This is a genomic window from Aureimonas pseudogalii (assembly GCF_014196835.1).
GTDB classification, from domain to species: domain Bacteria; phylum Pseudomonadota; class Alphaproteobacteria; order Rhizobiales; family Rhizobiaceae; genus Aureimonas; species Aureimonas pseudogalii.
The window spans coordinates 1-111,838 of the sequence record NZ_JACIEK010000012.1 but is presented as its reverse complement, the minus strand read 5'-3'; the positions used below and the strand labels follow the sequence as shown (position 1 = coordinate 111,838).

The following is a 111,838-nucleotide window of genomic DNA, read 5'->3' as shown; positions in this document are numbered from 1 at the left end:
CCGCAGAGCTACTTCCGCAAGGGCGATCCCTACCACTGCCATTGCCAGAAGACCTCGCGCCTCCTCGACGAGCGCCTCGGCTGGCCGAAGGGGCGGCTGATGACCACCTTCCAGTCGCGTTTCGGGCCGGAGGAATGGCTGCAACCCTACACCGACAAGACGGTGGAAGCCCTGGCCGCGAGAGGCGTGAAGCGCATCGCGGTGCTCAATCCCGGCTTCGTCTCCGACTGCCTGGAGACGCTGGAGGAGATCGCGGGCGAGGCCGGCGAGATCTTCCTGCACGGTGGCGGCGAGAAGTTTGCCCACATTCCCTGCCTCAACGATTCCGAGCCGGGCATGGACGTGATCGAGCACATGGTGCGGCGCGAGTTGCGCGGCTGGATCGACTGACGGCTGAAGATCCGGCGGGACGAGGCGATGGGCGTCAGGCGACGCCGATGCGCAGGAGGTCGTGCAGATGGATGATGCCGACGGGCATCCCGTCCTCCACCACCATCAGCGCTGTGATGTTGGCGGAGTTCAGCATGTCCAGCGCCGTTCCCGCCAGCGTGTCGGGACGGATGGTCTTGGGCGCGTGGGTCATCACCTCGTCCACGGTGCGCGCCAGGAGATCGCCCGAAAGGTGGCGGCGCAGGTCGCCGTCGGTGACGATGCCGAGCAGCCGGCCGGGCCCGTCCACCACCGCGACGCAGCCGAAGCCCTTGCGCGAGATCGCCAGGATCGCCTCCGACATCGGCGTGCCCGTGGCCACCAAGGGCATCGCCTCGCCGCGATGCATGAGATCGCCGACATGGCGAAGGCTCGCGCCGAGCTGGCCGCCGGGATGGAACACCCGGAAGTCGCCGGGCGTGAAGCCTTTGCGCTCGAGCAGCGCCACGGCGAGCGCGTCGCCGAGCGCCAGCTGCATCGTGGTGGAGGAGGTCGGGGCCAGCCCGTGCGGGCAGGCCTCCTCGACGCGCGGCAGGATCAGCCGCTCGTCGGCTTCGCGTGCCAGCGCCGAGGTCTCGCGCGAGGTGATCGCGATCAGCGGAATGCGGAAGCGCCGGGTGTAGGCGACGATGCCCTGCAGCTCCGCCGACTCGCCCGACCACGACATGGCGAGAACGGCGTCGCCTGCCCCGATCATGCCGAGATCGCCGTGGTTGGCCTCGACGGGATGCACGAAGAAGGCGGGCGTGCCGGTGGAGGCGAAGGTCGCCGCGATCTTCGAGCCGATATGGCCGCTCTTGCCGATGCCGGTGACCACGAGCCGGCCGGTCACCGCCGAGATGGAGGCCAGGGCCCGCTCGAAGGCCTCGCCCATCGGGCCGGCGAGAGCCTCGGCGAGAGCCTGCAGGGCCGCCGCCTCGGTGGTGACGGTACGGATCGCCGAGAGGCTGCCGGCGGTGGCGGCAGGTGCGAAGGGCGAGGCGGGGGAAACGGGTCGGGCGCTCATCGCTTCATGCTCTAGCGCCGGACGCCGCGGCTGACCAGCGTTGGCGGCGTGTCCTGCGTTGCGAACGGCACGTCATCCGACCCGCAATCCCAGCGGGGTCGCCGACCTCAAGCTTCCGTTAACCATGAAAGTTTAGGTTTCGGTAGGGAGCCGGCGTGCGAGACGTCGCGATTCGCATGGGGAACGGCGAGACCGATGGCGATGGTTCGAAACGCGTGGAAGAGATCGGCCGGGCTGGCCGGGGCCACCTGCGCGCTGGCGCTCGTCATTCCGGCCGCAGCCGCCCAGGAGCCGGCGTCTCGTGTCCCGCCGGCCGCATCGGCCGCCACGATCGCCGAGCCGCCGCGCTTCTCGGACGGCTTCGAGCTTCGAACCGACACCGACGCGCCGGCCGGCGACCGCGCGGCGCCGGCGGCGCGAAGCGACGGACGCTTCGGCGAGCCGCTCGGCCGTCTTCGCTCCACCACCAGCCGCACGCTCGGCGGCGACTTGCGCGAAGCCCCGCTGCGCTCGCCCGGCGAGGCCGCGGCCACGGCCACGGCCACCCCGACCGATCTCGTCGAGACCCCCGCGGTGGATCTCTTCGCCGGACCGGACCGTTCGCGCCGCGAGAACCTGCCGGACGAGCCCGTGGGCGTAGCAGCCGAGCGGCCCGCGCCGCGCGGCGGCCGGGCCCATGCCGTGGGCGACCGGATCGATCCCCTTGCCGATCCCCTTGCCGACCCCCTTGCCGACCCGACGGACCGCACCGAGCGAGCGCAGCTGTTTCGCGCGGTCGGACCGGTGCGCAGCCCCGCCCTCGACGATGTCGGCCTGCGCCGCCTGAACACCGGCTTCGAGACGCTCGGCCGCGTGCTGGCGGTCTCGCCGGACGATCCGTTCGGCCCGGTCGGCACGCGCGTCGGCTCGTTTCGCGTCTTCACCGCGCTGGAACAGAGCCTCGGCGTCTCCGACAATCTCACCAATTCGCTCGACGGGGTGCGGGGCGCCTTCTCGCAGACCACCCTCACCGGCCGCGCCGTCTCCGACTGGTCGCGCCACGCCGCCGAGATCAACGCCAGCGCCGTCTACCGACGCAACTTCTCCGGTCCGGTCGAGGAGGAGCCCCGGATCGACCTCGACGGGCGCCTGCGCCTCGACCTCGCCGACGAATGGACGGCGACGCTGCGCGGGGCGCTGGCCTTCAGCCGCGACGACGGATTCCTCACCGGCGACAGCCAGACCGCCGCCAACCAGCAGGACGTCCTCGCCTATTCGGCGGGCGCCGAGCTCTCGCGCAATGTCGGGTTGATCAACGCCGCGCTGACGCTGCAGGCGGTGCGCGAGGACCGCACCGACGGGGTCTTCTCGCCGGGCCTCGCCGCGGACGGCGGCTTCGCGCCCGGCCGCTTCACGCCGGGCGACAGCTTCACCACCTACACGGCCGGCCTTCGCGGCGGCTACGACCTGACGTCGACGCTCAGCCCCTTCGTCACCTTCAGCGTCGGGCGCCGCCTGTTCGACGAGGTGTCGGGGCTCGGCCTCAGCCGCGACAGCGTCATCCCCGCGCTGAAGGCCGGACTGGCGCTCGACTTCGGCGAGAAGCTGCGCGGCGAGGTGGCGGCGGGCTATGCCTGGAACCTGCCGGACGACGACGCCTTCGCGCAGGCGGGCAGCCCGACGCTCGACGCCGCGCTCACCTGGTCGCCGCGTCGGGGCACGGACGTGGTGCTCGGCGCCTCCACCTTCTTCGAGCCCGATTCCAGCGGCCTCGACACCGCGACGCTCTATCAGGGCACGGTGGGCGTGCGCCACCGCGCCACCGCGCGGCTCGACTGGGAAAGCCAGGTCGTGGCGGGCGTCCGGAGACGCGAGATCGGCGCCCGCGAGCGCCTCTATGCCGCCGAGACGGGTCTCACCTACCATCTCAACCGGCAGCTCGCGCTGCTCGCGCGCTACCGCTACGACCGGTTCGACGCCGCCGGCTCGGCGCGCGACTACGACGCCAACACGGTGCGGTTGGGCGTGCGCCTGCAGAACTGACGCCGGCGCGACGCCGAGACACGAAATAGGGCGCCGTCGCCGGCGCCCTTTCGTCGGTTTCGCCGGGTGGCGCGCGGGCTACTCGGCGGCGGTGCGGGCCGGACCGCGGCGATCCATCGGCTCGACGGTCTCCATCAGCTCGCGCAGATTGTCGAACACCTTGCCGCGAATGTCGTGGCGCCAGAGCGCGAAGGCGACGTTGGCCTGGATGAAGCCCTCCTTCGAGCCGCAGTCGAAGGTGCGGCCGGCGAAGGGATAGGCGAAGAAATCCTGGTTCTGCGCCAGTTTCAGCATGCCGTCGGTGAGCTGGATCTCGTTGCCGGCGCCCTTTTCCTGCGTCGACAGGATGTTGAAGATCTCCGGCTGCAGGATGTAGCGCCCGGAGATGAAGTAGTTCGAGGGCGCCTCCTCGGGCTTGGGCTTCTCCACCATGCCGTCGATCTTGAAGCCGTCGCCGACCGCCGCGCCCTTGCCGACGATGCCGTATTTGTTGGTCTCGGCGGGGTCGCACTGCTCCACCGAGATGACGTTGCCGCCGGTCTGCTCGTAGAGCTCGACCATCTTCTTCAGGCAGCCCTGCTCGGACTGCATGATCATGTCGGGCAGAAGCAGCGCGAAGGGCTCGGGGCCGACGAGTTCGCGCGCGCACCACACGGCATGGCCGAGCCCGAGCGGGGCCTGCTGGCGGGTGAAGCTGGCGGTGCCGGCCTTGGGCTGCATCTCGTCGAGAAGGTCGAGCTCGGCCTTCTTGCCGCGCTCCGAGAGCGTGCTCACCAGTTCGACCTGGATGTCGAAATAGTCCTCGATGACGCCCTTGTTGCGGCCGGTCACGAAGATCAGGTGCTCGATGCCCGCCTGCCGGGCCTCGTCCACCACGTACTGGATGACCGGACGGTCGACCACCGTCAGCATCTCCTTCGGAATCGCCTTCGTCGCGGGGAGGAACCGTGTTCCCAGACCTGCGACCGGAAATACGGCTTTCCTGACCTTGCGCATGCACTCATCCTTCCTGACGATCGATCGGCGCTAGCAATAGGTCAACAAGGCGTCATCTGTCGACCGCCCCGCACAACGCCGCGATTTCGCCTGAAAAAGTGGAAAAGAATAAGGAACTGTCGAGGGCGGCGCGCGTCGTTTCGACGTGGTAAAGGAAGCGTTCACATCCTGACGATAGACTCGAGGTTCGACGACGATCCGCGCTTCCGGAGGACACCCATGCCTGGACCGATCACCACCCCGCTCGCGCGCCTTGCCGGCGCCAGCTTCGCCCTCGGGCTGACGTTCGCCCTCGCCTCGCCCGCCGCCGCCGATGCCGGCTTCCAGCGCTGGATCGCCGGTTTCGAGAAGACCGCCGTCGCGGCCGGGGTCAGCCCGCGCGTCTACGAGCGGGTGTTCGCAGGCGTCAGCGAGCCCGATCCCGACGTCATCCGCAAGGCCCGCTTCCAGCCCGAGTTCCGCGACACGATCTGGGACTATCTCGACAACCGGGTGAACGAGGATTCGGTGCGCGACGGCCGGCAGGCCGAGGCGCAGCTGAAGCCCTGGCTCGACCGCATCGAGGCCCGCTTCGGCGTCGACCGCGACGTGCTGCTCGCGATCTGGTCGATGGAATCCAATTACGGGCGCATCCTCGAGCGCCAGGACGTGATGAAGAGCGTGCCGCAGGCCTTGGCGACGCTCGCCTACATGGATCCCAAGCGCGCCAAGTTCGCCCGCCAGCAGCTGATCGCCGCCTTGAAGATCGTGCAGGCGGGCCACGTCACGCCGGAGGGGCTCACGGGCTCCTGGGCCGGCGCCATGGGCCACACGCAGTTCATTCCGACGAGCTACCAGGCCTATGCCGTGGACATGGACGGCAACGGTCATCCCGACATCTGGCGCTCGGTGCCCGACGCGCTCGCCACCGCCGCCAACCTTCTGAAGAAGAACGGCTGGCAGTCTGGCAAGACCTGGGGCTACGAGGTGGTGGCGCCTGCCGGGGCCGCCAGCCTCAAGGGCGCCAAGAAGACCCTGGCGCAGTGGGAGACGCTCGGCTTCCGCCGCCCCAACGGCCGGGGCTTCGCCGGCGGCGGCGACAGCGCCAATCTCGTGATGCCGGCCGGCCCGAACGGTCCGGCCTTCCTGATGATGAAGAACTTCTACGTCATCAAGCGCTACAACAACGCCGACAAATACGCCCTCGCGGTGGGACACCTCGCCGACCGCATCGCCGGCGGCGGCGACTTTGCGCAGGGCTGGCCGCGCGGCTACACGCCGCTCTCGATGCCCGAGCGCTACGAGGTGCAGCAGCGCCTGACGCAGCACGGATTGTACGACGGCAAGATCGACGGCAAGATCGGCGAGAGCTCGAAGACGGCGATCACGGCCTATCAGCGCCGCTCCGGCGTCGAGGAAGACGGCAACGCCTCCAAGGCCTTGCTCGACCTGCTTCGCAGGCAATGAGCACATGAGGGGGGACGGCATGAGGGCACGGACCGACCGATCGCACCGGAGCACGCGCCTTCTGTCGCTCTCGCTGGCCCTTGCCCTGGCGTTGCCAGCCGCCCTGCCGGCGACGCCCGCGCAGGCGCAGCAGCGCCGCGGCATTCTCGACATGCTGTTCGGAAGTCCCCGCCAGGCCGCTCCGCCGCGCGGCTACGAGGCCGCCCCGGGCCCGGCGCCGAAGGTGCGCAAGGTCCGCCGCAAGGCGCCCGCGGCCGTCGCCAAGCGGCCGGCCCGCAACGCCGCCGCGCGCCGGGCCGTCGCGGGGTCGGCAGCCGCCGCGGCGGGCGTCGCTGCCGCGGGCATTGCAGAGCCGGTGGAGAAGACGCTCGACGCCCGCACCGTGCTGGTGATCGGCGACTTCATGGCGGGATCGCTCGGCAAGGGCCTGGAAGAGGCCGTCGCGGCGAGCCCCGACCTGCGGGTGGTGTCGCGCGCCAACGGCTCGTCCGGGCTCGTGCGCGACGATCACTACGATTGGCCGGCCGAGATTTCCGCCGTCATCGACGAGACCAAGCCCGCGCTCGTGGTGGTGATGCTCGGCGCCAACGACCGGCAGGGCCTGCGCGACGGCGGCGAGACGCTGGCGCTGCGCACCCCCGAATGGGCGACCCGCTACACGGCGCGGGTGGAGGCGCTGGCGACGGGGGTGAAGGACAAGGGCGTGCCGCTCGTCTGGGTCGGCATGCCCGCCTTCCAGTCCGACCGCGCCAGCGAGGACATGGTCTATCTCAACGACCTCTACCGCACGGCGGCGCTGCGCGTCGGCGGCGAGTTCGTCGACGTCTGGGGCGGCTTCACCGACGCCGACGGCGCCTTCACCTCGTCCGGCCCCGACACCGCCGGGCAGACCGTGCGCCTGCGCAATTCCGACGGCATCACGCTGACGCCCGCGGGGCAGGAGAAGCTCGCCTATTTCGTCGAGAAGCCGGTGACCAAGCTTCTCGGGCTCGGTGCCGACGATCTGGTGGCGACGCTCGGCCCGCAGCCTCTCTCGCCGGCCGATCTGCCATCGGTGGCGGCCAGCGCCGTCGCGACGCCCCCCATCTCCTTCGCCGACCCCCGCCTCGACGGCGGCGACCAGCTTCTCGGCGGCGTGTCGCCTGCGCTCGCAGCGGATGCCGCGCAGGCCGGGCGCCGGCTGCTGGTGGAGGGCGTGCCCGCAGCGCCGACCGAAGGGCGCGCCGACCATTTCAACTGGACGGGGCGCGGTGGGGCGGTTTCGGCAGCGCCCGCCGCTGCGCCGATCGTGCCGGAGGCCTTGCGCGGATCCGCAGGTCTCGATCCGACCGCCGCGGCGGCGCCGGAACCCGCTCCTTCGCCGGCTCCCCCTGCAAACTGAGGCGGCGGGATCGGCCGCCGTTTCCAGGCGGCGCGACGCAAGCGTCTTCCGTCGATCCCATCCCGACATGACGAAGGCGGCCACCGGCCGCCTTGCATCGCATTCCCCCAGGAATTGCCCGATCAGCGCGGCAGCGTGGTCGCGCCCATCAGGTCGAGATCGATCGAGCGCGCGGCCTGCCGGCCCTCGCGGATCGCCCAGACCACCAGAGACTGCCCGCGACGCACGTCGCCAGCCACGTACAGCTTCTCCATCGAGCTGCGATAGGACTGGTCGTCGGCGGCCACCGCGACGTTGCCGCGATTGTCGGCCTTCGTCGCCAACGCTGCGCCGGCATCGGCCATGAGGCCGTCGGTCATGGGGCCGGCGAAGCCGATGGCGGTGAAGGCGAGATCGGCCTTGATGACGAATTCCGTGCCGGGAATGGGCTTGCGACGCTCGTCGACCTCGGCGCATTTGACGCCGGTGAGCACGCCGTCCTCTCCGACGAACTCGAGCGTCGCCACCTGGAACTCGCGCACCGCGCCCTCGGCTTGGCTGGAGGACGTGCGCATCTTGGTGGCCCAGTAGGGCCAGACCTCGAGCTTGTTCTCGGTCTTGGGCGGCTGCGGGCGGATGTCGAGCTGCGTCACCTTCACGGCGCCCTGGCGGAACGCCGTGCCGACGCAGTCGGACGCCGTGTCGCCGCCGCCGACCACCACCACGTGCTTGCCGCCGGCCCAGATCTCGGGCCCCGCCCAGCCGCGGCTCTGCACGGCCTCGCCGCCGACGCGCCGGTTCTGCTGCACGAGATAGGGCATGGCCTCGTGGATGCCGGCGAGCCCGTTGTTGGGAATGCCGGCGTCGCGCGGGCGCTCGGCGCCGCCGCAATACAGCACCGCGTCGTATTCGGCCTGGAGATCGGCGATCTTGCGGTCGCGACCGATTTCGACGCCGCAATGGAAGGTAACGCCCTCGCCGCGCATCTGCTCGACGCGCTTGTCGATCCAGTGCTTCTCCATCTTGAAGTCGGGAATGCCGTAGCGCAGCAGGCCGCCGGGGCGCGACTCGCGCTCGAACACGTCCACCGCATGGCCGGCGCGGCCGAGCTGCTGGGCCGCAGCCATGCCGGCGGGGCCCGAGCCGATCACCGCCACGCGCTTGCCGGACTGGACGCTCGCGGGCTGCGGCTTCACGAGGCCGAGCTTGTAGGCCTTGTCGGCCAGCGCCTGCTCCACCGTCTTGATGGCGACCGGCGCGTCTTCGAGGTTCAGCGTGCAGGCCTCCTCGCAAGGCGCGGGGCATATGCGCCCGGTGAACTCGGGGAAGTTGTTGGTGGAATGCAGGTTGCGGACGGCGGTTTCCCAGTCGCCGGCATAGACGAGATCGTTCCAGTCGGGGATCTGGTTGTGGATCGGGCAGCCGGTCGGGCCGTGGCAGTAGGGAATGCCGCAATCCATGCAGCGCGCCGCCTGCTTGCCGACCTCCTCGTCGGACATCGGCAGGGTGAACTCGCGGAAATGGCGGATGCGGTCGGATGCCGGCTGATATTTCGCGGTCTGCCGATCGATCTCGAGAAAGCCCGTGACCTTGCCCATGTGCCCCTCCATCTTCCGAACTGTCGCTGCCCGTCCACCCAGCGTGGTCGCAGCGAAAAGGCCCGGCGGGATATCGACCCGCGCCGAGCCTTGCAAAACCTCCTACACGAAACCGCACGGGAATAGAACGCGTCCAAACTGCACGCCGCCTGCCGCAGGCTCGCGCTCCCGCCGGCGACCTCAATCGTCGGCAAGATGCGACAGCATTACTGCCCTATTTTGCGCGAGGCTGCAAGCGCCACCGTCGGGCGGGACGATCGGTCAGGCGGCGGTGGTCTTGAAGCTATCGAGCGCCGAGACGCGGCTCCACCAGTCGCTCATGCCCGGCAGTGCGAGGAACTCGTCCTTGTGCGGGGTCATCGCGACATAGGTGATCAGCGGCGCGAGGTAGAGATCGGCGATGGAAAGCTCGTCGCCGGCGAGGAAGGGCGAGTCGCCCTTGATCTTCATGATTTCGCCGAGAACCTGCTTGCCCTTGGCGATGCCCTCGTGATGGGCCGTCTCGTCCTTGCCGCCGACGAATTCGGGAAAGAGATGGTAGGCGACGACGCCGCCGAGGATCGGCCCGTAGCCGTAGCTGTCGATGATCGAGATCACCATGTCCATGCGCGCGACATCGCGCGGCTCGGCCGGCACGAGGTCGCGGCCCTGGAGGGCGGAGTTCAGGTAGCGCGTGATCGCCGCCGTCTCGATGACGCGAAAGCCCGCGTGCTCGATCACCGGCACCTTGCCGAAGGGATGGCGCGCGAGGTGCTCGGGGCTGTGCGGCTCGCCGGCCAGAACGTTCACGGGATCCTGCTCGTAGTCGGTGACGCCCTTCTCGGCGAGCAGCATGCGCACCGTGCGCACATAGGTGGAGCCGTTGAAGCCCCAGAGCTTGAGATCGGCCATGCGAACGTCTCCCGAATGATCAGACCGCGACACCGGTCGCGGCTTCTGTCGTGCGATATAGACGTGCGCGGCCGAAGAGGGAGGCCATTCGTCAATCGACCACCATGGAGCCCAGTGCAGGATCACGCGCCAGTTGTAGACGCAGAGCCCGAGCGCCAGACCCGCGACCGCGCTGGCCCCATGCCACTGCCCGCCGATCCACCAGGCGGCGACGGGCATGGCGACGGCGACGAGAACCGCGAGCGCCGCCGCCCGCGGCCGGAGCTTCGGCATCGCCGGCTACTCCGCGGCGATGCCCATACGCATGCGCTCCATCTCGAGCAGCGCGCGGCGGTACTCCACCGGCATGACCTTCACGAATTTCGGCCGGTAGGCCTCCCAGTTGTCCAGCATCTCCTTGGCCCGGGCCGAGCCGGTGTAGTGGAGATGGTTGGAGATCAGCTGGTAGAGCCGCTCGTCGTCGTGGCCGGTCATGTTGGAGGAGACGTCCACCCGCCCCTTGTGCTGGAGGTCACCGCCGTGATGGTGCAGCTTCTCGAGAAGGTCGTCCTCCTCCGGCACCGGCTCGAGCTCCACCATCGCCATGTTGCAGCGATCCGCGAAATTGCCTTCGGGATCGTAGACATAGGCGATGCCGCCGGACATGCCGGCCGCGAAGTTGCGCCCCGTATGCCCGAGGATGACGACGACGCCGCCGGTCATGTACTCGCAGCCGTGGTCGCCGACGCCCTCCACCACCGCGACGGCGCCGGAGTTGCGCACCGCGAAGCGCTCGCCCGCCACGCCCCGGAAGTAGCACTCGCCGGAGATCGCGCCGTAGAGCACGGTGTTGCCGATGATGATCGACTCCTCCGGCACGATGCGGGTGTTCTCGCGCGGCCGCACGATCAGCTTGCCGCCCGAGAGGCCCTTGCCGACATAGTCGTTGCCGTCGCCCACCAGCTCGAAGGTGATGCCGCGCGAGAGGAACGCGCCGAAGCTCTGCCCGGCCGTGCCGGTGAGGAGCACGCGGATCGTGTCGTCGGCGAGGCCCTTCATGCCGTAGCGCTTGGCCACCTCGCCCGAGAGCATGGCCCCCGCCGAACGGTCGACGTTGGAGATGGCGGTCTCGATCGTCACGCTCTGGCGCGTTTCCAGCGCCGGCATCGCCTCGGCGATGAGCTTGCGGTCGAGCACGTCGTCGATCGGATGCTTCTGGCGCTGCGTCCAGAGCGTCTCCTCGTGCGCCGCCTCGGGCTTGTAGAACATCCTCGTGAAGTCGAGCCCGCGCGCCTTCCAGTGCTCGATCATCTCGCGCTTGTCGAGACGCTCGGAGCGCCCGACGAGCTCGGCGAGCGTGCGCACGCCCATGGCCGCCATGATCTCGCGAACCTCTTCGGCGATGAAGAAGAAGAAGTTGATGACGTGCTCGGGCGTGCCCTTGAAGCGCTTGCGCAGCACCGGGTCCTGCGTGGCGACGCCGACGGGGCAGGTGTTGAGGTGGCACTTGCGCATCATGATGCAGCCGGCCGCGATGAGCGGGCCGGTGGAGAAGCCGAACTCGTCGGCGCCGAGCAGCGCGCCGATCACGACGTCGCGGCCCGTGCGCAGGCCCCCGTCGACCTGCAGCGCGATGCGCGAGCGAAGCCCGTTCAGCACCAGCGTCTGCTGCGTCTCGGCGAGACCCATCTCCCAGGGCGAGCCTGCGTGCTTGATCGAGGTCAGCGGCGAGGCGCCGGTGCCCCCGTCGTAGCCGGACACGATGATGTGGTCGGCGCGCGCCTTGGCGACGCCCGCCGCCACCGTTCCGACGCCGACCTCCGACACCAGCTTCACCGAGATCGCGGCTTCCGGGTTGACGTTCTTCAGGTCGAAGATCAGCTGCGCCAGATCCTCGATCGAATAGATGTCGTGGTGGGGCGGGGGTGAGATCAGGCCGACGCCCGGCGTCGAGTGCCGGGTCTTGGCGATGGTCGCGTCCACCTTGTGGCCGGGCAATTGCCCGCCCTCGCCGGGCTTGGCGCCCTGCGCGACCTTGATCTGCAGCATGTCGGCGTTGACGAGATACTCTGTCGTCACGCCGAAGCGGCCGGAGGCCACCTGCTTGATCGCCGAGCGCTCGGGGTTGGCCGTGCCGTCCACGAGCTTCAGGTAGCGGTCGGGCTCCTCGCCACCCTCGCCGGTGTTGGACTTGCCGCCGATCCGGTTCATCGCGACGGCGAGCGTCGCGTGCGCCTCGCGCGAGATCGAGCCGAAGCTCATGGCGCCGGTGGAGAAGCGGCGCACGATCGTGGCGGCCGACTCCACCTCGTCGAGCGGCACGGGCTGGAGACCCAGCTCGTCCGCCATCTTGATCTTGAACAGACCGCGGATCGAAGAGTTGGCGACGTCGGACTGGTTCACCAGCGCGGCGTATTCGCGGTACTTCTCGTAGGATTCCAGACGCACCGCGTGCTGCAGCGTCGCCACCGCGTCGGGCGACCAGATATGGGCCTCGCCGCGCATGCGATAGGCGTATTCGCCGCCGACCTCGAGCGAGCGGGCGAGCACAGGATCGTCGGAGAAGGCGAGCGTGTGGCGCTCCACCGTCTCGCGGGCGATCTCGTCCAGCCCGACGCCCTCGATCGTCGTCGAGGTGCCGAAGAAGTAGCGCTCGACGAAACCGGACTGCAGGCCGATCGCGTCGAAGATCTGCGCGCCGCAATAGGACTGGTAGGTCGAGATGCCCATCTTGGACATGACCTTGAGCAGCCCCTTGCCCACCGACTTGATGAAGCGCGAGACCAGCTCCTTGGCGTCCACCTCGGGCGGGAAGTCGCCGCGCGCGTGCATGCCGAGCAGCGTGTCGAAGGCCAGATACGGATTGATCGCCTCGGCGCCGTAGCCGGCGAGACAGGCGAAGTGATGCACCTCGCGCGGCTCGCCCGATTCCACCACGAGGCCCGCCGCGGTGCGAAGGCCCTTGCGGATGAGATGGTGGTGCACGGCCGCGCAGGCGAGCAGCGCCGGGATCGGGATGCGGTCCGGCCCGACCTGCCGGTCCGACAGGATGATGATGTTGTAGCCGCCAACCACCGCCGCCTCGGCGCGCTCGCACAGGCGCTCCAGCGCCCCGGCCATGCCCTCGGCGCCCTGCACCACGGGATAGGTCGTGTCGATCGTCTTGGTGTCGAACCGGTCCTCGGTGTGGCCGATGGTGCGGATCTTCTCGAGGTCGCCGTTCGTCAGGATGGGCTGGCGCACCTCCAGCCGCTTGCGGCGCGAGGTGCCTTCGAGGTCGAAGATGTTGGGGCGCGGCCCGATGAACGACACGAGGCTCATGACGAGTTCCTCGCGGATCGGGTCGATCGGCGGGTTGGTGACCTGCGCGAAGTTCTGCTTGAAATAGGTGTAGAGGAGCTTCGACTTCTCCGACATCGCCGAGATCGGCGTGTCCGTGCCCATCGAGCCGATGGCCTCCTGGCCGGTGGTGGCCATCGGCGCCATCAGGATGCGCGTGTCCTCCTGCGTGTAGCCGAAGACCTGCTGGCGATCGAGCAGCGACACGTCGGCGCGCGAGGCGCGCGGTGCCACGGGCTTCAGGTCCTCGAGGATGAGCTGCGTCGACTTCAGCCAGTCCTTGTAGGGATTGGCCGAGGCGATCTCGCCCTTGATCTCCTCGTCGGAGACGATGCGCCCCTTTTCCAGGTCGATGAGCAGCATCTTGCCCGGCTGCAGGCGCCACTTCTTGACGATGCGCTCCTCGGGCACCGGCAGCGTGCCGGCCTCGGAGGCGAGGATCACGAGGTCGTCGTCGGTCACGACGTAGCGCGCCGGCCGCAAGCCGTTGCGGTCGAGCGTCGCGCCGATCTGGCGCCCATCGGTGAAGCACACCGCGGCCGGCCCGTCCCAGGGCTCCATCAGCGCGGCGTGGTACTCATAGAAGGCGCGCCGCTCCGGGCTCATCTCCTTGTTGCCGGACCACGCCTCGGGGATCAGCATCATCATCGCGTGCGCCAGCGGGTAGCCGCCCTCGCACAGGAATTCGAGCGCGTTGTCGAAGCAGGCGGTGTCGGACTGGCCCTCGTAGGAGATCGGCCAGAGCTTCGAGATGTCGTTGCCGAAGAGCTCCGAATCCACCGAGGCCTGACGCGCCGCCATCCAGTTGACGTTGCCGCGCAGCGTGTTGATCTCGCCGTTATGGGCGACCATCCGGTAGGGATGGGCGAGCTTCCACGAGGGGAAGGTGTTGGTGGAGAAGCGCTGGTGCACGAGGGCAAGCGCCGTCTCGAAGCGCGGGTCCTTCAGGTCGCGGTAGTAGGCGCCCACCTGGTAGGCGAGGAACATGCCCTTGTAGACGAGGGTGCGCGAGGAGAGCGACACGACGTAGAAGTCGGATTCCTCACCCGCGGCCTCGGCGTAGACGCGGTTCGACACGACCTTGCGGATGATGAAGAGCTTGCGCTCGAAATCGTCGTCGCTCTCCACCGAAGGGGCGCGCGCGATGAAGACCTGCCGGTGCACCGGCTCGGTCGCCATGATCTCCGGGGCCTTCGAGAGGGAGGCGTTGTCGACGGGCACGTCGCGCCAGCCGAGCACGGTCTGACCCTCCTCGGCGGCGGCCTTCTCGAAGAGCTCCTTGAAGTGGAGGCGACGCGCCTCGTCCTGCGGCATGAAGACGAAGCCGACGCCGTACTGGCCGGCGGCCGGCAGGTCGACGCCCTGGGCCGCCATCTCGGCCTTAAGGAACTCGTGCGGGATCTGCACGAGCATGCCCGCGCCGTCGCCCATCAGCGGATCGGCGCCGACGGCGCCGCGATGCGTCAGGTTCTCCAGGATCTGAAGCCCCTTCTCGACGATCGAGTGCGACTTCTGGTTCTTCATATGCGCGATGAAGCCGACGCCGCAGGCATCGTGCTCGCGGCGCGGGTCGTAGAGGCCTTGCGCCTTCGGCAAGGTGCGGGGTTTGACCGCGGCGATCGGGGCGTTCGCGCGGGTCGCGGCGGCGTCCTCGATGATGGATGGCGTCTCGTTCGTCATCACGGCGGTCTCCCTCGTTTCGCGGGGGCGCCGTCCCACCATGGACCGACCCCCCTTCCTCGCAGCCCGAAGGGCACGGCCGGCCCGAAGGGACCTTCCGCGCCGCAAGGGCCGATCGTCACCGGTCCGGCATGACCCGTCGTTCACGCGAACGCGCGAGGGGCATTGCCCGTGCCACCCGTCGTCCACCGGCATCCGGCGGACAATTTAGGGCAGCACTACTGACCTATCATCGCACTTATCGCAGACTTGGGCACGCCCGGCAAGATCCGTTCTAACCTCTGGCGCCCGCGAGTTGAAGCCGCCGCGGGGCGACACGTCGCCCGGGTCTCTTGTTCGTGGCGCGGCGAGGCGATAGTCAGCGGCGATGATCTTTGCTTCCGACAACTGGTCCGGCGTCCACCCGGCGATTAACGACGCGCTCGCCGCCAATGCCTCGGGCATGGCGGCCGCCTATGGCGCCAGCGAACTCGACAAGGCGGTGGAGCGCCGCTTCGACGAGATCTTCGAGCGCGAGGTCGCCGTGTTCTTCGTGGGCACCGGCACCGCCGCCAACTCGCTGGCCTTCGCCGCGGTCAACCGGCCCGGCGGCGTGGTGCTCTGCCACCGCGAGGCGCATGTCATCGAGGACGAGTGCGGCGCGCCGGAATTCTTCACCCACGGGGCGCGCATGGCGCCGGTGGACGGCGCCAACGGGCTGATCGACCCCTATAATCTGAAGCGCGAGCTGGCGCGGTTCCGGCCCGACTTCATCCATGCGGGCCAGCCGATGGCGGTCACCGTGTCGCAGCCGGGCGAGGCGGGCACGCTCTACACGGTGGGCGAGATCGGGGCGATTGCGGACATCGCTCACGAGCGCGGCCTGTCGCTGCACATGGACGGCGCGCGCTTCGCCAACGCGCTCGTCGCCTCCAACGCCTCGCCCGCCGACATGACCTGGCGCGCGGGCGTCGACATCCTCTCCTTCGGCGCCACGAAGAACGGCTGCTGGTGCGCCGAGGCCGTGGTCTTCTTCGACCCCGAGAAGGCCCGCCAGTTTCCCTATATCCGCAAGCGCGGCGCCCAGCTCTTCTCCAAGACGCGCTTCGTCGCGGCGCAGTTCACCGCCTATCTCGGCGACGGCCTGTGGCTGAAGCTCGCCGCCCATTCCAACGCCATGGCCGACGCGCTGCGCGAGGGCATCCGCCGCTCCACCCATGCGCGCGAGGCCTGGAACACGCGCACCAACGAGGTCTTCGCCATCGTCGAGACGGCGACCGCGGCCAAGCTGCGGGCCGAGGGCGCGGTGTTCTACGACTGGAACCCGCCGCATGGCAGCCCGACGCTGATCGGCGAGAACGAGCAGCTGATCCGCCTGGTCACCAGCTGGTCGACCGAGCCGGGCGACGTCGAGCGCTTCGCGGCCGCCATCGCCTGAGCTTTGCGCTCATAAGCCAGACGCAAAAAACGGCGCCCCGAGGGGCGCCGTTCTCGTTTGGTCGCTCAAGTTCGAGCCGAAGGCTCGCCTCAGGCGGCGGTGGCCTCGATCGACCGCGCGTTGGCGTTGGCCGTCGCGATCTCGATCTTGCGGGGCTTCAGCGCCTCGGGAATGACGCGCACGAGGTCGATGTGCAGCAGGCCGTTCTTCAGGCTGGCGCCGCGCACCTCGACATGCTCGGCCAGCTGGAAGCGGCGCTCGAAGGCGCGCCCCGCGATGCCGCGATAGAGGAACTCGGAGCCCTCGGCCGTCTCCTCGGCCTTCTCGCCCTTCACGGTGAGACCGTTCTCGCGCGACTCGATCGAGAGTTCGGTATCCGAGAAGCCCGCGACCGCCATGGTGATGCGGTAGGCGTTCTCGCCGGTGCGCTCGATGTTGTAGGGCGGATAGCTCTGCGCGTTCTCACCCGAGCCCAGCGTGTCGAGCATCGAGAAGAGGCGGTCGAAACCGACGGTGGAGCGATAGAGGGGGGCGAAGTCGTACTGACGCATGGTCGTTCTCCATAGGAAGCAACAGGGTTTGCGACGGTGGCGACCGGACGTTTCTCCCGCACGAGGCGGCGAGGGCCCGATGGCCGGCGGCCCCGTTTCGGCGGCCGCTGGGAATGAGATGGGAGCCGGCGAAATCGGCTTCAAGATTTTTCCCGCAGAAATTTTACGGCGGCTTAACCCCTTCCGACGCTTCGCTTTTTGCCCGCGAAACTTGCGACCGCGGCGGATTCTCGCCCGTGAACCGAAGATGAACGACGCCTTCCGCTTCCGTTCACCTCGCGGGCCCCATGGTGGCGACATGAAGAGCGACGAGGCGCCTCGCCGGTCGCTCGAAAGGGGGTCTCGACCCCGGAAGGTCTCGCCATGAAGTCGGTCCTCTCTGCGCTTCTTCTCTCGCTCGGCCTCGCTGCCGTGGCCCTGCCGGCGCAGGCCGATTGGCGCGAGCGCGGCGCCGTCCATGTCGAGCGCGACGGGCGGCTGGATGCCGACCGCTGGGAGCATGGCGGGCCGCACCGGGAGGCGTTCCGCGACGTGCTGCCGGAGCGGCGGATCGCGCGCATCCTGCGCCGCTCGGGCTTCGTCGAAATCCGCGACATCCGTCTGCGCCGCGATCGCTACGTCGCCACCGCGGTGCGGCCCAACGGCGCGGTGATCCGCGTGGCGCTCGATGCCCGCGACGGCGACATTCTCGGCTCCGAGCGCATCGGCTGGGAGCGCGGCGCCCGCGACTACGACCGCTTCCGCGAGGGCGGCCGGCACGGATACGGGGGCTAAGGGCTCCCGACGAATCGAAGGGCGCGCCACCGGCGTCGCCCTTCCCACCCAACGGCTGCGGCGTCCCGTCCCTTCCGTCGCAGCCGCTTGGGGTCGGGAACCTCGAAGAGGGTTCCCGACCTCGCTCATCGCCGGCCTCCTCGCCGGCTCACGAAGACGGCCGCAGCGTCCCGTCCCTTCTGCTGTGGTCGTTCGAGGCCGGAAGTCCGTTCAGGGCTTCCGGCCTCAACCCGTTCGACATCCACCTTCAAACCGCCCACCGGCTGCGCTAGGACGTGCTTCAAGCGATCCGGCGGGCGCGTCGGGGGGATCGCCCCCCTGCGAGGGCCGGCGCGAGAGCGAAGGGCTGGCCTTGAGCATCGACCCCGAACCGAGCTTCGTCGCCACCGACGACAACCCGCCGCCGGATGGCCTCGCGCTTTCCTGGCTGGAGACGGGCGATGGCGCGCGCCTTCGCTGCGCGGTCGTGCCCGCCACCGGGCCGGCGCGCGGCACGATCACCCTCCTGCAGGGTCGCAACGAGGCGCTCGAAAAGTATTTCGAGACGATGCGCGATCTCTCTGCGCGCGGCTTCTGCGTGGCGACGTTCGACTGGCGCGGCCAGGGCGGCTCCGGCCGCCTGTCGCGCTTCGCCTCGGTCGGGCATCTGCCGCGGTTCGGGCTTCTGGTGGAGGATCTCGACCGCTTCCTGCGCGAGGTCGCGTGGGTGCGCTGCCCCGGCCCCCATGCCGTGGTCGCCCATTCGATGGGCGGTCTCGTCGCCCTTGCCGCCATGCCTCTGCTGGAGCCGCAGGTCGAGCGTCTCGTGCTCACCGCGCCGCTCGTCGCGCTGCCGGGCTCGGCCGGTCTCCACCGGTTCTACGCCGCGGCCGCCGGGCTTCTCCACGTCGCGGGCCTCGGCCATCTGCCCGTTCGCCGCGCCGCGCGCGCCGGCCCCGGCACCACGCTCGCCGGCAATCCTCTCACCCACGACGCCCGGCGCTTCCTTCGCAACCGCGCGATCGAGGCCGCCGCGCCGAACCTCGTGGTGCACTCGTTCTCGGCCTCATGGTTGCGCGCGATGCTGCGCACCGCCCGGCGCTTCGAGCGCTCCGACACGATCGCGGCCATGGCGCTGCCGACGCTGGTGATCACCGCCGGCGCGGACCGCGTGGTGCCGAGCGGTGCCAGCGCGCGCCTGGCTTGGCGCATGCGCACCGGCCATCATCTGGGCGTGCCCGGCGCCCGCCACGAACTGCTGCAGGAGGCCGACCGGTTTCGCGAACCGGTGCTCGCGGCGATCGAGAGCTTCGTCGGATCGAGCCTGCCGCGACGGGAAGCCGAGGAGACGCCGACGCAGGCAAGAGCGGCCGAGAGCGAGACGATCGCCGCGCCTTGAACGCGGCGCTTGCGCCTCAGCCGTTGAGAAGGCGCAGCGCCGCCTCGTGCAGCTGCGGCGTCGCCGCGGCGATCACGTCGCCGCCCTCTTCCGGCCGGTCGCCCGAGAAGGTGGTGACGACGCCGCCCGCCCGCTCCACCAGCGGCGTCAGCGCCACGATGTCGTAGGGCTGCAGGCCCGGCTCGACGCAGAGATCGACATGGCCGGCCGCCAGCATCGCGAAGGCGTAGCAGTCGCAGCCGAAGCGGGTGAGGCGCACCGCGTCCACCAGCGTCTGGAAGCGATCCTTGAGGCCGCCCCGGAAGAGCTCGGGCGCCGAGGAGAAGAGCGTCGCGTTTTCCAGCCCGCCGACGTCGCGCACGGCCAGCGCGTAGCGGCCGGTGTGCGGCCCCTCGCCGTAGCCGCCCTCGGGCGTTGCGTAGAAGCGCTCGCCCGTGAAGGGCTGGCTCATGATGCCGAACTCGGCCTTGCCGCGAACCGTCAGCCCGATCAGCGTGCCCCAGACCGGCACGCCGCAGATGAAGGGCCGGGTGCCGTCCACGGGATCGATCACCCACAGGAGATCGCCCTCGCCGGAGCGCCCGAACTCCTCGCCGAGAATGGCGTGATCGGGGAAGCGCTGGCCGATCGCCGCGCGGATCGCCTTCTCGGCCTCGCGGTCGGCCTCGGTCACGGGATCGAAGGTGAAGCCTTCCTTGGGCTTGTTGTCGACGACGAGCCGCGAGCGGAAGCGCGGAAGCGTCTGCGCCGCCGCGACGTCGGCGAGATGGAACAGGAAGTCGACGTCGGGAAGCATCATCATGAGGGTTCCGATTGGCGTTCGGGGCTTCGGCCTTATGCACGCGATAGGGGCGGAAGGCCATCGGTCGGCGTCGCCCCTGCGACGGCCGTCACTCGGCGGCGGCGGGACGATCGAGCGCGGCGTCCACCTCGGCCGCGAAGAGCGCCACGAAGGACCAGAGCCTCTCGCGCATCGCCTCGAAGCCGGCATGCGGCAGGAAGTTCTGCTCGTCGGCATAGAGGGCGCGGTTGATCTCCAGCTGGATGGCATGGACGCCCCGGCGCGGACGCCCGTAGCGCTCGGTGATGAAGCCGCCCGCATAGGGCTTGTTGCGGGTCACCTCGAAGCCGAGGGCGCCGAGGCGCTGCGTCGCCATCGCCACGAAGTGGGGCGCCGCGCTCGTGCCGAACCGGTCGCCCACCACGATGTCGGCCCGGCGCCCGCCCGGCAGCACCCGCACCGAGGAGGGCATGGAATGGCAGTCCACGAGGATCGCGAAGCCGAAGCGACGGCGCGTCTCCTCGATCAGCGCCTCCAGCGCCGCGTGGAACGGCAGGTAGAGGCCCTCGATGCGAACGGCGACCTCCTCGACGGGCAGCTTCTCGCGGTAGATCTCCTCGCGCTCGGCGACGATGCGCGGGATCGTGCCGAGGCCGCCGGCGACGCGGATCGAGGCGGAATTGGCGCAGTCCGGCAGCGGGCCCGCGAACATCGCGGGATCGAGCTCGTAGGGCTCGCGGTTGACGTCGAGATAGCAGCGCGGAAACCGCGCGGCGATCATCGGCGCGCCGAGCGAGGGCACGAAGTCGAAGAGCTGGTCGACGAAGAGATCCTCCGACCGGCGGATGGCCGAGGCGCCGAGGCGCGAGGCCTTCAGGAAGGCGCTCGGGTAGCAGCGGCCGCTGTGGGGCGAGGAGAAGACGAAGGGCAGGGTCTGGCGCGCGGGCTCCACGATCTCGAAGGCGGGACTGGGCCCGGCTGCCGTCTCCAGGCTCGGTATCGCGCTTGGCAAATTCGTTCGTTCCGAAAACTTGACCATCCGGGAGGGAATCTAGGCCGCCTTTCCCGCTCGAACATTCCATTTAGCCCTTGTTTAAGCAATCTGATAAAAGGATCATGTCGAACAAGGATAGGATCGGGACGGGCTCCGGTCCGGCGGACAGGTGCTGACGGATGTACAAGATTCTCCTCGCGGAAGACGACAACGACATGCGCCGGTTCCTGGCCAAGGCGCTGGAGAAGGCCGGCTACGAGGTGACCGCCTACGACAATGGCGGCTCGGCCTACGAGCGCCTGCGCGAGGAGCCCTTCTCGCTGCTCCTCACCGACATCGTGATGCCCGAGATGGACGGCATCGAGCTGGCGCGCCGCGCCACCGAGCTCGATCCCGACCTCAAGGTGATGTTCATCACCGGCTTCGCGGCCGTGGCGCTCAATCCCGATTCCAAGGCCCCGAAGGACGCCAAGATCCTGTCGAAGCCCTTCCACCTGCGCGAGCTCGTGGACGAGGTCGGCAAGATGCTCCAGGACGCCGCCTGACGCTCTGGCGGAGGACCGAAAAAGGCGCGTGGAATCACTTGACCCCCCGCGCCCGGTATGGTCTATCCGCCTTCATCGAATGGGCGTGTAGCTCAGCGGGAGAGCACTACGTTGACATCGTAGGGGTCACAGGTTCAATCCCTGTCACGCCCACCATTCGATCCCCACACAGCATGGCTTCCAGAGCGCGAAATCATCCGGCGCTGGCCGTTTTGCCAGATCGGGGTGTTTCCGGGACGTCAGACCGGAGATTTCGGCCAGAGATGTTGCCCCGAATGTCGGTCGATTTCGTGGATCATTTCGTCCGTGGCAAGCGCCGCCTCCCGCAGATACTCCCCGTCCGCGATCTCGTAGTGCGTCGCCGTTTCCAGCAGATGTTCGCCGGCCGCCATCTCCTCACGCGCCATCGTGTCCTGATCCGGATGCCCGAACCAGCGCTGCCACTCCATCGGTCGATCCGGATGCCGGCAGCGGTCGATCGGGATGACCGCCAGCGAGCGAACCTGCGTCGCCACCAACGAGCGGAACGTCCGCGACGTGATGCGCCACCCGCCCTACGCTTCTCGGGCTCCCTCGTCCCGTGGCTTCCGCCAAGGCTCGCCCGCGGCGACGCGCGTGGCCGATTTGCTCGGCGGAAGGCTGGCGATCTCCTCGAGATCGGGATACCGCGGGGCGACCTCGGACCACGCCGCCACGAGGACGCTCGCCGGATCGACCGGAGCCCCGTCATCGAGCTCCCAGGAATGATCGTCCTCGTCATGCGTGACGAAAAGAACCGAGTGAGCGTCGAGGGTTGATCGGCACGTCATACAGGCGACGCCCTGCGCTTGATCGAACGTCCAAGCCATCTCACTCCTCGTGCTGCCGAAACCGAACGGGCGGATAGGGCCTGGCGGACGGTGAGGCTTCAAGCTGGAACGCGTCCGTCGCGGCGCCACCCGCAACGACACGGTTGCCGCTCGATGGCGGGCCGTGAACAAGCCGGATCGAGACGACCAGGGCGCGGGAACACGCGGATTTTGATGGCACCCGCGGTTCCCGACGATGGGGGGTCGTTTCGCAGGGTCGCGTCATCGACCCACCGGCCGCGTGCCGTTGGCTTTCTCCGAATGATCTCGGCCCCTCGCCCCTCCGGCGCCGATCGTGGCGGTCGGCGACCTCGCTCTGTGCCGTCTTGTCCCAAGAGCCTCGAGGCGTGGACGGCGCTGCGCGCGATCGACGGCAAATCCACCGCGAAGCGACTTCCCCCGCGGCGAACGAGCGGGCCATCCTCCCGTCGCATGCGGCACGGCAATGGGCTATCGGTCGATCAAGCCCATCTTCGCCTGTCCGAGCCCGTGAGGAGACCCCAGCCATGTCCGTCATCGATCTGAACAGCGATCTCGGCGAAGGGTATGGTGCCTGGGCGATGGGCGACGACGCGGCGATGCTGGCGCTCGTCACCTCCGCCAACGTCGCCTGCGGTTTCCATGCCGGCGACCCCGCGGGCATCCTGCGCACGCTCCAGGCTGCGGCGGAGCGCGGCGTCGCGGTCGGCGCCCACGTCTCCTATCCCGACCGCGTCGGCTTCGGCCGGCGCGACATGGACGTCGCCTCGGCCGATCTCGTGGCCGACGTCGTCTACCAGATCGGCGCGCTTCAGGCGCTGGCCCGCGCCGCCGGAACGCGCGTCTCCTACGTCAAGCCGCACGGCGCCCTCTACAACCGCATCGCCGCGGACGCCCGCCAGGGCCGCGACGTGATCGCCGGCATCCAGGCGGCCGATCCGTCGCTGACGCTGATGGCGCTGGCCGGCTCGCCGCTGGTCGATCTCGCGCGGGGGCAGGGCCTCGCGGTCGTCGCGGAGGCCTTCGCCGACCGCGCCTACACGCCGGCGGGCGCGCTCGTCTCGCGCCGCGAGCCCGGCGCCGTGTTGCACGATCCCGGGCGCGTGGCGGAGCGCATGCTCCGGCTCGCCCGCGAGGGCGTGCTGGAGGCGATCGACGGCACGACCGTGCGCGTCGAGGCGCAGTCGATCTGCGTCCACGGCGACAGTCCGGGTGCGGTGGAGATCGCGCGCGCGCTGCGCCGGGCGCTGGAGGAGGGCGGCGTCGCGCTGCGCGCCTTTGCACCCGCATCCGACGCTCCGCCCGCCGCCCCTCGCGCCTGAGCTGCCGCATGCGCTTCCTGCCGGTCAGCCTGAACACGCTTCTCGTGGAACTCGCCGATCTCGGCGAGACCCTGGCGCTGTTCGCCTCGCTCCAAGCCGGCCCGCTCCCCGGCATCGAAGAGGTGGTGCCGGCGGCGCGCACGCTGATGATCCGCTGGACGCCCGGCGTGCTCGATCCCGCCGCGCTCGCCGCCGACCTTCGCGCCCGCTCGCTCGGGAGCGCTCCGGAGCCCTCCGACCGGCAGGTCGAGATCCCCGTGCATTACGACGGCGAAGATCTCGGCGACGTCGCGGCGCTGACCGGCCTCACGCGCGAGGAGGTGGTCGCGCGCCACACGGCGAGCGCGTTCACCGTGGCCTTCACCGGCTTCGCGCCGGGCTTCGGCTATCTCGTCGGCGGCGATCCCGCGCTGCACGTGCCGCGCCGCCGGAGCCCGCGCACCCGCATTCCCGCCGGCGCCGTGGCGCTGGCCGGCGCGTTCAGCGGCATCTATCCGCAGGCGAGCCCGGGCGGCTGGCAGATCATCGGCGTCACCCCGCTCGCCATGTGGGATCTGGCACGCGACCCGCCCGCGCTGCTCCAACCGGGAACGCGGGTGCGCTTCGTCGATGCGGACGCGCCGGGCGCCCGGGTGATTCGCGCGGCGCCGAAGCGGGCCGCGCCGGCAACCCTGCCGACCGAGCCCCCCTCGCTCGGTCTGCGAGTTCTCGCCGCGCCGATGCCGGCGCTGTTCCAGGATCTCGGCCGGCCCGGCCAGACCGCGCAGGGCGTCTCGGTCTCGGGCGCGCTCGACCGCGAGGCGCTGCGCGCCGCCAACCGGGCGGTGGGCAACCCCGCGGGCACGCCCGGCCTGGAGATCACGCTCGGGGGCTTCCGCTTCGAAACGTTCGGCCGCCTGACGGTGGCGCTCGCCGGCGCCCCCTGCCCCATCCGCGTGCGCGACGCGACGGGCCGCGCCTTTTCCGCCGAGCCTTACCGCCCGGTGGCGCTCGAACCCGGCGACGCCGTGGAGATCGGCCATCCGCCGACGGGCGTGCGCGCCTATCTCGCGGTGCGCGGCGGCTTCGCGGTGGCGCCGGTGCTCGCCAGCGCCGCCACCGACACGCTCGCCAGGATCGGGCCCGAGCCGGTGACGGCGGGCGCGGTGCTCCCCGCGCGGCCGGCTCCGGCAGGGGGACCGGCCGTCTCGCTGGACGAGACCGCGCCGCGCGCCCTGCCCGCGGCCGGCGACACCGTGACGCTCGACGTCGTGATGGGCCCGCGCACCGACTGGTTCACCGCGCGCGGCGTCGCGGCCCTCGCCGACCAGCTCTGGGAGGTGACGCCCCAGTCCAACCGCGTCGGCATGCGCCTTCTCGGCGCCGAGCCGCTGGAGCGGATCGACGCCGCGGAACTGCCGAGCGAAGGCACCGCCACGGGCGCCATCCAGGTGCCGCATAGCGGCCAGCCCGTGCTCTTCCTCGCCGACCACCCGCTGACCGGCGGGTATCCGGTGATCGCGAGCGTCGCCGGACATCATCTCGATCTCGCAGCGCAGATCCCGGTCGGCGCCCGCATCCGCTTCCGGCCCGTCACGCGCTTCGCCGAAATCGCGCCGGGCGCGCCTGCCCCCTCGGCCTCCCCGGAGTTCCGCGCATGAAGAAGGTTCTGATCGCCAACCGGGGCGAGATCGCCGTGCGCATCGTGCGCGCCTGCCGCGACCACGGGCTCGCCAGCGTCGCCGTCTACGCCGATGCCGACGCCGACGCGCTCTTCGTCTCCATGGCCGACGAGGCCTACGGGCTGGCGGGGCGACGCCCCGCCGAGACCTATCTCGACATCGACAAGATCGTCGCCATCGCCCGGCGCTCGGGCGCCGACGCCGTGCATCCCGGCTACGGCTTTCTCTCGGAGCGCGCCGAATTCGCGCGTGCCGTCGCCGCGGCGGGCCTCACCTGGATCGGGCCGGACCCGCATGTCATCGACGCGCTCGGCGACAAGGTGGAGGCGCGCCGCATCGCCGCAAAGGTCGGCGCGCCGCTCGTTCCCGGCAGCGACGGCCCGGTGTCGAACGCCGGCGAGGTGCTGGCCTTCGCCCGCGTCCATGGCTTGCCGGTGGCGATCAAGGCGGCCTTCGGTGGCGGCGGCCGCGGGCTCAAGGTGGCGCGCACGCTGGAGGAGATCCCGGAGCTCTACGCCTCCGCCGTGCGCGAGGCGGTGGCGGCCTTCGGGCGCGGCGAATGCTTCGTGGAGCGCTTCCTCGACCGGCCCCGCCATGTCGAGGCGCAGGTGCTGGCCGACCGGCACGGCCATGTCGTGGTGGTCGGCACGCGGGACTGCTCGCTGCAGCGGCGCAACCAGAAGCTCGTCGAGGAGGCACCCGCGCCGTTCCTGAGCGACGATCAGCGCGAGCGCATCCACGAGGCCGCCCGCGCCATCTGCCGGGAGGCCGGCTACAGCGGCGCGGGCACGGTGGAGTTCCTGCTGGGCGCGGACGGCTCGATCTCCTTCCTCGAGGTCAACACGCGCCTTCAGGTGGAGCATCCCGTGACCGAGGAGACCACCGGCCTCGATCTCGTGCGCGAGCAGTTCCGCATCGCCGACGGCCTGCCGCTGACGCTGCGCGAGACGCCGGCGCCGCGCGGCCATTCGATCGAGTTCCGCGTCAACGCCGAGGATCCCGGCCGCGGCTTCCTGCCGACCCCCGGCCGCATCACCCGCTTCGATCCGCCCTCCGGCCCCGGCATCCGCCTCGACAGCGGCGTCACCGCGGGCTCGGTGGTGTCCGGCCTGTTCGATTCGATGATGGCCAAGCTCGTCGTCACCGGCGCGACGCGCGAGGAGGCCTTGGCGCGGGCCCGGCGCGCGCTCGCCGAATTCCGGATCGAGGGCGTCGCCACCGTACTGCCCTTCCACCGCGCCGCGATCGAGACCGCCGACTTCCGGGGCGAGGAGGGCTTGCGCGTCCATACACGGTGGATCGAGACCGATTTCGCGGGAATGCCCGAGGCGGCCCCGCGGCCCGAGCGCGTGGGCGACGAAGGCCTGCTGCGTGGTGCCATCGAGATCGACGGACGGCGCCGCGAGATCGCGCTGCCGAGGGACTTCCTGCGAGGCCTCGGCATGGGAACGGCACCGATGGCCAGCACCGCGGGCCCGGTGCCGACGCAAGCCGACGAGGCGCTGGCGGCGCCCGTCTCCGGCACGCTGCAGGCCTGGAAGGCGGCGGAGGGCGCACGTGTCGCGGCGGGAGATCTCGTGGCGACGATGGAGGCGATGAAGATGGAGACGCCCGTTCTCGCCCACCGCGCCGGTACGCTGCGGCAGGCGGCTGCAGCTGGCGCCGCCCTCGACGCCGGTGCCCTCCTCGCCCGCATCGAGGCGTAAGGCGGAACCGCCGCACTCGGCTCGCGACGTTGCATCGCGGCCGCTCGCCACCTGCCAGCCTCGACGCGCGGCGACGTCGGCTTTCGGCGCATTCGCGCGTGTTCCGATCCCCGGCCGGAGCGAGCGCCCGAACCCGCCATTGACCCGCCGCGCTTCGCCTGCAGATAGGGAAAGCCGCGGCCCGTCCTTCGAGAAAGCGATCCTCCCGTGAAACGCATGACGCGCCGACAATTCGCGGCCGGAGCTCTCGCCGCGATGGTGTCGGGCTCCGCCCTCGCCAAGACCGCCGCCGACGCGCCGGCGAGCGCCGATCCCCTCTGGTTCGTGGACCCCGACCTGCGGCCCGAGGCGCGGGCGATCCAGGCGATGGCGGGACCGGGATCGGACCTGACACGCGAGACCCTGCCGATGGTGCGCCGGACGATGGAGGCCTTGGGCGGCCAGCCCCTGCCGGACGTTCCCGTGCGGCGGGAAAGCGTGCCGGTGGGCGGCGAGCACCCCGACGTGGCGGTCTACGTGATCAATGAACGAAGCCCGCCGCCGCGCGGCGGCGGCACGCGGCCCGCCATCCTCCACCTGCATGGCGGCGGCTTCGTCGCGGGCTCGGCCCGCGCCTCGCTTCCCGTGATGCAAGCGCTGGCGCGCCGGCTCGACTGCCTGGTGGTCAGCGTCGAGTACCGTCTGGCCCCGGAGACGACCTGGCGCGGGTCGATCGCAGACACCTACGCCGCGCTCAGCTGGCTACACGCGCAGGCCGGCGCTCTCGGCGTCGATCCGGCGCGCGTCGTGGTGATGGGCGAGAGCGCCGGCGGCGGGCACGCCTCGCTGCTGGCCATCGCCGCGCGCCAGTCCCCGAAGTTGCCGATCGCCTTCCAGCTTCTCGTCTATCCCATGCTCGACGACCGCACCGGCTCGACCCGCATGCCGGCCTTCCCGATCGGCACGATCGGCTGGACCGCCGCGGCCAACCGCTTCGCCTGGGGCGCGTTCCTCGGCACCGAGCCGGGGGGATCGGCCGTGCCCTCGGCCGCCGTGCCGGCGCGCCTCGAAGACATGGCGGGCCTGCCGCCGGCCTTCGTCGGCGTCGGCTCGATCGACCTCTTCTTCGAGGAGAGCGTCGTCTATGCCAGTCGCCTCATCAAGGCCGGCATTCCCGCCGAACTCGTGGTCGTGCCCGGCGCCTTCCACGGGTTCGACGTCAGCGCGTCGGCAACGCCGGTGGCGCAGCGCTTCGACGCCGCACGGACCGAGGCGCTGCGGCGCGCGTTGCAGTCGCGCGCCTGACGGACGGACCACGACATCGCCAGTGGGCTGAAGACGGATGAACGAGCCGACCGCCGACGGTCGCAAAATCCGCGCATTCCCGGTATGGCTGCGGGCATCGCTTCCCCACGTGTTGCAGAGGTCGAGCCTTGACGACGTCGTTCCCGCGCCGCTCGGCCGTCGCCGCCGCGCTCACCCTCCTCGTCCCCGGTCTCGCGGGCTGCGCCGCGCGGCCCTACGCCACGCTGCAGACGGTGGGCGCCACCGTGCCCGGCGCCCATCTCGTCGACATGCTGGTGGCGACGACGCGCGCGCCCTCGCCGGTGCCCGGCGTCGTCTTCTCGGGCGAGCGCGGTCCCGGCCTCTCGGTCGAGAACATCGTGGTGTCGATCCCGCCGGACGCCGTGCGCCGCCCCGGCGCGGTGATCTACCCCCGCCGCAATCCCGGCGACCCCGCGCGCGAGTTCGTGGCGTTGAAGATCGCCCCGATCGAGGCGAAGGGCGCGGAGGACTGGTACCAGCGCGTCGCCGGCCCCAAGCGCCGGGTGCTGATCTTCGTCCATGGCTTCAACTCGACCTACGAGGAGGCGGTGTTCCGCTTCGCGCAGATCAGCCACGACACCGGCGTCAACGCCGCGCCCATCCTCTTCACCTGGCCCTCGCAGGGCTCGATCTTCGGCTATCTCTACGACCGCGAATCCGCGAACTACTCGCGCGACAGCCTGGAGCGCATCATCGAGGACACCGCGGCGCGGCCCGATGTCGGCGAGATCACCGTGATGGCGCATTCGATGGGCAGCTGGCTGACCATGGAGGCGCTGCGGCAGACGGCGATCCGCCGCGGCCGGCTGCCGGCGAAGCTCACCAACGTCATCCTCGCCTCGCCCGATCTCGACGTCGACGTGTTTCAGGAGCAGCTCGACGAGATCGGGCCGGAGCGCTCGCGCATCACCATCTTCACCTCCAAGGACGATCGCGCGCTTCTCGTCTCCCGGCGCCTCGCCGGCGGCGTGCAGCGCCTCGGCGCCGTCGACCTGACGAAGCCCGAGGTGCAGGCGACCTTCGAGCGGCGCGGCATCGACGTCGTCGATCTCACGGGCGTTCGCGCCGGCGACGGTCTCAACCACACGAAGTTCGCCGAGAGTGCCGACGTCGTCCAGTCGATCGGGCGGCGCCTGATCGCCGGCGACCGCGTCTCGGATTCGCGCCTCGGCCTCGGCGAGACGATCGGTGCCGCGGCGATCGGCACGGCGCAGGGCGTCGGCTCGGCGATCTCCGCCACGGTCAACCTGCCTGCCGCGGCCGTGGACGCGGGCGCACGGGAGCGGCTGGCGAGGCAGGTCGAGGAGACCGCCGCCAGCCTCGGCGGGTCGCTGCAGACGGCCACGGGGCGCTGACCCCAACGTTTCGACGGGACGACCAGCCGAAGGGTCGAGCTCGCCGAGGACGGCGGCCCGCGGCGGCCAGGAAACCGCGGCATAACACTGGATTCTGCGGCGACCCATTTCGGGATCGCTCGACGCGAACATCTCGGGGGAATGTGCCCCGCGAATGGGCACTTCAACGCGAAAAAGGGAGACGCCGAGGCGTCTCCCTTTCCACTTCCAACGTCCGTCTCGCCAACTCCTACGAGTCGGTAACGCACTGCCGTGAGATTACTGCGCGACCTGACGGGCGTTGCCCTCATAGGCCGGCGCCTGCTGCAGCTGCTCGCGGGTCACGTCCAGAACGATGCGATTGGCCATCTCTTCAGCCGAGGCGACCTGCGTGCCGGCTGCGGTGCCCGTCGTTGCCGTGCCCGAGGCGGGCGCCATCGCCGTCGTGTCGGTGGCCATCGTGCCGGATGCCGGGGCCATCGCACCGGTCGTTGCGGTACCGGTGGTCGCCGTGCCCGTTCCGGCCGCCGTGTCGGCCGTGGTCGAGGCCGTCACGTCGGCGTCGAGGTCTGCCGGCAGCTTCAGCGCGGCCATCGAGACCGCGACGTCCTTTTCGCCGATGCCAAGGAAGCCGCCGACGCCCACGATCACCGCGGCCACCTGGCCATCGGGTCCGATCAGCACGTCGTTGACCTCACCGATGTCTTCGCCGTTCGCGCTGTAGACGTCCTCGCCCTGAATGTCGGACACACGCTGGATGCCGGCTTCGGCGACCGTCACGAAGGGACCGTCCATCGAGGGGGTGGCCGGCGTCGTCGCGGCAGTGGTGGCTGGCGCCGCATCGTTCATCGTGGAGCCCGACATCGCGCCGCCGGGGGCCATCGTGCCGGACGGTGCCGTCGTGGTGGCGCCGGGCTCGGTGGTCGTGGCGGTCTGCGCGTAGGCGGCAGGGATGGCGGCGGTCGTGAGAAACGCGGCGAGAATGATCTTCTTCATGGCAAATCTTTCCATCTTCCGAGCCAGAAGCTCCGTTGGACATGCTGGGATAATGAGGTCGCGGACCGTCCGTTCCCCAGCAACCCATCGTTTTCCCATGCTGGCGATCTTGTGATCATCTTCGCACCGGCGGTGTCCCGAGGCCCATGGTTCGGCCGCGCCGCCGGGCTCGGACCGTTCGAGTCCCAGGGATCACGGGATCAGCCGGTCGGCCCGCAGCTCGGCGAAGAGGTCGAAGAAGGCGTCGTCGGTCGCCTGGTAGTCGAGGAAGCCGAGGCGCCGGCTCTTGCCCATATCGGTGACCACCTCGATCGGCCGGCCGAGATCGGCGTCGGTGTGCCAGGGCGAGGCGAGACGATCGAGATCGGGCTCCGCCAGCCCCTCGCGCGCGGCGATCTCGCGCCAGAGCGGCGCGTCGCCCCGCATCTGCTCCTCCAGCGGCACGACGGTGCCGTCGAAGGGCGCGGGCTCGAGGCCGAACCATTCGGCGATGCGGCCCCACATCCAGCTCCAGCGGAAGACGTCGCCGTTGACGACGTTGAAGGCCTCGTTGGCCGCCGCCGGCGTCGTCGCGGCCCAGACGAGCTGGCGCGCCAGCTGGCGCGCGTCGGTCATGTCGGTCAGCCCGTTCCACTGCGCCGCGGAGCCGGGAAAGCGGAAGGGCCGGCCGGTCTCGCGGCAGAGCGTGGCGTAGACCGCGAGCGTCGTGCCCATGTTCATGGCGTTGCCAACCGCCTTGCCGATCACCGTGTGCGGGCGGTGCACGCTCCAGGTGAAGCCGTCGCGCGCGGCGGCCGCGAAGACCTCGTCCTCCTGCGCATAGTAGAAATTGTCGACGTCGAGCCGCCCCTGCGTCTCGCGGAACGGGGTCTGCGGCAGCACGCCCTTCCCATAGGCCTCGAACGGTCCGAGATAGTGCTTGAGGCCGGTGACGAGCGCGACGTGGCGCACGCTCGCCGCCGGGCGCAGGCCGTCGAGGAGGTTGCGCACCATCGCGGCGTTGACGCGGATGTTCTCGGCCTCGCTCTGCTGGCGCAGCCAGGTGGTGACGAACACCGCGTCGGGCGTGAGCCCCTCCAGCGCGCGCGCCGTGGCGGCGGCGTCCTGCAGGTCGGCCGCCACGGGGCGCACCCTCGCCTGATCAGTGGGCCGGCGCGCGAGGCCCAGCACCTCCCAGCCGTCGCTCAGAAGCCGCGCCGCGGTCGCGCTGCCCACGATGCCGCTCGATCCCACCACCAGTGCCGTCTTCGTCATGTCGCTCTCCATGTCTGTCCGTTGCCCGGGAGCTAGGCAGAGCCGAGCGATCGCGCTAGACGGAACCGAACAGGGACATAGTCACCCGGAGGTGCCCACCCGATGAAGCCTGGAACCCCGGAAGCCGACTGGCGCGAGGATTGTGCGCCGCGTCGCGTGGTCGAACTCTTCGCCACCAAATGGACGAGCATGGTGCTGCACACGCTGAGCGCCCGTCATGCCGGCCGGGCGCGCACGGGCGTGCTGCTGCGCAGCCTGCCCGGCATTTCCAAGAAGATGCTGACGCAGACGCTGCGCGACATGGAGACGAGCGGGCTCCTCACCCGGCATGTCGAGGGCACGGTGCCGCCGGCGGTGGAGTATCGCCTCAGCGATCTCGGCCGCCGCTTCGTGGAGCCGGTGGAGATGCTCTACGCCTGGGGCCGCGCCAACCCGGACGCGCTGGACGCGCTGGGCGAGCGCCCGACGTCGCGGCGCACGGCCTCGGCCCGGCGGGCGGGCGAGGCGACGGCGGACTGACGCCGCCGTTCGCGGCGCGCCGTCCTCAATGGGCGGAAGCGCCGGCGGCCGGAGCCGCTTCGGAGCGGATGTCGCGGGCCCAGCGCCGGCGGGGCGTCTGCGCCGGCGTCACGGGCCGCCCCCGCAGCCCGTCGGCCAGCGTCGGCGCATCCGGCCAGAAGCCGTAGCCGCTGGCGATGTTGACGTGCCCGGCCGGGCCGAGGTCGAACAGCGCCGATCCCCAGGCCGCGGCCTGCCGCTCGGCCGCCTCGAAGCCCATGAACGGATCGTTGCGGCTGGCGACGAGGATCGAGGCGAAGGGCAGCGGCACGGCTCCGGCGCCCTCGAACGAGCGCACGCTCGGATGACGTTCACTGAGCGCCGGCACGTCGGCCGGCGCCACCAGCAGCGCGCCGCCGACATGCGAGGCGGCCGGGCGCCGCGCGAGGGCGGCGACGAGCGCGCAGCCGAGGCTGTGAGCGACGAGAATGACGCCCGGCCGGCACGCCGCGATCCCCGCCTCCAGCGCATGCAGCCAGTCGGTGAGCCGCGGCTCGGCGAAGTTCTCCTGCTCCACGAGATCGGCGCCGGCATCCTCCAGCGCCCAGTGATGCTGCCAATGGCCCGGGGGCGATCCGTTCAGGCCGGGAACGATCAGGGTCTCGATCATCGCGCGTGTGCCTCGCTCGTCCGTCATGGTGCCGAACCTAGCGGGCACCGGCGAGCGCGGGAAAACAAAAAATACTCAATATCTAGATTGATGGAGAACGAGCATCCGTCGATCGCGCCGGGAAGCGCGCGACGAGGCGGATCAGGGCGCCGCGACGAGCTCGCGGAACTCGATGTCGATCCCCTCGGAGGCAAAGGCCACCTCGGCGAGCGTCTTGTCGTCGAGCACCGCGGAAATGGCGTTGCGCACCTCCAGCATCAGCCGGCGCACCGAACAGCTACGCTCGTCGCGGCAGTCGTCGCAGCGCCGGTAGGCGGTGCGACTGGCGCAGGGGATGGGCGCCAGCGGCCCGTCGAGGACGCGCAGGACGTGGCCGACGCGGATCTCGCTCGCCGGCCGGGCCAACGCGTAGCCGCCGCCGCGCCCCTTGCGGGCATGCACCATGCCGGCGGTGCGCAGGTCGCCGAGGATCGTGTCCAGAAACTTCTTCGAGATCGAATGGGCCGTCGCGATCTCTTCCGACAGGGCCCGGCTGCCCTCGGGCACCGTGGCCAGGTGAAGCATGGCCTTCAGACCGTACTTGCCCTTCATCGTCAGCATCGACCCTGCAACTCCCGCCGGCGACGGACCGCTCCGTCTCCGTCCTCCCGCCCATGTAGAATGATCCGCCCGCCATTTCCACCGCCACGCGCCCGGCGCAGGCTTCGCGCGGCCTTCGCGTGTCGTCATCATGGTCGAAGCGGGCGGCCGAGGACGAGCGTCGCCGGCAGCGGGAAACGAAGGAGATGGACATGGGCGACGAGACGCGGCGACCGGAGCGCAACACGCCGACGATCCGCACGATCGCGATGCCGGCCGACACCAATCCGGCCGGCGACATCTTCGGCGGCTGGGTGCTGGCGCAGATGGATCTGGCGGCCGGCGCCGCGGCGGCGCGCCGGGCCCGCGGTCGCTGCGCCACGATCGCCATCGACGCCATGCAGTTCCTGAAGCCGGTCTATGTCGGCGACGAGGTGAGCCTCTATGCCGAGGTGATCGCGGTCGGGCGCACCTCCATGCAGATCGCGGTGGAGGCCTGGCGGCGCTCGCGCGAGAGCGAGGACACCGAGCAGGTGACGCGCGGCCGCTTCACCTTCGTGGCGATCGACGGCGAGCGCCGGCCCCGCGCCATCGACGCGCCTGTCCTCCCGGACCTGCCGCGGTAAGGCGCCGGCAGGGGGCGAGACGCCGGCGGGGGAGAGCATGCCCCGTCCAGCCCGAGCCGCCCCCCCGGAAGCGGCCGGGTCTCTCGTGGTTCGGATGCGACGAGACCGTAATTTTTTCCACGGCTTAAAGCTTCCGCAACACGATAAGCCGATGATGAAGGGTACCAACCGGTATCAATAATCCCCGTGGAGAACGGTCCATGACTCGGGTCGCCGCGCTCCAGACCGACGAAACCGTCGAGCGTCGCCGCCAGGCCTCTCTGGCCGCGTTCGAGATCGGCGGAACCGAGCCAGAAGACCGCTTCGACGACATCGCGCGTCTGGCGGCGGAACTGTTTCAGGCGCCGATCGCGCTGGTCAGCCTCGTCGAGGACGACCGGCAGTGGTTCAAGGCCCATCATGGCGTCGGCGCCTGCCAGGCGCCGCGCGCGGGCTCGTTCTGCGGCGAGACGATCCGCGGCGACGAGGTGTTCTGCGTCGAGGACGCCCGCGCCGACCCGCGCTTCGCCGCCAGCCCGCTCGTGACGGGCGAGCCCTTCGCGCGCTTCTATGTCGGCGCTCCGCTCATCGCCTCCGACGGCTACCGGCTCGGCGCCCTCTGCGTCCTCGACACGGCGCCCCGCCGCCGGCCCTCGCAGGCGCGGCGGCGGGCGTTGTCGCGTCTGGCCGCGATGGTGGTCCGACAGATGGAGCTTCGGCGCACCGAGTTCGTCCGCTCGACGGTGACGGAGTTCGCGGACGCCACAGCGCTGACGCTCCTCTCGCTCGACGGCCAGGGCCGCATCGCCTTCGTCAACGCCGCCGCCTCGGCCCTCTTCGGCTACGGCGCGCGCGAGATGATCGGCCAGCCCGTCGATCTCATCATTCCCGAGCGCCTGCGCGCCGCGCACGGGGCGGGTTTCGGCCGCGCCATCGCCTCGAACCATCCCCGGCTGGCCGGCCGCACGGTGGAGGTCACGGCGCTGAAGCGCGACGGCACGGAATTTCCCGTGGAGATGACGCTCTCGGTCTGGCACGGCGAGCGCGGCATCGGCATCGGCGCCATCATCCGCGACATCACCGAGCGGCGCGAGCGCGACGCGCGCCTCCTGCGTCGCGCCAGCCAGGACACGCTGACCGGCCTCCTCAACCGCTCCGCCCTCGAGGACGAAATCGGCGCATGGCTGAAGGCAGGCGAGGCGGCCGGCGTCCTCGTGGCCGATCTCGACGGGTTCAAGGAGATCAACGACAGCCTCGGCTACGAGGTCGGGGACGCGCTGCTGCAGGCCGTCGCCGTACGGCTTCCCAAGGCCCTCGACGGTTCGGTCGTCTCGGCGCGGCTCGGCGGCGACACGTTCGCGCTGTTCCTGCCGCAGGTGCGCGACGCCGTCGCCGCCGGCGCCGCCACCGCGCGGGTGATGGAGGCCTTCGCGCTCCCCTTCGAGATCGACGGCCACGTGTGCCAGCTCGGCGTCAGCGTCGGCGCCGCGCTCGCCCCCGAGCACGGACGCGACGCCGAGGAGCTTCTGGCGAGCGCCGATTTCGCGCTGCATCGGGTGAAGAAGGCGGGCGGCGGCATGGCCCGGCTGTTCGAGCCGGCGATGCGCAGCCACTCTCTCGCCCGCCGGGTGCTGCGCGACGAGCTGCTCGGCGCCCTGCGGAACGGCGACCTGCGGCTGCACTACCAGCCGCAGGTCTCGCTCGCCGACGGCTCGACGGTGGGCATGGAGGCGCTGATCCGCTGGCAGCATCCGGTGCGCGGTCTGGTGCTTCCCGGCGCCTTCCTGCCGGCGGTGGAGACGAGCACGCTGGCGCTGCCGGTCGGCTGGTGGGTGCTGGACGAGGCCTGCCGGCAGATGGCGCTCTGGCGCGACGCCGGGCACGGCGACGTGCGCATGGCGATCAACCTGTTTCCGGGGCAGTTCCGCGACCGGGATCTCGTGCGGCGCATCGACGAGGCGCTGCGCCGCTGGAGCCTCGATCCCGCGCGCCTCGAGATCGAGGTCACCGAATCGATCGCCCTCCACGACGACGATTCCTCGCACCTTCGCCTGCGCCAGCTGCGCGAGCTCGGCGTGCGCGTCGCCCTCGACGATTTCGGCACCGGCTACGCCTCGCTCAGCACGCTGCAGCGTTTCGCCCTGACGACGCTGAAGATCGACCGCTCCTTCGTGCGCGACTTTCCGGCGAACCGCCACGACGCCGCGATCACGCGGGCGATGATCCATCTCGGCAACGACCTCGATCTCGAAACGGTCGCCGAGGGCATCGAGACGGTGCAGCAGGAGACCGCGCTGCGGGCGCTCGGCTGCCAGGTCGGCCAGGGTTTCCTCTACGGCCGGGCGATGCCGGGCGAGGCGGCGCTGGCCTGGATCGCAGCGCAGGCGGCGGAGTGCGAGAGCCGCAGGCGCGCCGCAGGCTGATCAGCCCTGCGGGCCCGCCGCGCGCTCGCGGCAGGTGAAGCAGGTGCCCTGCAGCTCGATCGACGCCTCGTCGGCGGTGAAGCCGTGATGCTCGCCCTCGCGGCGCAGCGCCGCCACCGCCTCGGGCTGCACGAGCTCCTCGGCGCTGCCGCAGTCGCGGCAGATGGCGAAGACGGTGGAGCTCGAACCGTGGCCGGGATGGGCGCAGGCGACGTAGGCCTTCACCGAGTTGAGCTTGTGGATGCGCCCCTCGCGCTGCAGCCGGTCGAGCGCCCGGTAGATCGTGAGCGGCGCGTTGATCCCCTGGCCCTGCAGGGCGGTCAGGAGATCGTAGGCCGACATCGGCGCGTCCGACGCCTGCAGCGCCGCATAGACGAGCTCGTGATTGCGGATCGTCTTGGCGGTCATGCTGCGTGCCTCCTCTCGTCGCGCGCGGCCGGGTGCCGGCGGGGCCGGTCGGCGCCCGGTCATGCCTCATATAGGGTCAGCTCGTCTTCAGCGCCGCGACGATCTGGCCGACATTGTTCTCGAACATGCCGAGATAGGTCGCGGCCGGGCCGTCCGGGCCCGACAGCGCGTCGGAATAGAGCGTGCCGCCGACCTTGGCCTCGGTCTCCGCGACGATGCGCTGGATCAGCCGGGGATTGCTGACGTTCTCGACGAAGACCGCGGTGATGCCTTCGCGCCGGATCTGGTCGATGATGCCGGCGACGTCGGCGGCCGAGGCCTCGCTCTCGGTGGAGACGCCCTCGGGCGCCACGAAGTCGATGCCGTAGGCCCTGGCGAAATAGCCGAAGGCGTCGTGCGAGGTGACGACCTTGCGCCGCGCCTCGGGAATGGCACCGAGCTCGGCGCGAACGCGCGCGTCCATCGCCCGGATCTCGGCGATGTAGGCGTCGCCCTTGGCGCGGTAGTCGGCGGCGTGGGCGGGATCGGCCTCGGAAAGGCCCTTCACGATGTTCTCGGCATAGACGGCGCCGTTGGCGAGGCTCTGCCAGGCATGGGGATCCTCGACGCCGTGGTCGTGGCCCTCGTGGGCATCCGCGGCTTCGGCATGGTCTTCGTGCGCGTCGTGATCCTCATGCGCGTCGTGGCCCTCCGCCTCGGCGGCGAAGGCCAGGGGCTCGATCCCGGCGGTGGCCACGACCTCGCGGCCCTTGAAGCCGGCGGTCTCGGTGAGGCGCGGCAGCCAGCCCTCGAAATGCAGCCCGTTGACGACGAGGAGCTTGGCCGACCCCACGGCCCGCGCGTCCGACGGCGTCGGCTCGTAGACATGGGCGTCGCCGTCGGGGCCGACGAGCGTCGTCACCGCGACGTGCTCGCCGCCGATCTCGCGCACCATGTCGCCGAGGATCGAGAAGGAGGCCACCACGGGAACCGGGTCCTCGGCACGTGCCGCCGAGCCGAAGGTCAGGGCGGTTCCGGCCAGAAGGAGGGCGAGGGACGTCGTGACGAGGCGCATGGGAGATCCTTTCACTTCACTGCGAGGCGGGATGGGCGGCGTGCGGACGGCGAAGGACGCGCGCCGCGATGCTGTCGAAGCGGCCGAAGAGCACGGAGACGGCATAGGCCGCGCTCGCCGAGAGGATGATCGCGGGCGAGGCCGGCAGGTCCCCGTGGTAGGAGACGAGGAGCCCGACCAGCGAGGCCACGAGGCCGATGGCGGCCGAGACCCCCATCTGTCCCGGCACCGTCTCGGCCCAGAAGCGCGAGGCCGCGGCGGGCAGCATCATGATGCCGACCACCATCAGCGTTCCCAGCGCCTGGAAGCCGCCGACGAGGTTGAGCACCACCAGCGTCACGAACAGCATGTGGACGGTGCCCCCGCCGCCGCCGACCGAGCGCAGGAAGCCGGGATCGAGGCATTCGGCGATGAGCGGCCGGTAGAGGACCGCGAGCGCGGCCATCGTCAGCGTCGAGATCGCGGCCATCAGCAGCACGGCGGGATCGTCGAGCGCCAGCACCGTGCCGAAGAGGACGTGCAGCAGGTCGATGCTGGAGCCGTGCACCGAGACGAGGAGCACGCCGAGGCCGAGCGAGGAGAGGTAGAAGGCGGCGAAGCTCGCATCCTCGCGTAGGGGCGTGAAGCGCGAGACCAGCCCCGCGAGCACGGCGACGGCAAGGCCTGTCATCAGCCCGCCGATCGTCATCGCCACGAGCGAGAAGCCGGCGAGGAGGAAGCCCACCGCCGCCCCCGGCAGGATCGCATGGCTCATCGCGTCGCCGACGAGGCTCATGCGGCGCAGCACCAGCAGCACCCCGAGCGGGCAGGCGCCGAAGGCGAGCGACAGGCAGCCGGCGAGCGCCCGGCGCATGAAGCCGTAGCTTACGAAAGGGGCGAGCACGATCTCGTAGGCGGTGTGGAGAAGCGTCACGCCGCGCTCCTCTCGTGCGGCGCACCGAGGCCGGGATCGTCGAACCAGGATTGGCTGAGCATGCGCGCCTGGCGCAGCCGCTCGGGCGTCAGCACCTCGCCCGTCGGCCCCCAGGCGACGCACTCGCGCGCCACCAGCAGCGTCTGCGGAAAATGCTCGCGCACGAGGTCGAGATCGTGCAGCACCGCGATCACCGTGCGCCGCTCGCCATGCCAGCGGCGCACGAGCGCCATGAGATCGGCGACGGTGCGCGTGTCGATGGCCGTGAAGGGCTCGTCGACGAGGATCAGCCGCGCGTCCTGCACGAGGACGCGTGCGAAGAGCGCGCGCTGCAGCTGGCCGCCCGACAGCGTGCCGATGACGCGCCCCTCGTAGCCCCCGAGCCCGACCGCCTCGATCGCCTCGCGCACCCGCTCCAGCGCCCGCCCACTGACGCGCCCGAAGGCGCCGGCCTGGCGCCAGGCGCCGAGCGAGACGAGATCGGCGACGCTGACGGGGAAGGAGCGGTCGAGCTCGCTCGCCTGCGGCAGGTAGGCGATGTCGCGGCGATGGATGCCGTCGAGATGGATGCGCCCGCCGGCCGCCGGCAGGAGGCCCATGACGGCCTTGAGCAGCGTCGACTTGCCGGCGCCGTTCGGACCGACGATCGCGGTGAGCGACTGCGCCGGAAAGGCGCCGGTGACGCCATGGACCGCCGGCCGGCGCCGATAGGAGACGGTGAGATCCTCGAGCCGCACGGCAGGCGTCGCCTCGATCATGCGAAGAGATCCAGCGCGAGGGCGACGGCGATCCACAGGCAGGCGACGGGCAGCGCCACGGCGGCGAGGCGCTGCCAGGCCGAGCCGCGCAGCGCCGAGGCCTTCAACGCCGGCGGAACCGGCGGGGTCGGCGGCCCCCCACACTGCCTCGATGCGTCGCCCTGCGGATGCGGCATTCCCGAAGATCCCGTGCTGGGCGCGGCGGCGCGGCGCGCCATGGGCGCGGCGGATACGCGGCCCCTGCCCTTGTGGATGCATGTTATAAAGTAACAATTCTGGAAGGCAAGTCCGCGGTTCGCCCCGGACGCTGTGCTGGGTTAGGCCGACCGGCCCGACCGGGCGATGCACGCCCTCCCCTCGCTCGCGTCGTCAACCGGTCGCTTCACCGGGCGAGCCCGCGGCGCGCCTCCCGCGTCACCGCGTCGGTGAGCGGCTTCAGCGCCGGCCCCACCGCCCGGCTCCAGTGCCAGAAGAGCGGCACCGCGAGGCTGTGTCCACCCGCCAGCGCCATCAGCCGGCCTGCCGCCACGTGGGGGCCGGCGAGCGCGCGCGGGTTCAGGCCCCAGCCGAGCCCGGCGAGCGCCGCGTCGACGAAGCCTTGCGAGGAGGGAACGCGGTGCACCGGGCGCGGCGGGGCCTCGCCGAACAAGCTCTCGATCCAACGGTCCTGCAGCCGGTCCTTGGCGTCGAAGAGCAGCGAGGGCGCCTGGCCTAGCGCCTGCGGGGTGACGCCATCGGCGAACCAGCGCGCCGCGAAGGCGGGGCTGGCGCTCGCCTCGTAGACGAGGCTGCCGAGCGGCCGGCTGGAGCAGCCCGCCACCGGCCCCGGCGTCGTCGCCACCGCGGCCATCACCTCGCCGCGCCGCAGCCGCTCGGTGGTGTGCTCCTCGTCGTCGACGACGAGGTCGAAGAGCCGATCCTCGATCCCCGCCAGCGCCGGCAGGAACCACGTCGCCAGACTGTCGGCGTTGACGGCGATGCGGATCGTCGGCCGTGGTCCCTGCGGCACGAGGGCGCCGAGATCGGCCCGCAGGCCCCCTTCGAGCAGCGCCACCTCGCCGGCGTGCCGGCAGAGACGCCGCCCGGCCTCCGTCGCCCGGCAGGGCTGGCCACGCACCACCAGCGCCGTGCCGGTGCGCTCCTCCAAAAGCTTCACGCGCTGCGACACCGCCGAGGGGGTGAGGCCCAACCGGCGCGCCGCGCGCTCGAAGCTGCCCTCCGCGATCACCTCGGCCAGGGCTCGAAGAAGGGCGTAGTCCCACATGGATGAAGCGTTGCTTCATGGGCGGAAGGAAAACAAGCTTCGCTGCATCGCCCGAGCCCGCTAGCACGGCGGCATCACCCTCATGGAGCCGCGCCATGTCCGCCCTCACCTCTGCCGGCCCCAGCTTCCTCGCCGGCCTTCTCCTCGGCCTGTCGCTGATCCTCGCCATCGGCGCGCAGAACGCCTTCGTGCTGCGCCAGGGCCTGCGCGGCGAGCACGTCTTCGCCGTCTGCCTCGTCTGCGCCCTCTCCGACGCGCTGCTCATCGCCGTCGGCGTCACCAGCCTCGCCACGGTCTCGGCCGCGCTGCCGTGGATGGCGCCGGCGCTGCGCTGGGGCGGCGCGGCGTTTCTCCTCGCCTATGCCGCGCGCTCGCTCCTCGCCGCCTTCGGCGCGCCCGAGCGTCTCGTGCCCGAGGCGGGCGCGGCGGCCCGCCCGCTCCGCGCGGCGGTGGGAACCGCGCTGGTGCTCACCTTCGCCAATCCGCACGTCTATCTCGACACCGTGGTGTTGATCGGCACCGTGTCGACGCGCCAGGACCATCCCGCCGCCTTCGGCGCCGGAGCGGTACTCGCCTCGTTCCTGTTCTTCTTCGCGCTCGGCTTCGGGGCGCGCTGGCTGCGCCCGATCTTCGCGCGGGCCCGCGCCTGGCAGATCCTCGAAATCGCCATCGCCGCGGTGATGGCCGCGCTCGGCCTGCGCCTCGCCTTCGGGGGGTGAGAGTCTAGAGACCCGTGTGCCGGGCCTCGGCGCGCCGGGCGCGCAGCACGTCGGCGACGAAATTGCGCGACAGGCTGTGGTAGAGCGCCTCGCCCGAGACGAGGCGCGCGGTGCCGAAGCCGAGCAGCGCGGCGAGCATCAGGGGGATGACGTTGCCCTGGTTGCCGGTCATCTCGAGAATGATGACGAAGGCGGTCATCGGCGCCTGCACGACGCCCGCGAAATAGCCGGCCATGCCGAGCGTCGCCGCGAGCCCTGACCCGGCGCCGAGCACGAGCCCGATCGTCGAGCCGAGGCCGGCGCCGACCGCCAGCGAGGGCGCGAAGATGCCGCCGGGAATGCCCGAGACCATCGAGACGAGGCTGGCGGCGAACTTCTCGGCAAAGAAGAGGGGCGGCAGCGGCGTGCCCTCGATGGCCGCGCGCGCCTGCTCGTAGCCGGTGCCGTAGGTGGCGCCGTTCGAGGCCCAGCCGATCGCCGCCACGAGGAGCCCGCAGAGCGCCGCCGCGCCGACGACGCGCGCCCGCGGGCGGCCGACCGTCCAGCGCTTGAGCCGGCGCAGGAGGCGCAGCGCCGCGGCGCTGAAGAGAGCGCCGAGGGCGCCGCCGAGAATGCCGCAGGCGACCACGAGCACCCAGTCGATCGCGGAGCCCGCCGCCGCCTCGCTCTCGCCGAAATAGGTGTAGTTGCCGGTGAGCCCGAGCGAGGCGAGGCCGGCCAGCACCACGGCCGAGAGCACCAGCCCGTTGGTGCGCGCCTCGTAGGCCCGGCCCATCTCCTCGATCGCGAAGACGATGCCAGCGAGCGGCGTGTTGAAGGCCGCCGCGATGCCGGCGGCCGAGCCCGCGAGGATCAGCCCGCGCGCCTGCGCCATGCCGCCGAGGCGCCCGGCCGCCAGCATGATGGCCGCGCCGACCTGGACGGTCGGGCCCTCGCGGCCGATCGAGGCGCCGCAGAGAAGGCCGAGAAGGGTCAGGGCGATCTTGCCCGCCGCGATGCGCAGCGACAGGAGGAGGCCGCGATCGGCAGCCTCGTCGAGATGGCGTGCGGCGATCGCCTGCGGAATGCCGCTGCCCTGCGAATTGGGAAAGAAGGTCAGCGCCAGGAAGGCCGACAGCGCGAAGCCGGCGGGCGGCAGCAGCCATGTCGCCGCGAAGCCGAAGCCCCCAGGCTGGCGAAGCGCGGCGAAGGCATGCTGCGCCTCGTCGGCGAGGAAGGCGAAGGCGACGCTGACCAGCCCGATGGCGAGAGCGCCGGCCCAGAACACCAGCCGGGGCCGCCACGCCGCCCTCGACACCCAGACCCGCCGGGACCGGCGCAGCATCCGCGCCTTGCGAAGACGGGCGCGGGTTGCCGCGAGATCGGGCTTGGGCATGCGGTCGGTTCCGGCACGAAGGGACGGCGCGACCTTGGCGGACCCGACCCGCCCTGTCGAACGGATTCGCCCGCCCATCGCGGCGAGCCGCGTTCCCGCTGGCCCGGCGTGTCGCCGCGGTCACGCCCGAAGCGCCCGACCGGATCCTCGCCTCAGGAAGGCGTGTGCACCGCGGGCCGTGGCCGGCGTGGCTTGGCGCGGCGCGCCAGATGCTTGCCGAAGAGGGCGGTCCCGACGCCCGTGGCGACGAGCACGAAGGCCAGCACCGCCAGCATGTGACCACCGCCGAGCCAGTCCATCTGCGCCATGCCGCGCGCCCCGATCCAGCCGGGCGCCAGCATCAGGGGCGCCCAGAGCACCGCGGAGAGGACGTTGGCGATCTGGAAGCGCGTGTGGTTCATCGCCATCATGCCGGCCACCAGCGGAACCGTGGATCGGATCGGGCCGAGGAAGCGGCCGATGACCACCGCCGCGAAGCCGTAGCGGCGGAAGAACAGCCGGGTCTTGGCCACCGCATGGCGATAGCGGCGCAGCGGCTTGCGGTGGACGATGCCCGGGCCGAGCCAGCGCCCGAGGCCGTAGGACACGACGTCGCCGAGGATGGCGCCGACCACGGCGCCGACGAGGACGGGAACCGGCTCGATCACGCCGGACCCGACGAGCCCGCCGATCACCAGCATCACGGCGGTGGCGGGAATGAGCAGCCCGACCAGCACCAGCGATTCGCCGAACGAGATCAGGGCGACGAGCGGTCCGGCCCAGGCCTGATGGGCCCTCATCGTGTCGGCGAGATCGGCGAGAAACGTTTCCATGCCGCGAGTATGGGCGAAAGACCTGACTCGATGATGACGCCGCCTCGCCGGAGCGGCCTGCGCCATCCAATCGCGCGGTCAACTTTTCGTTGGCCGGCTACCGTCCTCCGCCGTCCCCCTCGCAAGGACCGCAGGACCGGCGTCAGCGCGGCTGCCAGCCGAGGAGCCGCATGGCGTTGGCGGTGACGAGGACGGTGGCGCCGGTGTCGGCGAGGATCGCCGGCCAGAGACCGGTGATCCCGGCGATCGTGGTGACCAGGAACACCGCCTTGAGGCCGAGGGCGAGTGCGATGTTGGTGCGGATGTTGCCCATCACGCTCAAAGAGAGCGCGATCATGTCGGGAATGTCCCGCACCCGCCCATGCAGGGCGGCGGCGTCGGCCGTCTCCAGCGCGACGTCGGTGCCCCCGCCCATGGCGATGCCGATGTCGGCCGCCGCCAGCGCCGGCGCGTCGTTGATGCCGTCGCCGACCTTCGCAACGGTGAAGCCTTCGCGCTGAAGCTCGCGCACGATGCGCTGCTTGTCGTCGGGCAGGAGCTCGGCGCGCGCCTCGATCCCCAGTCCGGCGGCGACCGCCTCTGCGGTGCGCCGGTTGTCGCCCGTCAGCATGAGCGTGCGGATGCCCGATGCCGTCAGGCGGGCGAGACCCTCCACGGCGTCCGGCCGCGCCTCGTCGCGCAGGGCGAGGAAGCCGGCGACGGCCCCCCCGACCACGACGACCGACACCGTCTTGCCGGCGGCGTTCAGGGCCGCGATCGCGTCCTTCTCGTCTGCGGACAGGGTCGCGCGCCGGGCGGCGGCCTGCGGTGATCCGAGGAACACCCGCTCGCCGCCGACGCCGCCCTCGATGCCTTCACCGGCCACCGCGTTTGCGTCGAACGAGGGCGGGGTCGGCACCTTGTCGGCCTTCGCCCGCTCGAGGATCGCGGCGGCCAGCGGATGGCTCGACCCCCGCTCGAGGGCAGCCGCCAGCGACAGGACCTGCGCGGCCGATCGGCTGACCGCCACGATGTCGGTGACCACGGGCCTGCCTGCGGTGAGCGTTCCCGTCTTGTCGAAGGCGATGGCGGTGATCTTGCCCAGCGTCTCCAGCACCGCGCCGCCCTTCATCAGAAGACCGCGGCGGGCCCCCGCCGAGAGCCCGGCGGCGATGGCCGCGGGCGTCGAGATAACGAGTGCGCAGGGGCAGCCGATCAGCAGGATGGCGAGGCCCTTGTAGATCCACTCGCCCCAGTCCCCACCGAAGACGAGCGGCGGGACGACGGCCACGAGTGCGCCGACTGCGAGCACCGCGGGCGTGTAGACCTTCGAGAAGCGGTCGATGAAGCGCTCGGTCGGCGACTTCGATTCCTGCGCCTCCTCGACCAGCCGCACGACGCGCGCGATCATGTTGTCGGTGGCGGCCGCCGTGACCGTCACCCGCAGCACCGAACCGCCGTTCACCGTGCCCGCGAAGACGGGATCACCGACGCCCTTGCGCTTCGGCACGCTCTCGCCCGTCACCGGCGCCTCGTCGACCTCGCCCGTGCCCTCTGTGAGCGTGCCGTCGGCGGGGATGCGGTCGCCCGGGCGCACGAGGATGGCGGCGCCGACGGCGAGGCTGTCTGCGGGGACCTCGCTCGTCTGTCCATCTTTCTCGAGGAGCGCCGTCTTCGGCACGAGGGCGGCGAGGCCCTGGATGCTCGCCCGCGCGCGGCCGGCGGCGACGCCCTCCAGCATCTCGCCGACGAGGAAGAGAAGCACGACCGTCGCGGCCTCCTCCTCGGCCCCGATGACGACGGCGCCGATCGCGGCGATCGACATCAGCGTCTCGATCGAGAAGGGCGTGCCGAAGCGCGCGGCCGTGACGGCGCGCCGGGCGACGGGGACGAGCCCGACCGCGAGCGCGGCGAGGAAGGCCGGACGCTCGAGCGAGGGTGCGAGATGGCCAAGCACGAAGGCCGCGACGAGCGCCGCGCCGCAGGCCACCGTCAGCCGCGCCTTTCGCGTGCGCCACCACGGCAGGCCGGCCTCGCCGGGATCGGCATGTTTCTGTCCGGCGTGCTCGCCGCCGCCGGGTGTCGGCGCCGCGACCCCGCCCGGCTCGGCGCCGTAGCCGAGATTGCGGACCTGCCGGATCACGCTCGCGTCGTCGAAGCCCTCGCCATGGCGGACGCGGACCGATCCCGCCGCGACGGACACGGCGACGTCCTCGACGCCCGCGAGCCGCCGGATGGCGGTGTCGACCTTGTTGCCGCAGGCCGCGCAGTCCATCCCGGTCACCCGGTATCGGCTCTCGTTCGTCACCGCGCTCATCGCGCTCTCCTTGCGTCTCGCTTCCGGCAAGGTCTAGTTCCTCCAGCGGCTAGAGGAGCAAGTGGAAAAGATGACCAAGGGCGTTCCCATCGGCGAGGCGTCGCGGGCGAGCGGCATCAAGGTGCCGACCATCCGCTACTACGAGGAGATCGGCCTCCTGCCCTCGCCGCCGCGCACGCAGGGCAACCGCCGGCTCTACGACGCCGGCGACCTGCGGCGCCTGCGCTTCATCCGGCATGCCCGCGAGCTCGGCTTCGAGATCGGTCCGATCCGCGAGCTCCTGGCGCTCGCCGGCGAGCCGGACCGCCCGTGCGAGAGCGCCGACCGGATCGCGGCGGCGCATCTCGCCGACATCGACCACAAGATCGCCCGGCTGACGGCGCTGCGGCGGGAGGTCGCGCGGATGGCGGATTGCACCCACCACTCTGTCGCCGGCTGCCGGGTGATCGAGGTGCTCGGCGACCACGGGACCTGCCTGCACGAGGCGCATTGAGCGCCAAGCGCCTCACTTCCGCCGGATCGGAACGCCTGATGGCGGGGACGCGCGTCGCCTTCCTCTCGGCAGGTCACGTCCGGGTCAGGCCCGCCGCGGACAATTCCGCGACATCCGTCATCCAGCGCTTCGGAGCGACATGCAGAGAGACAACCCAGCGCGCGCCGCACGGAGCGTTTCACGTGCCATGGCCCTTGCCGCGGCCGTCACGGGGCTCCTCGTGGTCGGCGGATGCGTGTCGATGAGCGAATCGACCTACAAGGATCTCTTTCCCGCCTATTCCGACGTGAAGGTGCGGCCCGCCGGGTCGATCCTCGTGCGCATCTTCAAGGAGGAGAGCGAGCTGGAAGTCTGGACGCTCGGCGCGGACGGGCGCTACGCGCTGCAGAAGACCCACCCGCTCTGCCGCTGGTCGGGCAAGCTCGGACCGAAGAAGACGGCCGGCGACCGGCAGGCGCCCGAGGGCTTCTACCGCGTCGCGCAGACGCAGATGAACCCGAACTCCCGGTATCACCGCTCCTTCAACCTGAACTACCCCAATCCGCTGGAGCGCTCGCTCGGCTACAAGGGCGATTCGCTGATGGTGCACGGCGCCTGCTCCTCGGCCGGCTGCTTCGCGATGACCGACGCGGGCGTCGGCGAGGTCTATGCCGAGGCCGAGAAGGCCTTCGCGCTCGGCCAGGGCGACTTTCAGGTGCAGGCCTTCCCGTTCCGCATGACGGCCGAGAACATGGCGCGCCACCGCGCGGACCCGAACATCGCCTTCTGGCGCAACCTGAAACAGGGCTACGACATCTTCGAGGTGACGCGGCGCGAGCCGGACGTCGCGGCCTGCGGCGGGCGATACGTCTTCGATTCCCGCCGCCGCGACGGCCAGCCGATCGAGCCGGCCAGCGCCTGCCCGCCGCTGGAGACGCGCGTCGCGCCCGAGGTCGCGGCCAAGCGCGCCGAGGACGCGAAGACGCTTCAGACCCTCCTCTCGGAGGGACGCGGCGGCACGCCGATGAGCTATGTCGACGGCGGCATGCATCCGAGCTACCGCGACATGCTGAAGCGGCTCGGCGCGAAGGAACTCGCGAGCCAGACCTCGATGACCGCCGTTCAGATCAGCCGGCCCGACGCGCTCATGGACGATTCCGCGACGACGGGGCGCTGAGCGGCGGCGAGGACGACGCGGGCAACCCGCGTCGTCACGGCTCGCCGATCCCGTCGAGAAGCGCCGGGAGATCGCCGCCGGACGCGACCTGCGCGTGCTGTCGCCGCACTGCGGGCAGGCGCGCGGCCACCGCGGCGGAGAGGCAATGGAGCGGCAGGGCCGGCGGCAGGAGATCCGGCCATTGTTCGACAAGCGCGGCGAAGGCCTCGGCCTGCTCGCCCGAGAGAAGCAGCGCCGCGTCGGGCGGCCCGCCCGACAAGGCCGCCTCGGCCTCCTCGCGGGTGGGACGGCGCGGCGCGGCGTCGTAGACCTCCACCACGAGGAGCGCAGGTCCATCCGCGCCGCAGCCGGCTTCGAGATCGCGGCGGCGGACCCGCCCCGCGGCGTAGAGGAAGGGCCGCGACGCCCGCTCGGCCGCGAGCAGCGCGGGCAGCGAGGCCGCCGTGCCGCTTCCCGTTCGCACGTCCGCGAAACCGGCCGCGACGAGATGCGCCGCCGTCGCCGCCCCCACGGCGAAGGCCGGCCCCTGCAGCGCCGCGCGATGCGCCGCCAGCCAGGGAACGGCGTGGCGGCTGGTGGCGACGACGCCCGCGACCTCGCCCGCAGGCGGCGCGGGGTCGAGGCGTCGAATCTCCTGCAGCGGCAGCAGCAGCGCGGCGTGGCCGCGGCGGGCGAGCGCCTCGGCGGTCTCGCGCGCGCTGCCGGCCTCGCGGACGACGAGGACCCGCGCCATCGCCCGGCTATTTCGCCCAGGCGCGGAAGAAGGCGGCACCGGCCTCGCTCACGAGGCGGGTCGCGGCGTCCTCGGCGAGCGGCCGCGCATCGGCCCGGCTGCCGGCCACCCGCGTCTCGTGCACCTGCCGCCCGTCCGGCGAGAGGATCATGCCGTGGAAGGAGAACGTGTCGCCGGTGAGCGTGCCATGCGCGGCGATGGGAGTGCGGCAGGAGCCGTCGAGGACGGCGAGGAAGGCGCGCTCGGCGACGAGCACCTCGTGCGTGTCGCGGTGGTCGATCGCGGCGGCCATCGCGTCGGTGCGGGCGTCGCCGCGCCGCGACTGCACGCAGATCGCCCCCTGCCCCGGCGCCGGCGGAAAGCGCGCGATGTCGAGGATCTCGGTCGCGACCTCCGGGATGCCGAGCCGCTTCAGCCCGGCCAGCGCCAGCAGCGTGCCCTCGACCTCGCCCCGCTCCAGCTTGGCGAGGCGGGTCTGCACGTTGCCGCGGAAGATCGCGAGGTCGAGATCGGGCCGCATGCGGCGCAACAGCGCCTGGCGCCGCAGCGAGGCCGAGCCGACGCGCGCCCCCTGCGGCAGGTCGGCAATCGCGCGCACCCGGCGCCCGATGAAGACGTCGCGCACGTCCTCGCGCTCCAGATAGGCGGTGAGCGCCAGTCCGTCGGGCACCGCCGTCGCCATGTCCTTGGAGGAATGCACGGCGAGATCGATGCGCCCGTCGAGCAGCGCCTCCTCGATCTCCTGCGTGAACAGGCCCTTGCCGCCGACCTCGGCGAGCGCCCGGTCCTGGATCCGGTCGCCGGCGGTGGAGAGCACCACGATCTCGAACGCCGCCTCCTCGAGGCCGAGCGCGGCCATCAGCCGGGCGCGGACCTCCTCCGCCTGCGCGAGCGCCAGGCGGCTGCCGCGGGTGCCGATGCGGACGAGGGAGGAGCGCGTCATGGGGGCCTTTCGTCGGGCGCCCGCAAGGGAGGGCGGCGGGCGCGGCCTTCCTACACCCATGCGGGCGATTTGGGCAAAGCCACGGCCCGCCGGCGAAAGGGCCGCACGGTGCCATGGCGCCCAGACGGCGCGGCGGCCATCAAACCGACGTGATCGCAGTTGCCTGTCGCGCGATCCAAGTGGCCTCGCGCGACCCCGCGCCGCCCGACCAGAGACGTCCCATGCGCCAGCCCTTCCTCGCTCAATCCTTCCTCGCCCCCGCCCTCCTCGCCGGCGCGCTCGCGCTCGCCGCCGCCGTGCCGGCCCTCGCGCAGGACGCCCAGCCCGTGCGCGTGCGCGGCACGATCGCCGCCGTCGCCGGCGACACGCTCACCGTCACCTCGCGCGAAGGCCCGGCCGTGACGATCCAGATGAAGCCCGACGTCGGCGTGCGCGCCGTGCGCGCGGCGGCGGCCGCCGACATCAAGCCCGGCGACTATGTCGGCGTCGCCTCGCTGCCCGGCGAGGGCGGCAAGGCCGGCGCGCTCGAAGTGCTGATCTTCCCCGCCGCCATGAAGGGCGCGGGCGAGGGCAGCTACCCCTGGGATCTCCAGCCGAACTCGACCATGACCAACGCCACCGTCTCCAACGCGGTGGAGAGCGTCTCGGGGCGCGAGCTGACATTGACCTACCCGACCGGCTCCAAGCAGGTGACGCTGCCGCCGAACATTCCCGTGGTGACCTTCGCGGATGCGACGGCAGCCGATCTGAAAGCCGGCGTTCCCGTGTTCGTGCCCGCGCAGAAGGCGGCGGACGGAAGCTTGAGCACCGGCAACATCGTGGTCGGTTCGCAGGGCGTCGTGCCGCCGATGTGACGCGGGACGCCCACGCCGCGCCGGCCGCCGGATCGGCGCGGGACGCGTGGGGGAGTGGCGCGGCGGCGCGGCAGGCTCTATGTCGGCGGGACATCTCCCGCCGGCCCGGAAGCGATCCGCCCTTGTCCCCAGCCCCCCCCTCCCGCGACACCCCGCTCGTTCTCGGCATCGAGACGAGCTGCGACGAGACGGCGGCGAGCGTCGTCGGGCGGGACGCCGACGGGCGCCCGCTCATTCTTTCCAACGTGATCCTCAGCCAGATCGAGGAGCACGCGGCCTTCGGCGGTGTCGTGCCGGAGATCGCGGCCCGGGCCCATGCCGAGGCGATCGGCGGCATCGTGCGGGCCGCGCTTCATGAGGCCGGCGTCGATCTCTCCGGCATTTCGGCGGTGGCCGCGACGGTCGGTCCCGGCCTCGTCGGCGGGCTCATCGTCGGCGCGATGACGAGCAAGGCGATCGCCGCGGCGCGCGGCCTGCCCTTCGTCGGGGTCAACCATCTCGAAGGTCACGCGCTGACGCCGCGCCTCACCGACGCGCTCGCCTACCCCTATCTCCTCCTCCTCGTCTCCGGCGGCCACACGCAGATCCTCCTCGTCTCCGGCCTCGGGCGCTACGAGCGCTGGGGCACGACGATCGACGACGCGCTCGGCGAGGCCTTCGACAAGACCGCCAAGCTCCTCGAACTGCCCCATCCCGGCGGCCCCGCGGTGGAGCGGATGGCGGCGCGCGGCGATCCCCGCCGCTTTGCGCTGCCGCGCCCGCTTCGCGGCGAGAAGCGCCTCGACTTCTCCTTTTCCGGCCTCAAGACCGCCGTGCGGCAGGCCGCGCAGGCCAACGCCCCGCTGCGTGAGGCGGACGTCGCCGATCTCTGCGCCGGCTTCCAGGCCGCCGCGGCCGAGGCGGTGCGCGACCGCGTCGACCTGGCGCTGTCGCGCTTCCGGCGCGAGCTCCCCGACCTCGCAGACCCCGTGCTGGCGGTGGCCGGCGGCGTCGCGGCGAATGGCGCCATTCGCGCCGCGCTGGCGGAACTCGCCGCCCGCCACGGCGTGCGCCTCGTCTCGCCGCCGACCGCGCTCTGCACCGACAACGCCGCGATGATCGCCTATGCCGGCCTCGAGCGCCTGGAGGCCGGGCTCGTCGATCCTCTCACCGTGCCGGTGCGCCCGCGCTGGCCACTCGACGGCGGCGCCGCGCCGCTCGTCGGCTTCGGCAAGCGCGGTGCGAAGGCATGAGGGACAACCGGCCATGACGATCGCCGTGATCGGCGGCGGCGCCTGGGGCACCGCGCTCGCCACCTTGAAGAGCCGCGACGGCGAGACCGTGCGCCTCTACGCCCGCGACACCGCGACGGTGGAGGCGATCAACCGAGGCCATGAGAATCCGCGCTATCTGCCGGGCATCGCGCTGCCCGCGACGCTCGAAGCGACGGCGGATCTTCGGCACGCCGTCGCCGACGCCCGCCTCGTGCTCCTCGTGGTGCCCGCGCAGACGCTGCGCGCGATCTGCGTCGCGCTGCGCGGCGTGCTGCCCGCCGGCGTGCCGCTCGTGCTCTGCGCCAAGGGCATCGAGCAGGCGAGCGGGCTCTTCGCCTCCGACGTGGCATCGGCCGAACTGCCGGGCCATCCCGTCGCCGTGCTCTCCGGCCCGAGCTTCGCCGCCGACGTCGCGCGCGGCCTGCCGACCGCCGTGACGCTCGCCAGCACGGACGCGAGCCTCGCCGACGCGCTGGCCCGCGATCTCTCGGCCGCCGCCTTCCGCATCTATGCCGGCACCGACGTTCTCGGCGTCGAGGCCGGCGGCGCGCTGAAGAACGTCCTCGCCATCGCCTCCGGCGCGGCCGCCGGCCTCGGCCTCGGCGCCTCCGCCGGCGCGGCGCTCGTCACCCGCGGCTTCGTGGAGCTGCGCCGGCTCGGCGAGGCGCTCGGCGCCCGGCCGGAGACGCTGATGGGCCTCTCCGGGCTCGGCGATCTCGTGCTCACCTGCTCGGGCACGCAGTCGCGCAACTTCGCCTATGGCGCGGCGCTCGGCCGGGGCGACGATCTCTCCGGCCTCAAGCTCGCCGAGGGCGTTCCCTCCGCCGCCGTCGCCGCGCGCCTCGCCGGCGAGCGCGGCATCGAGGCGCCGATCATCGAGAGCGTCGCGGCGCTGCTGGCGGGCCGTCAGGCCCCGCGCGAGGTGGTGGAGGCGCTTCTGGCGCGTCCGCTCAGGCGCGAGTTCGACTGATCCCCCGCGCCGCTGCATAGGCGCCGCACCATCCAACCGAAGACGAAGGATCGACCCCATGCTCTACGCCCTCCTCTGCGAAGACCGCCCCGACGCCGGCCCCCTGCGCGCCGACACACGCGCCGTGCATCTGGAGCATCTGAAGGCGCTGGGCCCGACGCTGCGCTTCGCCGGCCCCTTTCTCGACGACGAGGGCAAGCCCACGGGCAGCCTTCTCGTGGTCGAGGCCGAGAGCCCGGAGGCCGCGCGCGCCATTGCCGATGCCGACCCCTATGCGAAGGCCGGCCTCTTCGGCAGCGTCACCGTGCGGCGTTGGAACTGGACGGTCAACAACCCCGCCAACGCCTGAGGAGGGCGGCGCCCGATGGCCTTCTGGCTCTTCAAGTCCGAACCCTTCAAATGGTCCTTCGAGCAGCAGAAGGCCTGCGGCGCGGACGGCACCGAATGGTCGGGCGTGCGCAACTACCAGGCGCGCAACTTCATGCGCGCGATGGTGCTCGGCGAGCGCGGCTTCTTCTACCATTCCAACGAGGGCAAGGCGGTGGTCGGGATCGTCGAGGTCTGCGGCCTCGCCCATCCCGATTCCACCGCCGACGACCCGCGCTGGGAGTGCGTCGACATCCGCGCGGTGATGGACATGCCCCGCCCGGTGACGCTCGACGCCTGCAAGAGCGAGCCGCGACTGAAGGACATGGTGCTGGTGACGAACTCGCGCCTCTCGGTGCAGCCGGTGGGCGAGGCCGAGTTCGCGGCGATCTGCGAGATCGGCGGCCTCGATGTCGCAGCCCTCGCGGGAACCGGCAAGCGGTGAGAACATTCCAGAAACGAAGTTGGTTTGCGGAGTGGACGAAATGATGAGCGAGAACCCCAAGGTCGAGGCCCCCTCCAATGCCGAGAAGGACCCGGACACCTGGACCACCGGCGGCGAGCCGATGACGGGCGCGCAGGCCTCCTATCTCCAGACGCTCTGCGAGGAGACCGACCATCCGTTCGACCCCGAGCTCAACAAGGCCGACGCCTCCAAGCTGATCGACGAGCTGCAGGGCAAGAGCAAGCGGTTGAAGGACGCCTCCTGAGGCTTAGAAGCTTGATGCGAGGACAGGAACGATCGAGGGCGGCGCCGCGGGGCGCCGCCTTTCTTGCATGTCGCGAAAGCAGACCTGGGCGGCAGGCGCTCAGCGGCTCCCGGCGATGATCGCCCCGATCAGTCCCGTCGCCGCGGTGATGAGGATGTAGTCGTTGCCGTAGCGCACCCAGCGCTGCCCGCGGCCGGGCGCGCGCAGGCCATAGCGCCGGTAATTCGACACATACGCGCCGCCGCGCTCGTAGCGTCCGCCGTTGCGCAGCCAGGCCGGGCGGCGGGCGTCGCGTCGGTCGCGGCGTAGCTCACGCCGGTCCCGCTGCAGCTCGCGACGGTCGCGCCGAACCTCGCGGCGTCCCTCTCGGACCTCGCGACGATCCTCGCGCAGCTCGCGGCGGATTTCGGGGCGGCTCTGTGCCGAGGCCTCGGTGATCCCCGCGAAGGGCGAGACGAGGAGGGTGAAGGCGAGCGCCGTCAGGATGGACTTCTTCATGGAGATGATCCTCTTGCACGTCGGCCATGCCCTGCACGGCCTTTGATAAGGTCACCCTATGATCTCGAAGCTGAACCGCAGATGAGCGACGCCTTACCCTTCGGTCATGTCGCCCCGCCGGCGGAAGCATTTCGCTCTTCCGACGACACGGCCGGACTGGGCGATCGACAGGTGGAGCTTGCCCGGCGAACCGCCTTCGTGCGCGCCAACACGGCGCTGGGAAAGCCGCCGCACGTGCCCGAGATCGCGCTCCATCTCGCCGACGAGGCGCACGACCTCTGGCTCCGCACGGAAGAGGAGCTCGCCGAGATCGGCCTGCCGCCGCCCTTCTGGGCCTTCGCCTGGGCCGGCGGCCAGGGGCTCGCGCGCTACGTGCTCGACCATCCCGGCGAGGTGCGCGGGCGGCGCGTCCTCGACTTCGCCTCCGGGTCCGGTCTCGTCGCCATCGCGGCCGTGTTCGTGGGCGCCGCCGAGGTTCGGGCCGTGGACGTTGATCCCTTCGCGCTGGCGGCCGCCCGCCTCAACGCCGCCGCCAACGGCGTCTCGCTCGACGTCGGCTCCGCCGACCTCGTCGGCGAGCCGGTCGCGGCGGACGTGCTTCTGGCCGGCGACGTGTTCTACGACCGGGCCTTCGCGGAGCGCCTGACACCCTGGTTCGATGCGCTGACCGCGGCGGGAACCACGATCCTCGTCGGCGATCCCGGCCGGGCCTACCTGCCGCGCGGCCATGTCGAGGCCCTCGCCGTCTACGAGGTGCCGGTGACGCGGGCCCTGGAGGATGCAGAGATCAAGCGCACCACCGTCTGGCGCTGGCGCGGGGTGCCGCCGCGCTGACGCGAAGGCGCAAGCCTGACCGGACGCGATCGGCACGGCCACTTGTCGCGCTTGCTCCGCCTTCGCGCGGCCGGCCCGCACGGTCATTTTCTCTCTTGCGGCGCGCGGCGCCCTGTGGATCGCTCGGCCTCCCGAAGCGGAGACATTCCATGACGATCGAACATTGGCTCGCCTTCACCGCCGCCTCGGCGGTGCTTCTCGCCATTCCCGGCCCGACGATCCTCCTCGTCGTCTCCCATGCGCTGACCCACGGGCGCCGGGTCGCGCGCGCTTCGGTGGCCGGCGTCGCGCTCGGCGACTTCACGGCCATGACCGCCTCGATGCTCGGGCTCGGCGCCCTGCTCGCGACCTCGGCGGTCCTCTTCACCACGCTGAAATGGCTCGGCGCGGCCTATCTCGTCTATCTCGGCCTCAAGCTCTGGCGCGCTCCCGTGGCGGAGGATGCACGGCCGGAAGAGGATCCCCGCGAGGAGACCAGCGCGCTACGGATCTTCCTCCACACCTATGCGGTGACGGCGCTGAACCCCAAGAGCCTCGTCTTCTTCGTCGCCTTCCTGCCGCAGTTCCTCGACGCCTCCGCACCGCTCGCGCCGCAGATGATCGTCTTCGAGGCGACGTTCCTCGTGCTCGCGACGATCAATGCCAGCCTCTATGCGGGCCTCGCCTTCGCCGCGCGCCAGCGCATTCGCCAGCCCCGTGTCCGCCGCGCGGTGAACCGCACCGGCGGCACGCTGATGATCGCCGCCGGGCTCCTCGCTCTCGGCTGGCGCCGGACGGCCTGACGCGGCGACACCGGACGATGCATCGGCAAGTTTAGCCGCATCGACCGACCCCGCACCGGGAGGCAAGCCTCAAGCGGACTTGCCTCTCGGTGCACCGAACGAACGGTGCGGGAAAGCCCGCCCGTCGCTCGCTCGATTGCTCGATTGCTCTCCCCGCTACTCCGCCGCCACCGCCTGCGGGATGGCACGCACGACGCGGATCGGCACGGATTTCGCAGCCGGCACATGCGCCTGCTTCTCGTGGTGCCAGAGCGGGATGAGCTTGTTGAGCTCGGGATAGTAGCCGCCGACATTGCCCTTCGGCAGCTTGTAGGAGTGGACCCGAAGCCCTTCGACGCGTCGCTCCACGCCGTCGTCGGCATGGGTCTCGACGTCGACGAAGTCCTGATCGCGCAGGCCCATGCGCTCCATGTCGTCCTTGTTCATCAGCAGGATCTCGCGCGAGCCCGAGATGCCCCGCAGCCGGTCGTCGTAGCCGTAGACCGTGGTGTTGAACTGGTCGTTGGAGCGCAGCGTCATCAGCTTGAAGACGTCGTGGCCCTCGACGCTGATGTCGGGATCGACGTCGAACCCGTCCTCGGGCAGCAGGAAGTTGGCCTTGCCGCTCTCGGTCTTCCAATCGCGCCGGCAGGCCGGCAGGTCGCGGTGGAAGCCGCCGGGCTGCAGGAAGCGCGCGTTGAAATCCTTGAAATACTGGGGATAGCAGCGCTCGATCTCGTCGCGAACGCGCGAATAGTCGGCCACCCAGTCGTCCCAGGGAATGGTGCTCTTGCCCGCCACTGTCGCCTTGGCGAGCTCTGCGACGATCTTCGTCTCCGACAGGAGTTCGGGCGAGGCCGGCGGGCGCCAGCCCTTGGAGCCATGGATGCAGGCGGTGGAGTCCTCGATCGACACCGTCTGGTCGCCGGTCGCCTGCGTGTCGCGCTCGATGCGGCCGAGGCAGGGCAGGATGTAGGTGACCTCGCCCGGCAGCAGGTGGTTGCGGTTGAGCTTGGTGGAGATCTGCACGTGCAGCCGCAGCCGGCGCCACGCCTCCTCGATCTTGGCGGTCTCGGGGACCGCCCGCGAGAAATTGCCGCCAAGGCCGATGAAGGCCTTCACCGAGCCGTCGATGATGCCCTCGCAGGCTTCCACCGTCGCCATGCCCTTCTCGCGCGGCGGCTCGAAGCCGTAGAACTCGGCGAACTTGTCGAGCGGCGCGAGCTCGGGCTTCTCGGTCATCCCGACCGTGCGCTGTCCTTGAACGTTGGAATGCCCGCGGATCGGCGAGATGCCGGCGCCGGGCTTGCCGATATTGCCGCGCATGAGGAGGAGGTTCACCAGCATCTGCACGTTCTCCACGCCGTGCCGGTGCTGAGTGAGGCCCATGCCGTAATGCGCCATGACGGCCTTGGAACGGGCGTAGACGCGACCGACCTCTTCGAGATCGCCCTGCGGGAGGCCCGCGACGCGGGTGATCTCATCCCACTCGGCGGCCCGCACGAAACGCTCGAACGCCTCGAACCCGTGGCAGTGCTCCTTGATGAAGGCGGTGTCGAGCACCCGCTCGCGGCCCGCCTCGCGCGCCGCGTCGTCGAGCGCGAACACCGCCTTGGCGATGCCGGTGATCGCGGCGATGTCGCCGCCGCAGCGCACCTGGAAATAGTCCGTCGACATCTTCGTCCCCTCGTCGGGGGAGAGCATCTCGGTGGGCGCCTGCGGGTTCTTGAACCGCATCAGCCCGCGTTCCTCGATCGGGTTGAACGTGTAGACGGGAACGCCGCGCTTCCTCGCCTCCTGCAACGGGTGCAGCAGGCGCGGCGCGTTGGTGCCGGTGTTGTGCCCGAAGAAGAGCATCATGTCCGACTGCTCGAAATCCTCGTGCTGGATCGTGCCGACCGGCGAGCCGATCGACAGCGGCAGGCCGACCGATGTCGACTCGTGGCACATGTTGGAGGAATCCGGCAGGTTGGCGTGGCCGTAGATGCGCGCCAGCAGCTGGTACATGAAGGTGGTCTCGAGCGAGGCGCGGCCCGAGGCGTAGAAGATGGTGGATTTGGGATCGAGCGCCTGCAGCTCGCGCCCGATCTCGGCGAAGGCGCTCTCCCAAGTCACGGGAACGTACTGGTCGAGCGAGGCGTCGTAGCGCAGCGGCGAGGTGAGGCGCCCGTTCTTCTCCAGCTCGTAGTCGGTCCAGCTCAGGAGTTCGCTGACGCGGTGGCGGGCGAAGAAGTCCTTGTCGGTGCGTTTCTTGGTCTGCTCCCAGATCGTCGCCTTGGCGCCGTTCTCGCAGAACTCGAAGGCGTGGCTGTCGGCGGGCTTGGCCCACGAACAGGAGACGCACATGAAGCCGTCGGCCTTGTTCTGCTTGAACAAAGTGTTCCAGATCGTCGAGACCGCCAGCCCTTCCGCGATGCTCTTCGTCGCCAGCGACTTCACCGAGCCCCAGCCGCCCGTCGGGTGCTCGTAGGGTTCGACGCGGGGTTTGGACTGAAGCTCGCTGCGATCCATGGTCATCCATCCTGTGGCGTCGCGCGATGCAGGCCAGAAGAGTGCAGCGGCGATGCCGGTACAATCGCAGGGGAGCGATGCGGGTTCCCCGGTGCGACGCCGCGACCGGAGAAACGCTGCCTTCCGGCTTTTAGCGGCGGACGTCGATCCGCACGCCCGGTCGCAGCAGCGGCGCGAGGCGCTCCATGTCGCGGCGCGAGACGGCGATGCACCCTTCCGTCGGCGCGTAGCCGGCCTTCGCCACATGGAGGAAGATCGCGCTGCCCGCCCCGCGCATCCGGCGCCGGACGTTCCAGTCGAGCACCACCACCACGTCGTAGAGCCGATCCGCGCGCCGCATCGCCTCGGTGCTGGCGGGAAAGGGCAGGCGCACCGGGCGGTTGTAGGCGGCGTGCCCCGGCGCGTCGCACCAGCCGTCGCGGCCGCGAATGGGCTTCAGCGGCAGCGGGCAGCCGGCGGGCCGCGCCCGGCCCGGCCGCCAGAAGCCGGAGAGCACTGCCATCGAGGCCAAGGGCGTGCGCCCGTCGCCCTCGCGCTTGCGCCAGCCGATTCCGGAGCGCCCGAGCGCGCAGGGCAGGCGTAGCGGGCCGGCGACGAGAACGCCGCGACGCGGGTCGAGCGGCGAGGCGCGCACGACGATTTCGGGGCCGAACCGCATTTTTCGAGGATTCAAGACTGGAAAAACCGACATGCCGCTCACAAATTGTTTCAGGTTGGGCCCTCGCGTCCTCGCCGCGTCGGCCGGTCGCCGTCGCCCCTAGCACGGGACCCATGCATGAGCGCACGTAGCATTCTGGTCGTCGACGACGACGACGATCTGCGCACCACCCTCGTCGAGCAGCTGTCGCTGCATGAAGAGTTCGTCGTCTCGCAGGAGCCCACCGCCACCAAGGGCATCAACGCCGCGCGCACCGGCATCGTCGATCTCGTGATCATGGATGTCGGCCTGCCCGACATGGACGGGCGCGAGGCCGTGAAGTTGCTGCGCAAGTCCGGCTTCAAGGCTCCCGTCATCATCCTCACCGGCCAGGACGCCGATGCCGACACGATCCTCGGGCTGGAGGCGGGCGCCAACGACTACGTCACCAAACCCTTCCGCTTCGCAGTGCTGCTCGCGCGCATCCGCGCCCAGTTGCGCCAGCACGAGCAGAGCGAGGACGCCACCTTCCAGGTCGGCCCCTACGTGTTCAAGCCGAGCCAGAAGGTGCTGATCGACGACAAGGGCGGCAAGATCCGGCTGACCGAGAAGGAGACGGCGATCATCCGCTACCTCTACCGGGCCGACCGGCGCGTGGTGACGCGCGACGTGCTGCTCGAGGAGGTGTGGGGCTACAATTCCGGCGTCACCACCCACACGCTGGAAACCCATGTCTACCGCCTGCGCCAGAAGATCGAGCCCGAGCCCTCCAACGCGCGGCTGATCGTCACCGAATCGGGCGGCTACAAGCTGATGCCCTGAGAGGTGTCCGCCCCGGCCGTGTGGCAGAGCGGAAACGCGTCGGTCGCATTTGATGGGTTTCCAGCGCGCCGACCCGCTGGCGACCGCGAAAAGGCTTTCGGTTCGCCGCGTTTCTTGCGATCACGGGAGAACACGACCCCTCCGTCGCGTCGCCACCCGGCGGCGTACGGGCTTTCAAGCGGTTCGGTCAGGCGTTGAGCGAAGGATGAACGACCCGGCATGAGCCTCGAAAGCGACATGGAGGTTCTCGGCGACGTCTCCCTGTTCCGGAACCTGACGCGCGACCAGCTGCGCCTTCTCGCCTTCGGCGCCGAGCATCGCTTCCTGCGCCAGGGCGAGATCCTGTTCCGGGCCGAGGCGCGGGCCGACGCCGGCTTCGTGATCGCGTCGGGCGAAGTGCATCTCGTGCTCGGCGAGGGCACCGAGCGCACGGTGGCGAGAACGCTCGGGCGCGGCACGCTGCTCGGCGAGATGGCGCTGATGGCCGACACGCGGCGCCCGACCTCCGCCGTCACCGCCACCGACTGCGACCTCATCCGCGTCTCGCGCCCGCTGTTCCGGCGCATGCTGCAGGAATATCCCGACATCGCGCTCGCCCTCCACGAGCAGATCCGCGCCGAGTTCCTCGACATGAGCGCCCGCATCCTGGCGCTGTCCGACGTGTTCGAGGACGACGAGGACGAGACGCCGAACGGGGCCTGAGCCCTGCATCGTCCGAGGAGCGTTCGACCATGTTCGAGGATTTCCATCTCGAAGAGCGCGACGTCTCGGGCGCGCGGCTGCGCGTGCGGCACGCAGGCAACGGACCACCGGTTCTCCTCCTGCACGGACACCCCCGCACCCACACGACCTGGTGGCGCGTCGCGCCGCTTCTGGCGCGGCATCATCACGTCGTCTGCCCGGACCTGCGCGGTTTCGGGCGATCCTCGCAACCGACCGACACGCCGGACCATCGCCTGTCGTCGAAGCGCGAAAAGGCGCGGGACGGCGTCGAGCTGATGGCGGCGCTCGGCTTCGAGCGCTTCGCCGTCGTCGGCCACGATCGCGGCGCCTACACCGCCTTCCGTATGGCGATGGACCATCCCGGCCGCATCACGCATCTGGCGGTTCTCGACGCCGTGCCGATCGTCGAGGCGCTGGAGCGCTGCGACGCGCGCTTCGCCGCGGCTTGGTGGCACTGGTTCTTCTTCGCCCAGCCGGAGAGGCCCGAGCGCGCGATCCTCGCCGATCCCGACCGCTGGTACGCCGGGACGCCGGAGGCGATGGGCGAGGAAAACCACCGCGACTTCCGCGACGCGACGCGCGATCCCGCCGTGGTGCACGGGATGCTGGAGGACTACCGCGCCGGGCTCGGCATCGACCGGCGCCACGACGAGGAGGACCGTGCCCTCGGGCGGCGCGTCGAGGCGCCCGTCCACGTCCTCTGGTCGCGGCGCGACGATCTCGAGAGCCTCCATGGCGACGTCCTGGCCGTGTGGCAGCCGTGGGCGCGCACGCTGACGGGCCGCGGCCTCGACTGCGGCCACCACATGGCCGAGGAGGCCCCGGACGAACTCGCCGCGGAGCTCCTCGCCTTCCTCGCCCGTCCGGGCATTGCCGGGTCACCGCCAGCCGATCCGCCGCCAACCGATCCGGCCGGCTAGAGCCCTGTCTCGGTGCATCGTCCGGGCGTGGAGGCCGACCCGGCTTCCACGGGAAAGACTCTAGAGATCGAAGCGGGCGATCACCGGCACGTGGTCGGATGGGCGCTCCCAGCCGCGAGCCTCGCGCAGCACCTCGATCCCTCGCAGATCCGCGACGAGATCGCCCGAGCCCCAGACATGGTCGAGCCGGCGGCCCTTGTCGGCGGCGTCCCAATCCTTCGCGCGGTAGCTCCACCAGGTGTAGAGCTTCTCGGGCACGGGGATGGCGTGTCGCATCAGGTCGGCCCAGCCGCCCTCAGTGATGACGCGGATCATGCCCTCGGTCTCCACCGGCGTGTGCGAGACGACCTTGAGGAGCTGCTTGTGCGACCAGACGTCGGCCTCGAAGGGCGCGATGTTGAGATCGCCGACGAGGATCGAGGAAACGCCGGGCTCGCCCGAGGCGCGCATCGCCCGCATCTCCTCGAGGAAGTCGAGCTTGTGGCGGAACTTCGGGTTGACCGCCGGGTCGGGCTCGTCGCCGCCGGCGGGAACGTAGAGATTGTGGATGCGGATGCGCTTTTCTCCCGCCTCCACTCGCACCGAGAGGTGACGCGCGTCGCCGACCGCGCAGAAATCCTGGCGCACCACGTCGTCGAAGGGAAGTTTCGAGATCGTCGCGACGCCGTGATAGCCCTTCTGCCCGTGGATCGCGACATGCGGGTAGCCGATCGCCTCGAAGGCGGCGTGCGGAAACAGGTCGTTCGGACACTTGGTCTCCTGCAGGCACAGGATGTCGGGCTCGAAGCGCCGGAGGAAGGTCTCCACGATCGGCAGGCGCAGACGCACCGAGTTGATGTTCCAGGTGGCGATCGTGAAGGGCATGGCGGCTTTCGAAGCGCTGGCAGGGGTCGCCGACCGGGTTAGGCGAAGCCTTCCCTCCCCACAAGGCCAGCGGCAGCGCTCTCACTCGTAGCGCGAGACTTCCACCAGATTGCCGTCGGGATCGCGGAAGTAGACCGAGAGCATCGGGCCGCGCGCGCCGGTGCGCTCGACCGGTCCGAGCTCGACGGCGACGCCCGCATGCCCGAGCCGCTCGACGATTTCACGCAGCGGATGGCGCATCACCAAACAGAAATCCGCGGCGCCGGGCGTCGGACGTCGCGCCTTCGGCTCGAAGGTGTGGTCGGCGGCGTGCACGTTGATCTTCTGCCCGCCGAAGAGGAGCGCCGCGGGCCGCCCCTCCTCGATGTGCCGGCGCATGCCGAGCGTGCGCTCGTAGAAGCCGAGCGTCGCCTCCAGATCGGCGACCGTCAGCACGAAATGGTCGATCCCGTCGATCATGTCTCGCCTTTCTCCCTCCCCTGCTGCATCCAAACTGCTGCAGCCCGTGCGCGTGGAAAGAGCCGGCGCGCCTGGCAACGGATCGATCGCCCCCGCGTTGGAGGACGGGCGACGCGGACGGGACGCTCGCCCGAGGGGAGACCAGACGCCACCATGTTCGAAGGCTTCGAGACGCGAACCCTCGCCGGCGACGGCGCCGAGATCTTCTGCCGCATCGCGGGCACGGGCGAGCCGCTGCTGCTGCTCCACGGCTATCCGCAGACCTCGGCCATGTGGGCGGGCATCGCGGAGCGTCTGGCCGAGCGCTTCACCGTGGTGGCGGCCGACCTTCGCGGCTACGGCCATTCCTCGATCCCCGACTCCACCGGCGGCGAGGGCTACACCAAGCGCCGCATGGGCGCCGACATGATCGCGATCATGCGCGGGCTCGGGCACGCGCGCTTCCGCCTCGCCGGCCACGACCGCGGCGGGCGCGTCGCCTACCGCATGGCGCTGGATCACCCGGACGCCGTGGAGCGTCTGGCGCTGCTCGACATCATTCCCACCGGCGAGATGTGGGACCGGGTGGATGCCGCGCGCATGGTCTCGTCCTACCACTGGGCCTTCCTGGCACAGCCGAACCCCCTGCCCGAGCGCCTGATCTCGGCCGACCCGGTGTTCTACCTCGACCACACGCTAGCGAGCTGGACCAAGGGCCGCTCCACCGCGCCCTTCGGCTCGCAGGCGCTGGCCGAATACCGCAAGTGCTTCTCGCGTCCCGGCGCCGTGCACGGGGCCTGCGAAGACTACCGTGCCGGCGCGACGCAGGACCGGGCCGACGACGAGGCGACGAGAGCATCGGGCGGGCGCATCGCCTGCCCGATGCTCGTCCTATGGGGTTCGGACGGAACGCCGGCCGCCTCGGGCGATCCGCTGGCCATCTGGCGCGACTGGGCAGGCGACGTCGAGGGCCGCGCGATCGACGCCGGACACTTCCTCGTGGAGGAGGCGCCGGAGGAGACGCTGGACGCGCTCCTCGACTTCTTCGAGCGCTGACGACGGACCGGCGACGCGAACTGCCGGAGTGCCCCTACCAGACCCGTCCGTAGCCGGCGCCCGGCACCACGCCGCCGGGATAGCCGAGATCGTCGTAGAGGCGCTGGCGCCGGTCGAGCGCGCGGGCGAGGTCGATGCGCTGCAGGCACGCGGCAAACCCGTCCGTGCCCTTGCGGAAGCCGTAGCTGGAGCAGGTCGCCTCGTCGCGCGCCCGCCGCTCCGCGGGATCGCTCGTGACGCAGCCCGTCAGCAGCGCGAGCGCGGCGGCGAGGAGGAGAAGGCGGGTGGGCATGGCTGAAGCTCCGGTCGGCGGGCGAACCTTTCCATCACAACGCCCATGGCGGGGATCGGTTGTCGAGAAACGAGCCGGCCGGCCTTGCGGACCCTGCGAACCCGCCTCTCCGAGCCGGCGTCAGGGCGCGGCGCGCAGCGTGATGCGGGTCAGCTCGGACGGGCGCCCGAGACGCAGCGCGAAGCCCGGCCAGAGGGCGGTGCCGTTGCTGACGTAGAGCACCATGTCGCCGACCGGATATCGACCGGAGACGAAGCCGTTGTTGGCGAGCGCGAAGATGCGGTCGAGCCCGAGGATCATCCCGCCATGGGTGTGACCGGAAAGCTGCAGCGCGACGCCGCGCGCGGCCGCCTCCGCCGCGTTGCGCGGCTGGTGGTCGAGCAGCAGGACGGGCGCTCCCGCTGGTGCGCCGGCGAGCGCGGCCCCGAGGTCGGGTCCGGGATCGCCGGTCTCGGCGGCCGAGACGTCGGTGACGCCGGCGAGCACGAGGGCGCCCTCGCCCCGCCGCAGCACCGTGTGCCCGTTGGCGAGCGGATGCATGCCGAGCTCCGCGAAATGGCGCATCCATGCCTCGTAGCCGAAGAAGTACTCGTGGTTGCCGGGGATCACCCAGACCCCGTCCGGCGCGCGGAGCCCGCGCAGCGGCTCGACGTCGGCGCGGCGCATGTCGAGCGTCCCGTCGATGAGGTCGCCGGTCACCACGATCAGGTCGACGCCGAGATCGTTGGAGCGCTCCACCACGCTGCGCGTCCAGGACGCGGGAAACAGGCGGGTGATGTGGAGGTCGGTGAGCTGCAGCAGCCGGTATCCGTCGAACTGCGGCGGCAGCCCGCGGATGGCGATCTCGACGTCCTTGAGCTCGGGAACGCGCGTCGCCTGGAAGACGCCGAGCGCCGCCAGAGCGATCGCGGCGACCCCGGCAGCGACGCGCAAGCCGTCCGGTATGAGCCAGGGGCTGCGCCGCACCGCCAGCACGACGAGAGCCGCGAGATCGAGGGCGATCTGCATCAGGGCGAGCAGCAGGATGGCCCCGAACGCGCCGTTGAAGAGGAGAATCAGCGCGCGGGGAAACTCGGGCGCAAAGACCGAGCCGGAGGACAGGCGGTTCCAGAGGTGGAACTGCGAGGCGCCGAGAATCAGCACGGCGAGCGCGAGCTTGATGGCGAACGGCGCGCTCAGCGGCCAGACGAACCGTGCGAGGACATAGAGGCTCGGCAGCGCGAAGACGAGGTGGAACATGGAGATCCTGGGATGGGCGGTCGCGATCTGCGGGCGGTCGCGGGGCCGGGAGCCGCAGGGGCCTTGCAAGGCTGGGCGCCCGCGGCTTCGTCGCCGGAGGCAGGCGCTGGCCGTCGCTCGCCGCGCGGCGTCTGCGCTCCTCGATGGGCCTGACGCGGGGCAGCGCGGGGCAAGGCGGAACGCCGCCTTGCCCCGCGTCACCCGTTCGGCGTCGCGCGCTCAGCGCTTGCCGGTCTGTCCGGCGGCGATCTGCTGGTAGGGGATGCTGAACAGGTCGTTGTCGATCGAGCCGCCGCTCTTCACGTCATAGACCATCACGGTCGTGTCCTTGCCCTGCGCATCGCGGATCGTCCACTGGCGCAGGTCGTAGGTGGCGGGGTCGAACATCATGGTGATGCGCGAATTGCCGAAGACCGACTTGTCGCCCATCACGATGGTGGTGAGATCCGAGGTCTGCTTCACCGACTGGATGTTGGCGGCCGAAAGGTCGATGCGCTGGTCGAGCAGCAGCTTCAGCGGCGTCTTCGACAGGGGATAGAGGTCCCAGGTGTTGAGCTTGCGGTTGTTCACCGCGACCTGGGAGCCGTCGGCGATGACGCGCACCGGCGAGCCCTTGTAGTCGAAGCGGATCTTGCCGGGCCGCTCCATCGAGAACGTGCCCTCGGTCTGGTTGCCGGCGGCGTCGAACTGCACGAAATTGCCGCTCATCGACTTCACGTTGGAGAAGTGGTCGGCGACCTTCTGGGCGGTTGCAGCCTCCTGGGCCTGGGCCGCGACAGGCGCGACGGCGACCGCGAGCGGCCCGGCGAGGGCGAGCACGGCCAACCCGGCGCGAAGAGTGGTGCGGAAAGCACGGGGGATGGTCGTCATGGTCGATCCTCGTTCGCGGAAAACCGTGGCGGCTCGTCGCCGACACGGCGGTCCGATCGTCTCGTTCGTCGGCATCGAGCCTAGCGGGCCGATCCGGCATCATTGCGACGCCGACGTCGTCCATCTCGAAATGGGGCGCCGGTCTCGGCCTCGCAAACCCATCGCGAGATCGTGTCCGGCTCCGGCGCCGGACACGGGCGTCGCTCAGGCGTTGTCGGTCGGCACCAGGATCTCGCGCTTGCCGGCGTGGTTGGCGGGGCCGACGATGCCCTCGCGCTCCATGCGCTCGATGATCGAGGCCGCGCGGTTGTAGCCGATCTGCAGCCGGCGCTGGACGTAGGAGGTCGAGGCCTTGCCGTCGCGCAGCACCACGGCCACCGCCTGGTCGTAGAGGTCGGCCGATTCGTCCATGCCGCCGCCGTCCTTGGCCCCGCCGTCCTTGCCGGGTGCACCGCCCTCCTCGTCCTCGTCCTCGAGGATCGCGTCGAGATAGTCGGGCACGCCCTGCGACTTGAGATGGCGCACCACCTCCTCGACCTCGGCGTCGTCGACGAAGGGACCGTGGACGCGCTGGATACGCCCGCCGCCGGCCATGAAGAGCATGTCGCCCATGCCGAGCAGCTGCTCGGCGCCCTGCTCCTGCAGGATGGTGCGGCTATCGATCTTCGAGGTCACCTGGAAGGAGATGCGGGTCGGGAAGTTGGCCTTGATCGTGCCGGTGATGACGTCGACCGAGGGGCGCTGCGTCGCCATGATGACGTGGATGCCGGCGGCGCGCGCCATCTGCGCGAGGCGCTGCACCGTGCCCTCGATGTCCTTACCTGCGACCATCATCAGGTCGGCCATCTCGTCGATGATGACGACGATGTAGGGCAGCGGCGCGAGGTCGAACTCCTCGGACTCGAAGATCGGCTCGCCGCTCTCGCGGTCGAAGCCCGTCTGCACCGTGCGCGAGATCGTCTCGCCGCGCTCGATGGCGCCGGCGACGCGCGCGTTGAAGCCGTCGATGTTGCGAACGCCCACCTTCGACATCTTGCGGTAGCGGTCCTCCATCTCGCGGACCGTCCATTTCAGCGCCACCACGGCCTTCTTCGGGTCGGTGACGACCGGCGAGAGAAGGTGCGGGATGCCGTCGTAGATCGAGAGCTCCAGCATCTTGGGGTCGATCATGATCATCCGGCACTCAGCCGGGGTCATCCGGTAGAGGAGCGACAGGATCATCGTGTTGATCGACACCGACTTGCCCGAGCCCGTGGTGCCGGCGACGAGGAGATGCGGCATCTTGGCGAGATCGGCGATCACGGCCTCGCCGCCGATCGTCTTGCCGAGCGCCAGCGCCAGCTTGGCCTTGGTGCCGGTGAAGGTCTCGGAGGCCAGCATTTCGCGGAAGTAGACGGTCTCGCGGCGCTGGTTCGGCAGTTCGATGCCGATGGCGTTCTTGCCGGGAATGACGGCGACGCGCGCCGCGATCGCCGACATCGAGCGGGCGATGTCGTCGGCAAGGCCGATGACGCGGCTCGACTTGATGCCGGGCGCGGGCTCCAGCTCGTAGAGCGTCACCACCGGGCCGGGCCGCACCTCGATGATCTCGCCCTTCACGCCGAAATCGTCGAGCACGCCTTCGAGCAGCCGCGCGTTCTCCTGAAGGATCTCGGGCGTCAGCGAATTGTCGCGGGTGCGCGGGCGCGGCGGCGACAGGAGGTCGATCGGCGGCAGCTCGAAGCGCGCGTTCATCTCGGGGTTGCCGAGCTCGGCGAGACGGGCGCGCGAGGACTGGCGCGAGACGCCGTCGCCGGACGCGGCGCTAACGACGCGCACCGGCGCGGCCTGCGGGCGAAGGGGCGCCGTGGGGCGTGCGTCGCTCGGCTGCGGGCGGGCGGGCGGCGCGGCCGGGCGCGGCAGCACGGGAGCGCGTACCGGCTCGGGCTCGGGGCGCGCGGCGCGCTTCAGGCCGGGAAAGGCCACGATGTTGTTGGCGAGGAAGCCGCGCCAGCCGCCGTTCGCCTCCGGCTCGTCGGCGGGCTCGCGGCGCTCGCCGGCCATGTCGAGCGCGGACTCGTCGGCCTCGGCGGCGATCCGCTCCTCCAGCGTCGGCAGGGTCTCGTCGCCGAGATCGGCGGTGCGCTCGCGCTCGTCCGCCTCGTCGTGCCAATCCTCGCGCACGTCGTCCTCGTAGGCGTCGGCATCGGTGTCGGCCTCGAAGGCGCGGGGCTCGTCGAACGTCTCGCGCGCGCCGAAGGGACCGGCCTGATCGATCTCGCCGTCGGTCTCGTCGTCGAAGCGCGGATCGTCGCGGTCGTCCGGATGCGGCTCGCCGCCCTTCGCCGCCTGGCGGGCGTCGCGCTGCGACACCTTGTAGGAGCCGTTCCAGTCGGAGCGCCCGTGGCGCACCGTGGCGCGGCTGGTGTCGACGGTGCGGCGCGCCGCCTGCGGCTCGGGCGCTTCAAGGGCTGGCATCGCCGCGCCGGCGGCGGTTCCCGTCGCGGCGAAGGCGGCCGCGGAGGCGGCAGTGCGCGCGGCCGGGGCCGGCATCACGAAATCACCGGCCTCGTCGGGATCGACCTCGCCGAAGGCATCGTCGAAATAGGGCGGCTGCACCACGCGGACCTCGCGCACGGCGGCGGCGGCGGCGGCGGGAGCGCCGCGCTGGGGATCGCGCAGCCGCGGCTCGGGCGCGGGCGGCAGCAGCGGCGCCTCGGCGTCCCATTCGCGGTGCGCGAAGGGATCGGCCCGGCGCCGGCGCATCTCGGCGAAATCGCCGACCCGGCGCGTCACGGCCGAGCGGGCGGCATAGGCCCAGTGCCCGGCGACGCCTGCCAGAAGCTGGAACCGGCCCTCGCGCTCGTCCTCCTCGTCGTCGCTCGCGAAGCGCTCGCGCTCACCGGGCGCGCCGTGCTCACCCGGCGCAAGCGTCTCGGGCACGCGGCCGACGAGGCCGGCGCCGGTGAGGAGGCACCAGGCGGCAGGCAGCGCGAAGAGCACGGCGAGGATCATCCCGAGCGCGCCCGTCGGGTAGGCGCCGGTGACGATTGCGGGAACCTTCAGGACGACGTCGCCGGCGATGCCGCCGAGGCCGATGGGCAGCGGCCAACCGGCGGGGGCCTCCAGCGAGCCGAGCGCCGCCGAGGCGAGCACCAGACCGCCGAGCGCCCACCAGGCGCGGCTGCCCGAGCGCCCGACGCGGCGCCCGACGAGCATCAGGATGCCGCGAATGGCGAGGACGAGCGGCAGCAGCACGCAGGCGAGGCCGAAGACCTGCATGCCGAGATCGGCCGCGACCGCCCCGGCGCCGCCCGCGAGATTGCGCACCGCGTTGCCGTTGGCATAGCTCAGCGAGGGATCGTCGATCGTCCAGGTGGCGAAGGCCACCCCCAGCCACACCGCGCCCGCCACGAGCGCAGCGCCGAGCGCCCTGCGCGCAGGGCGCCGGAGCGCGCCCGTCGATTCGTGCCTCGCGTCGATCGATGCCATCGTCATGCCCTTGAGCCCTGAAACCTTGCGGGCGGATCCCGGCGTCCGCCCTTCCCGAATCGTCCGCCGCGGCGCCGTGCCCGACGGTGCCGTGGGGGTCCGATCCCCTTGGAGCGAAGGTTAAGCGAGGGCGGGTTAAGGCGGCATTAACCCTGCCGGCAGCTTGGCCTTCGGCCGGGCCCCGAGGGCAGTGGAGCGAGTGGTGAAGGTCGCGACGGTAGCGAGCGGCTGGAGAGAAACGGGCAGGGATGAAGGTCCGGAGGGCGGCAAATCCGCGGCCGCAAAGTGATTGCGGAACGCTTGCTCCGCGCCCACGTCTTGCGCCGAAGGGCCGCACGGGCCCGCACCACAGGAGGATGGCGCGATGGAGATCGTTCACGAGGAAGCGGGACCGGGCCGTGGCCGCTTTACCTTCGGCGAGGGCCCTGAGCAAGCCGAGCTCACCTACTCCCCGGCCGGGCGGGGCGAGGCGCTCGTCTTCGACCACACGTTCGTGCCGACCTCGCTGCGCGGCCGCGGCATCGCCGAGGCGCTGGTGGAGCGGGCGGTGGCCCATGCCCGCGAGACGGGTCGCAAGGTGGTGCCGGCCTGCTCCTACGTGCGCGCCCTGTTCGAGCGCCATCCCGAGCGCTACGCGGACCTTCGCCCCGAGGCGGCTCCGCACGGCTGACGGCGGCCGCACCCGAAACGAGAAACGGCAGGCGGATCGCTCCGCCTGCCGTTCCGGTTCGCGAGTAGTCCCGAGGGATCAGGAGTGGTAGGCGACCTCGCCGTGCGAGGTGAGGTCGAGACCTTCGCGCTCGGCCTCGACGCTCGGCCGCAGGCCGACCACCAGATCGACGATCTTGTAGGCGACCACGGCGACGATCGCGGTCCAGACGACGGTGACGCCGATGCCCCAGACCTGAGTGACGGTCTGGGCGGCCATGGCGTATTCCGCGCCGGCCGCCGCGCCCGTGCCGCCGAGCGAGGGCGCGGTGAAGATGCCGGTGCCGACCGCCCCGATGATGCCGCCGACGCCGTGGATGCCGAAGACGTCGAGCGAGTCGTCGTAGCCGAACTTCGGCTTCACCACCGCCACGAAGAAGTAGCAGACCGCCGAGGCGATGGCGCCGAGCACGATGGCGCCGACCGGGCCCACCGTTCCCGCCGCCGGCGTCACGGCGACGAGGCCGGCGACGAGGCCGGAGGCCGCGCCCAGCATCGAGGCCTTGCCGCGGGCGAAGGTCTCGATGAGCGCCCAGGCGACGATGGCGCCGGCCGTGGCGGTGAAGGTGTTCATCATGGCGAGCGCGGCGCCGCCATTGGCCTCGAGGTTGGAGCCGGCGTTGAAGCCGAACCAGCCGACCCAGAGGATCGAGGCGCCGACCATGGTCAGCGTCATCGAGTGCGGGGCCATGTTGTCGCGGCCGAGGCCCTGGCGCTTGCCGACCATGAACGAGCCGATGAGCGCCGCGATGCCGGCGTTGATGTGGACGACCGTGCCGCCGGCGAAGTCGAGCGCGCCCCAGCCGTAGATCAGGCCGTTGGCGTCCCACACCATGTGCGCGATCGGGAAGTAGGCGAAGGTCACCCAGAGGATGGTGAACAGCACCACCGCCGAGAACTTGATGCGCTCGGCGAAGGCGCCGACGATCAGCGCCGGCGTGATGCAGGCGAAGGTCATCTGGAAGGCGATGAACACGTATTCCGGGATCACCACGCCCTTGGTGAAGGTCGCCGACATCGACGAGGCGTCGACGCCCGAGAGGAAGACCTTCGCGAGGCCGCCCCAATACGGGCTGGTGGAGCCGCCGAAGGCCATCGAGTAGCCGTAGAGCGTGTAGATGATGATCACCACGGCGGTGATCATGGTGCACTGCATGAGCACCGACAGCATGTTCTTGGCGCGCACCAGGCCGCCGTAGAACAGCGCGAGGCCGGGGATGATCATGAACAGGACGAGCGCCGTGGAGACGAGCATCCAGGCGACGTCGCCCTTGTCCATTGCGTCGGCCACCACGGCGGCGACGTCGGCCGGAACGGCTTCGGGCGCCGGCGCGATGCCGGTGTCCTGCGCGAAGGCGAGCGCGGCGAACAGGGCGTTCGCGGCGAGGGCCAGGGTCGGAATCTTCAAGAGACGCATGATGATGTCGTATCCCCTCAGAGCGCGTTCGAGTCGGTTTCACCGGTGCGGATGCGCACGGCCTGTTCGATGCCGAACACGAAGATCTTGCCGTCGCCGATCTGGCCGGTCTTGGCCGCCGCGGCGATGACGTCCACCGCGCGGTCGACCATGTCGGCGGCGACGGCCACCTCGATCTTCAGCTTGGGCAGGAACGAGACCGCGTATTCGGTGCCGCGGTAGATCTCGGTGTGGCCCTTCTGGCGCCCGTAGCCCTTGACCTCGGTCACGGTCAGACCCTGGATCCCGACGCCGGTCAGCGCTTCGCGCACCTCGTCCAGCTTGAATGGCTTGATGATGGCCATCACGATTTTCATGTGCACCTCGAACCCGTAGCGAACGAACCACCCCCCGCGGGCGTCCGACCAAACAAGGACCCGGCGGCGGCATGCCGACCGGGAGCAAGCTTGTTATAACCAAGATGCGTGCCAATTGGGCGAAGAGCGGCGCCACCGACCCGAATGGTGCGGCGCAAAGGGCCGACATGCCCGCCGGCTGAACAGCCTTGGCCGGGAATATCGAAGCCTGCTGCTCAAGTTTTCGGCAGATGATCATCTTTCCGGCAGGAAAGATGGCAGATTCGTGTCAGCGCCGGGGTCGGATCAGCCCTTCCTGCGCCACCGAGGCGACGAGCACGCCCGCCCTCGTGAAGAGCGAACCGCGCGTCAGGCCGCGCCCGCCCGAGGACGACGGGCTGTCCTGCGCATAGAGCAGCCAGTCGGTGACGCGCACCGGCCGGTGGAACCACATGGCGTGGTCGAGGCTCGCCGCCTGGATGCCGGCGTCGAACACCGAGAGGCCGTGCGCGAAGAGCGAGGTGTCGAGCAGCGTCATGTCCGAGAGATAGGCCAGCACCGCGGCGTTCAGCGCCGGCTCGTCGCCGATCTCGCCGAGGACGCGCACCCAGATGTGCTGGCGCGGCGGCAGTTTCTCCTGCGTGAAATAATGCTCGGTCGAGACGGGCCGGAACTCGATCGGGCGCGGCCGCGTCCAGTAGCGCCGGATCGCTTCGGGCGCGCGCGCCAGGATCTCGCGCGTCAGCGCCTCGCCCGAGGGCAGCTCGTCCGGGCCGGGCACGCCCGGCATCTCCACCTGATGGTCGAGCCCCTCCTCCTCCCGCTGGAACGAGGCCGAGAGCGTGAAGATCGCCGCGCCGTGCTGGATCGCCACCACGATGCGCGTGGTGAAGGAGCCGCCGTCGCGGATGCGCCGCACCTCGTAGATCACCGGCACGCGCGGATCGCCCGGCCGCACGAAATAGCCGTGCAGCGAGTGCACCGGGCGATCCTCCGGCACGGTGCGCTGCGCGGCCACCAGCGCCTGCGCGATCACCTGCCCGCCGAAGATGCGCTGCCAGCCGACGTCGGGGCTGTTGCCGCGATAGAGGTTCTCCTCGATACGCTCGAGATCGAGCGTGCGGATGAGGCTGGCGACGCTGTCGTTCATGTCCGCTCTTTCCTAATCCCTGGTGCCCGATCTCTCGTGCCCGGCACGCTGGGAGGAGAGCGCGTTGCAGCAGGTCGCCGCCGCGCGGTCAACGCCGGCGCGGTGCCGCCCGTTGCCGACCGTCCCCCGCAGCCTTAAGTCTCCCCTCGACGAGAGGAACCCGCCCCATGTCCGCCATCTCCCCGCCCGACGATCTCGACGGCTCCCCCGCGCGCGCCGACCCCTCGCGTCCCGACATCGTCGTCGCCGGGGCCGGCTATGTCGGCCTGTCGGTGGCCGTCGCGATCAAGCAGGCCGCGCCGGGCCTGGAGGTCGTGGTGGTGGACGCGGCGCCCGACGGCGTCTGGGAGCGCGACACCCGCGCCTCGGCCGTGGCGGCCGCCGCGGTGCGCATGCTCGGCGAACTCGGCGTCTGGCCGGAGATCGCCGGCGAGGCCGAGCCGATCCGCGAGATGATCGTCACGGATTCGCGCACCGCCGACCCCGTGCGCCCGGTGTTCCTCACCTTCGGCGGCGAGCCGCAGGCGGGCGAGCCCTTCGCGCGCATGGTGCCGAACGTGGCGCTGAACGGCGCGCTGCGCCGGCGCGCGCTCGAACTCGGCATAGACGTGCGCTCAGGCACCGCCGTCACCGCGATCGAGGAGCGCCCCGCCGGCCTTCTCGTGCACCTGGGGGCCGAGAGTGTCGAGACGCGCCTGCTCGTGGCCGCCGACGGCGTGAAGTCGGCGATCCGCGACATGGCGGGCATCCGCACCGTGCACCAGGACTACGGCCAGTCCGGCATCGTCGTGACCGTGCGCCACGAGCGCCCGCACGAGGGCCGCGCCGAGGAACATTTCCTGCCCGCCGGCCCCTTCGCCATCCTTCCGCTGAAGGGCAACCGCTCCTCGCTCGTCTGGACCGAATCCACCGCCGACGCCGAGCGGCTGCTGCGGGCCGACGACATGGTGTTCGAGCTCGAGCTCGAGCAGCGCTTCGGCCTGAAGCTCGGCCGCCTCGAAGTGGAGGGGCGCCCGCGCGCCTTCCCGCTCGGGCTCACCATCGCGCGGGACTTCGTGCGCCCGCGCGTGGCGCTGGCGGGCGATGCCGCGCACGGCATCCACCCGATCGCCGGCCAGGGCCTCAATCTCGGCTTCAAGGACGCCGCGGCGCTCGCCGAGGTCGTGGTCGAGGCCGCACGCCTCGGCCGCGACATCGGCGCGCTCGACGTCTTGGAGACCTACAGCCGCTGGCGCCGCTTCGACACGGTGCAGATGGGCGTCACCACCGACCTCCTCAACCGGCTCTTCTCCAACGACAATCCGCTGCTGCGGGGCCTGCGCACCTTCGGCCTGTCGCTCGTCGATCGCGCGCCCTTCGCCAAGGCCCATTTCATCCGGCAGGCGGCGGGACTGACCGGCGGCCCCTCGCCGCGCCTGCTGCAGGGCGAGGCGATCTGAGCGGCACGCGCCCCCTAGGTTTGCGCGGGGGACGGGGTGCCGGAGCAAATTTATCCGCTGAGGGCGGGGCCTTTGGAACGGGCGGCGGTGCAACCGCTCTGGCCTTTGCCTATCTAGAACCGATACAAACGCCCGCAGCGTCCGGACCAGCGTCCGGGCCGTAGGCGTCGGCACGAGCGCATGGCGCGTGCCATTCGAGACAGGGAACCGAACGCACGATGGTCAGCGACGTCAAGGCGAATGCCAAGGTGAAGGGGCCGAAGCTCCCCGTCATCATGACCGCCAACGACCTTCTCGACGGCGAGGTGGTGTTTTTGACGCGCGCGGGCTGGAGCTTCGATCCGCACGCTGCGCTCATTGCCGACGACGCCGAGACCGCCGCCTGGATGGAGGAGGAGGGCCGCGCGGGCTTCAAGGCCAACCGGATCGTCGACCCCTATCTCGTGCCGGTGGAGCGGGCGGCCGACGGCTTTCCGGTGGCCTCGCACTTTCGCGAGGCGATCCGCCAGAAGGGCCCGACGGTCCTGACGCAGTACGGCAAGCAGGCCGATTTTTGACGATGCGGGGGTGAGGAGCGGCGGACGCGCCCTCCCCGCCCCGCCCCAGCGGCGCCGGGATCCCGTGCGACGCGCCAGGAGGACGAGATGTATCGCTACGACGAGTTCGACGAGCGCTTCGTGCGCGAGCGGGTGGCCCAGTTCCGCGACCAGGTGGAACGGCGCCTCGACGGCTCGCTGTCCGATGACGAGTTCAAGCCGCTGCGACTGAAGAACGGGCTCTATCTCCAGCTCCACGCCTACATGCTGCGCGTCGCCGTGCCCTACGGCACGCTGAACTCGAAGCAGCTGCGCCAGATGGCGCACATCGCCAAGACGTTCGACAAGGGCTACGCGCATTTCACCACGCGCCAGAACCTCCAGTACAACTGGCCGAAGCTGAAGGATGTGCCGGAGATCCTCGATCTCCTGGCAGACGTCGAGATGCACTGCATCCAGACCTCCGGCAACTGCATCCGCAACGTCACGGCCGACCAGTTCGCGGGCGTCGCCGCCGACGAGGTGGAAGACCCGCGTCCGACGGGCGAGTTGATCCGCCAGTGGTCGAGCCTCCACCCGGAATTCTCCTGGCTGCCGCGCAAGTTCAAGATCGCCGTCACCGGCGCTGAGCACGACCGCGCGGCGATCAAGGTGCACGACATCGGCCTGCGCATCCTGCGCCATCCCGAGACGGACGAGGTCGGCTACGAGGTGATCGTCGGCGGCGGCCTCGGGCGCACGCCGATGGTGGGCAAGGTGATCCGCGACTTCCTGCCCAAGGGCGAGCTCCTCGCCTATCTCGAAGCCGTGATGCGCGTCTACAATGCCGAAGGGCGGCGCGACAACAAGTACAAGGCGCGGGTGAAGATCCTCGTCCACGAGATCGGCACCGACGAGTTCACCGCCCGCGTCGAGCACGAATACGCCCAGCTGAACGGGCCGACCGTCAACGCGCCGGCCGAAGAGGTCGAGCGGATCGCGCGCTACTTCGCGCCGCCCGCCTACGAGACGCTGCCCGACACCTCCGACGTCTTGGCCAGGGCCCGCGCTGCCGACCCCGAGCTCGACCGCTTCGTGGAGCAGAACGGCTTCGCCCATCGCCAGCCCGGCTACGTCGCGCTCACCGTCTCGCTGAAGCCGATCGGCGGCGTGCCCGGCGACATGAGCCATGACCAGATGCGCGCCTTCGCCGACATCGCCGAGCGCTTCTCGTTCGACGAGCTGCGCGTCACGCACGTGCAGAACCTCGTGCTGCCGCATGTGCGCCAGGACGACGTGCCGGCCGTCTACGCCGCGCTGAAGGCGGCGGGGCTCGCCACCGCCAATGCCGGGCTCGTCACCGACATCATCGCCTGCCCCGGCCTCGACTATTGCGCGCTCGCCACCGCCCGCTCGATCAACATCGCGCAGGACATCGCCGCGACCTTCGCCTCGGAGGAGCGCCAACGCGAGCTCGGGCCCCTGCAGATCAAGATCTCCGGCTGCATCAACGCCTGCGGCCACCACCATGTCGGCCATATCGGCATTCTCGGCTTGGAGAAGTCCGGCCGCGAGAACTACCAGATCACGGTGGGGGGCGACGCCTCCGAGCACGCGGCGCTCGGCGAGCGCGTCGGCCCCGGCATCGACGGCGACCAGGTGCCCGGCGCCGTGGAGGCGCTGGTGGCCGTCTACATGAGCGAGCGGCAGGCCGGCGAGGAGTTCATCGAAACCGTGCGCCGCACCGGCCTCGAGCCCTTCAAGCAGGGCTTCACCGCCTATGTCGCCCGCGTCGGAGAGCCGGCATGACGCTGCTCGTGGACGCAACCGGCCCGAAGGACGACGCCTTCGAGCGGATCGAGGACGGGGCCGCGCTGTCGCTGCATCCCGGCGCCGTGATCGTGCCGCTCACCGTGATCGATCAGGCCATCGCCGACCGGCGCAACGCGCCGCTCGGCCTGCATGTCGCCAACGACACGCCGGTCTCGGCGGTGGAGCCCTATCTCGGCGCGGTGGCGCTGATCTCGATCGGCTTTCCCTCCTTCTCGGACGGGCGTGGGCTGTCGCTCGCCAAGCGCCTGCGCCGTGCCGGCTTTTCGGGCACGCTGCGCGCCAGCGGGCCGCTGATCGCCGACCAGTTCGCCGAGGCGCTCGCCTGCGGCTTCGACGAGGTGGCCGTGCCCGCCGAGATGGCCGCGCGCCAGCCCGCCGGGCAGTGGGTGAAGGCCCGGTCCATCGTCCACGACCACTACCAGACCGGCTACGGCGAGGATGCGAGCATCCTGCAGAAGCGCCTCGCCGCGGCGCGGGGGACCTGACCCCATGGACCGGACGCTCGAGACCATCGCCGCGGACCTGAACGAGGCCTTCGCGGCGCTGACGCCGCTGGAGCGTCTGCAGCGCCTCGTCGCCGAGGTGCCCGGTCGCATTGTCTTCACCACCTCGCTCGGCATCGAGGACCAGATGATCACCCATCTGATCTTCCGCAACGCGCTGCCGATCAATGTGGTGACGCTCGACACCGGCCGCCTGTTTCCCGAGACCTACGCGCTCTGGCAGAAGACCGAGGAGACCTACGGGCGCCGCATCAAGGCCAAGTACCCGCAGGCCGAGGCGCTGGAAGAGCTGATCGACGACCAGGGCATCAACGGGCTCTATTTCGCGCCGGAGATGCGCAAGGCCTGCTGCGGCGTGCGCAAGGTCGAGCCGCTGGCGCGCGCCCTCGATGGTGCTGCGCTCTGGATCACCGGCCTTCGCCGCGACCAGTCGGCCAACCGCGAGCGGCTGGACTTCGTCTCCTTCGACGGCGCGCGGCAGGTGGTGAAGGCCAATCCGCTCTTCGACTGGACGCGCGACGAGATCCGCCTCTTCACCGAGGAGAACGCGGTTCCCGTCAACGAGCTTCACGCGCAGGGCTTCCTCTCCATCGGCTGCGCCCCCTGCACGCGGGCGATCCGCCCCGGCGAGGTCGAGCGCGCCGGCCGCTGGTGGTGGGAGGAGGAGACGCGCCGCGAATGCGGGCTGCATGTCGACGGCGAGGGCCAGCCGGTGCGCGCCGAGGACGGCGGCCCGGCGCCGGGCGACAGCGCCTTCGAGACCATCCCGTCCTAATTTTCTTTCGCCCGGCCTCGTCGCCGGGCGCTTTCCATGCGACGCCGGACGCGCTTCGAGAGCGCGACGGGCCGGAGGTTCCAGAGATCCCCATGACACCGATGACCCATCTGCAGCGGCTGGAAGCCGAGTCGATCTTCATCATCCGCGAGGTGGCGGCCACCGCCGAGAACCCGGTGATGCTCTATTCGATCGGCAAGGATTCGGCCGTCATGCTGCATCTGGCGATGAAGGCCTTCGCGCCGGGCAAGCTGCCCTTCCCGCTCATGCATGTCGACACGACCTGGAAGTTCCGGGAGATGATCGAGTTCCGAGACCGCATCGCGCGCGAATATGGCCTCGACCTCATCGTCCACACCAACCAGGAAGGGCTGAAGGCGGGCATCAACCCCTTCGATTCCGGCTCGCGCGTCCACACCGACGTGATGAAGACCGAGGCGCTCAAGCAGGCGCTGAACATTCACAAGTTCGACGCGGCCTTCGGCGGCGCGCGGCGCGACGAGGAGAAGAGCCGCGCCAAGGAGCGCGTCTTCTCGCTGCGCTCGGCCGAGCACCGCTGGGAGCCCAAGAACCAGCGCCCCGAGCCCTGGCACCTCTTCAACACCCGCAAGCGCCAGGGCGAGAGCTTCCGCGTCTTCCCCTTGTCCAACTGGACCGAGGCCGACGTCTGGGACTACATCGCGCTCGAAAACGTGCCGGTGGTGCCGCTCTACTTCGCCAAGCCCCGCCCCGTGGTGCGGCGCGACGGCACGCTGATCATGCGCGACGACGACCGGATGAAGCTGCTGCCGGGCGAGGAGGTCGAGGAGATGCTGGTGCGCTTCCGCACGCTCGGCGACTATCCGCTGACCGGCGCGGTGCGCTCCGATGCCGCGACGCTGCCCGAGATCATCGCCGAGATGCGCTCCTCGCGCTCCTCGGAGCGGGAGGGCCGGGTGATCGACCGCGACGGCGGCGCCTCGATGGAAGAGAAGAAGCAGGAAGGGTATTTCTGATGTCCGCCACGACCCGGACCGACGCTTCCCGCGATCTCGACGTCGCGCACGAGCCCGAGGGCGACGCCGTGCTGGCGGCCACCACCAACCCTGCTGCCATCCGCGAGGCGGAAATCTTCGCCGGCCCCGCGCCCGACGAAGCCGTGGCGCCGCTGGAGGCGGCCCTCGTCGCTCCCGTTTCGGAGCCCGCACCGGCCGCCGTCCCGATCCCCGACGCGCCCGCCATCGCCGCGCCGAAGGCCTCGCTCCTGCGCTTCATCACCTGCGGCTCGGTGGACGACGGTAAGTCGACGCTGATCGGGCGCCTGCTCTTCGACACCAACTCGGTGTTCGACGACCAGATGGACGCGCTGAAGCGCGATTCGCGCAAGTTCGGCACCACGGGCGAGGATCTCGACTTCGCGCTCCTCGTCGACGGGCTGACGGCCGAGCGCGAGCAGGGGATCACGATCGACGTCGCCTACCGCTACTTCTCGACCGCGCACCGCGCCTTCATCATCGCCGACACGCCCGGCCACGAGCAGTACACGCGCAACATGGCGACCGGCGCCTCCCAGGCCGAGCTCGCCGTGATCCTCGTCGACGCGCGCAAGGGCATCCTTCCGCAGACGCGCCGCCATTCCTTCATCACCTCGATGGTCGGCATCAAGTCGGTGGTGGTGGCGATCAACAAGATGGATCTGGTCGATTTCGACCAGACGACCTTCGACGACATCGTCGCCGGCTACGAGGCCATCCGCGGCCAGCTCGGCTTCACCGAGGTCACCTACATCCCGCTCTCGGCCAAGAACGGCGACAACCTCATCACGCGCTCGGCCAACACGCCCTGGTATCGCGGTGCGACCCTGATCGAGACGCTGGAGAGCGTCCAGCCGACGACGTTGCAGGCGGGCTCGAGCCGCTTCCGCCTGCCGGTGCAGTGGGTCAACCGCCCCAATCTCGACTTCCGCGGCTTCTGCGGCACGATCGCCGGCGGGCGCATCGCCAAGGGCGACAGCGTGCTCTCGCTGCCGAGCCGCCAGCGCTCCACCGTGCGCGCCGTCTACGGGCCCGGCGGCGAGGTCGATCAGGCCGGCGACGGCGAGGCGGTGACGCTGACGCTCAACGACGAGATCGACGCCTCGCGCGGCGACGTCATCGTGCGCGTCGACGATCCCATCGCTGCGCACAAGCTGGTGGAGGCCGAGATCCTCTGGATGGTGGAGCGGCCGCTCGTCGCGGGCGGGCGCTTCGTGGCGCGGATAGGCTCCGCGCAGACGCCCGCCAACGTGCGCGCGCTCAACGAGGCCGTCGACATCCATTCCTACGAGCCGCGCCCCGCCAACGCGCTTCTGATGAACGAGATCGGCCGCATCACGCTCGCCTTCGACCGGCCGCCGGTCTCCACCACCTATGCCGAGAGCCGCGAGCTCGGCGCCTTCATCCTCATCGACCAGCTGACGAACGAGACGGTGGCGCTCGGCGTCGTCACCAGCGTGCCGCGCGAGCCCGAGCCGGAGGTGGCTGCTCTTCCGGCCAGCGCCTCGGCCACCGCAACGCTGCCGCCGCGCACCGCGACCGAGCGGTTCCGCGCGGAATGGCTCGGTCCCTCGCTCGCCGCCGATCCCGCGCGCGCGCGTGGCGTCACGCTGTTCCGCGGCGCGGCGGCCATCGGCATGGCGATCCTCGCGCTGATCCTCGGACTGGCGCTCTGGAAGGCCGTGATCCTCGGCGTCCTCGACTTCACGCTGCGCCCGCTCCTGCGCCGGCTGATGGTGCCGGCCGAGACCGAAAACCGCCCGGTGGACCCGACCGACGTGCGCGACGGCATGGGCATCTGAACCCGGCGGTGTGAGACGTGCACGTCGCGACCGTCCCTAGTCTTTGCGGACGCGCTCCATCGCCGGACAGCGACGAGGGTCAGGCTCGAAAGGTGCGCCCTCCCCGACCCGTGGCCGCCGAAATCGCTCTTGGCACGACCGCCCCCCGACTTCACTTGAGTCGGAGCAGCCACAGCCTGCCTCGCTGACAGCACGGGCGCGTCCAGCGTGTCGCCGTTGCCCGCCCCATGAGGAGCGAGCGTCGGCGTCGCAGTGCCCCGCCTCAGTCCAACTCGCGCGCTTCCGATGGCAGCATGATCGGGATGCCGTCGCGGATGGGATAGGCGAGTTTGGCGGCGACCGATACGAGTTCGGCGCGCTCGGGATCGTAGCGCAGCACCGTCTTCGTCAGCGGACAGACGAGAAGCTCCAGCAGCTTGGGGTCGGGTCGCGGTCGGGTCGTCTCGTCGGTCATCGTCTCGTTCTCGTCCAGTGGGTTTTCGGGTTGGGCACGGTCCGGGCTCGGCGGATCTCCGACCTGGCCTCGGAACGGTTCTGGTCCAAAGCCCTGCGGTTCCGGTCCAAGGTCCGAACGAGCTGCCGACCGGGTTAGGGCCCGCGTGCGCCTAGCCGAGGAGCCGCCCGCGAGCGTCCGCCTATTGCAGGATCTGCGGGCCACCGTCCTCGGAGCTCTCGCGCGCCAGCGAGATCTCGGTGATGGCGACGAGCGTCGCAGCGCGGGTCTTGAGGTCGGGCGCCTCCAGAAGCGCCTGCTTCTCGGCGGCCCCGTAGGGCGACATCATCGACAGCGCGTTGACGAGCGTCTCGTTGGAGGCCTTCACCACGCTGTCCCAGTCCGCCTCCAGCTGGTTGGCGTCGAGATACTGCCGGAAGGCCTTAAGCAGCGCGTCTCGGTCCACCTCGTCCGCGCCTTCGCCGAGCTCGAGATCGCCCGCGAAGGGCGCCACCCGGCACGTCCGGTAGGGCAGATCGTCATCCAGTTCCTCGAGCACGCGAAACCGCACGATGCCCTGGAGGTTCAGGAGATAGCGCCCGTCGCCGGTCTCGGTGAGCGAGGTGATGCGCCCGAGGCACCCGACGGCGCAGAGTTCCGGCTCGTCGTCGGCGCGCACCGCACCGTCGAGCCGGGGCTGGATCATTCCGACGACGCGCGAGCCGCCCATCGCCTCGTCGATCATCGCGAGATAGCGGGGCTCGAAGATGTTGAGCGGCATCTGCCCGCCCGGCAGCAGCAACGCGCCGGTCAGCGGAAAGACCGCCACCACGTCCGGCAGATCGTCCTCGCGGCGATAGTTGACGTTTCCGGCCTGAACCACTGCATGTCTCCCCTTGGCGTCCACCGGAACTGGCGCGGCACCCGACGAACTCAAGGGGATGCGACGCCGCGAAACGGCGTCGCGGCCCGGATCGAGGATCGCTGCCCCGGCCCGCCTCGTCCCGCATGGGCCGCGCCGCGCGACGGCAGCACGGCGGGAACCGCCCTAGCGAAAGAGCAGCGAGGAGAGCTTGCGGCGGCCCTCCTTCGTGGCCGGGTCCATCGGCCCCCAGACCTCGAAGAACTCCACGAGCTTGCGCCGGGCGCCGTCGTCGTCGAAGGCGCGGTCGCGGCGGATGATCTCGAGGAGATGGCCGGCCGCCGTGTCGCGCTCGCCGCGCGCCTGCGCGATGAGCGCCAGATCGTAGCGCGCCTGGTGGTCGTCGGGATCGCCCTCGAGGCGCGCCTGCAGCGTGGCGGCGTCGCCGAGCCCCGCCAGTTCCTCGGCGAGCTTCAGCCGCGTCTTCACGGTGGCGAAGGCGGCGTCGTCGAGCATGGCCGGCGACACCTGATCCACCACCGATTTCGCGCGCTCCGTGTCGCCGGCCGCGAGGTAGCATTCGGCAAGACCCGCGGCGGCCGGGGCGCTTTCGGGATCGTGCTGCAGCACGGCGCCGAAGATCTGCGCGGCGCCTGCGAGATCGCCCGCGCCCAGCGCCTCGCGCGCCTGCGCCAACGCCTCGGCCACGGGATCGCCGCCCGGGGCCGCGACGCCCGCGGTCAGCCGGTCGATGAAGGCCTTGACCTCGCTCTCGGGCAGCGCGCCCATGAATCCGTCCACCGGCTGCCCGTCGACGAAGGCGAAGACGGCCGGGATCGACTGGACGCCGAGCTGGCCGGCGATGGAGGGATGCTCGTCGATGTTCATCTTCACGAGCTTGACGCGCCCGCCGGCGGCCTGCACCGCGCGCTCGAGGATCGGCGTCAGCTGCTTGCAGGGGCCGCACCACGGCGCCCAGAAATCCACGAGCACCGGCTGTCTGCGCGATTCGCGCACCACGTCGGCCGAGAAGTTCGCCGTGGTCGTGTCCTTCACGAGATCGCCCGGGGCCGGCGCGGCCGTGGGGGCGCCCATGCCCGGCATGCCTGCGGGAGCGGCGGCCGGAGCCGCGGCGCCGGTGGTGGTCTGCCGTCCGTAGCCGCCGCCGAGGCCGGCACCGTAGGGATTGTCACTCATCGGATTGATCCGTTCGAAGGTTCGTCTGCGGTCGTCGCCTCCAGTACCGCGACCAGCGGCTCGTGCCCGGTGGCGGCGAAGAAGCGCATGAGATCGTCGCGGGCGATCGAGGTGGTGGCCCGGTTCGTCAGCGGGTGGCAGTTCCAGATATCGGACGCCATCAGCGCGGCATCAAGGACGAGCCGCACCGCGCCGTCGCGGTCGTTCAGCGTGCCGAAGGCGGTCACCGAGCCCGGCTCGACGCCGAGATGGGTTCGCATTTGGTCGGGGCCGGCAAAGGAGAGGCGGCCCTGCCCGCCGATGCGCCCGTGCAGGGTCTTCAGATCCACCGCCGTGCCCTCCTCGGCGACCACGAGGAAGAGCCGGCTCTTCTTGTCCTTCAGGAACAGGTTCTTCGTGTGCGCGCCGGTGATGCGCCCGCGCAGTGCGCGCGATTCCTCCACCGTGTGCACCGCCTCGTGCGCCAGCGTGCGCGTGGTCAAGCCGGCGGCATCGAGGAAGGCGGCGAGTTCGGGCGCGAGCGCCGCCATCGCCGCGTCGGGATGCGAGAAGGGCGCGTCGCGATCGCCGTCCATCATGTCGTCCTCTCCCTGCCGGCCTTGCAAGCCCCTCGGATCGTTCCCCGCCTCCATGGCGCGCAGGCCGCCCGATCGTCAAGCCGGACCCGGATGGCGCGCCCGACGCCTCCCGCTCCGCGGCGTCGCGGCGCCCGCCCCTCCTCCGCGGCAGAGGGAACGACGAACCGACGCATCGACCGTCTTTTCCCTGTTGCAATCTAAATCCGAATCGGCGATAAGCCGCTCATCCGCAGCGCACGCCACACGGCGACGCCAGCGGGGAGCGGGCGGGCGTAGCTCAGTGGTAGAGCACAACCTTGCCAAGGTTGGGGTCGTGGGTTCGAATCCCATCGCCCGCTCCAAATTTTACGTATAAATTCAATCATATATGAGGATCCCTGCGGGATCTTTTCTGGAGACATATCCTGTGAGGATGCGGCTTGTCTCCATATTGTCTCCAGCGGAACGCTAGCTCACGGCGGCTTTCGGATACGGTAGCGTTTACGGCCCCACTTCCGCTGCCGTCTCACCTTTTGCCCGATACGCTATTGGAGACATGAGTCGGCGCCTGTGGAGACAACGGCCACCTGTGGAGACAAACTGGCAGAGGTCAGATTCTCGAATGACAGGTCCCTTCCGGATTCGCGCTGGTGGAGGTGACGTGGAAATCGATGAGGATGCGATCAAACGATCAGCGATCCGGTGAGCGAGGCAAAGCCTGTCGTGCTCACCACAGAATGCATCGTACGATCCGACCGCCTGTTTCGGAGGATGTTCTCGAACCAGGAGTGTAGAGGTTGAGACACCTGCCATCGAAGATGCTTTTCCCATACGTTATGGCATCGTCATTGCGAGGATTTCGACAGCTCGGCTCGTTTCAACGTCGTCAAGGCTCGCAAAGCCTAGCCGAAAGGCTTGCGGGGCACGCACGAGGTCAAGGCATTGCGACATCGCAGGCGTGACAGCCAAACCGTGACGCCGTGCTTCGTGGCTCCATCGTTCAGCGTCGAGCCCGGGTAGCAATCGCGTCCACAGCGCGAGACCACCCGGCGGGATCGCAAAATCGAGGTAAGCGCCGAGCTTGCTCGTCAACGAGCGCGCCAAGAGATCACGCCGGGCCTGATAGATTCTCCGCGTCTTGCGAGCATGGCGGCCGAGGTCACCTTCCCGCAGGAGAATCGCGACGGCGTGCTCCAGTGGCACGTCTCCCTGGCGGTCGATCGCCTGACGATCGTCGGCCATGCGTTGGAGCAGGTCGACCGGTCCCGTCGCGTAGCCAAGGCGTATGCCCGGCGCGAGCACCTTGGACAGGGATCCGACATAGAGGACCGGCACGTCACCTGCGCGCGAGGCGAGCGGCAGAACCGGCTTGCCGTCGAAGCGATACTCGTGATCGTAGTCGTCCTCGACGATCGTCAGACCGTGACGACGCGCCACGTCCAGCAGACGGATCCGGCGCCCGGCGCCCATCGTCACCGTCGTCGGATATTGGTGGTGCGGCGTGACGTAGACGGCACGCAGCTTCTGCTCGGATACCGCCAAGCGCTCGAGATGCTCGACCGACAATCCGTCGGCGTCGACGGGAACGCCCACGACCCGCGCGCCCGCCGCACGGAAAGCGGTGACGGCAAGCGGATAGCCCGGCTCTTCCACTGCGATCACCTCGTCCCGCTCGAGCAATGCGCCGGCGGCCAGAAACAGCGCCATCTGACTGCCGCGTGTCACGAGGATGTCGGCGGGCGCCAGCGCAAGGCCGCGTTCCGCCGAGAGATGCTCACAGAGCGCCTCCCGCAGTGCAAGTGCGCCGCGGGGGTCGCCATAGCCCGAGGCGCGTAGGAACTCCGGCGTCGTCAGCGCGCGCCTGAAGGCCCTTGCCAGTTCCGCCCGCGGCAGCAGCCTCGCGTCGGGCGCGCCGTCCGAGAAGAACAGCATCGGTGGCCCACCGCACGTCGGCAGAGAGACCGTGCTTCGAACCCGACCTTTTTCCGCTGCAGGACCGGGATGGATCGAACCGGCGGTCGGCATCGCCGGCAGATCGCGAGCGACGAAGGTGCCGCGCGATGGCTCGGCGACGAGCCAGCCCTGCATGACCGCCTCGTGATAGGCGGCATCGACCGTGTTGCGGTGGATCTTCAAAGACACGGCCAGCGCCCGCGTGCCGGGCAACTTTCGGCCCGGCTCCAGTCGGCCGGCGTCGATCGCCGCAATGATGGCCCGGCTGAGTTGGAGGAAGACCGGCGCCGCTGAGTGCTCGTCCAACTCGAACGCGATCTCCAGCATCGACCGGCCTAGCTCTATTCTCGAAACCGGCACATCCATACCAGCCACGACCAACGTAGGCCATAGATCGTTCCCGCCGACAATCCAAAGGACGATCATCATGACCAAAGCGATCTTCTATCACGCGGGCTGCCCGGTCTGTGTCGATGCGGAGCAGCACGTCGCCGGCGCCTTGGACCTTAGCCGCTACGAGGTGGAGAGCGTCCACCTCGGCGAGGCTCCGGCTCGTGTCGCGGAAGCGAAGGCGGCAGGCGTGCGCTCCGTCCCGGCTCTCGTGATCGATGGTGCCGCCTATCACATCAACCACGGAGCCGACCTCTCGGCGCTGGAGTCGCGCTGATGCTGAAGACGGCGGTGGCGCTGCGCCATGTGGCGTTCGAGGATCTCGGGTCCTTCGAGGCGGTGCTCGCGGCCGCCGGCTACAAGGTCCACTACTACGACATCGGCGTCCACGAGATCTGGACCTTGGAACCGGTGAAGACGGAGCTTGTGATCGTGCTCGGCGGCCCGGTCGGGGTCTATGAGACCGAGACCTATCCGTTCCTCGCCGACGAGCTTGATTTCCTGCGAACCCGGCTTGCGGCGGATCGCCCGACCTTCGGCATCTGCCTCGGCGCCCAGCTGATCGCTGCCGCGCTCGGCGCCAAGGTTCGCCCGACGGGCACCAAGGAGATCGGCTTCGCTCCCCTGGACCTGACCACGGGAGGCGAAGCGTTCGTCCTGCGTCATCTCAAGGATGTGCCGGTGCTGCACTGGCATGGCGACATGTTCGACATTCCCGATGGCGCAGACCGCCTTGCGGAGACGGCGGTCTGCGCTAACCAGGCCTTCGCGCACGGACGCAACGTGATGGGTGTGCAGTTCCACCCGGAAGTCGATGCCGCGGCCGGTTTCGAACGCTGGCTGATCGGGCATGCTCACGAACTGGCGGCCGTCGGCGTCGATCCGCGAGCCTTGAGGGCAGACGCCGAGCGCCATGGGCTTCGCCTGCGGGACGCTGGCCGCGCGATGTTCGCCGAATGGCTCGGCGACCTACGCGTGCCATGAAGACTGTCTTGGGCGCGCTTCTCGTCGGCGATATCAGCCCGTTCGGTCCAACGCGCATACCGAGCGGTATCGACAAGCGACCCGTGCAAGCCCCGGTTCGCTTGCGCCGCGACGGCTTCTCCGGCGACGCGCAAGGCGACCGAAAGCGCCATGGCGGCCCCGACAAAGCTGTCCATCATTATCCGTTCGAGCACTACGCCAAGTGGCTGAGGGAGATCGGGACGCGCGACGTGCTCGCCGCGCCGGGTGCGTTCGGCGAGAATCTGTCGACCCTCGGCCTGACCGAAGAAACGGTCGCGATCGGCGACGTCTTCCGGCTCGGCTCCGCGGTGATCGAGGTCTCGCAGGGCCGGCAGCCCTGCTGGAAGCTCAATCATCGCTTCGGCGTCGCCGACATGGCGCGGCGCGTCCAGACGACCGGGCGCACCGGCTGGTACTATCGCGTTCTGGAGGATGGCTTGGTCTCACCGGGTGATACCCTCCTGCTCCTCGACCGGCGCCTGCCCGGCTGGTCACTCCACCGCCTGTGGCACCTCCTCTACGTCGCCCCGCTCGATCGCGGCGAACTGACCGGCATGGCCGCCTTGCCAGGACTGCCGGAAAGCTGGCGGCGTCTCGCGGAACACCGCCTTTCCACCCGAACCGTCGAGGACTGGAGCCCGCGCCTCGATGGCACGCCACCCGCCCCGATTGCCTAAAGTATATCGAAGGATTTGCGATGACGTCAGCCGTACCCATGGTCGAAACTGCGCTCGATCTTCACTCGCTTGCTGGCGACCTCGAAGTGCTGATGGCCATCGAGGCTGAGGAGGCCCGGCAGCATGACGGCATCGAACTGATCGCCTCGGAGAACATCGCCAGCCGTGCGGTTCGCGCAGCGCAAGGCTCCGTCTTCACCGACAAATATGCCGAGGGCTATCCGGAACGCCGCTACTATGGGGGGTGCGGCCCGTCGGACCGAATCGAGCAATTGGCGATCGACCGCGTTCGCCGGCTGTTCGACGCCGTCTGGGCGAATGTTCAGCCGCATAGCGGTGCGAGTGCCAATCTCGCGGTCTTCTTCGCGCTCCTGCAGCCGGGCGATACGATTCTCGGCCTCGATCTGGCCTGCGGCGGCCACCTGACCCACGGCTCGCCCGTCACCGTGTCGGGCCGCTGGTTCAAGGCCGTGACCTACCAGGTGCGGCGCGACGACGAACACATCGACTATGACGATCTCGCCAGGATCGCGCGGCAGACGCGGCCGAAGCTGATCCTCGTGGGAGGATCGGCCTATGCAAGACGCATCGACTTCGCTCGTGCTCGCGCCATTGCCGATGAGGTCGGCGCTTTCCTCGTGGCCGATATCGCCCACTATGCCGGCCTGATCGTAGCGGACCTCTATCCCAGCCCCGTTCCGCATGCCCATGTCGTGACCTCGACAACGCACAAGACGCTGCGCGGTCCCCGCGGTGGCATCATTCTCTCAAACGACGAGGAAATCGGGCGCCGCGTCGATAAGGCGGTATTCCCGGGGATCCAGGGGGGGCCTCTGATGCACGTCGTCGCCGCAAAGGCGGTTGCCTTCGGCGAGGCGCTGGGCGCCGACTTCCGACGCTACTCTGCGCAAGTCATCGACAATGCGCAGGCGCTCGGCAGCGTGCTTCAGGAGGGCGGCCTGCGCCTGGTCACCGGCGGTACCGATTGCCATCTGCTGCTCGTGGACGTGACGCCTTTCGGCATCGACGGCCGCACCGCGGCCGAAGCTTTGGAGCGTGTCGGGCTGACCGTGAACAAGAACGCCATTCCCTTCGACCTGCATCCGCCGGCACGCCCGTCGGGTATCCGCGTAGGTACGCCTGCCGCGACTTCGCGCGGCTTCGGGATCTCGCAGTTCGAAGAGGTCGGGACGTTGATCCTCGCCGTGTTGAACGGCGTTCGTGCCGGATCGGTCGACGAAGCGGGTATCCGTGGATCTGTTGCACGCCTCACCGCCTCTCATCCGATCGAACGGTGAGGAGAATGCGCCGCCCGACAAAGCGTTTCATCCTGCCTGCCTGTTCCTGGCAGCTTCGCCTGCGAAAAGATGCGCCATGAAGGTGATCTCGATCCAGAGCCAGGTCGTCCACGGTCATGTCGGCAACAGCGCTGCGGTCTTTCCGATGCAGGCGGCGGGCATCGAGGTCGCGGCTGTGCCGACCACGCTTCTGTCGAACCACCCGCACTATCCGACCATGCGCGGGCAGGTGCTCGATGCCGCGCTCGTCGCCGACCTGCTGCTCGGCGTCGAGGAGCGTGGGATCATCGAGGAAGCCTCGTTCCTCGTAACCGGCTATCTCGGATCGGCGGCGATCGCCGAGGTTGTTGCGGATTTCGTGGCACGCGCGAAGGCACACAACCCGAAGCTCACCTATGTCTGCGATCCCGTAATGGGCGACAGCGATACCGGCGTCTATGTCGCCAACGGCATCCTTGAGGTATTCGCTGGCCGCCTTGTGCCGGCCGCCGACATTGTCACGCCGAACCAGTTCGAACTGGAACTGCTGACGGGAAGGTCGATCGCGACGCGAGAGGACCTCGCGGGTGCCCGTTCTCGTCTGGTAGTGGCTGGCTGCCCGCGCGCCGTTGTGACAGGTTGCCACTTCGTCGGCGAACGGGCCGACGAACTGACGACGGTCGTTTGTGAGCCGGACGGCATGACCTTCCTTCGGTCGCGCCGTCTGGACATCCGGCCTGCCGGGACGGGTGACCTGCTGACGGCCTTCATGATCGGCGCTCTGGGAGAGGGTCGTTCGCTACCCACGGCAGCAGCGGGAGCCGTTGAGCGAATGAACGACGTTCTTCGGCGGACGGCTGCCGAGGGCCGCGCCGAAATGGTGGTGATCGAGAAGATGCGCCCGGACCGCATGTGACCATCGAGCTACGCCATCTCCGCTGCGCACTCGCTGCCGCCGACCATGGCAGTTTCCGGCGCGCGGCCGGGGCGCTCGGGGTTCGCCCCTCCTCCGTCAGCCGACGCATTCGGGATCTGGAGGCGATGCTGGACGTCAAGATCTTCGTGCGGAGCAGCGGCGGGGTTCAGGTAACCGCTTCCGGTCAGGGGTTCATCGCACACGCTCGTGAGGCGCTCGACTGTCTGACTCGAGCGCGTGACGTTTCATTCACGTTGCTGCGCGAGGAGAGGCGATCGAAATGTCCGGACACAGATCCAGCAATCGATACTGATAACGTCGCTGACGAGATCTCCCTTGCGGACTTGGCAGAAATAACCCCAAGCGTTTTGATAGCCATCATCGAAGCGCTTCTCACAGCCCTGCGAACATCTCCGATTGATTTAGCCCTGCTCCCGGTTGCGCGCGACGCGCAATGCGGGATCGTTCTTGAAAGGTCCAAGAGTAAAGGCGCCGAATTGATCGATCTCTTTGGCAAGTTCGACGGAAACCCTTTGATCTGTCTCTTCTCCGGCGGAACGATTGGAGGTCAAGAACAGATCTACACTGCCGATCGGAGGTGACTAACCCCTCTATCTCTCTGTGCTGGTCGTCTCCGATGTGCTGATCAGGAAGCGCTGATCGAGTCGTTGATTTTCAGTTGGCGCCGAGAATAGTGAGCGAGCCTCCACGAAGGACCTGGGATCATTGACGCAGTCGATCGCAATCACATGGTCGTCTCGCACATAGGCGACAGAAAAGCGCCCATCCGCCATGTTGCCATGGATCACCTCTCTGTCGTGGTCGAGCGCGAAGCCGATCGTTTGGAGCCGCAGGTCGTTCTGGTGCGACCAGAACCATGGAACACTACGGGCAACAGGAGCCTCACCGCAGAGCGCCCTCGCGACGGTTCCCGACATCTCGACGGCGTTCTGCACCGACTCGATCCGGATCAAGCGACCCGATGCGAAAGGATGGGGCTGAAGCGCGCAGTCGCCTATCGCATGGATATTGGGAAGCATCGTCATTCCGAGTTCGTCAACGATCACGCCATTTCCGGTGGCCGCACCGACTATGCGAAGCGGCTCGACTACCGGATCGATGCCGATGCCGACGATCACGAGATCGGCTGACAACGACTCGCCATCCGCCAGCACAACGCGACATGCCCGCCCGGCAACTCCCTCGACACGATCAATCACACTCGAAAGTCGGACATCGATGCCGTTGGAGCGATGCTCGCGTTCTACGAACCGCGAAATAGATGGCCCGGCGACACGCGACAGAAGGCGCGGACTGGCTTCAATGACGGTGACCTGCTTCCCCAACCCGGTAAGGGTTGCCGCCGTTTCGAGGCCGATATAGCCACCTCCGGCAATGATCACCCGTTCGCTGATCGCCATGTCCCGGTGCAGCCGGTCAACATCCGCTCTGGTCCGAACCGTATGAACCCCATCTAGGTCGTGACCACCGCAGCTTAAGCGTCGCGCTTCGCCGCCTGCGGCCCATACGAGATCACCGTATCCGAAATTGACACCGCTTTCGGTGGTGACCTGTCTCCTCGCCGCGTCGATCGCGACGACACGCTCGTGAGTGCGGAGTGTTACAGCACGGTCCGCCCAGAATTCCGGGGGACGGATCAGGAGTCGTTCGAACGGCTTGCGACCTGCGAGATACTCCTTGGACAGCGGTGGTCGTTCGTAGGGCGCATCTGCTTCGGCAGTCAGGATCGCGATGCTTCCCTTGAAACCGGATTGCCTCAACGCGACTGCGGTGTGGGCACCCCCGTGGCCGCCGCCTACGATTATAATATCGAATTGCATGGTCATATGGATTCCGTAGATCGATCCCGCCCGATGGATGGCGGGCGGCATCGCAATGCCACGAGATAGATCTTCCGCCTCCGGAGGCTCTGCCGCGATTTCAGTAATCCTTGACCACGAAATCATGCTTCGTGGCGCCGCAATCCGGGCAGCACCAGTCTTCTGGGATATCTTTCCATGCGGTGCCGGGAGGAATACCTTCTTCAGGTAAACCCATTTTTTCATCATATACATATTCGCATAGGATGCAGGCATAGATCGGGAGCATATAGTCTGCCTGGACATTGGCGATCATGATATCGTCTCCAGCATTTCAGCGAGGCTTCAGGCTGCGATTCCCAGAAGTCCGAAACTATCCCGCCCGTTCATCGTGTCGAAGACGCCGATGTTGCGCCCGAGATTCACGACGCCTGAATAATCGACCCGCCGGACAGCATTGGCATTCATCGGGCGGCAGTCGGCAACGATCGTCCGACCCTGCACAATGCCCAATTGCGCTAAGACGTCATCCCAGATGTCCAACTCCATGTCGGCGAACCACTCGATCGGTTTGGGCAGAACCTCGGCGAAGAATGCCTGCTGTTTGCGATCCAAGGCGGGATAGAAGGTTTCGGCGAGGCCGGTGAAGACCTTGCTGTGAGCCAGTTCATCGTGACGGTGCGCGGCAACGGTGGCGCGGTTCAGTGTCTGGATCGTATGGCAGTCGGATAGCTGATGCAGATAGTCGCTGACGAAGATTTCCGACACGACGGAGGTAGCCAACTGAACAAGCGTGCGCTGCCAGCCCTCGGAGCAGCCGGCTTTCGCTTCTTCCATGAAGCGAACGAGGTTGAAGGTCGGAATGCGAATGTCGCCCAATCCGCGATAATGCCGTGTGATGCGGCTGGCATTCTCGACCAGCAGGAGATGATAGGCCTCATCCACCAGCGTCTCGCAGACCAGCTTTCGCATCAGCCCGCCTTCCAAGCCAGGAATGCGTCCTTCGAGAGCGTCGTTGCAACTCGGTGTGACGATGGCAGTTTCGATGGCAACCGTCTTGTCGTTGTAGATCAGCCAGCCGCACGACAGGATGCGCTGCCGGTCGCATTCGCTCAACGCTTGATAAAGTGGGTGCTGATGGAATGGGAGCAGGGTTTCGAGAAAATCGTCCCGTGCTGGCTCGAATGTGAGATCAAGCGCCTCTCGGCGAACCTTGGCTCGCGTGTTCCAGCTCTCGCTGATCCGAAGAAGCAACTGCCGCGACTGTGACGGCTCGTCGTGGTGGTCATATCCAATCAGACTTGCATCCATGGTTCATACCCTCCTGCCTTCTGCTCATTGGCCTCGCTAGACTTCACGATCGCCGAGGGAAGCCCGCGACTCGCTTAATGGCATAAGCATCATGGCAAAATGGCCCATGCCAAAACTGAAGGGCCATGTCCACATAAGCTGATGGGAAAAGTATCCCTGCTGCGACCTCGTAGGTAATGGAGACCGCTCAGCCAGTCGGTTTGACAGCGGGCGAGCGACATACCGCAACCGGCGAAAGCACCTTTTGACCGGGCGTTTAGGTACTTATATTCCATAGGAATCACCCGCGGTCAGGGTGGGACAGGCCGCGTTACAAATCGTTTTCTGCTCTAGGCTCGCATCACAGCGCAAAGAGGCGTAGAGACGACGTCAACAAAATTGACCTATGCCAATTGATTGAGCAAAGCGCTTGGAATGTGTTGTCGAGGAGCGAAGATGGACATACTGGAAGGGCGGACATCGGCTGAGATCGCCCGCAATCTGGAGATTGCGATTCGCCAAGGTCAGATTGAAGCGGGCGAGCAATTGCCGCCTGTTCGCGAAGTCGCGGATCGGCTGGGCGTGAATCGAAATACGGTAACCTCGGCATACTCAAGGCTTCGTGACGCAGGGCTGATCATAGGAGCTGGCCGGCAAGGCTCGCGCGTAGCGTTGATACCGAGTGAAAGCGTAAGCCATCCCTTGGACGTAAGAGACCTGGCGTCTGGCAACGTCGATCCACAATTCCTGCCACGGCTCGATGCCTATCTTGGCCACCTTGCGCACGCCCCTGGCGGGTACGAGATGGCTGACGACGAGGAGCGTCTCGTTTCCTTCGGACGCTCACGCTTCGTCGCCGATGGTTTGCCGGCGACCGAGATCGCGGTCATCTCCGGATCGATCGATGCGATCGAACGGGCATTGCGTGCTCGCCTATCTCCCGAAAGTGCGGTGGCCGTGGAGGATCCCGGTTACGTTTCCGTATTGCACCTGCTTCGGGCGATGGAATTTCCGATCATCGCGTTGCAGATGGACGAGGATGGCGTTCGACCCGACTCATTGTCAGACGCCGTGAAAAAAGGCGCCTGCGCAGTCGTGCTGACACCGCGCGCGCAAAATCCGAGTGGCAGGCGGATGACAGCTGATCGAGCTGCCGAACTTGGTCAAGTTCTCGATGTGAATCCAGGCGTTCTCCTATTGGAAGACGATCACGCTGGCGAAGTGTCCGGTGCGTTGCCGGTCAGTTCCGCACCCTCCGATCCGGAGAAGCGGCCTTGGATGACGATCCGATCGGTTTCTAAGTTCCTCGGGCCTGATCTTCGGCTCGCCTTGGCTGCCGGTGACAGCGTAACCATCGCCCGGGTCCGGGATCAGCAAGCGCTAGGCCCACGGTGGGTCAGCCATATACTCCAGCGTCTCGCCTATGAGATGTGGTCAGCACCCGAAACCACCGCTCTCATGAGGGCCGCAGCGCGCAGCTACGAGGCACGTCGTCGATCCCTGATCGAGCAGCTTGCCTCCAACGGCATCGAAGCATTCGGCTCATCCGGCCTGCACGTCTGGGTTCCCGTCGAGCGAGAAGGCGATGTTGTTCAGGCCATGCTATCTCGTGGCTGGTCTATTCAGGCAGGCGAGGTGTTCCGCATTAAAAGCAAGCCGGCAGTGCGTATTGGTGTCGCCAATCTTGTCGAAAGCGAATGCCCAGCCGTAGCCTCCGCCCTCGCTGACAGTCTCAAACGCTCCCGGCGCCTATATACGTAAGCATGTCTGCGGCTATTCATCTGATTAGAATCAAGAAGTATCTATTTTAACGATCGAAATATTCAGATTGCCGATAGTCAATTCTCGGCGTAAACCCGCCGAACTCCATGAACTGACACCATGCGCCGCTCGATCCACGGCGTGTTCCAGTTCGGTTGGCGCTGCGCGATTACGAAGAGGGTTCGCCGCCCCGCGCTGTCGATGAGGACGGCGAGGTAAAGCGGCTTTCTGACGACTCTGCCGACCAGACCGTCAGCGACATCTATCTCCGCAACGATTTCCCGCCCCGCGGGAAGATGAAGGCGAAGCGGCCAGGTGATACGCCGATCGACCGCTATCATAACGCCCTCAATGCTTTCGGCGCGGCTATGCTGGCAGCGGAGGAGACTTTCGGCGACCTGACATCGGTCATCGGAGACGACGGTCAGCCGATCGTCGATGTGCAGGGCGTCGAACCCCGACACACTGAAAACTGGCGGAAGCTCATCGGTCGGCTGGACGAAGAGATGGTCGTGTGGGGCGGACGTTCCGGAAGGCTTATGGCACGGAGGTTCAGGCTTCCGCGCTGACGAGCGACGACGCCGACGCCGACGCCGACGCCGACGCCGACGCCGACGCCGACGAGGAACTGGTTGAGGATTGATCGGTCAAGTGACCGGTCTGGGTCCAGCATCAGGGCTGACCCGTCTCCAATAGAGCGAGGGAATGCCGCTTCGCTCCGTGACGGGTCAGGTTCGAGAGAGAGGCTCTCGGCGCCCGTCATGGAGATCTCCCATGACCCAGGTTCTCGATGCGCGCCGCGATACGAGCGGCGGCTACAAGGTGGATGTGTCGCGCGGCCAGAGGATCGGCCGCGTATCGTCGGAATGGTTCTCGCGGCCGGCGGACGAGCGCTTCCTGTCGCTGTCGGACCTCGCGCGCTCGGTGCGCGACCGCGCCGATCGCAGTCGCACCCGCATCGTCGAAAGCGCCCTCATCCATGTCGAGGCGAGCCGCAACGATCCCGAGCGGCTGTCGCTGATCCTGCCCGGCGCCGACGCCCCGGTCGCGCCGACGCACTGGAGCTTCGGCCAGCTCGCCGCCCAGGTCGGCGCTCCCGCCGCCTATCTGCGCCAGCTACCCGCGCCGCTCGCCGCCATCAACCTGCAATTCGGCCTGACGTCCAATCGCGCCGAGCAGATCAAGACCTTCGAGACCGAGGACGGCCGCACCGAGCTGCGCGCCGTCACCGGGCCGGACTACGGCCGCATCTACGACCATGAACTGGTGGAAGCCGTGCAGCGCATCGCCGGTAACGGCACGGGCGATACCCGCTGGAAGGTGCCTGGCGTGCTCGACTGGTCGACCGGCATCTACAATCCGCGTGTCGACATCACCACGGCCACGACCACGCTCTACGCCTCGGATCGCGATGTCTTTCTGTTCTTGGTCGACGATCTGAACCCGATCGAGGCGGGGCGACTGCCGGACGGCTCGCCCGATCTGTTCTTCCGTGGCTTCTACGCCTGGAATTCCGAGGTCGGGGCCAAGACGCTCGGCATGGCGAGCTTCTACCTGCGCGCCGTGTGCCAGAATCGAAACCTCTGGGGCGTCGAGGACTTCGAGGAAATCTCGATCCGGCATTCCAAATACGCCGCCAATCGCTTCGCGCACGAGGCCGCGCCCGCCCTCATGAACTTCGCCAACTCGTCGCCGATGCCGTTCGTCAACGGCATCAAGGCGGCGCGGGAACGGATTGTCGCGCGTACCGATGAGGACCGCACCGACTTCCTGCGGCGGCGCAACTTCTCCAAGGCGGATACGCCAGGATCATCGAAACGGTGCTGGCCGAGGAAGGCCGCCCGCCCGAGAGCATCTTCGATTTCGTGCAGGGCATCACCGCCATCGCGCGCGACAAGCCGCACCAGGACGCCCGCCTCGACATGGAGGCAAAGGCAAAGAAGCTGCTCGACCGCGCCGCCTGAAATCCGCGAAGCCGGAGATGCGTCCTTCCGTATCTCCGGCTTCGCGCCTTCAAGCCATGATCGCTTGAAGCCATTCGCTAGCCTTGCTTATTTGTAGCCCATGGGTCACAGTGAGCAAAAGGAGCCGGCGAATGGCGATCGTTGCTATCAATCCGACCAAAATAGCTGGTCTGTGGAAGTCCGGTGTTGCGCTCGATCTTCATACGACGAGCAGCACACCGACCGGCTATAATGAATTCGGTCATATGCAATTCGATACGGTTCGGCCTGAGATCGCGGAATGTCTCTATCGCCTCAAAAACAAGGCAGATCGTTCAGCCGCCGATCCCATTATCGAAACCACGGCCAACTACCTGTCTCGTCATCGTGAAAAGTTCGACTGCATTGTTCCCGTTCCGCCATCACATCAACGCGCTCTACAGCCCGTAATCGTTCTAGCTGAGGGAATAGCCAAAATTCTGGGTGTACCCGTTCTGTCTTGCATAGCCACAACCCGCCCGACGGGCCAACTCAAGAACATCACCGATCCAGACGAGCGCAAGGAGCATGTCAGGGGACTTTACGCCATCGACAAAGTGCAGACGCGCGGCCGCAAGATTTTACTTTTCGATGATCTCTTCCGCTCGGGCACGACGATGAACGCAATCACGGAGGTTCTGATCGATCCTGGTCAGGCAGCCGTCGTGCGCGCCCTGACCATCACCAAAACCCGGAGCAACCAATGAATACTATCTTCATCGGAGGGTCGCGACACGTTTCCCGTTTACCGATCGAGGTTAAGAAGCGCCTCGACAATGTCATCGCCAGCCACCATCAGGTCATCGTCGGAGATGCGAACGGTGCCGACAAGGCCGTTCAGAAGCATTTTTTAGACGCCCATTACTCCAACGTGACCGTCTTCTGTTCGGGCGATGCCCCGCGCAACAATCTTGGATCGTGGACCACGCATCATGTCGATGTTCCCAAAGGAACGAAAGGCTTTCAGTTCTACGCCGCCAAGGATCGGGAGATGGCGCGTGAGGCCGATTTCGGCCTGATGATCTGGGATGGCAAAAGCCCTGGTACGGTGCTGAACGTTCTGCGCCTCGTGCAGGAGGGCAAGATTTCCGTACTCTTCAACGTGCCCGACAAACTGGCCGTTAACGTCAAGACCGTCGATCAGTATCGTGACTTCATACAGCGCTGCGATCCCGCCTTTCGCGCCGATCTGAGGGAACGGGCGACATCGCAGGAATGGTCACTTGTCGAATCTGATCCACAGGCGAGCCTGCTCGATCACGATGTTTCAACCGGGGCTGGCGCAGATCGCAACATCGAGCCTCAGATTGCGCCCCAATCAGCGGCAACGATCGAGACGCTGAACGCCGCTCTGACCTCGGGCGATGCCGCGCAGATCATCGATGCTCTGGGTGCCATAGCCCGGGATCGAGGAATGAGCCAAGTCGCTCGCGAAACCGGCCTCGCGCGGGAAAGTCTTTACCGCTCCCTTGATGCCGGCGGAAACCCCGAGTTTATGACCGTCATGAAAGTGCTTTCTTCGCTGGGCGTGCGATTGGAGGCGCGGCAGCGCGATCCATCACCCTTGGCGGCAGCGGTTTAGAGGAAGAGGGCGGCGCTTCGCTTCGTGACGGGTTTTGGGTCGAGAGAGTGGCTCTCGGCGCCCGTCGCGGAGTACGGAACATGGCGACAGCCGTTCAGAAGATCACCCTCGCGTCCGCGCGCGACATTCCTTTCAACAAGCTGGTGCTTTCACAGTCCAACGTCCGGCGGGTGAAGGCCGGCGTCTCGATCGAGGAGATGGCCGCATCCATTGCCCGGCGCGGCCTGATCCAGTCGCTGCATGTCCGGGCCGTCCTCGACGCCGAGGGGGCAGAGACCGGCATGTTCGAGGTGCCGGCGGGCGGGCGCCGCTACCTCGCGCTGGAACTGTTGGTGAAGCAGAAGCGCCTGAACAAGACCGCCCCGGTGCCGTGCGTCGTGTCGGATGCCGCGAGCGGCGTCCTGATCGACGAGGTGTCGCTGGCAGAGAACATCGAGCGCGCGCCGCTGCATCCGCTGGACCAGTATCGCGCCTTCCAGGCGATGCGCGACAAGGGCATGACCGAGGAAGGTATCGCCGCCGCCTTCTTCGTCGGCGTCAACGTGGTGAAGCAGCGGCTGCGGCTGGCTGCGGTGTCACCGGTGCTGCTCGATCTCTACGCCGAGGACGGCATGACGCTGGAGCAGCTCATGGCCTTCACGGTCTCGCCGGACCATGCGCGGCAGGAACAGGTCTGGGAGGCCATCAAGAAGTCCTACGGCCGAGAGCCTTGGCAGGTCCGGCGGATGCTGACCGAGACCGCGGTGCGGGCATCCGACAAGCGGGCGCGGTTCGTCGGGATCGAGGCCTACGAGACCGAAGGGGGCGTGGTGCTGCGCGACCTGTTCGAGTCCGACGACGGCGGCTGGCTGCAGGATGCCGCACTCCTCGACCGGCTCGCGGCCGACCGGCTGAGGGTGATCGCCGACGAGATCGCCGGCGAGGGCTGGAAGTGGATCGAGGCGGCCATCAGCCTGCCCTATGGCGTCAATCAGGGCCTGCGCGATCTGGTCGGGCCGCAAGTCGATCTCACCGACGAGGAGCAGGCGACGGTCGACGCGCTCAACGCCGAACTGGAGCGGTTGGAAGCCGAGTACCAAGACGCACCCGAGCTGCCCGACGACGTGGACGAACGGCTCGGAGAGATCGAGACGGCGCTGGCCGCCTTCGACGAGCGCCCCGTCCAGTACGATCCGGCCGAGATCGCGCGCGCCGGGGTCTTTGTCTCGATCGGCAGCGACGGCTCGCTGGTGGTCGATCGCGGCTATGTCCGTCCCGAGGACGAGGCGCCGGCCGTGGCGGACGCGGACGATCGCGCGGTCTCCTCGGCCAGTGACAGCGCCGAGTTGCGGGATGGCGAGGCGGCCTTCGCGCCGATCGTCCAGCGCGCCGTCGTCACGGTCGGCGGCGCGCCGGTGGTTCAACCCGAGCCGGAGGAGGAAGACGGCATCAGGCCGCTCCCCGACCGGCTGCTCTCCGAGCTGACCGCCCACCGGACGCTGGCGCTTCGCGACGCCGTGGCGGGCAACCCGCATGTCGCGATGACCGCGCTGTTGCACAAGCTCGTCCGGGACACCTTCGGCCTGGGCTCGACCACCGGAGCGATCGAGGCCAGCGTCCGCGAGGTCTACTTGGCCGTCCAGGCCGACGATCTGAAGGACAGCGCCTCGGCGCGGTCGGTGGACGAGCGGCACGAGGGTTGGAAGGCCGACCTTCCGGAGGACGACGAAGCGCTCTGGGACTGGCTCGCCGCGCTCGACGAGGCCAGCCGCATGGCGCTCCTCGCGCACTGCGTCAGCTACGGCGTCAACGCGCTCTATCAGAAGCCGAACCCGTTCGGTGGCAGCGGGGTCTCGGAGCAAGGCCTGCGGGTGCGCCTCGCCGAGGCCGACCGGCTGGCGCGGGCGACCGGGCTCGACATGGTGGAGGCCGGCTGGCGGCCGACGGTGCGCAACTATCTCGGCACCGTCACCAAGGCCCGCATTGTCGAGGCGGTGCGTGAGGGCGCGGGCGAGCGGGCCGCGCAGCTCATCGATCACCTGAAGAAGGGCGACATGGCCAAGGAGGCCGAGCGCCTGCTGGCCGACAGCGGCTGGCTGCCCGAACCGCTGCGCCTGGCCAATCTCGGCGACGAGCGGATCGCGGCAGATGCGGCGATCGAAACCGAGGGCACTGGCGCGGAAGGCGAGGCCGACGTGCTGCCGGCCTTCCTCGCCAACATGGGCGACGAGCCCGCGATCGGCGACGATCCGGCCGCCAACGACGGGGACGAGTTCGTCCACGCCGTCGCAGCGGAGTGACCGCAGGCCGGGGCCGGCTCGCGCCCCGGCTTTCTCCATCCTTCATCTCGATCCGCGCCCGGCCGTCCCATGGATCGCCGGGCGCTTCCCGTTTTCCAAGGAGCCCATCCATGTCCGCCCATCTGATCTTCGACGCCGCGCCGCTCGGCGCACTCGTGCGCTACTTCGACGGCATGCCCCGGCCGCCCGCTTCGCGAAGAAGCTCGCCGCCTGGCGGCAGCGCAACGGCATCGGCCGTCTCACGCGCAAGCAGCCCGCACGGGAGCGCCCGACCTACGTCTCGCCGCCATCATTCACGCTGCACGAGGGCGACTTCGGCGACGGCAGCGTCATCATCGTCACGGTGTCGCGCACCTTCCCGCTCGACAACGATCTTCGCTTCGAGATCGCCGAGCATCCGCCGCTCGGCGCGATCCGCGTCCTTCAGGAAATCGGTCACGATGCCGAGCTTCTCCATCTCGCCGAAAGCCGCGAGGCGGCCGAGCTTTGGCTGGCGAGGAACCGCTACAGCCGCGCCCGCATCGAGGAGGTCTCGGCCGACGAGGCCGCAGCCGACACGATCGAAGGGCGCCGCGCCGCCTGAGCGCCTGCCAACGCCGTCGGCGCGGGCGACACCCGCCGCTCGCACCGGCTTCCGCATCATTCCTTCTCTTCCGGCCCGGTCGCCTTGCAGCGCCGGGCCGCTTTCGTTTCCAGAGCCTGTCGTGGCCAATTCCCACATCCGCTTTTCCTGCCTGCTCCACGTCGGCAGTCCTGCCAACGCCGCCCGCGCGCTCGATGCCTATGTCGCGCTGTCCGGAGACGACACGCGCGCCGTGCCGCTCCCACGCGCCTTCCGCCTTTCGATAGAGCCGGATCACGGGCCTTCGACGCTATGGATCCGCGACGAGGACGGCGGCAATCCGGACGGCGTCATCCGCTTCGCCCTCCATTGCGCCCGGCTCTTCGGCCTCGGCGGCCTCTGAGGCTTCGCTTACGCGCGTATCCCCGATCGCTCCGAACCGGATGCGATCGGCGGCGGCGCGCATCTTCTCGATCTCGGCACCGGGCGTATCCTCGCCTCGGTCGATGCCGTCCGCTGGTTGAGCGAGCGCCTCGATGCCGGGGAGATCGATCATGCCTGAGATCATCGAAATCCGCCTATCTCATCGTCGAGCTGAACGCGGTCGCCCGCGACACTGCCCGCGACTGGTTCCACAAGATCGGCTCCGACCGCGACTGATAAGAGGCCGTTTTTTCCGACTTCGAAACCGTTTGCACGACCCTTAGCATCGAGTTGCGCACCGTGCCGGTTCGCCTGTTCGGCGGCGGTGCAGGGACGAAGCCCAGCATCTTCTTCGGGCCTCTGGAGTCGGGCGACTGAGCCTCCCTCCAAGGCGGTTACGCTCAGGCGACGGCTTGGCGGTAGGGAAAACATCGTGTGTAAGCTCGACGAGCTTTTGGGCCCCCTGCGTGGGGGCCGATTGTAAGCAACGCGAATCTGCACCACTATCCTCCTGTTTTCTCATCGAGACTGTGACTCGGGAGGGTTGGGGCTGGGCAATGAATGCGATGACGCAAACGGGCAAACATAGTGCCGCTGGCCAATACCTCGGCTATGCGCTGCAACCCGTCCGTCTTTGCTTTCACCTGCTAAACGCGCCGGACGGCGCCTCCGTTTCTCTCGAGCATCTCGACGATGTGGCCGTTCATCTCGCAGGCGGCGAAGTCATCCTTGAGCAAAGCAAGAGCGCACTGAAGCAGAATCCGCTGTCTGATTGGGCTACCGACTTGTGGAAGTCACTGGCTAACTGGCTAAGCTTCATGGCGGCTGGCGAAATTGATCCGACGACCAGCCGGTTCCGGCTCTATGTCACGCCCGTAAAGGCGGGCGGATTCGCAACCGCGCTGAACGATGCGAAGACGGACGACGAAGTCGAGGCGCTGCTTGCCAATCTCGTCAAGGCCCACGGCAAGCTGAAAGCGCCTCCAGCCTGCGACGTCGACGTCCAGACTTTCCTCACCGCAGATGCGGCTTATCGCACGGCGTTGGTCAAGAATCTCACAATCATCAGCGTCGATGCAGATCCCGTTGAGCCAATCCGCGCGATCTTCAAGCCTACCGTGTCCCCGCTCATCCTCGACCTGGTATGTGAACGCGCGATCGGCGCAGCGAAGGAGGCGGCGGACAGGCTGATAAGGGCCGGCAAGCCCGCCATCTTGAATGCCGATTCTTTTAGGGCCGAGCAACGGGCGTTTGTTCAAAAGAACAATTTGCCAGGATTGCTTGCATCATTCACTGACCAGCCACCATTTGAGGCTGTCGAGCAGTTGATTGCCGACCGCCCGGCCTTTGTCCGTCAGTTGGAGTTTATTGAGGTCGGAGACGAAGCGTGCGTTCGAGCCGTCAGTGACTACCTTAGGACTCTCGCCGACATCTCCATTTGGGGCGAAAGCGGGCTGATCTTTGAGAAGAACCTCAGCGACTGGGACGATGATCTTGTCAGTCGCTATGAGCACGTCAGCGCTGAGGTCCAAGACGTGCAGGCTGGGCACCCTGCAACGGTGCGCGGTAGAATCGTCTACAGGCGCTGCGCTCAGTTGCAGCCTCCCCTCGACGGCCGGGTGGTCCCCGGTCATTTCGTTCACGGATCGTTCAACGCCCTCGCCCACGGACTGAGGCTCGGCTGGCACCCTGACTATAAGACCCTGCTGGGGCCGGCAACTTGACTGAGATCGGTCAATCGCGCCCGCCGCTCAGCGACCTCGCGATAGTCCAGAATCCGGGACTCGGGGCGTTTGCATTGTGGCGGTTTGGCCAAGGCTTTCAGGCTGAGGACGAACGCCCGGTGCCATTCGCCCTGGCGTTTCTTTTGCTTCCGATCATCCTGCATCGCGCGACGCTCGACATCGTGACCTCGACAAACCGGCCCTCCGGGCTGGCCCTCTTTGCGGCCAAACTAGGAAAGGAACGAGAACAGCTCCTAGCCGTCCATGAGCGGGCGCTCCTGCTGCGCTCGCTGACGTTGCAGTCTGTCGCTGTAGGTGTGAGCGGGCGCCTTCTATCGGTGGACTACAAGGATGCGACCTTGAGAGCGAACACGCCAGAACCAAAACCGAAGAAGCTGGTGCTCCCGGAGCGCGTCAAGCACGTTGGACCGGCCTCGGAGAAATTAGGCTTCTGGTTTTCGAAGCTGGGGACTGCCCAAGTGGCCAACCTGTTGCGTGTGGAGTTTTAGATGTACTTCCAGCTTCGAAAACTGATCCTTTGGCCGCGCAATGGTACGGTGCCGCGGGTGGTCACGTTCGAGCCTGGCGTCGTCAACGTCATCAGCGGAGCGTCGAAGACAGGGAAATCCGCCGTTGTCCCGATCATCGATTACTGTCTGGGCTCGGACAAGTGCGCGATCCCGGTGGGCGTGATCCGGGAAAACTGCAACTGGTTCGGCATTCTAATCGATACGCTGGAGGGCCAGAAACTCTTGGCGCGACGCGAGCCGGGCGACCAACAAAGCACAGGCGACATGGTGCTGCTGGAAGGCACCGAGGTCGAAATCCCAGAGACCATCACCGAAAAGACAACCAATGTCGATACCGTCAAGCGTGCGATGAATCGCCTCGCAGGCCTGACAGACCTCGACTTCGAACCGGGGACAGAGAACGGATTTAAGCAGAGGCCAAGCTTCCGTGACCTTATGGCCTTCACATTCCAACCTCAGAACGTAGTCGCGAACCCCGACGTAATGTTCTTCAAAGCCGACACCACGGAACATCGGGAGAAACTGAAGACCATCTTCCCGTATGTGCTGGGCGCGGTGAACGCAAAAACTCTCCAGGCACGGTTCGAGATCGACCGACTTCAGCGCAATCTCCGCCGAAAGGAGGCTGAGCTTCGCGCGATCATGTCAGCGACTGACGCTTGGCGGGCCGAGGCGGAGGCGTGGCTGCGGCAGGCGGTAGAACTCGGCCTAGTCGATCCCTCCATAGAAGTGCCGAAAGACTGGATCGACGTCGTCGACATGCTTCGGCGGATTTCGAACAGCAATTCCAGCCTGGCTCGACCAAGCCTAGCCGGCATTGATGTCGTGCTTACGCGTCTGGATATCCTTCGAGCGCTGGAAACCGAACTTGCCTCGCGCCTAACAGAGCATCGTCAGCGGCTGAACGAACTGCGCCGTCTGGTTGAGAGCAGCGAGGCGTATGGAGACGCCATGCGCATCCAACGTGACCGTTTGGGCCTATCAACGTGGCTGCGAGATTTGGCCGACGAATCCCTCGACCCCTTGGTCGCTCTCGGGGACGGCGGCCGCGAGAAAATTTTGGCCCTTTGCGACAGTCTCGACGGTTTGGAAATCAGGCTTCGGACACACCCGGCCCTGTCCAACACCCTCGACAAAGAAATCCTGCGCCAGCGCGGCGCCGCCGAAGCAGTACTCTCCGAACTGAACGAGGTGCGTAGCGAGATCTCGACGCTCGAACAGGACTCGGACGCCGCTCGAGATGAGGTCAATCGCTTCGATCGGCTCGAACGCTTCCTCGGCCGATTGGAACAAGCGCTCCATCTCTACGATCGCGCGGACCAATCGTCAGACTTGCGGCAAGAAATTGCTACGCTGCTGGCCGATATCGCGACGCTGCAAAGGACGATTTCTGAGGCCGACATTCAGCGCAAGCTTTTCAACGCCCTAAATCAGGTTGCTCACCACGCCAATCGGCTGGTTCCTCAGCTTGACGCGGAGTGGCCCGAGGCGCCAATCAGATTGTTGATCGACGACCTTACCGTCAAGGTGACCCGCGGTACGCGAGAAGACTACCTCTGGGAGATCGGCAGCGGTGCCAATTGGCTCGCCTATCACGTCGCGCTGATGCTCGCTCTTCAACACTACTTTCTTGCCGAGCCTCATCATCCCGTCCCCGGTCTCCTGATTTTTGATCAGCCCAGCCAAGTTTATTTTCCAAAACGGGCCGCCGGCAACGACGCACCGGACCTCATTGTGTGGAGGGATCAGGACGTGGTTGCTGTGAGAAAGATCTTCGCACTTTTGGGCGCTGAGGTCATAGCAGCGAAGTCACGTCTCCAGATTATCGTCTTGGATCACGCAGACGAGGATATCTGGGGGGATTTGCCTGGCGTTAAATTGATCGAAGAATGGCGCGGACAGGCGCTCGTGCCGCAAGCATGGATTTCGGCCGGATTTGGCTGAGCCCGGTACTCGGCGACCAGGACCTACGCGCGTATGGAATCAAAAGGCGTGCCGTCCTTGCCCATAGATCAAACGGATGACTCCGGAAGAGACTTCAGAAAACCGGCCGCCTACCGGCACGAACTGCCGCACCCTATCGACGAACGGCGCGGCCGCGATCTCATCTGCGCTGCGGAGCGAGGTGAAGGTGCGGGTGTAATCTACGTCGTCTGCAGGCTATGTTTCGGCCTAAAGCGCCGAGCGCACATCCGTCCGGGCGAAGGCGTCGCCGACGAAGAGGAGCGGTACGTCGAACGACATCGCCAGCGAATAGGCAAAGCAGTCGCCGAAGTTCAGGCCCGTCGAATGCACACCCTTGCCCCAGCGGGCATAGGCCTCTGCCACGCGTTGCGCTTCGTGCTGAGACGGTGCCTCGAACCCGAAATCGAGCCCGTCGAAAGGCGCTGCATTTCCGCGCCGACACCACGGCGATTCGCCACGATCAACGCCTCGGCCGCCGTCGCCGTCGAGATCGTCAGGGAGCGGGTCTTCTCGAGCATGGTCATGCAGGCATCAGCCTCCCGCTCACCGAGCAGGATCGCCATCAGCGCCGACGTGTCCACGACGATCATCGCGGCAGACCGTCCTCGCGGTAGAGATCATCCTGGCTGCGCGCGGCACTCATGCCGGGCTTCGCCTTAGCGGAAGCGACGCGACGCAGTTCTTCCAACAGCGCGCGGCGCTCGGGCGGCGAGACGATCCGCTCCACCGGCACGAGCGTCACCGCCGGGCGCCCGTGCCGTGTCAGCACGACGTGCTCGCCCGCTTCGGCGAGGCGCACGAGTTCGGTGAGTTGCGCCTTCGCGTCGGCGACGGAAACCTCCACGGTCGATCCCTTTCCAAGTGACGGGCGATGGCGCTGCGGCGTTTAGATTGTCCGGCGGTCCACTTCAACGCGGCGTCCGCGCCGCCATACGGCGTGAGAGTGAGAGGCGGGCCGGAACGGGGACGAGCCGGTGCGGGTCGAGAGAGCGCCGCGCGGCTCCCGATCCCTCCCGCTCCCCCGGAGAACCTCGATGACCGCCTCCACTTCCGTCACCGCGAACGCGCCACTCGCTGCCACCCCCGTCCCCGAGGAGCGGCGCATGGATTTCCTGCCGGCCCTGTTCGGCCTGTCGCTGCTGATCGTCGGCGAGCACACCGTCTATCATTTCCTGGACAGGCTCAGCCCCGACTATGGCGGCGGGTTCTGGGAGTTCCTCGAACAGGATGGCGCGCCGCTGTATCTCCGCCCGGCGTCAGAGGGTCGGTTCCGCATCCACTGCACGACCAACGACTACGAGGGCGAGGTGTCGGCAGACGCCGCCGGCATCATCGCGACGCTGTTCGCCTTCTCTCATTTGTCGTTCCGGGATCGCTCCGAGCGCATGGCAAACGCCTATGCGCGCCTCTACGCCTTCGCGGTCGACCACCCGGAATCGCGCGCGATCTTCGGCGCGATCAACTGAGTTCAGCCCGTTTCTGTCCAGCGCGCCGCCGCGAAGGTGGCGCGCTTTTCCTTTGCCGGGCCGATGAGAGCCCGAGTGGGGCCGGAAGGGGGTGAGCCCCGGCGGATCGAGAGAGAGCGTCGGCGGGGCTCGTCCTGTCTCAGCTCTCCCGAGGTTCCCCCATGAACGTCATGTTGCCCGTCACCGCGCCGGTCGCACCGGCTTCGCTTGGCCCCGATCCGGCAGCGCCCATCCTCGCCGCCGCCCGCCAGATCCTGCCCCGCCTCGAACGGGGTGACGCCGTCGATGCCGCAGCCCTGCGCGCGGCGATGGAGAGCGCCTTCGGCGCATTCGACGCGACCGGTATCTGGGACTGGAAGGCCGCCTACGAGGCGGGCGAGGTCGCGACGGTCCTGTTCCTGCGCAAATACGGAACGGCGCTGTTCCGCAAAGCCGCGTCTCCGGTTGCACGGCTCTCCGTCTTGGCGAAAGTGCTGGCGCTTCTGCCGACGCACACCCGTCGCTCGGAGGAGAGCCAGACGTTCCAGCAGTTCTCGACGCCGTTGCCGCTCGGGCTCGCGGCACTGACCGCGGCCGCGATCACGCCCGCCGACCGGGTGCTGGAGCCATCCGCCGGCACCGGCCTGCTCGCCATCCTCGCCGAGACGGCCGGAGCGTCGCTGATCCTCAACGAACTGGCGGACACGCGCGCCGGCCTGCTCGCCGCGCTCTTTCCGGCCTTGACGGTCACCCGCTTCGACGCCGCGCAGATCGACGATCATCTCGGGTCCTCGGCGGTGCCCTCCGTGGTGCTGATGAACCCGCCTTTCTCGGCGATGGCGAATGTCTCCGGCCGCGTACAGGATGCGGGCTTCCGCCATATCGCCTCGGCGCTTGCGCGTCTCGCCGAGGGCGGACGCCTCGTCGCGATCACCGGCGCGAACGTCGGTCCCGACATGCCGGACTGGCGCGACGCCTTCGCCGGGCTTCAGGCCAGCGGTCGCGTGGTGTTCACCGCGACGATCGCCGGTTCGGTCTACGCGAAGCACGGCACGACCTTCCCGACGCGGCTCACCGTCGTCGACAAGGTGCCCGCCGACGATCCGACGAACTTTCCGGTCTCGCCAGGCAGGGCACCCGACGCCGCCACGCTGCTCGGCTGGATCGAGGCGAACGTGCCGCCGCGTCGGCCTGTCTTGCTGCCAGCGGTGCCGGTCGCGGCGACGGCCGCGCCGCGCGGTGTGACCTCTTGGCTGCGGAGCCGCTCGACCCGCCCGGTCGCCAACACTCGCCGGCTGCAGCACGCGGCGCTGGACGTCGAGGGCGTACCGCTCGCGTACGAGACGGTCGACTGGACGCCTCCCGATGGTGCGAACCTCACCGATGCGATCTACGAGACCTACGGATTGCAGTCGATCCGCATTCCCGGTGCGCAGCCGCACCCGACGACGCTCGTGCAGTCCGCTGCCATGGCGTCGGTGGCGCCGCCCCGGCCCGGCTATCGCCCGACCCTGCCGAAGGACATCCTCGCCCGCCTGTCGGAGGCGCAACTGGAAACCGTGATCTATGCCGGCGAGGCGCATGCCGCCCATCTCGCCGGGTCCTGGATCGTGGACGAGACGCTCGACCTCGTTTCCGCCGCATCCGACGACGCCGCGAACGCCGTGCGCTTCCGTCAGGGCTTCATGATCGGCGACGGCACCGGCGTCGGCAAGGGACGCGAGTCCGCCGCCATCATCCTCGACAACTGGCTGCAGGGACGGCGCAAGGCGGTCTGGATTTCCAAGTCCGACAAGCTGATCGAGGACGCCCAGCGGGATGTCGCCGCGCTCGGGCTGGAGCGGTTGCTGGTCACCCCGCTGTCGCGATTCGCGCAAGGGCGGCCGATCACGCTGCCCGAGGGCTTTCTTTTCACCACCTATGCCACGCTGCGCTCCGACGACCGCGGGGAGAAGCTTTCCCGCGTCAGGCAGATCGTGGAATGGCTGGGCTCCGACTTCGACGGAGTGATCGTCTTCGACGAGAGCCATGCCATGCAGAACGCCGCCGGCGGCAAGGGCGAGCGCGGCGATGTCGCCCCCTCGCAGCAGGGACGTGCGGGCCTGCGCCTTCAGCACGCGCTGCCGAACGCGCGCATCGTCTATGTCTCGGCGACCGGCGCGACCAGCGTCCACAATCTCGCCTATGCGCAGCGCCTCGGCCTCTGGGGCGGCGAGGACTTTCCCTTCGCGACCCGCGCGGAATTCGTCACCGCGATCGAGGACGGGGGCGTCGCGGCGATGGAGGTGCTGGCGCGGGACCTGCGCGCGCTCGGTCTCTACACCGCCCGCTCGCTGTCGTTCGACGGCGTCGAATACGAGCTGGTCGAGCACGCGCTGACGGATGAGCAACGCCGCATCTACGACGCCTATGCCGACGCCTTCGCCGTCATCCACAACCATCTGGACGCCGCGATGCAGGCGGCGAACATCACCGGCGCGTCCGGCACGCTGAACCGGCAGGCGAAGTCCGCCGCCCGCTCGGCCTTCGAAAGCACCAAGCAGCGCTTCTTCGGCCATCTCCTCACCGGCATGAAGACGGTGACGCTGATCCGCTCGATCGAGGCGGATCTGGCCGCCGGACACGCCGCCGTCGTGCAGATCGTCTCGACCGGCGAGGCGCTGACCGAACGCCGGCTCGCCGAGATCCCGACCGAGGAGTGGAACGACGTTCGCGTCGACATCACGCCGCGCGAATACGTGCTCACCTATCTCCAGCATTCCTTCCCGGTGCAGCTCTACGAGCCCTACACCGATGCCGAGGGCAACCTGTTCTCGCGGCCCGTCTTCCGCGACGGCCAGCCGGTCGAGAGCCGCGAGGCCGTCCGGCGGCGCGACGACCTGATCGAGCGGCTGGCCTCGCTCGATCCCGTGCCGGGCGCGCTCGACGAGATCGTCCAGCACTTCGGCACGGAGGTCGTGGCCGAAGTCACCGGCCGCTCGCGCCGCATCGTGCGCAAATCCGGCTCGGGCGGGTACGACCGGCTGGCGGTCGAGAACCGGGCGGCGTCCGCCAATCTTGCCGAGACGGCCGCCTTTATGGACGACGCCAAGCGCGTGCTGGTGTTCTCGGACGCCGGCGGCACCGGCCGCTCCTACCACGCCGAACTGTCGGCGCGGAACCGGCGGCTGCGTGTCCACTATCTGCTGGAGCCCGGCTGGAAGGCCGATTCCGCGATCCAGGGGCTCGGCCGCACCCACCGAACCAATCAGGCCCAGCCGCCGCTCTTTCGCCCGATCGCGACCGACGTGAAGGCGGAAAAGCGCTTCCTCTCCACGATCGCCCGGCGGCTCGACACGCTCGGCGCGATCACGCGCGGGTCGCGGCAGACCGGCGGTCAGGGGCTGTTCCGGCCGGAGGACAATCTGGAAAGCCCCTATGCCCGCGCCGCGCTGCGCCAGCTCTACCTGCTGCTGATCCGCGGCAAGATCGAGGGCTGCTCGCTCGAGCGTTTCGAAGCGGCGACCGGGCTGGAACTGATGGATCGCTCCGGCGGCATCAAGGACGAACTGCCCCCGATCACCACCTTCCTCAACCGCCTGCTGGCGCTCACAATCGAGCTTCAGGGCGTTCTCTTCACCGCCTTTGAACAACTGCTCGCCGCCAAGATCGAGGGCGCGGTCGCGGCCGGCATCTTCGACGCCGGGCTGGAGACGCTGACGGCAGAGAGCTTCACCGTCACGGATCGGCAGACGATCTACACCCATCCACGCACCTGCGCCGAAACGCGACTGCTCGCCATCACGGAGCGCCGCCGGAACCGGCCGGTGACAGTCGAAGAGGCGCTGTCTCGGCTTGGCGAGCGTCACGCCCGGCTGCTCGTCAACGAGCGATCGTGCCGGGCCGCCGTGCAAACGGCCGCGCCCTCGCTGATGCTCGACGATGGCGAGATCGAGCGCCGGATCCGCCTCGTCCGGCCGATGGAAGCACTTGGCATGCCGCTCGGCGCGCTCGCCGAGAGTCACTGGATGGAGGCTGACCGCACCGCCTTCGCCGCCGCCTGGGAAGCCGAACTGGCCGAAGTGCCGGAGTTCACGGACTCGATCTTCCACATGGTCGCGGGGCTGCTGCTGCCGATTTGGAAGCGGCTTCCGGACGAGTCGACGCGCGTCTATCGGCTCCAGACCGACGAAGGGGAGCGCATCATCGGTCGCCGCGTCTCGCCCGCTTGGGCGATCAACGCTCTGGCCATTGGAACGCCGAAGTGGACTTACCCCGGGAAAGTGGAGAGCGGTTTCGATATTACGCGGCTTGTCTCTCGAACTGAAGCGGGCTGATGAAGGTTAGCGCCGAATGTCGC

Annotated in this window: 100 protein-coding genes, 2 tRNA genes and 5 pseudogenes (1 of these 107 cut by a window edge); 59 read left to right on the top strand and 48 right to left on the bottom strand. The window is 69.1% G+C overall.

What is annotated here, in order from left to right; genetic code table 11:
* Positions 1-390 carry the 3' end of a ferrochelatase gene (gene hemH / locus GGR04_RS18325; RefSeq protein WP_183201351.1) on the top strand. The gene continues 672 nt to the left of window position 1, outside the view, so the window shows 390 of its 1,062 coding nt (coding positions 673-1,062); its start codon lies beyond the left edge, outside the window; it ends in the stop codon at positions 388-390.
* Between the two features lie 34 nt (positions 391-424).
* Here hemH and GGR04_RS18320 read toward each other — a convergent pair whose 3' ends face one another.
* A complete protein-coding gene (locus GGR04_RS18320; RefSeq protein WP_183201350.1) occupies positions 425-1,435 on the bottom strand; it encodes a KpsF/GutQ family sugar-phosphate isomerase in 1,011 nt (336 codons plus the stop codon).
* A gap of 195 nt (positions 1,436-1,630) precedes the next feature.
* On the opposite strand from GGR04_RS18320, the gene GGR04_RS18315 reads away from it, so the two are divergent.
* Positions 1,631-3,457, top strand: coding sequence for an outer membrane beta-barrel protein (locus GGR04_RS18315; protein WP_183201349.1), 1,827 nt, complete (start codon positions 1,631-1,633; stop codon positions 3,455-3,457).
* 78 nt (positions 3,458-3,535) lie between these two features.
* On the opposite strand, the gene galU is transcribed toward GGR04_RS18315, so the two are convergent.
* On the bottom strand, positions 3,536-4,453 hold the full coding sequence (gene galU / locus GGR04_RS18310; RefSeq protein ID WP_183201348.1) for a UTP--glucose-1-phosphate uridylyltransferase GalU: 918 nt from the start codon (positions 4,451-4,453) through the stop codon (positions 3,536-3,538).
* Between the two features lie 219 nt (positions 4,454-4,672).
* Between galU and GGR04_RS18305 the strand changes: the two genes are divergently transcribed.
* Together GGR04_RS18305 and GGR04_RS18300 are read left to right on the top strand one after the other, a co-directional pair.
* Complete coding sequence (locus tag GGR04_RS18305; protein WP_183201347.1) at positions 4,673-5,899, top strand: lytic murein transglycosylase; 1,227 nt, start codon at positions 4,673-4,675, stop codon at positions 5,897-5,899.
* Between the two features lie 19 nt (positions 5,900-5,918).
* Positions 5,919-7,280, top strand: a complete 1,362-nt coding sequence (locus GGR04_RS18300) for an SGNH/GDSL hydrolase family protein (RefSeq protein ID WP_183201346.1) — start codon at positions 5,919-5,921, stop codon at positions 7,278-7,280.
* 122 nt (positions 7,281-7,402) lie between these two features.
* Here GGR04_RS18300 and GGR04_RS18295 read toward each other — a convergent pair whose 3' ends face one another.
* The 3 genes from GGR04_RS18295 to gltB all read right to left on the bottom strand — a co-directional run bounded on the left by GGR04_RS18295 (position 7,403) and on the right by gltB (position 14,746).
* The gene (locus tag GGR04_RS18295; protein ID WP_183201345.1) at positions 7,403-8,857 is read right to left on the bottom strand and encodes a glutamate synthase subunit beta; all 1,455 of its coding nucleotides are present in this window, start codon (positions 8,855-8,857) and stop codon (positions 7,403-7,405) included.
* 261 nt (positions 8,858-9,118) lie between these two features.
* Complete coding sequence (locus tag GGR04_RS18290) at positions 9,119-10,021, bottom strand: glutathione S-transferase family protein (RefSeq protein ID WP_246393336.1); 903 nt, start codon at positions 10,019-10,021, stop codon at positions 9,119-9,121.
* Positions 10,022-10,027: 6 nt separating this feature from the next.
* Positions 10,028-14,746, bottom strand: coding sequence for a glutamate synthase large subunit (gene gltB, locus GGR04_RS18285; protein ID WP_183201344.1), 4,719 nt, complete (start codon positions 14,744-14,746; stop codon positions 10,028-10,030).
* Positions 14,747-15,113: 367 nt separating this feature from the next.
* Between gltB and GGR04_RS18280 the strand changes: the two genes are divergently transcribed.
* A complete protein-coding gene (locus GGR04_RS18280; protein ID WP_183201343.1) occupies positions 15,114-16,163 on the top strand; it encodes a threonine aldolase family protein in 1,050 nt (349 codons plus the stop codon).
* Between the two features lie 89 nt (positions 16,164-16,252).
* Here the strand turns inward: GGR04_RS18280 and GGR04_RS18275 are convergent, their stop codons facing one another.
* Positions 16,253-16,714, bottom strand: coding sequence for an Hsp20 family protein (locus GGR04_RS18275; RefSeq protein ID WP_183201342.1), 462 nt, complete (start codon positions 16,712-16,714; stop codon positions 16,253-16,255).
* A gap of 363 nt (positions 16,715-17,077) precedes the next feature.
* On the opposite strand from GGR04_RS18275, the gene GGR04_RS18270 reads away from it, so the two are divergent.
* Positions 17,078-17,488, top strand: a complete 411-nt coding sequence (locus GGR04_RS18270; protein WP_183201341.1) for a hypothetical protein — start codon at positions 17,078-17,080, stop codon at positions 17,486-17,488.
* Between the two features lie 352 nt (positions 17,489-17,840).
* Positions 17,841-18,866 (top strand): alpha/beta fold hydrolase, encoded by a 1,026-nt coding sequence (locus GGR04_RS18265; RefSeq protein WP_183201340.1) that lies wholly within the window; start codon positions 17,841-17,843, stop codon positions 18,864-18,866.
* A gap of 16 nt (positions 18,867-18,882) precedes the next feature.
* Here the strand turns inward: GGR04_RS18265 and hisN are convergent, their stop codons facing one another.
* Both hisN and GGR04_RS18255 read right to left on the bottom strand, forming a co-directional pair.
* Positions 18,883-19,662 carry a histidinol-phosphatase gene (gene hisN, locus GGR04_RS18260; protein ID WP_210291868.1) on the bottom strand — a complete coding sequence of 260 codons (780 nt, stop codon included), beginning with the start codon at positions 19,660-19,662 and terminating at the stop codon, positions 18,883-18,885.
* A 94-nt stretch (positions 19,663-19,756) separates the two neighbouring features.
* Positions 19,757-20,638 carry an N-formylglutamate amidohydrolase gene (locus GGR04_RS18255; protein ID WP_376769874.1) on the bottom strand — a complete coding sequence of 294 codons (882 nt, stop codon included), beginning with the start codon at positions 20,636-20,638 and terminating at the stop codon, positions 19,757-19,759.
* Between the two features lie 182 nt (positions 20,639-20,820).
* Here GGR04_RS18255 and cpdR point away from each other — a divergent pair, with 182 nt between their 5' ends.
* Complete coding sequence (cpdR, locus tag GGR04_RS18250; RefSeq protein WP_183201338.1) at positions 20,821-21,186, top strand: cell cycle two-component system response regulator CpdR; 366 nt, start codon at positions 20,821-20,823, stop codon at positions 21,184-21,186.
* A gap of 81 nt (positions 21,187-21,267) precedes the next feature.
* Positions 21,268-21,342 (top strand) — tRNA-Val (locus tag GGR04_RS18245).
* 83 nt (positions 21,343-21,425) lie between these two features.
* On the opposite strand, the gene GGR04_RS18240 is transcribed toward GGR04_RS18245, so the two are convergent.
* Entirely contained in the window at positions 21,426-21,704 is a 279-nt protein-coding gene (locus tag GGR04_RS18240; protein WP_183201337.1) for a hypothetical protein, read from the bottom strand.
* 836 nt (positions 21,705-22,540) lie between these two features.
* Between GGR04_RS18240 and GGR04_RS18235 the strand changes: the two genes are divergently transcribed.
* The 5 genes from GGR04_RS18235 to GGR04_RS18215 all read left to right on the top strand — a co-directional run bounded on the left by GGR04_RS18235 (position 22,541) and on the right by GGR04_RS18215 (position 29,362).
* The gene (locus tag GGR04_RS18235) at positions 22,541-23,335 is read left to right on the top strand and encodes a LamB/YcsF family protein (protein ID WP_183201336.1); all 795 of its coding nucleotides are present in this window, start codon (positions 22,541-22,543) and stop codon (positions 23,333-23,335) included.
* Between the two features lie 8 nt (positions 23,336-23,343).
* Positions 23,344-24,975: a 5-oxoprolinase subunit B/C family protein gene (locus GGR04_RS18230; protein ID WP_183201335.1), complete on the top strand. Its 1,632-nt coding sequence runs from the start codon at positions 23,344-23,346 to the stop codon at positions 24,973-24,975.
* A complete protein-coding gene (locus GGR04_RS18225; protein WP_183201334.1) occupies positions 24,972-26,702 on the top strand; it encodes an acetyl/propionyl/methylcrotonyl-CoA carboxylase subunit alpha in 1,731 nt (576 codons plus the stop codon). The genes GGR04_RS18230 and GGR04_RS18225 overlap by 4 nt, the downstream gene beginning before the upstream one ends.
* Positions 26,703-26,918: 216 nt before the next feature.
* A complete protein-coding gene (locus GGR04_RS18220; protein WP_183201380.1) occupies positions 26,919-27,986 on the top strand; it encodes an alpha/beta hydrolase in 1,068 nt (355 codons plus the stop codon).
* Positions 27,987-28,114: 128 nt separating this feature from the next.
* Complete coding sequence (locus GGR04_RS18215; protein WP_183201333.1) at positions 28,115-29,362, top strand: alpha/beta hydrolase; 1,248 nt, start codon at positions 28,115-28,117, stop codon at positions 29,360-29,362.
* Positions 29,363-29,620: 258 nt separating this feature from the next.
* On the opposite strand, the gene GGR04_RS23735 is transcribed toward GGR04_RS18215, so the two are convergent.
* Positions 29,621-30,337: a PRC-barrel domain-containing protein gene (locus GGR04_RS23735; RefSeq protein ID WP_246393332.1), complete on the bottom strand. Its 717-nt coding sequence runs from the start codon at positions 30,335-30,337 to the stop codon at positions 29,621-29,623.
* Positions 30,338-30,529: 192 nt separating this feature from the next.
* Positions 30,530-31,591, bottom strand: coding sequence for an SDR family oxidoreductase (locus GGR04_RS18205; protein WP_183201332.1), 1,062 nt, complete (start codon positions 31,589-31,591; stop codon positions 30,530-30,532).
* A gap of 102 nt (positions 31,592-31,693) precedes the next feature.
* On the opposite strand from GGR04_RS18205, the gene GGR04_RS18200 reads away from it, so the two are divergent.
* Positions 31,694-32,110 carry a winged helix-turn-helix transcriptional regulator gene (locus GGR04_RS18200; RefSeq protein WP_183201331.1) on the top strand — a complete coding sequence of 139 codons (417 nt, stop codon included), beginning with the start codon at positions 31,694-31,696 and terminating at the stop codon, positions 32,108-32,110.
* Positions 32,111-32,135: 25 nt separating this feature from the next.
* On the opposite strand, the gene GGR04_RS18195 is transcribed toward GGR04_RS18200, so the two are convergent.
* Together GGR04_RS18195 and GGR04_RS18190 are read right to left on the bottom strand one after the other, a co-directional pair.
* On the bottom strand, positions 32,136-32,759 hold the full coding sequence (locus tag GGR04_RS18195) for an RBBP9/YdeN family alpha/beta hydrolase (protein WP_210291866.1): 624 nt from the start codon (positions 32,757-32,759) through the stop codon (positions 32,136-32,138).
* Between the two features lie 141 nt (positions 32,760-32,900).
* Entirely contained in the window at positions 32,901-33,359 is a 459-nt protein-coding gene (locus tag GGR04_RS18190; RefSeq protein WP_183201330.1) for an RrF2 family transcriptional regulator, read from the bottom strand.
* Positions 33,360-33,550: 191 nt separating this feature from the next.
* Here GGR04_RS18190 and GGR04_RS18185 point away from each other — a divergent pair, with 191 nt between their 5' ends.
* Together GGR04_RS18185 and GGR04_RS18180 are read left to right on the top strand one after the other, a co-directional pair.
* Positions 33,551-33,964 (top strand): acyl-CoA thioesterase, encoded by a 414-nt coding sequence (locus GGR04_RS18185; RefSeq protein WP_246393328.1) that lies wholly within the window; start codon positions 33,551-33,553, stop codon positions 33,962-33,964.
* A 200-nt stretch (positions 33,965-34,164) separates the two neighbouring features.
* Positions 34,165-36,366 (top strand): putative bifunctional diguanylate cyclase/phosphodiesterase, encoded by a 2,202-nt coding sequence (locus tag GGR04_RS18180; RefSeq protein WP_183201328.1) that lies wholly within the window; start codon positions 34,165-34,167, stop codon positions 36,364-36,366.
* On the opposite strand, the gene GGR04_RS18175 is transcribed toward GGR04_RS18180, so the two are convergent.
* The 6 genes from GGR04_RS18175 to GGR04_RS18150 form a co-directional block, all read right to left on the bottom strand.
* Positions 36,367-36,774, bottom strand: coding sequence for a Fur family transcriptional regulator (locus tag GGR04_RS18175; protein ID WP_183201327.1), 408 nt, complete (start codon positions 36,772-36,774; stop codon positions 36,367-36,369).
* 76 nt (positions 36,775-36,850) lie between these two features.
* On the bottom strand, positions 36,851-37,828 hold the full coding sequence (locus GGR04_RS18170; RefSeq protein ID WP_183201326.1) for a metal ABC transporter substrate-binding protein: 978 nt from the start codon (positions 37,826-37,828) through the stop codon (positions 36,851-36,853).
* 16 nt (positions 37,829-37,844) lie between these two features.
* Entirely contained in the window at positions 37,845-38,681 is an 837-nt protein-coding gene (locus tag GGR04_RS18165) for a metal ABC transporter permease (RefSeq protein ID WP_183201378.1), read from the bottom strand.
* Positions 38,682-38,737: 56 nt separating this feature from the next.
* The gene (locus GGR04_RS18160; protein WP_183201325.1) at positions 38,738-39,499 is read right to left on the bottom strand and encodes a metal ABC transporter ATP-binding protein; all 762 of its coding nucleotides are present in this window, start codon (positions 39,497-39,499) and stop codon (positions 38,738-38,740) included.
* Positions 39,496-39,675 carry a hypothetical protein gene (locus tag GGR04_RS18155; protein WP_183201324.1) on the bottom strand — a complete coding sequence of 60 codons (180 nt, stop codon included), beginning with the start codon at positions 39,673-39,675 and terminating at the stop codon, positions 39,496-39,498. Before GGR04_RS18155 ends, GGR04_RS18160 begins: the two co-directional genes overlap by 4 nt.
* 206 nt (positions 39,676-39,881) lie before the next feature.
* Entirely contained in the window at positions 39,882-40,763 is an 882-nt protein-coding gene (locus GGR04_RS18150) for a LysR family transcriptional regulator ArgP (RefSeq protein WP_183201323.1), read from the bottom strand.
* A 95-nt stretch (positions 40,764-40,858) separates the two neighbouring features.
* Here GGR04_RS18150 and GGR04_RS18145 point away from each other — a divergent pair, with 95 nt between their 5' ends.
* Positions 40,859-41,482 carry a LysE/ArgO family amino acid transporter gene (locus GGR04_RS18145; RefSeq protein ID WP_183201322.1) on the top strand — a complete coding sequence of 208 codons (624 nt, stop codon included), beginning with the start codon at positions 40,859-40,861 and terminating at the stop codon, positions 41,480-41,482.
* 4 nt (positions 41,483-41,486) lie between these two features.
* On the opposite strand, the gene GGR04_RS18140 is transcribed toward GGR04_RS18145, so the two are convergent.
* The 3 genes from GGR04_RS18140 to GGR04_RS18130 form a co-directional block, all read right to left on the bottom strand.
* The gene (locus GGR04_RS18140; protein WP_183201321.1) at positions 41,487-42,857 is read right to left on the bottom strand and encodes a chloride channel protein; all 1,371 of its coding nucleotides are present in this window, start codon (positions 42,855-42,857) and stop codon (positions 41,487-41,489) included.
* Positions 42,858-43,009: 152 nt separating this feature from the next.
* Positions 43,010-43,669, bottom strand: coding sequence for a DedA family protein (locus GGR04_RS18135; protein ID WP_183201320.1), 660 nt, complete (start codon positions 43,667-43,669; stop codon positions 43,010-43,012).
* Positions 43,670-43,811: 142 nt separating this feature from the next.
* Positions 43,812-45,965, bottom strand: coding sequence for a heavy metal translocating P-type ATPase (locus tag GGR04_RS18130; RefSeq protein WP_183201319.1), 2,154 nt, complete (start codon positions 45,963-45,965; stop codon positions 43,812-43,814).
* Positions 45,966-46,035: 70 nt separating this feature from the next.
* Between GGR04_RS18130 and GGR04_RS18125 the strand changes: the two genes are divergently transcribed.
* The gene (locus GGR04_RS18125; RefSeq protein WP_183201377.1) at positions 46,036-46,458 is read left to right on the top strand and encodes a MerR family transcriptional regulator; all 423 of its coding nucleotides are present in this window, start codon (positions 46,036-46,038) and stop codon (positions 46,456-46,458) included.
* 187 nt (positions 46,459-46,645) lie between these two features.
* Positions 46,646-47,614, top strand: coding sequence for a L,D-transpeptidase family protein (locus GGR04_RS18120; protein WP_246393327.1), 969 nt, complete (start codon positions 46,646-46,648; stop codon positions 47,612-47,614).
* A 34-nt stretch (positions 47,615-47,648) separates the two neighbouring features.
* Here GGR04_RS18120 and GGR04_RS18115 read toward each other — a convergent pair whose 3' ends face one another.
* Both GGR04_RS18115 and hemC read right to left on the bottom strand, forming a co-directional pair.
* Positions 47,649-48,347 (bottom strand): uroporphyrinogen-III synthase, encoded by a 699-nt coding sequence (locus tag GGR04_RS18115; RefSeq protein WP_183201317.1) that lies wholly within the window; start codon positions 48,345-48,347, stop codon positions 47,649-47,651.
* A gap of 7 nt (positions 48,348-48,354) precedes the next feature.
* Positions 48,355-49,290 (bottom strand): hydroxymethylbilane synthase, encoded by a 936-nt coding sequence (gene hemC, locus GGR04_RS18110; RefSeq protein ID WP_183201316.1) that lies wholly within the window; start codon positions 49,288-49,290, stop codon positions 48,355-48,357.
* 221 nt (positions 49,291-49,511) lie between these two features.
* On the opposite strand from hemC, the gene GGR04_RS18105 reads away from it, so the two are divergent.
* From GGR04_RS18105 to GGR04_RS18080, 6 genes are all read left to right on the top strand, one after another.
* Entirely contained in the window at positions 49,512-50,144 is a 633-nt protein-coding gene (locus tag GGR04_RS18105; protein WP_183201315.1) for a hypothetical protein, read from the top strand.
* 122 nt (positions 50,145-50,266) lie between these two features.
* Complete coding sequence (gene tsaD / locus GGR04_RS18100) at positions 50,267-51,376, top strand: tRNA (adenosine(37)-N6)-threonylcarbamoyltransferase complex transferase subunit TsaD (protein ID WP_183201314.1); 1,110 nt, start codon at positions 50,267-50,269, stop codon at positions 51,374-51,376.
* 13 nt (positions 51,377-51,389) lie between these two features.
* Entirely contained in the window at positions 51,390-52,367 is a 978-nt protein-coding gene (locus tag GGR04_RS18095; RefSeq protein ID WP_183201313.1) for an NAD(P)H-dependent glycerol-3-phosphate dehydrogenase, read from the top strand.
* 58 nt (positions 52,368-52,425) lie between these two features.
* Positions 52,426-52,716: a YciI-like protein gene (locus GGR04_RS18090; RefSeq protein ID WP_183201312.1), complete on the top strand. Its 291-nt coding sequence runs from the start codon at positions 52,426-52,428 to the stop codon at positions 52,714-52,716.
* A gap of 15 nt (positions 52,717-52,731) precedes the next feature.
* Positions 52,732-53,178: an EVE domain-containing protein gene (locus GGR04_RS18085; protein ID WP_183201311.1), complete on the top strand. Its 447-nt coding sequence runs from the start codon at positions 52,732-52,734 to the stop codon at positions 53,176-53,178.
* 40 nt (positions 53,179-53,218) lie between these two features.
* A complete protein-coding gene (locus tag GGR04_RS18080; protein WP_376769872.1) occupies positions 53,219-53,443 on the top strand; it encodes a DUF3072 domain-containing protein in 225 nt (74 codons plus the stop codon).
* Between the two features lie 99 nt (positions 53,444-53,542).
* Here GGR04_RS18080 and GGR04_RS18075 read toward each other — a convergent pair whose 3' ends face one another.
* On the bottom strand, positions 53,543-53,941 hold the full coding sequence (locus GGR04_RS18075) for an RcnB family protein (RefSeq protein ID WP_183201309.1): 399 nt from the start codon (positions 53,939-53,941) through the stop codon (positions 53,543-53,545).
* An 81-nt stretch (positions 53,942-54,022) separates the two neighbouring features.
* Between GGR04_RS18075 and GGR04_RS18070 the strand changes: the two genes are divergently transcribed.
* Positions 54,023-54,775, top strand: a complete 753-nt coding sequence (locus GGR04_RS18070; protein ID WP_183201308.1) for a class I SAM-dependent methyltransferase — start codon at positions 54,023-54,025, stop codon at positions 54,773-54,775.
* 149 nt (positions 54,776-54,924) lie between these two features.
* Positions 54,925-55,557 carry a LysE family translocator gene (locus GGR04_RS18065; protein ID WP_183201307.1) on the top strand — a complete coding sequence of 211 codons (633 nt, stop codon included), beginning with the start codon at positions 54,925-54,927 and terminating at the stop codon, positions 55,555-55,557.
* A 156-nt stretch (positions 55,558-55,713) separates the two neighbouring features.
* Here the strand turns inward: GGR04_RS18065 and GGR04_RS18060 are convergent, their stop codons facing one another.
* Together GGR04_RS18060 and GGR04_RS18055 are read right to left on the bottom strand one after the other, a co-directional pair.
* Positions 55,714-58,047, bottom strand: a complete 2,334-nt coding sequence (locus GGR04_RS18060; RefSeq protein ID WP_183201306.1) for an FdhF/YdeP family oxidoreductase — start codon at positions 58,045-58,047, stop codon at positions 55,714-55,716.
* A 130-nt stretch (positions 58,048-58,177) separates the two neighbouring features.
* Positions 58,178-58,705, bottom strand: coding sequence for a L,D-transpeptidase family protein (locus GGR04_RS18055; protein WP_183201305.1), 528 nt, complete (start codon positions 58,703-58,705; stop codon positions 58,178-58,180).
* A gap of 117 nt (positions 58,706-58,822) precedes the next feature.
* Between GGR04_RS18055 and GGR04_RS18050 the strand changes: the two genes are divergently transcribed.
* The 3 genes from GGR04_RS18050 (at position 58,823) to GGR04_RS18040 (ending at position 61,149) form a co-directional block, all read left to right on the top strand.
* A complete protein-coding gene (locus tag GGR04_RS18050; protein WP_183201304.1) occupies positions 58,823-59,506 on the top strand; it encodes a response regulator transcription factor in 684 nt (227 codons plus the stop codon).
* A 219-nt stretch (positions 59,507-59,725) separates the two neighbouring features.
* Positions 59,726-60,208: a cyclic nucleotide-binding domain-containing protein gene (locus tag GGR04_RS18045; protein WP_183201303.1), complete on the top strand. Its 483-nt coding sequence runs from the start codon at positions 59,726-59,728 to the stop codon at positions 60,206-60,208.
* A 29-nt stretch (positions 60,209-60,237) separates the two neighbouring features.
* Entirely contained in the window at positions 60,238-61,149 is a 912-nt protein-coding gene (locus tag GGR04_RS18040; RefSeq protein WP_183201302.1) for an alpha/beta fold hydrolase, read from the top strand.
* A gap of 60 nt (positions 61,150-61,209) precedes the next feature.
* Here the strand turns inward: GGR04_RS18040 and GGR04_RS18035 are convergent, their stop codons facing one another.
* A complete protein-coding gene (locus tag GGR04_RS18035) occupies positions 61,210-62,013 on the bottom strand; it encodes an exodeoxyribonuclease III (RefSeq protein ID WP_183201301.1) in 804 nt (267 codons plus the stop codon).
* Between the two features lie 81 nt (positions 62,014-62,094).
* Complete coding sequence (locus GGR04_RS18030; protein ID WP_183201300.1) at positions 62,095-62,472, bottom strand: VOC family protein; 378 nt, start codon at positions 62,470-62,472, stop codon at positions 62,095-62,097.
* Positions 62,473-62,625: 153 nt separating this feature from the next.
* On the opposite strand from GGR04_RS18030, the gene GGR04_RS18025 reads away from it, so the two are divergent.
* Positions 62,626-63,507, top strand: coding sequence for an alpha/beta fold hydrolase (locus tag GGR04_RS18025; protein ID WP_183201299.1), 882 nt, complete (start codon positions 62,626-62,628; stop codon positions 63,505-63,507).
* Positions 63,508-63,541: 34 nt separating this feature from the next.
* Here GGR04_RS18025 and GGR04_RS18020 read toward each other — a convergent pair whose 3' ends face one another.
* The 5 genes and pseudogenes from GGR04_RS18020 to GGR04_RS24715 all read right to left on the bottom strand — a co-directional run.
* Positions 63,542-63,799, bottom strand: coding sequence for a hypothetical protein (locus tag GGR04_RS18020; RefSeq protein WP_183201383.1), 258 nt, complete (start codon positions 63,797-63,799; stop codon positions 63,542-63,544).
* Positions 63,800-63,919: 120 nt separating this feature from the next.
* Complete coding sequence (locus tag GGR04_RS18015) at positions 63,920-65,038, bottom strand: metallophosphoesterase (RefSeq protein WP_183201298.1); 1,119 nt, start codon at positions 65,036-65,038, stop codon at positions 63,920-63,922.
* Between the two features lie 219 nt (positions 65,039-65,257).
* Positions 65,258-65,908: an outer-membrane lipoprotein carrier protein LolA gene (locus tag GGR04_RS18010; protein WP_183201297.1), complete on the bottom strand. Its 651-nt coding sequence runs from the start codon at positions 65,906-65,908 to the stop codon at positions 65,258-65,260.
* 204 nt (positions 65,909-66,112) lie between these two features.
* Positions 66,113-67,816 (bottom strand): annotated as a pseudogene (locus GGR04_RS24720) (DNA translocase FtsK); the annotation flags it as partial.
* A 1,059-nt stretch (positions 67,817-68,875) separates the two neighbouring features.
* Positions 68,876-69,379, bottom strand: a pseudogene (locus GGR04_RS24715) (DNA translocase FtsK 4TM domain-containing protein); the annotation flags it as partial.
* Positions 69,380-69,743: 364 nt separating this feature from the next.
* Here GGR04_RS24715 and GGR04_RS18000 point away from each other — a divergent pair.
* Positions 69,744-70,049 carry a GNAT family N-acetyltransferase gene (locus GGR04_RS18000; RefSeq protein ID WP_183201295.1) on the top strand — a complete coding sequence of 102 codons (306 nt, stop codon included), beginning with the start codon at positions 69,744-69,746 and terminating at the stop codon, positions 70,047-70,049.
* A gap of 78 nt (positions 70,050-70,127) precedes the next feature.
* Here GGR04_RS18000 and GGR04_RS17995 read toward each other — a convergent pair whose 3' ends face one another.
* The 3 genes from GGR04_RS17995 to tesB form a co-directional block, all read right to left on the bottom strand.
* The gene (locus GGR04_RS17995) at positions 70,128-71,504 is read right to left on the bottom strand and encodes an ammonium transporter (protein WP_183201294.1); all 1,377 of its coding nucleotides are present in this window, start codon (positions 71,502-71,504) and stop codon (positions 70,128-70,130) included.
* A 17-nt stretch (positions 71,505-71,521) separates the two neighbouring features.
* On the bottom strand, positions 71,522-71,860 hold the full coding sequence (locus tag GGR04_RS17990; RefSeq protein WP_183201293.1) for a P-II family nitrogen regulator: 339 nt from the start codon (positions 71,858-71,860) through the stop codon (positions 71,522-71,524).
* A gap of 268 nt (positions 71,861-72,128) precedes the next feature.
* Positions 72,129-72,989, bottom strand: coding sequence for an acyl-CoA thioesterase II (gene tesB / locus GGR04_RS17985; protein WP_183201292.1), 861 nt, complete (start codon positions 72,987-72,989; stop codon positions 72,129-72,131).
* Positions 72,990-73,156: 167 nt separating this feature from the next.
* On the opposite strand from tesB, the gene GGR04_RS17980 reads away from it, so the two are divergent.
* The 7 genes from GGR04_RS17980 to cysN all read left to right on the top strand — a co-directional run bounded on the left by GGR04_RS17980 (position 73,157) and on the right by cysN (position 80,869).
* On the top strand, positions 73,157-74,428 hold the full coding sequence (locus tag GGR04_RS17980; RefSeq protein ID WP_183201291.1) for a ubiquinone biosynthesis hydroxylase: 1,272 nt from the start codon (positions 73,157-73,159) through the stop codon (positions 74,426-74,428).
* Positions 74,429-74,646: 218 nt separating this feature from the next.
* Positions 74,647-74,985 carry a DUF2849 domain-containing protein gene (locus tag GGR04_RS17975; RefSeq protein ID WP_183201290.1) on the top strand — a complete coding sequence of 113 codons (339 nt, stop codon included), beginning with the start codon at positions 74,647-74,649 and terminating at the stop codon, positions 74,983-74,985.
* A gap of 87 nt (positions 74,986-75,072) precedes the next feature.
* Entirely contained in the window at positions 75,073-76,752 is a 1,680-nt protein-coding gene (locus GGR04_RS17970; RefSeq protein WP_183201289.1) for a nitrite/sulfite reductase, read from the top strand.
* The gene (locus tag GGR04_RS17965; protein ID WP_183201288.1) at positions 76,749-77,261 is read left to right on the top strand and encodes a DUF934 domain-containing protein; all 513 of its coding nucleotides are present in this window, start codon (positions 76,749-76,751) and stop codon (positions 77,259-77,261) included. The genes GGR04_RS17970 and GGR04_RS17965 overlap by 4 nt, the downstream gene beginning before the upstream one ends.
* 4 nt (positions 77,262-77,265) lie before the next feature.
* Complete coding sequence (locus tag GGR04_RS17960) at positions 77,266-78,054, top strand: phosphoadenylyl-sulfate reductase (RefSeq protein ID WP_183201287.1); 789 nt, start codon at positions 77,266-77,268, stop codon at positions 78,052-78,054.
* 92 nt (positions 78,055-78,146) lie between these two features.
* A complete protein-coding gene (gene cysD / locus GGR04_RS17955) occupies positions 78,147-79,049 on the top strand; it encodes a sulfate adenylyltransferase subunit CysD (RefSeq protein ID WP_183201286.1) in 903 nt (300 codons plus the stop codon).
* Positions 79,049-80,869 carry a sulfate adenylyltransferase subunit CysN gene (gene cysN / locus GGR04_RS17950; RefSeq protein ID WP_183201285.1) on the top strand — a complete coding sequence of 607 codons (1,821 nt, stop codon included), beginning with the start codon at positions 79,049-79,051 and terminating at the stop codon, positions 80,867-80,869. The genes cysD and cysN overlap by 1 nt, the downstream gene beginning before the upstream one ends.
* Positions 80,870-81,131: 262 nt before the next feature.
* On the opposite strand, the gene GGR04_RS17945 is transcribed toward cysN, so the two are convergent.
* The 4 genes from GGR04_RS17945 to GGR04_RS17930 all read right to left on the bottom strand — a co-directional run bounded on the left by GGR04_RS17945 (position 81,132) and on the right by GGR04_RS17930 (position 83,891).
* Positions 81,132-81,323, bottom strand: a complete 192-nt coding sequence (locus GGR04_RS17945) for a Trm112 family protein (protein ID WP_183201284.1) — start codon at positions 81,321-81,323, stop codon at positions 81,132-81,134.
* Between the two features lie 181 nt (positions 81,324-81,504).
* Positions 81,505-82,185, bottom strand: a complete 681-nt coding sequence (locus GGR04_RS17940) for an LON peptidase substrate-binding domain-containing protein (protein WP_183201283.1) — start codon at positions 82,183-82,185, stop codon at positions 81,505-81,507.
* Positions 82,186-82,350: 165 nt separating this feature from the next.
* Positions 82,351-83,361, bottom strand: coding sequence for a thioredoxin (gene trxA, locus GGR04_RS17935; protein WP_183201282.1), 1,011 nt, complete (start codon positions 83,359-83,361; stop codon positions 82,351-82,353).
* The gene (locus tag GGR04_RS17930; protein WP_183201376.1) at positions 83,358-83,891 is read right to left on the bottom strand and encodes a prolyl-tRNA synthetase associated domain-containing protein; all 534 of its coding nucleotides are present in this window, start codon (positions 83,889-83,891) and stop codon (positions 83,358-83,360) included. The genes trxA and GGR04_RS17930 overlap by 4 nt, the downstream gene beginning before the upstream one ends.
* A gap of 314 nt (positions 83,892-84,205) precedes the next feature.
* On the opposite strand from GGR04_RS17930, the gene GGR04_RS17925 reads away from it, so the two are divergent.
* Positions 84,206-84,280: transfer RNA gene (locus GGR04_RS17925), tRNA-Gly, on the top strand.
* Between the two features lie 472 nt (positions 84,281-84,752).
* Here the strand turns inward: GGR04_RS17925 and pdxR are convergent.
* Positions 84,753-86,300: a MocR-like pyridoxine biosynthesis transcription factor PdxR gene (pdxR, locus tag GGR04_RS17920; RefSeq protein WP_246393318.1), complete on the bottom strand. Its 1,548-nt coding sequence runs from the start codon at positions 86,298-86,300 to the stop codon at positions 84,753-84,755.
* On the opposite strand from pdxR, the gene GGR04_RS17915 reads away from it, so the two are divergent.
* The 6 genes from GGR04_RS17915 (at position 86,299) to GGR04_RS17890 (ending at position 90,738) form a co-directional block, all read left to right on the top strand.
* On the top strand, positions 86,299-86,538 hold the full coding sequence (locus tag GGR04_RS17915; protein WP_210291864.1) for a thioredoxin family protein: 240 nt from the start codon (positions 86,299-86,301) through the stop codon (positions 86,536-86,538). The two genes, pdxR and GGR04_RS17915, sit on opposite strands and share 2 nt — an antisense overlap.
* Positions 86,538-87,245, top strand: coding sequence for a glutamine amidotransferase (locus tag GGR04_RS17910; protein WP_183201280.1), 708 nt, complete (start codon positions 86,538-86,540; stop codon positions 87,243-87,245). The genes GGR04_RS17915 and GGR04_RS17910 overlap by 1 nt, the downstream gene beginning before the upstream one ends.
* The gene (locus GGR04_RS17905) at positions 87,242-87,943 is read left to right on the top strand and encodes an MOSC domain-containing protein (protein ID WP_183201279.1); all 702 of its coding nucleotides are present in this window, start codon (positions 87,242-87,244) and stop codon (positions 87,941-87,943) included. The genes GGR04_RS17910 and GGR04_RS17905 overlap by 4 nt, the downstream gene beginning before the upstream one ends.
* A gap of 20 nt (positions 87,944-87,963) precedes the next feature.
* Complete coding sequence (gene glyA, locus GGR04_RS17900) at positions 87,964-89,241, top strand: serine hydroxymethyltransferase (protein ID WP_376769871.1); 1,278 nt, start codon at positions 87,964-87,966, stop codon at positions 89,239-89,241.
* A 76-nt stretch (positions 89,242-89,317) separates the two neighbouring features.
* A complete protein-coding gene (gene pdxY, locus GGR04_RS17895) occupies positions 89,318-90,136 on the top strand; it encodes a pyridoxal kinase (RefSeq protein ID WP_183201278.1) in 819 nt (272 codons plus the stop codon).
* Complete coding sequence (locus GGR04_RS17890; protein WP_183201277.1) at positions 90,133-90,738, top strand: LysR family transcriptional regulator; 606 nt, start codon at positions 90,133-90,135, stop codon at positions 90,736-90,738. Before pdxY ends, GGR04_RS17890 begins: the two co-directional genes overlap by 4 nt.
* 9 nt (positions 90,739-90,747) lie before the next feature.
* Here the strand turns inward: GGR04_RS17890 and GGR04_RS17885 are convergent, their stop codons facing one another.
* The 3 genes from GGR04_RS17885 to GGR04_RS17875 all read right to left on the bottom strand — a co-directional run bounded on the left by GGR04_RS17885 (position 90,748) and on the right by GGR04_RS17875 (position 93,267).
* Entirely contained in the window at positions 90,748-91,983 is a 1,236-nt protein-coding gene (locus GGR04_RS17885) for an NAD(P)/FAD-dependent oxidoreductase (RefSeq protein ID WP_210291863.1), read from the bottom strand.
* Between the two features lie 94 nt (positions 91,984-92,077).
* Positions 92,078-92,272 carry a rubredoxin gene (locus GGR04_RS17880; protein WP_210291862.1) on the bottom strand — a complete coding sequence of 65 codons (195 nt, stop codon included), beginning with the start codon at positions 92,270-92,272 and terminating at the stop codon, positions 92,078-92,080.
* Positions 92,273-92,301: 29 nt separating this feature from the next.
* Entirely contained in the window at positions 92,302-93,267 is a 966-nt protein-coding gene (locus GGR04_RS17875) for a diiron oxygenase (RefSeq protein ID WP_183201275.1), read from the bottom strand.
* Between the two features lie 435 nt (positions 93,268-93,702).
* Here GGR04_RS17875 and GGR04_RS17870 point away from each other — a divergent pair, with 435 nt between their 5' ends.
* The 7 genes and pseudogenes from GGR04_RS17870 to GGR04_RS24750 all read left to right on the top strand — a co-directional run bounded on the left by GGR04_RS17870 (position 93,703) and on the right by GGR04_RS24750 (position 101,433).
* Positions 93,703-95,007: an aminotransferase class I/II-fold pyridoxal phosphate-dependent enzyme gene (locus tag GGR04_RS17870; protein WP_183201274.1), complete on the top strand. Its 1,305-nt coding sequence runs from the start codon at positions 93,703-93,705 to the stop codon at positions 95,005-95,007.
* A gap of 155 nt (positions 95,008-95,162) precedes the next feature.
* Positions 95,163-95,576, top strand: coding sequence for a hypothetical protein (locus tag GGR04_RS17865; RefSeq protein WP_183201273.1), 414 nt, complete (start codon positions 95,163-95,165; stop codon positions 95,574-95,576).
* 205 nt (positions 95,577-95,781) lie between these two features.
* A pseudogene (locus GGR04_RS17860) lies at positions 95,782-96,971 on the top strand (DUF932 domain-containing protein).
* Between the two features lie 131 nt (positions 96,972-97,102).
* Positions 97,103-97,696, top strand: coding sequence for a ComF family protein (locus tag GGR04_RS17855; RefSeq protein ID WP_210291861.1), 594 nt, complete (start codon positions 97,103-97,105; stop codon positions 97,694-97,696).
* Positions 97,693-98,571 carry an addiction module antidote protein gene (locus GGR04_RS17850; RefSeq protein WP_183201272.1) on the top strand — a complete coding sequence of 293 codons (879 nt, stop codon included), beginning with the start codon at positions 97,693-97,695 and terminating at the stop codon, positions 98,569-98,571. Before GGR04_RS17855 ends, GGR04_RS17850 begins: the two co-directional genes overlap by 4 nt.
* An 80-nt stretch (positions 98,572-98,651) precedes the next feature.
* Entirely contained in the window at positions 98,652-100,850 is a 2,199-nt protein-coding gene (locus GGR04_RS17845) for a ParB/RepB/Spo0J family partition protein (RefSeq protein ID WP_183201271.1), read from the top strand.
* Between the two features lie 110 nt (positions 100,851-100,960).
* Positions 100,961-101,433: pseudogene (locus tag GGR04_RS24750) on the top strand (UCP036055 family protein).
* Positions 101,434-101,722: 289 nt separating this feature from the next.
* Here GGR04_RS24750 and GGR04_RS17835 read toward each other — a convergent pair.
* The gene (locus tag GGR04_RS17835; protein WP_183201269.1) at positions 101,723-101,968 is read right to left on the bottom strand and encodes a hypothetical protein; all 246 of its coding nucleotides are present in this window, start codon (positions 101,966-101,968) and stop codon (positions 101,723-101,725) included.
* 424 nt (positions 101,969-102,392) lie between these two features.
* On the opposite strand from GGR04_RS17835, the gene GGR04_RS17830 reads away from it, so the two are divergent.
* Genes GGR04_RS17830 through GGR04_RS17820 form a run of 3 tightly spaced genes read left to right on the top strand, consistent with a single transcriptional unit; the run spans position 102,393 to position 106,033 of the window.
* Entirely contained in the window at positions 102,393-103,559 is a 1,167-nt protein-coding gene (locus GGR04_RS17830) for an ABC-three component system protein (RefSeq protein WP_183201268.1), read from the top strand.
* The gene (locus GGR04_RS17825; RefSeq protein ID WP_210291860.1) at positions 103,556-104,068 is read left to right on the top strand and encodes a three component ABC system middle component; all 513 of its coding nucleotides are present in this window, start codon (positions 103,556-103,558) and stop codon (positions 104,066-104,068) included. Before GGR04_RS17830 ends, GGR04_RS17825 begins: the two co-directional genes overlap by 4 nt.
* Positions 104,069-106,033 carry a DUF3732 domain-containing protein gene (locus tag GGR04_RS17820; RefSeq protein ID WP_183201267.1) on the top strand — a complete coding sequence of 655 codons (1,965 nt, stop codon included), beginning with the start codon at positions 104,069-104,071 and terminating at the stop codon, positions 106,031-106,033.
* Positions 106,034-106,261: 228 nt separating this feature from the next.
* On the opposite strand, the pseudogene GGR04_RS17815 reads toward GGR04_RS17820, so the two are convergent.
* Positions 106,262-106,644, bottom strand: a pseudogene (locus GGR04_RS17815) (type II toxin-antitoxin system VapC family toxin).
* Positions 106,641-106,898, bottom strand: coding sequence for a type II toxin-antitoxin system Phd/YefM family antitoxin (locus GGR04_RS17810; RefSeq protein ID WP_183201266.1), 258 nt, complete (start codon positions 106,896-106,898; stop codon positions 106,641-106,643). The pseudogene GGR04_RS17815 and the gene GGR04_RS17810 overlap by 4 nt, the downstream one beginning before the upstream one ends.
* A 190-nt stretch (positions 106,899-107,088) precedes the next feature.
* Between GGR04_RS17810 and GGR04_RS17805 the strand changes: the two genes are divergently transcribed.
* Positions 107,089-107,520 carry an antirestriction protein gene (locus GGR04_RS17805; RefSeq protein WP_183201265.1) on the top strand — a complete coding sequence of 144 codons (432 nt, stop codon included), beginning with the start codon at positions 107,089-107,091 and terminating at the stop codon, positions 107,518-107,520.
* 161 nt (positions 107,521-107,681) lie between these two features.
* Positions 107,682-111,815 carry a strawberry notch family protein gene (locus tag GGR04_RS17800; protein WP_210291859.1) on the top strand — a complete coding sequence of 1,378 codons (4,134 nt, stop codon included), beginning with the start codon at positions 107,682-107,684 and terminating at the stop codon, positions 111,813-111,815.
* Positions 111,816-111,838: the final 23 nt, after the last annotated feature.

Coding starts and splice junctions, on each gene's coding strand:
- GGR04_RS18145 (WP_183201322.1), top strand. CDS start 40,859: ATGTCCGCCCTCACCTCTGCCGGCCCCAGCTTCCTCGCCGGCCTTCTC.
- GGR04_RS18010 (WP_183201297.1), bottom strand. CDS start 65,908: ATGACGACCATCCCCCGTGCTTTCCGCACCACTCTTCGCGCCGGGTTG.
- GGR04_RS18235 (WP_183201336.1), top strand. CDS start 22,541: ATGTCCGTCATCGATCTGAACAGCGATCTCGGCGAAGGGTATGGTGCC.
- pdxR (WP_246393318.1), bottom strand. CDS start 86,300: ATGATGATCGTCCTTTGGATTGTCGGCGGGAACGATCTATGGCCTACG.
- GGR04_RS18140 (WP_183201321.1), bottom strand. CDS start 42,857: ATGCCCAAGCCCGATCTCGCGGCAACCCGCGCCCGTCTTCGCAAGGCG.
- GGR04_RS17990 (WP_183201293.1), bottom strand. CDS start 71,860: ATGAAAATCGTGATGGCCATCATCAAGCCATTCAAGCTGGACGAGGTG.
- GGR04_RS18050 (WP_183201304.1), top strand. CDS start 58,823: ATGAGCGCACGTAGCATTCTGGTCGTCGACGACGACGACGATCTGCGC.
- GGR04_RS18150 (WP_183201323.1), bottom strand. CDS start 40,763: ATGTGGGACTACGCCCTTCTTCGAGCCCTGGCCGAGGTGATCGCGGAG.
- GGR04_RS18320 (WP_183201350.1), bottom strand. CDS start 1,435: ATGAGCGCCCGACCCGTTTCCCCCGCCTCGCCCTTCGCACCTGCCGCC.
- gltB (WP_183201344.1), bottom strand. CDS start 14,746: ATGACGAACGAGACGCCATCCATCATCGAGGACGCCGCCGCGACCCGC.
- GGR04_RS18305 (WP_183201347.1), top strand. CDS start 4,673: ATGCCTGGACCGATCACCACCCCGCTCGCGCGCCTTGCCGGCGCCAGC.
- GGR04_RS17905 (WP_183201279.1), top strand. CDS start 87,242: ATGAAGACTGTCTTGGGCGCGCTTCTCGTCGGCGATATCAGCCCGTTC.
- GGR04_RS18195 (WP_210291866.1), bottom strand. CDS start 32,759: ATGATCGAGACCCTGATCGTTCCCGGCCTGAACGGATCGCCCCCGGGC.
- GGR04_RS17875 (WP_183201275.1), bottom strand. CDS start 93,267: ATGGATGCAAGTCTGATTGGATATGACCACCACGACGAGCCGTCACAG.
- trxA (WP_183201282.1), bottom strand. CDS start 83,361: ATGAGTGACAATCCCTACGGTGCCGGCCTCGGCGGCGGCTACGGACGG.
- GGR04_RS18315 (WP_183201349.1), top strand. CDS start 1,631: ATGGCGATGGTTCGAAACGCGTGGAAGAGATCGGCCGGGCTGGCCGGG.
- GGR04_RS17845 (WP_183201271.1), top strand. CDS start 98,652: ATGGCGACAGCCGTTCAGAAGATCACCCTCGCGTCCGCGCGCGACATT.
- GGR04_RS17910 (WP_183201280.1), top strand. CDS start 86,538: ATGCTGAAGACGGCGGTGGCGCTGCGCCATGTGGCGTTCGAGGATCTC.
- GGR04_RS18200 (WP_183201331.1), top strand. CDS start 31,694: ATGAAGCCTGGAACCCCGGAAGCCGACTGGCGCGAGGATTGTGCGCCG.
- GGR04_RS17965 (WP_183201288.1), top strand. CDS start 76,749: ATGACGCTGCTCGTGGACGCAACCGGCCCGAAGGACGACGCCTTCGAG.
- GGR04_RS17980 (WP_183201291.1), top strand. CDS start 73,157: ATGTCCGCCATCTCCCCGCCCGACGATCTCGACGGCTCCCCCGCGCGC.
- GGR04_RS18280 (WP_183201343.1), top strand. CDS start 15,114: ATGATCTTTGCTTCCGACAACTGGTCCGGCGTCCACCCGGCGATTAAC.
- GGR04_RS17970 (WP_183201289.1), top strand. CDS start 75,073: ATGTATCGCTACGACGAGTTCGACGAGCGCTTCGTGCGCGAGCGGGTG.
- GGR04_RS18085 (WP_183201311.1), top strand. CDS start 52,732: ATGGCCTTCTGGCTCTTCAAGTCCGAACCCTTCAAATGGTCCTTCGAG.
- GGR04_RS17885 (WP_210291863.1), bottom strand. CDS start 91,983: ATGACCATGCAATTCGATATTATAATCGTAGGCGGCGGCCACGGGGGT.
- GGR04_RS18170 (WP_183201326.1), bottom strand. CDS start 37,828: ATGCGCCTCGTCACGACGTCCCTCGCCCTCCTTCTGGCCGGAACCGCC.
- GGR04_RS18300 (WP_183201346.1), top strand. CDS start 5,919: ATGAGGGCACGGACCGACCGATCGCACCGGAGCACGCGCCTTCTGTCG.
- GGR04_RS18075 (WP_183201309.1), bottom strand. CDS start 53,941: ATGAAGAAGTCCATCCTGACGGCGCTCGCCTTCACCCTCCTCGTCTCG.
- tesB (WP_183201292.1), bottom strand. CDS start 72,989: ATGAACGACAGCGTCGCCAGCCTCATCCGCACGCTCGATCTCGAGCGT.
- GGR04_RS18015 (WP_183201298.1), bottom strand. CDS start 65,038: ATGTTCCACCTCGTCTTCGCGCTGCCGAGCCTCTATGTCCTCGCACGG.
- GGR04_RS18185 (WP_246393328.1), top strand. CDS start 33,551: ATGGGCGACGAGACGCGGCGACCGGAGCGCAACACGCCGACGATCCGC.
- GGR04_RS18065 (WP_183201307.1), top strand. CDS start 54,925: ATGACGATCGAACATTGGCTCGCCTTCACCGCCGCCTCGGCGGTGCTT.
- GGR04_RS17850 (WP_183201272.1), top strand. CDS start 97,693: ATGAATACTATCTTCATCGGAGGGTCGCGACACGTTTCCCGTTTACCG.
- pdxY (WP_183201278.1), top strand. CDS start 89,318: ATGAAGGTGATCTCGATCCAGAGCCAGGTCGTCCACGGTCATGTCGGC.
- GGR04_RS18025 (WP_183201299.1), top strand. CDS start 62,626: ATGTTCGAAGGCTTCGAGACGCGAACCCTCGCCGGCGACGGCGCCGAG.
- GGR04_RS17915 (WP_210291864.1), top strand. CDS start 86,299: ATGACCAAAGCGATCTTCTATCACGCGGGCTGCCCGGTCTGTGTCGAT.
- GGR04_RS18035 (WP_183201301.1), bottom strand. CDS start 62,013: ATGCCCTTCACGATCGCCACCTGGAACATCAACTCGGTGCGTCTGCGC.
- GGR04_RS18290 (WP_246393336.1), bottom strand. CDS start 10,021: ATGCCGAAGCTCCGGCCGCGGGCGGCGGCGCTCGCGGTTCTCGTCGCC.
- GGR04_RS17995 (WP_183201294.1), bottom strand. CDS start 71,504: ATGCGTCTCTTGAAGATTCCGACCCTGGCCCTCGCCGCGAACGCCCTG.
- glyA (WP_376769871.1), top strand. CDS start 87,964: ATGACGTCAGCCGTACCCATGGTCGAAACTGCGCTCGATCTTCACTCG.
- GGR04_RS18225 (WP_183201334.1), top strand. CDS start 24,972: ATGAAGAAGGTTCTGATCGCCAACCGGGGCGAGATCGCCGTGCGCATC.
- cysD (WP_183201286.1), top strand. CDS start 78,147: ATGACACCGATGACCCATCTGCAGCGGCTGGAAGCCGAGTCGATCTTC.
- GGR04_RS18125 (WP_183201377.1), top strand. CDS start 46,036: ATGACCAAGGGCGTTCCCATCGGCGAGGCGTCGCGGGCGAGCGGCATC.
- GGR04_RS18295 (WP_183201345.1), bottom strand. CDS start 8,857: ATGGGCAAGGTCACGGGCTTTCTCGAGATCGATCGGCAGACCGCGAAA.
- GGR04_RS18205 (WP_183201332.1), bottom strand. CDS start 31,591: ATGACGAAGACGGCACTGGTGGTGGGATCGAGCGGCATCGTGGGCAGC.
- GGR04_RS17870 (WP_183201274.1), top strand. CDS start 93,703: ATGGACATACTGGAAGGGCGGACATCGGCTGAGATCGCCCGCAATCTG.
- GGR04_RS18030 (WP_183201300.1), bottom strand. CDS start 62,472: ATGATCGACGGGATCGACCATTTCGTGCTGACGGTCGCCGATCTGGAG.
- galU (WP_183201348.1), bottom strand. CDS start 4,453: ATGCGCAAGGTCAGGAAAGCCGTATTTCCGGTCGCAGGTCTGGGAACA.
- GGR04_RS18270 (WP_183201341.1), top strand. CDS start 17,078: ATGAAGTCGGTCCTCTCTGCGCTTCTTCTCTCGCTCGGCCTCGCTGCC.
- GGR04_RS17945 (WP_183201284.1), bottom strand. CDS start 81,323: ATGACCGACGAGACGACCCGACCGCGACCCGACCCCAAGCTGCTGGAG.
- GGR04_RS18105 (WP_183201315.1), top strand. CDS start 49,512: ATGCGCCAGCCCTTCCTCGCTCAATCCTTCCTCGCCCCCGCCCTCCTC.
- cpdR (WP_183201338.1), top strand. CDS start 20,821: ATGTACAAGATTCTCCTCGCGGAAGACGACAACGACATGCGCCGGTTC.
- GGR04_RS18165 (WP_183201378.1), bottom strand. CDS start 38,681: ATGCGCCGGGCGCTCGCCGGCTGCCTGTCGCTCGCCTTCGGCGCCTGC.
- GGR04_RS23735 (WP_246393332.1), bottom strand. CDS start 30,337: ATGAAGAAGATCATTCTCGCCGCGTTTCTCACGACCGCCGCCATCCCT.
- GGR04_RS18045 (WP_183201303.1), top strand. CDS start 59,726: ATGAGCCTCGAAAGCGACATGGAGGTTCTCGGCGACGTCTCCCTGTTC.
- GGR04_RS17800 (WP_210291859.1), top strand. CDS start 107,682: ATGAACGTCATGTTGCCCGTCACCGCGCCGGTCGCACCGGCTTCGCTT.
- GGR04_RS18020 (WP_183201383.1), bottom strand. CDS start 63,799: ATGCCCACCCGCCTTCTCCTCCTCGCCGCCGCGCTCGCGCTGCTGACG.
- GGR04_RS18070 (WP_183201308.1), top strand. CDS start 54,023: ATGAGCGACGCCTTACCCTTCGGTCATGTCGCCCCGCCGGCGGAAGCA.
- GGR04_RS18055 (WP_183201305.1), bottom strand. CDS start 58,705: ATGCGGTTCGGCCCCGAAATCGTCGTGCGCGCCTCGCCGCTCGACCCG.
- GGR04_RS18090 (WP_183201312.1), top strand. CDS start 52,426: ATGCTCTACGCCCTCCTCTGCGAAGACCGCCCCGACGCCGGCCCCCTG.
- GGR04_RS18190 (WP_183201330.1), bottom strand. CDS start 33,359: ATGCTGACGATGAAGGGCAAGTACGGTCTGAAGGCCATGCTTCACCTG.
- hisN (WP_210291868.1), bottom strand. CDS start 19,662: ATGCTTCCCGACGTCGACTTCCTGTTCCATCTCGCCGACGTCGCGGCG.
- GGR04_RS17855 (WP_210291861.1), top strand. CDS start 97,103: ATGGCGATCGTTGCTATCAATCCGACCAAAATAGCTGGTCTGTGGAAG.
- GGR04_RS18080 (WP_376769872.1), top strand. CDS start 53,219: ATGATGAGCGAGAACCCCAAGGTCGAGGCCCCCTCCAATGCCGAGAAG.
- GGR04_RS17820 (WP_183201267.1), top strand. CDS start 104,069: ATGTACTTCCAGCTTCGAAAACTGATCCTTTGGCCGCGCAATGGTACG.
- GGR04_RS17835 (WP_183201269.1), bottom strand. CDS start 101,968: ATGATCGATCTCCCCGGCATCGAGGCGCTCGCTCAACCAGCGGACGGC.
- GGR04_RS18060 (WP_183201306.1), bottom strand. CDS start 58,047: ATGGATCGCAGCGAGCTTCAGTCCAAACCCCGCGTCGAACCCTACGAG.
- GGR04_RS18175 (WP_183201327.1), bottom strand. CDS start 36,774: ATGACCGCCAAGACGATCCGCAATCACGAGCTCGTCTATGCGGCGCTG.
- GGR04_RS18220 (WP_183201380.1), top strand. CDS start 26,919: ATGACGCGCCGACAATTCGCGGCCGGAGCTCTCGCCGCGATGGTGTCG.
- GGR04_RS17960 (WP_183201287.1), top strand. CDS start 77,266: ATGGACCGGACGCTCGAGACCATCGCCGCGGACCTGAACGAGGCCTTC.
- GGR04_RS18095 (WP_183201313.1), top strand. CDS start 51,390: ATGACGATCGCCGTGATCGGCGGCGGCGCCTGGGGCACCGCGCTCGCC.
- GGR04_RS18180 (WP_183201328.1), top strand. CDS start 34,165: ATGACTCGGGTCGCCGCGCTCCAGACCGACGAAACCGTCGAGCGTCGC.
- GGR04_RS18275 (WP_183201342.1), bottom strand. CDS start 16,714: ATGCGTCAGTACGACTTCGCCCCCCTCTATCGCTCCACCGTCGGTTTC.
- GGR04_RS18040 (WP_183201302.1), top strand. CDS start 60,238: ATGTTCGAGGATTTCCATCTCGAAGAGCGCGACGTCTCGGGCGCGCGG.
- GGR04_RS18155 (WP_183201324.1), bottom strand. CDS start 39,675: ATGCCGCATCCGCAGGGCGACGCATCGAGGCAGTGTGGGGGGCCGCCG.
- hemC (WP_183201316.1), bottom strand. CDS start 49,290: ATGACGCGCTCCTCCCTCGTCCGCATCGGCACCCGCGGCAGCCGCCTG.
- GGR04_RS18130 (WP_183201319.1), bottom strand. CDS start 45,965: ATGAGCGCGGTGACGAACGAGAGCCGATACCGGGTGACCGGGATGGAC.
- cysN (WP_183201285.1), top strand. CDS start 79,049: ATGTCCGCCACGACCCGGACCGACGCTTCCCGCGATCTCGACGTCGCG.
- GGR04_RS17930 (WP_183201376.1), bottom strand. CDS start 83,891: ATGGCGGCGCTCGCGCCCGAACTCGCCGCCTTCCTCGATGCCGCCGGC.
- GGR04_RS17805 (WP_183201265.1), top strand. CDS start 107,089: ATGACCGCCTCCACTTCCGTCACCGCGAACGCGCCACTCGCTGCCACC.
- GGR04_RS18000 (WP_183201295.1), top strand. CDS start 69,744: ATGGAGATCGTTCACGAGGAAGCGGGACCGGGCCGTGGCCGCTTTACC.
- GGR04_RS18135 (WP_183201320.1), bottom strand. CDS start 43,669: ATGGAAACGTTTCTCGCCGATCTCGCCGACACGATGAGGGCCCATCAG.
- GGR04_RS18230 (WP_183201335.1), top strand. CDS start 23,344: ATGCGCTTCCTGCCGGTCAGCCTGAACACGCTTCTCGTGGAACTCGCC.
- GGR04_RS17830 (WP_183201268.1), top strand. CDS start 102,393: ATGAATGCGATGACGCAAACGGGCAAACATAGTGCCGCTGGCCAATAC.
- GGR04_RS18120 (WP_246393327.1), top strand. CDS start 46,646: ATGGCCCTTGCCGCGGCCGTCACGGGGCTCCTCGTGGTCGGCGGATGC.
- GGR04_RS18115 (WP_183201317.1), bottom strand. CDS start 48,347: ATGGCGCGGGTCCTCGTCGTCCGCGAGGCCGGCAGCGCGCGCGAGACC.
- GGR04_RS17880 (WP_210291862.1), bottom strand. CDS start 92,272: ATGATCGCCAATGTCCAGGCAGACTATATGCTCCCGATCTATGCCTGC.
- GGR04_RS18160 (WP_183201325.1), bottom strand. CDS start 39,499: ATGATCGAGGCGACGCCTGCCGTGCGGCTCGAGGATCTCACCGTCTCC.
- GGR04_RS17975 (WP_183201290.1), top strand. CDS start 74,647: ATGGTCAGCGACGTCAAGGCGAATGCCAAGGTGAAGGGGCCGAAGCTC.